General features: G+C 63.8%; 125 protein-coding genes, 1 tRNA gene and 1 pseudogene (1 of these 127 only partly in view). 93 read left to right on the top strand and 34 right to left on the bottom strand.

Annotated elements, in window-relative coordinates; translation table 11 throughout:
* A protein-coding gene (locus tag ACK4FJ_RS18935; RefSeq protein ID WP_409768298.1) for an efflux RND transporter permease subunit crosses the window boundary here: on the top strand, positions 1–2,596 show its 3' portion. 488 nt of this gene lie to the left of the window's left edge; only the last 2,596 of its 3,084 coding nucleotides appear in the window; its start codon lies off the left edge, out of view; its stop codon occupies positions 2,594–2,596.
* A 3-nt stretch (positions 2,597–2,599) separates the two neighbouring features.
* Here ACK4FJ_RS18935 and ACK4FJ_RS18930 read toward each other — a convergent pair whose 3' ends face one another.
* The 6 genes from ACK4FJ_RS18930 to ACK4FJ_RS18905 all read right to left on the bottom strand — a co-directional run bounded on the left by ACK4FJ_RS18930 (position 2,600) and on the right by ACK4FJ_RS18905 (position 8,633).
* Positions 2,600–3,595: an ABC transporter ATP-binding protein gene (locus ACK4FJ_RS18930; RefSeq protein WP_409768297.1), complete on the bottom strand. Its 996-nt coding sequence runs from the start codon at positions 3,593–3,595 to the stop codon at positions 2,600–2,602.
* A complete protein-coding gene (locus ACK4FJ_RS18925) occupies positions 3,592–4,587 on the bottom strand; it encodes an ABC transporter ATP-binding protein (protein ID WP_409768296.1) in 996 nt (331 codons plus the stop codon). Before ACK4FJ_RS18925 ends, ACK4FJ_RS18930 begins: the two co-directional genes overlap by 4 nt.
* 7 nt (positions 4,588–4,594) lie before the next feature.
* Positions 4,595–5,506 (bottom strand): ABC transporter permease, encoded by a 912-nt coding sequence (locus ACK4FJ_RS18920; RefSeq protein ID WP_409768295.1) that lies wholly within the window; start codon positions 5,504–5,506, stop codon positions 4,595–4,597.
* Positions 5,507–5,521: 15 nt separating this feature from the next.
* Positions 5,522–6,496, bottom strand: coding sequence for an ABC transporter permease (locus tag ACK4FJ_RS18915; protein WP_409768294.1), 975 nt, complete (start codon positions 6,494–6,496; stop codon positions 5,522–5,524).
* 355 nt (positions 6,497–6,851) lie between these two features.
* Entirely contained in the window at positions 6,852–7,505 is a 654-nt protein-coding gene (locus ACK4FJ_RS18910; protein WP_409768293.1) for a DUF1013 domain-containing protein, read from the bottom strand.
* 132 nt (positions 7,506–7,637) lie between these two features.
* Positions 7,638–8,633 (bottom strand): NAD(P)H-quinone oxidoreductase, encoded by a 996-nt coding sequence (locus ACK4FJ_RS18905; protein WP_409768292.1) that lies wholly within the window; start codon positions 8,631–8,633, stop codon positions 7,638–7,640.
* A gap of 132 nt (positions 8,634–8,765) precedes the next feature.
* Between ACK4FJ_RS18905 and ACK4FJ_RS18900 the strand changes: the two genes are divergently transcribed.
* The gene (locus ACK4FJ_RS18900; RefSeq protein WP_409768291.1) at positions 8,766–8,942 is read left to right on the top strand and encodes a DUF1192 family protein; all 177 of its coding nucleotides are present in this window, start codon (positions 8,766–8,768) and stop codon (positions 8,940–8,942) included.
* 18 nt (positions 8,943–8,960) lie between these two features.
* Here ACK4FJ_RS18900 and ACK4FJ_RS18895 read toward each other — a convergent pair whose 3' ends face one another.
* Together ACK4FJ_RS18895 and ACK4FJ_RS18890 are read right to left on the bottom strand one after the other, a co-directional pair.
* Positions 8,961–9,443: a hypothetical protein gene (locus tag ACK4FJ_RS18895; protein ID WP_409768290.1), complete on the bottom strand. Its 483-nt coding sequence runs from the start codon at positions 9,441–9,443 to the stop codon at positions 8,961–8,963.
* Positions 9,444–9,482: 39 nt separating this feature from the next.
* Positions 9,483–10,097, bottom strand: a complete 615-nt coding sequence (locus ACK4FJ_RS18890) for a TetR/AcrR family transcriptional regulator (protein ID WP_409768289.1) — start codon at positions 10,095–10,097, stop codon at positions 9,483–9,485.
* A 349-nt stretch (positions 10,098–10,446) separates the two neighbouring features.
* Here ACK4FJ_RS18890 and ACK4FJ_RS18885 point away from each other — a divergent pair, with 349 nt between their 5' ends.
* The 8 genes from ACK4FJ_RS18885 (at position 10,447) to ACK4FJ_RS18850 (ending at position 18,138) form a co-directional block, all read left to right on the top strand.
* On the top strand, positions 10,447–11,763 hold the full coding sequence (locus tag ACK4FJ_RS18885; protein ID WP_409768288.1) for an O-acetylhomoserine aminocarboxypropyltransferase: 1,317 nt from the start codon (positions 10,447–10,449) through the stop codon (positions 11,761–11,763).
* A 20-nt stretch (positions 11,764–11,783) separates the two neighbouring features.
* On the top strand, positions 11,784–12,578 hold the full coding sequence (locus ACK4FJ_RS18880) for an alpha/beta fold hydrolase (protein WP_409768287.1): 795 nt from the start codon (positions 11,784–11,786) through the stop codon (positions 12,576–12,578).
* A 3-nt stretch (positions 12,579–12,581) separates the two neighbouring features.
* Positions 12,582–13,253 carry a thiamine phosphate synthase gene (gene thiE, locus ACK4FJ_RS18875; RefSeq protein WP_409768286.1) on the top strand — a complete coding sequence of 224 codons (672 nt, stop codon included), beginning with the start codon at positions 12,582–12,584 and terminating at the stop codon, positions 13,251–13,253.
* Between the two features lie 36 nt (positions 13,254–13,289).
* Entirely contained in the window at positions 13,290–14,078 is a 789-nt protein-coding gene (locus ACK4FJ_RS18870; RefSeq protein WP_409768285.1) for an inositol monophosphatase family protein, read from the top strand.
* Positions 14,079–14,990: 912 nt separating this feature from the next.
* Positions 14,991–15,293, top strand: coding sequence for an OmpA family protein (locus ACK4FJ_RS18865; RefSeq protein WP_409768284.1), 303 nt, complete (start codon positions 14,991–14,993; stop codon positions 15,291–15,293).
* Positions 15,294–15,441: 148 nt separating this feature from the next.
* Positions 15,442–16,593, top strand: a complete 1,152-nt coding sequence (locus ACK4FJ_RS18860; protein ID WP_409768283.1) for a flagellar motor protein MotA — start codon at positions 15,442–15,444, stop codon at positions 16,591–16,593.
* A 6-nt stretch (positions 16,594–16,599) separates the two neighbouring features.
* Positions 16,600–17,670, top strand: a complete 1,071-nt coding sequence (locus ACK4FJ_RS18855) for a peptidoglycan -binding protein (protein WP_409768282.1) — start codon at positions 16,600–16,602, stop codon at positions 17,668–17,670.
* Positions 17,671–18,138 (top strand): DUF3574 domain-containing protein, encoded by a 468-nt coding sequence (locus tag ACK4FJ_RS18850; RefSeq protein ID WP_409768281.1) that lies wholly within the window; start codon positions 17,671–17,673, stop codon positions 18,136–18,138.
* 13 nt (positions 18,139–18,151) lie between these two features.
* Here ACK4FJ_RS18850 and ACK4FJ_RS18845 read toward each other — a convergent pair whose 3' ends face one another.
* Positions 18,152–19,270 (bottom strand): SMP-30/gluconolactonase/LRE family protein, encoded by a 1,119-nt coding sequence (locus tag ACK4FJ_RS18845; protein ID WP_409768280.1) that lies wholly within the window; start codon positions 19,268–19,270, stop codon positions 18,152–18,154.
* Positions 19,257–21,047, bottom strand: coding sequence for an ABC transporter transmembrane domain-containing protein (locus ACK4FJ_RS18840; RefSeq protein WP_409768279.1), 1,791 nt, complete (start codon positions 21,045–21,047; stop codon positions 19,257–19,259). The genes ACK4FJ_RS18845 and ACK4FJ_RS18840 overlap by 14 nt, the downstream gene beginning before the upstream one ends.
* 193 nt (positions 21,048–21,240) lie before the next feature.
* Here ACK4FJ_RS18840 and ACK4FJ_RS18835 point away from each other — a divergent pair, with 193 nt between their 5' ends.
* The 4 genes from ACK4FJ_RS18835 to ACK4FJ_RS18820 all read left to right on the top strand — a co-directional run bounded on the left by ACK4FJ_RS18835 (position 21,241) and on the right by ACK4FJ_RS18820 (position 24,099).
* Positions 21,241–22,635 (top strand): S1C family serine protease, encoded by a 1,395-nt coding sequence (locus ACK4FJ_RS18835; protein ID WP_409768278.1) that lies wholly within the window; start codon positions 21,241–21,243, stop codon positions 22,633–22,635.
* Positions 22,636–22,783: 148 nt separating this feature from the next.
* Positions 22,784–23,011, top strand: coding sequence for a 50S ribosomal protein L31 (rpmE, locus tag ACK4FJ_RS18830; RefSeq protein ID WP_409768277.1), 228 nt, complete (start codon positions 22,784–22,786; stop codon positions 23,009–23,011).
* 165 nt (positions 23,012–23,176) lie between these two features.
* Complete coding sequence (locus tag ACK4FJ_RS18825) at positions 23,177–23,458, top strand: hypothetical protein (RefSeq protein WP_409768276.1); 282 nt, start codon at positions 23,177–23,179, stop codon at positions 23,456–23,458.
* 167 nt (positions 23,459–23,625) lie between these two features.
* Positions 23,626–24,099 (top strand): Hsp20 family protein, encoded by a 474-nt coding sequence (locus ACK4FJ_RS18820; RefSeq protein ID WP_409768275.1) that lies wholly within the window; start codon positions 23,626–23,628, stop codon positions 24,097–24,099.
* Between the two features lie 77 nt (positions 24,100–24,176).
* Here ACK4FJ_RS18820 and ACK4FJ_RS18815 read toward each other — a convergent pair whose 3' ends face one another.
* From ACK4FJ_RS18815 to ACK4FJ_RS18800, 4 genes are all read right to left on the bottom strand, one after another.
* Positions 24,177–25,214 carry a class I fructose-bisphosphate aldolase gene (locus ACK4FJ_RS18815; protein ID WP_409768274.1) on the bottom strand — a complete coding sequence of 346 codons (1,038 nt, stop codon included), beginning with the start codon at positions 25,212–25,214 and terminating at the stop codon, positions 24,177–24,179.
* A 60-nt stretch (positions 25,215–25,274) separates the two neighbouring features.
* Positions 25,275–26,471: a phosphoglycerate kinase gene (locus tag ACK4FJ_RS18810; RefSeq protein ID WP_409768273.1), complete on the bottom strand. Its 1,197-nt coding sequence runs from the start codon at positions 26,469–26,471 to the stop codon at positions 25,275–25,277.
* 24 nt (positions 26,472–26,495) lie between these two features.
* Positions 26,496–27,500, bottom strand: coding sequence for a type I glyceraldehyde-3-phosphate dehydrogenase (gene gap, locus ACK4FJ_RS18805; protein ID WP_409768272.1), 1,005 nt, complete (start codon positions 27,498–27,500; stop codon positions 26,496–26,498).
* A gap of 144 nt (positions 27,501–27,644) precedes the next feature.
* Positions 27,645–28,538, bottom strand: a complete 894-nt coding sequence (locus ACK4FJ_RS18800) for a DUF2459 domain-containing protein (protein WP_409768271.1) — start codon at positions 28,536–28,538, stop codon at positions 27,645–27,647.
* On the opposite strand from ACK4FJ_RS18800, the gene ACK4FJ_RS18795 reads away from it, so the two are divergent.
* Together ACK4FJ_RS18795 and ACK4FJ_RS18790 are read left to right on the top strand one after the other, a co-directional pair.
* Complete coding sequence (locus ACK4FJ_RS18795; RefSeq protein ID WP_409768270.1) at positions 28,525–29,043, top strand: acyloxyacyl hydrolase; 519 nt, start codon at positions 28,525–28,527, stop codon at positions 29,041–29,043. The genes ACK4FJ_RS18800 and ACK4FJ_RS18795 overlap by 14 nt on opposite strands.
* Before the next feature lie 104 nt (positions 29,044–29,147).
* Positions 29,148–29,930 carry a hypothetical protein gene (locus tag ACK4FJ_RS18790; protein WP_409768269.1) on the top strand — a complete coding sequence of 261 codons (783 nt, stop codon included), beginning with the start codon at positions 29,148–29,150 and terminating at the stop codon, positions 29,928–29,930.
* Here the strand turns inward: ACK4FJ_RS18790 and gluQRS are convergent, their stop codons facing one another.
* The gene (gene gluQRS / locus ACK4FJ_RS18785; protein WP_409768268.1) at positions 29,931–30,812 is read right to left on the bottom strand and encodes a tRNA glutamyl-Q(34) synthetase GluQRS; all 882 of its coding nucleotides are present in this window, start codon (positions 30,810–30,812) and stop codon (positions 29,931–29,933) included.
* Positions 30,813–30,848: 36 nt separating this feature from the next.
* Between gluQRS and ACK4FJ_RS18780 the strand changes: the two genes are divergently transcribed.
* The 3 genes from ACK4FJ_RS18780 (at position 30,849) to ACK4FJ_RS18770 (ending at position 32,892) form a co-directional block, all read left to right on the top strand.
* Complete coding sequence (locus ACK4FJ_RS18780; protein ID WP_409768267.1) at positions 30,849–31,544, top strand: DNA-3-methyladenine glycosylase family protein; 696 nt, start codon at positions 30,849–30,851, stop codon at positions 31,542–31,544.
* A complete protein-coding gene (locus ACK4FJ_RS18775; protein ID WP_409768266.1) occupies positions 31,541–32,242 on the top strand; it encodes an alpha/beta hydrolase in 702 nt (233 codons plus the stop codon). The genes ACK4FJ_RS18780 and ACK4FJ_RS18775 overlap by 4 nt, the downstream gene beginning before the upstream one ends.
* A gap of 104 nt (positions 32,243–32,346) precedes the next feature.
* Positions 32,347–32,892: an HNH endonuclease gene (locus ACK4FJ_RS18770; protein ID WP_409740366.1), complete on the top strand. Its 546-nt coding sequence runs from the start codon at positions 32,347–32,349 to the stop codon at positions 32,890–32,892.
* Between the two features lie 5 nt (positions 32,893–32,897).
* Here the strand turns inward: ACK4FJ_RS18770 and ACK4FJ_RS18765 are convergent, their stop codons facing one another.
* The 4 genes from ACK4FJ_RS18765 to ACK4FJ_RS18750 all read right to left on the bottom strand — a co-directional run bounded on the left by ACK4FJ_RS18765 (position 32,898) and on the right by ACK4FJ_RS18750 (position 35,668).
* On the bottom strand, positions 32,898–33,458 hold the full coding sequence (locus tag ACK4FJ_RS18765; RefSeq protein ID WP_409768265.1) for a demethoxyubiquinone hydroxylase family protein: 561 nt from the start codon (positions 33,456–33,458) through the stop codon (positions 32,898–32,900).
* Positions 33,458–33,961: a disulfide bond formation protein B gene (locus ACK4FJ_RS18760; RefSeq protein WP_409768264.1), complete on the bottom strand. Its 504-nt coding sequence runs from the start codon at positions 33,959–33,961 to the stop codon at positions 33,458–33,460. Before ACK4FJ_RS18760 ends, ACK4FJ_RS18765 begins: the two co-directional genes overlap by 1 nt.
* Positions 33,962–33,975: 14 nt before the next feature.
* Positions 33,976–34,557, bottom strand: a complete 582-nt coding sequence (locus ACK4FJ_RS18755) for a YqaA family protein (RefSeq protein ID WP_409768263.1) — start codon at positions 34,555–34,557, stop codon at positions 33,976–33,978.
* Between the two features lie 115 nt (positions 34,558–34,672).
* On the bottom strand, positions 34,673–35,668 hold the full coding sequence (locus ACK4FJ_RS18750) for a helix-turn-helix domain-containing protein (RefSeq protein ID WP_409768262.1): 996 nt from the start codon (positions 35,666–35,668) through the stop codon (positions 34,673–34,675).
* 561 nt (positions 35,669–36,229) lie between these two features.
* Here ACK4FJ_RS18750 and ACK4FJ_RS18745 point away from each other — a divergent pair.
* The 56 genes from ACK4FJ_RS18745 (at position 36,230) to ACK4FJ_RS18470 (ending at position 79,210) form a co-directional block, all read left to right on the top strand.
* Positions 36,230–38,680, top strand: a complete 2,451-nt coding sequence (locus ACK4FJ_RS18745) for a DNA-directed RNA polymerase (RefSeq protein WP_409768261.1) — start codon at positions 36,230–36,232, stop codon at positions 38,678–38,680.
* Positions 38,681–38,770: 90 nt separating this feature from the next.
* Complete coding sequence (locus ACK4FJ_RS18740) at positions 38,771–38,971, top strand: hypothetical protein (RefSeq protein WP_409768260.1); 201 nt, start codon at positions 38,771–38,773, stop codon at positions 38,969–38,971.
* Between the two features lie 3 nt (positions 38,972–38,974).
* Positions 38,975–39,241, top strand: coding sequence for a hypothetical protein (locus ACK4FJ_RS18735; protein WP_409768259.1), 267 nt, complete (start codon positions 38,975–38,977; stop codon positions 39,239–39,241).
* Positions 39,238–39,474 carry a hypothetical protein gene (locus ACK4FJ_RS18730; protein WP_409768258.1) on the top strand — a complete coding sequence of 79 codons (237 nt, stop codon included), beginning with the start codon at positions 39,238–39,240 and terminating at the stop codon, positions 39,472–39,474. Before ACK4FJ_RS18735 ends, ACK4FJ_RS18730 begins: the two co-directional genes overlap by 4 nt.
* Positions 39,464–39,718 (top strand): hypothetical protein, encoded by a 255-nt coding sequence (locus tag ACK4FJ_RS18725; RefSeq protein WP_409768257.1) that lies wholly within the window; start codon positions 39,464–39,466, stop codon positions 39,716–39,718. The genes ACK4FJ_RS18730 and ACK4FJ_RS18725 overlap by 11 nt, the downstream gene beginning before the upstream one ends.
* A gap of 176 nt (positions 39,719–39,894) precedes the next feature.
* Complete coding sequence (locus tag ACK4FJ_RS18720; RefSeq protein WP_409768256.1) at positions 39,895–40,113, top strand: hypothetical protein; 219 nt, start codon at positions 39,895–39,897, stop codon at positions 40,111–40,113.
* Positions 40,114–40,189: 76 nt separating this feature from the next.
* Complete coding sequence (locus ACK4FJ_RS18715) at positions 40,190–40,954, top strand: hypothetical protein (RefSeq protein ID WP_409768255.1); 765 nt, start codon at positions 40,190–40,192, stop codon at positions 40,952–40,954.
* Positions 40,902–41,381 (top strand): hypothetical protein, encoded by a 480-nt coding sequence (locus tag ACK4FJ_RS18710; protein ID WP_409768254.1) that lies wholly within the window; start codon positions 40,902–40,904, stop codon positions 41,379–41,381. The genes ACK4FJ_RS18715 and ACK4FJ_RS18710 overlap by 53 nt, the downstream gene beginning before the upstream one ends.
* Positions 41,378–41,611, top strand: a complete 234-nt coding sequence (locus ACK4FJ_RS18705) for a hypothetical protein (RefSeq protein ID WP_409768253.1) — start codon at positions 41,378–41,380, stop codon at positions 41,609–41,611. Before ACK4FJ_RS18710 ends, ACK4FJ_RS18705 begins: the two co-directional genes overlap by 4 nt.
* Positions 41,604–42,029, top strand: a complete 426-nt coding sequence (locus tag ACK4FJ_RS18700; RefSeq protein ID WP_409768252.1) for an N-acetylmuramoyl-L-alanine amidase — start codon at positions 41,604–41,606, stop codon at positions 42,027–42,029. The genes ACK4FJ_RS18705 and ACK4FJ_RS18700 overlap by 8 nt, the downstream gene beginning before the upstream one ends.
* 102 nt (positions 42,030–42,131) lie before the next feature.
* The gene (locus ACK4FJ_RS18695) at positions 42,132–43,766 is read left to right on the top strand and encodes a DnaB-like helicase C-terminal domain-containing protein (RefSeq protein ID WP_409768251.1); all 1,635 of its coding nucleotides are present in this window, start codon (positions 42,132–42,134) and stop codon (positions 43,764–43,766) included.
* Entirely contained in the window at positions 43,766–43,993 is a 228-nt protein-coding gene (locus ACK4FJ_RS18690; RefSeq protein WP_409768250.1) for a hypothetical protein, read from the top strand. Before ACK4FJ_RS18695 ends, ACK4FJ_RS18690 begins: the two co-directional genes overlap by 1 nt.
* A 9-nt stretch (positions 43,994–44,002) precedes the next feature.
* Positions 44,003–44,575, top strand: coding sequence for a transcriptional regulator (locus ACK4FJ_RS18685; RefSeq protein WP_409768249.1), 573 nt, complete (start codon positions 44,003–44,005; stop codon positions 44,573–44,575).
* Positions 44,562–45,284: a DNA cytosine methyltransferase gene (locus ACK4FJ_RS18680; protein ID WP_409768248.1), complete on the top strand. Its 723-nt coding sequence runs from the start codon at positions 44,562–44,564 to the stop codon at positions 45,282–45,284. The genes ACK4FJ_RS18685 and ACK4FJ_RS18680 overlap by 14 nt, the downstream gene beginning before the upstream one ends.
* Before the next feature lie 21 nt (positions 45,285–45,305).
* A complete protein-coding gene (locus tag ACK4FJ_RS18675) occupies positions 45,306–47,141 on the top strand; it encodes a DNA polymerase (protein WP_409768247.1) in 1,836 nt (611 codons plus the stop codon).
* On the top strand, positions 47,077–47,604 hold the full coding sequence (locus ACK4FJ_RS18670; RefSeq protein ID WP_409768246.1) for a GIY-YIG nuclease family protein: 528 nt from the start codon (positions 47,077–47,079) through the stop codon (positions 47,602–47,604). Before ACK4FJ_RS18675 ends, ACK4FJ_RS18670 begins: the two co-directional genes overlap by 65 nt.
* A 168-nt stretch (positions 47,605–47,772) precedes the next feature.
* Positions 47,773–48,180 (top strand): hypothetical protein, encoded by a 408-nt coding sequence (locus ACK4FJ_RS18665; RefSeq protein ID WP_409768245.1) that lies wholly within the window; start codon positions 47,773–47,775, stop codon positions 48,178–48,180.
* Positions 48,181–48,195: 15 nt separating this feature from the next.
* Positions 48,196–49,008 (top strand): hypothetical protein, encoded by an 813-nt coding sequence (locus ACK4FJ_RS18660; RefSeq protein WP_409768244.1) that lies wholly within the window; start codon positions 48,196–48,198, stop codon positions 49,006–49,008.
* On the top strand, positions 49,008–49,358 hold the full coding sequence (locus ACK4FJ_RS18655) for a DNA ligase LigA-related protein (RefSeq protein WP_409768243.1): 351 nt from the start codon (positions 49,008–49,010) through the stop codon (positions 49,356–49,358). Before ACK4FJ_RS18660 ends, ACK4FJ_RS18655 begins: the two co-directional genes overlap by 1 nt.
* A complete protein-coding gene (locus tag ACK4FJ_RS18650) occupies positions 49,355–49,945 on the top strand; it encodes a hypothetical protein (RefSeq protein ID WP_409768242.1) in 591 nt (196 codons plus the stop codon). Before ACK4FJ_RS18655 ends, ACK4FJ_RS18650 begins: the two co-directional genes overlap by 4 nt.
* 507 nt (positions 49,946–50,452) lie before the next feature.
* Positions 50,453–52,009, top strand: coding sequence for a portal protein (locus ACK4FJ_RS18645; RefSeq protein ID WP_409768241.1), 1,557 nt, complete (start codon positions 50,453–50,455; stop codon positions 52,007–52,009).
* Positions 52,002–52,151 (top strand): hypothetical protein, encoded by a 150-nt coding sequence (locus ACK4FJ_RS18640; protein ID WP_409768240.1) that lies wholly within the window; start codon positions 52,002–52,004, stop codon positions 52,149–52,151. Before ACK4FJ_RS18645 ends, ACK4FJ_RS18640 begins: the two co-directional genes overlap by 8 nt.
* Complete coding sequence (locus ACK4FJ_RS18635; protein ID WP_409768239.1) at positions 52,151–52,951, top strand: capsid assembly protein; 801 nt, start codon at positions 52,151–52,153, stop codon at positions 52,949–52,951. The genes ACK4FJ_RS18640 and ACK4FJ_RS18635 overlap by 1 nt, the downstream gene beginning before the upstream one ends.
* Positions 52,952–53,378: 427 nt before the next feature.
* Positions 53,379–54,314: a phage capsid protein gene (locus ACK4FJ_RS18630; protein ID WP_409768238.1), complete on the top strand. Its 936-nt coding sequence runs from the start codon at positions 53,379–53,381 to the stop codon at positions 54,312–54,314.
* Positions 54,315–54,383: 69 nt separating this feature from the next.
* On the top strand, positions 54,384–54,977 hold the full coding sequence (locus tag ACK4FJ_RS18625; RefSeq protein ID WP_409768237.1) for a hypothetical protein: 594 nt from the start codon (positions 54,384–54,386) through the stop codon (positions 54,975–54,977).
* Positions 54,978–54,980: 3 nt separating this feature from the next.
* Positions 54,981–57,371, top strand: coding sequence for a hypothetical protein (locus tag ACK4FJ_RS18620; protein ID WP_409768236.1), 2,391 nt, complete (start codon positions 54,981–54,983; stop codon positions 57,369–57,371).
* Positions 57,371–57,832, top strand: coding sequence for a hypothetical protein (locus ACK4FJ_RS18615; protein ID WP_409768235.1), 462 nt, complete (start codon positions 57,371–57,373; stop codon positions 57,830–57,832). Before ACK4FJ_RS18620 ends, ACK4FJ_RS18615 begins: the two co-directional genes overlap by 1 nt.
* A gap of 1 nt (position 57,833) precedes the next feature.
* Positions 57,834–58,391, top strand: coding sequence for a hypothetical protein (locus tag ACK4FJ_RS18610; RefSeq protein WP_409768234.1), 558 nt, complete (start codon positions 57,834–57,836; stop codon positions 58,389–58,391).
* Positions 58,392–58,393: 2 nt separating this feature from the next.
* Positions 58,394–60,073, top strand: a complete 1,680-nt coding sequence (locus tag ACK4FJ_RS18605; protein ID WP_409768233.1) for a hypothetical protein — start codon at positions 58,394–58,396, stop codon at positions 60,071–60,073.
* A gap of 4 nt (positions 60,074–60,077) precedes the next feature.
* Complete coding sequence (locus ACK4FJ_RS18600) at positions 60,078–63,638, top strand: hypothetical protein (RefSeq protein ID WP_409768232.1); 3,561 nt, start codon at positions 60,078–60,080, stop codon at positions 63,636–63,638.
* A 46-nt stretch (positions 63,639–63,684) separates the two neighbouring features.
* Positions 63,685–64,833 (top strand): phage tail fiber protein, encoded by a 1,149-nt coding sequence (locus ACK4FJ_RS18595; RefSeq protein WP_409768231.1) that lies wholly within the window; start codon positions 63,685–63,687, stop codon positions 64,831–64,833.
* Between the two features lie 2 nt (positions 64,834–64,835).
* A complete protein-coding gene (locus ACK4FJ_RS18590) occupies positions 64,836–65,642 on the top strand; it encodes a hypothetical protein (protein WP_409768230.1) in 807 nt (268 codons plus the stop codon).
* An 8-nt stretch (positions 65,643–65,650) separates the two neighbouring features.
* Positions 65,651–66,022 carry a hypothetical protein gene (locus ACK4FJ_RS18585; protein WP_409768229.1) on the top strand — a complete coding sequence of 124 codons (372 nt, stop codon included), beginning with the start codon at positions 65,651–65,653 and terminating at the stop codon, positions 66,020–66,022.
* Positions 66,023–66,033: 11 nt separating this feature from the next.
* Positions 66,034–66,531 carry a hypothetical protein gene (locus tag ACK4FJ_RS18580; protein WP_409768228.1) on the top strand — a complete coding sequence of 166 codons (498 nt, stop codon included), beginning with the start codon at positions 66,034–66,036 and terminating at the stop codon, positions 66,529–66,531.
* Positions 66,531–67,247 (top strand): hypothetical protein, encoded by a 717-nt coding sequence (locus ACK4FJ_RS18575; RefSeq protein ID WP_409768227.1) that lies wholly within the window; start codon positions 66,531–66,533, stop codon positions 67,245–67,247. Before ACK4FJ_RS18580 ends, ACK4FJ_RS18575 begins: the two co-directional genes overlap by 1 nt.
* Entirely contained in the window at positions 67,244–67,465 is a 222-nt protein-coding gene (locus ACK4FJ_RS18570) for a hypothetical protein (RefSeq protein ID WP_409768226.1), read from the top strand. The genes ACK4FJ_RS18575 and ACK4FJ_RS18570 overlap by 4 nt, the downstream gene beginning before the upstream one ends.
* Positions 67,465–67,872 (top strand): 3TM-type holin, encoded by a 408-nt coding sequence (locus ACK4FJ_RS18565; RefSeq protein WP_409768225.1) that lies wholly within the window; start codon positions 67,465–67,467, stop codon positions 67,870–67,872. The genes ACK4FJ_RS18570 and ACK4FJ_RS18565 overlap by 1 nt, the downstream gene beginning before the upstream one ends.
* Before the next feature lie 56 nt (positions 67,873–67,928).
* A complete protein-coding gene (locus ACK4FJ_RS18560) occupies positions 67,929–68,315 on the top strand; it encodes a GNAT family N-acetyltransferase (protein WP_409768224.1) in 387 nt (128 codons plus the stop codon).
* Positions 68,312–68,572 carry a hypothetical protein gene (locus tag ACK4FJ_RS18555; RefSeq protein ID WP_409768223.1) on the top strand — a complete coding sequence of 87 codons (261 nt, stop codon included), beginning with the start codon at positions 68,312–68,314 and terminating at the stop codon, positions 68,570–68,572. Before ACK4FJ_RS18560 ends, ACK4FJ_RS18555 begins: the two co-directional genes overlap by 4 nt.
* Before the next feature lie 55 nt (positions 68,573–68,627).
* Positions 68,628–68,795 carry a hypothetical protein gene (locus ACK4FJ_RS18550; RefSeq protein WP_409768222.1) on the top strand — a complete coding sequence of 56 codons (168 nt, stop codon included), beginning with the start codon at positions 68,628–68,630 and terminating at the stop codon, positions 68,793–68,795.
* A gap of 175 nt (positions 68,796–68,970) precedes the next feature.
* On the top strand, positions 68,971–70,704 hold the full coding sequence (gene terL, locus ACK4FJ_RS18545) for a phage terminase large subunit (RefSeq protein WP_409768221.1): 1,734 nt from the start codon (positions 68,971–68,973) through the stop codon (positions 70,702–70,704).
* Between the two features lie 1,166 nt (positions 70,705–71,870).
* The gene (locus tag ACK4FJ_RS18540; protein WP_409768220.1) at positions 71,871–72,413 is read left to right on the top strand and encodes a hypothetical protein; all 543 of its coding nucleotides are present in this window, start codon (positions 71,871–71,873) and stop codon (positions 72,411–72,413) included.
* 84 nt (positions 72,414–72,497) lie between these two features.
* Complete coding sequence (locus tag ACK4FJ_RS18535; RefSeq protein ID WP_409768219.1) at positions 72,498–72,746, top strand: hypothetical protein; 249 nt, start codon at positions 72,498–72,500, stop codon at positions 72,744–72,746.
* A complete protein-coding gene (locus ACK4FJ_RS18530) occupies positions 72,734–72,934 on the top strand; it encodes a hypothetical protein (RefSeq protein ID WP_409768218.1) in 201 nt (66 codons plus the stop codon). The genes ACK4FJ_RS18535 and ACK4FJ_RS18530 overlap by 13 nt, the downstream gene beginning before the upstream one ends.
* Before the next feature lie 4 nt (positions 72,935–72,938).
* Positions 72,939–73,145 (top strand): hypothetical protein, encoded by a 207-nt coding sequence (locus ACK4FJ_RS18525; RefSeq protein WP_409768217.1) that lies wholly within the window; start codon positions 72,939–72,941, stop codon positions 73,143–73,145.
* Between the two features lie 66 nt (positions 73,146–73,211).
* Positions 73,212–73,529, top strand: a complete 318-nt coding sequence (locus ACK4FJ_RS18520; RefSeq protein ID WP_409768216.1) for a hypothetical protein — start codon at positions 73,212–73,214, stop codon at positions 73,527–73,529.
* A gap of 72 nt (positions 73,530–73,601) precedes the next feature.
* On the top strand, positions 73,602–73,781 hold the full coding sequence (locus ACK4FJ_RS18515; protein ID WP_409768215.1) for a hypothetical protein: 180 nt from the start codon (positions 73,602–73,604) through the stop codon (positions 73,779–73,781).
* A gap of 18 nt (positions 73,782–73,799) precedes the next feature.
* Entirely contained in the window at positions 73,800–74,003 is a 204-nt protein-coding gene (locus ACK4FJ_RS18510; protein WP_409768214.1) for a hypothetical protein, read from the top strand.
* Positions 74,004–74,006: 3 nt separating this feature from the next.
* Entirely contained in the window at positions 74,007–74,177 is a 171-nt protein-coding gene (locus ACK4FJ_RS18505) for a hypothetical protein (RefSeq protein ID WP_409768213.1), read from the top strand.
* The gene (locus ACK4FJ_RS18500; RefSeq protein WP_409768212.1) at positions 74,174–74,587 is read left to right on the top strand and encodes a hypothetical protein; all 414 of its coding nucleotides are present in this window, start codon (positions 74,174–74,176) and stop codon (positions 74,585–74,587) included. Before ACK4FJ_RS18505 ends, ACK4FJ_RS18500 begins: the two co-directional genes overlap by 4 nt.
* Before the next feature lie 173 nt (positions 74,588–74,760).
* Positions 74,761–75,021 (top strand): hypothetical protein, encoded by a 261-nt coding sequence (locus ACK4FJ_RS18495; RefSeq protein ID WP_409768211.1) that lies wholly within the window; start codon positions 74,761–74,763, stop codon positions 75,019–75,021.
* Positions 75,022–75,293: 272 nt separating this feature from the next.
* Positions 75,294–75,653, top strand: a complete 360-nt coding sequence (locus ACK4FJ_RS18490) for a MarR family winged helix-turn-helix transcriptional regulator (protein ID WP_409768210.1) — start codon at positions 75,294–75,296, stop codon at positions 75,651–75,653.
* A gap of 2 nt (positions 75,654–75,655) precedes the next feature.
* The gene (locus tag ACK4FJ_RS18485; protein WP_409768209.1) at positions 75,656–76,720 is read left to right on the top strand and encodes a tyrosine-type recombinase/integrase; all 1,065 of its coding nucleotides are present in this window, start codon (positions 75,656–75,658) and stop codon (positions 76,718–76,720) included.
* A gap of 39 nt (positions 76,721–76,759) precedes the next feature.
* Positions 76,760–76,846 (top strand) — tRNA-Leu (locus tag ACK4FJ_RS18480).
* Between the two features lie 198 nt (positions 76,847–77,044).
* Complete coding sequence (locus tag ACK4FJ_RS18475) at positions 77,045–77,917, top strand: crotonase/enoyl-CoA hydratase family protein (protein WP_409768208.1); 873 nt, start codon at positions 77,045–77,047, stop codon at positions 77,915–77,917.
* Between the two features lie 30 nt (positions 77,918–77,947).
* Positions 77,948–79,210, top strand: a complete 1,263-nt coding sequence (locus ACK4FJ_RS18470) for a thiolase family protein (protein WP_409768207.1) — start codon at positions 77,948–77,950, stop codon at positions 79,208–79,210.
* Here the strand turns inward: ACK4FJ_RS18470 and ACK4FJ_RS18465 are convergent.
* Positions 79,207–79,689, bottom strand: coding sequence for a MarR family winged helix-turn-helix transcriptional regulator (locus ACK4FJ_RS18465; RefSeq protein WP_409768206.1), 483 nt, complete (start codon positions 79,687–79,689; stop codon positions 79,207–79,209). The genes ACK4FJ_RS18470 and ACK4FJ_RS18465 overlap by 4 nt on opposite strands.
* Before the next feature lie 154 nt (positions 79,690–79,843).
* Positions 79,844–80,611: an IclR family transcriptional regulator gene (locus tag ACK4FJ_RS18460; protein WP_409768205.1), complete on the bottom strand. Its 768-nt coding sequence runs from the start codon at positions 80,609–80,611 to the stop codon at positions 79,844–79,846.
* 148 nt (positions 80,612–80,759) lie between these two features.
* Between ACK4FJ_RS18460 and pcaH the strand changes: the two genes are divergently transcribed.
* The 8 genes and pseudogenes from pcaH to pcaC all read left to right on the top strand — a co-directional run bounded on the left by pcaH (position 80,760) and on the right by pcaC (position 87,539).
* Positions 80,760–81,467, top strand: a complete 708-nt coding sequence (gene pcaH / locus ACK4FJ_RS18455) for a protocatechuate 3,4-dioxygenase subunit beta (RefSeq protein ID WP_409768204.1) — start codon at positions 80,760–80,762, stop codon at positions 81,465–81,467.
* 1 nt (position 81,468) lies between these two features.
* Positions 81,469–82,038: a protocatechuate 3,4-dioxygenase subunit alpha gene (pcaG, locus tag ACK4FJ_RS18450; RefSeq protein ID WP_409768203.1), complete on the top strand. Its 570-nt coding sequence runs from the start codon at positions 81,469–81,471 to the stop codon at positions 82,036–82,038.
* Between the two features lie 39 nt (positions 82,039–82,077).
* On the top strand, positions 82,078–83,127 hold the full coding sequence (locus ACK4FJ_RS18445; RefSeq protein ID WP_409768202.1) for a TRAP transporter substrate-binding protein: 1,050 nt from the start codon (positions 82,078–82,080) through the stop codon (positions 83,125–83,127).
* Positions 83,108–83,662: a TRAP transporter small permease gene (locus tag ACK4FJ_RS18440; RefSeq protein ID WP_409768201.1), complete on the top strand. Its 555-nt coding sequence runs from the start codon at positions 83,108–83,110 to the stop codon at positions 83,660–83,662. The genes ACK4FJ_RS18445 and ACK4FJ_RS18440 overlap by 20 nt, the downstream gene beginning before the upstream one ends.
* A pseudogene (locus ACK4FJ_RS18435) lies at positions 83,659–84,981 on the top strand (TRAP transporter large permease). The gene ACK4FJ_RS18440 and the pseudogene ACK4FJ_RS18435 overlap by 4 nt, the downstream one beginning before the upstream one ends.
* Positions 84,975–86,324 (top strand): 3-carboxy-cis,cis-muconate cycloisomerase, encoded by a 1,350-nt coding sequence (locus ACK4FJ_RS18430; protein WP_409768200.1) that lies wholly within the window; start codon positions 84,975–84,977, stop codon positions 86,322–86,324. Before ACK4FJ_RS18435 ends, ACK4FJ_RS18430 begins: the two are co-directional and overlap by 7 nt.
* Positions 86,325–86,344: 20 nt before the next feature.
* Positions 86,345–87,127 carry a 3-oxoadipate enol-lactonase gene (pcaD, locus tag ACK4FJ_RS18425; protein ID WP_409768199.1) on the top strand — a complete coding sequence of 261 codons (783 nt, stop codon included), beginning with the start codon at positions 86,345–86,347 and terminating at the stop codon, positions 87,125–87,127.
* A 16-nt stretch (positions 87,128–87,143) separates the two neighbouring features.
* Complete coding sequence (gene pcaC / locus ACK4FJ_RS18420) at positions 87,144–87,539, top strand: 4-carboxymuconolactone decarboxylase (RefSeq protein ID WP_409768329.1); 396 nt, start codon at positions 87,144–87,146, stop codon at positions 87,537–87,539.
* Between the two features lie 53 nt (positions 87,540–87,592).
* Here pcaC and ACK4FJ_RS18415 read toward each other — a convergent pair whose 3' ends face one another.
* The 6 genes from ACK4FJ_RS18415 to ACK4FJ_RS18390 all read right to left on the bottom strand — a co-directional run bounded on the left by ACK4FJ_RS18415 (position 87,593) and on the right by ACK4FJ_RS18390 (position 93,675).
* On the bottom strand, positions 87,593–88,966 hold the full coding sequence (locus tag ACK4FJ_RS18415) for a DEAD/DEAH box helicase (protein ID WP_409768198.1): 1,374 nt from the start codon (positions 88,964–88,966) through the stop codon (positions 87,593–87,595).
* 248 nt (positions 88,967–89,214) lie between these two features.
* Positions 89,215–90,063: an amidohydrolase family protein gene (locus ACK4FJ_RS18410; protein ID WP_409768197.1), complete on the bottom strand. Its 849-nt coding sequence runs from the start codon at positions 90,061–90,063 to the stop codon at positions 89,215–89,217.
* 14 nt (positions 90,064–90,077) lie between these two features.
* The gene (locus tag ACK4FJ_RS18405) at positions 90,078–91,163 is read right to left on the bottom strand and encodes a mandelate racemase/muconate lactonizing enzyme family protein (protein WP_409768196.1); all 1,086 of its coding nucleotides are present in this window, start codon (positions 91,161–91,163) and stop codon (positions 90,078–90,080) included.
* Positions 91,164–91,166: 3 nt separating this feature from the next.
* Positions 91,167–91,988 carry an NAD-dependent epimerase/dehydratase family protein gene (locus tag ACK4FJ_RS18400; protein WP_409768195.1) on the bottom strand — a complete coding sequence of 274 codons (822 nt, stop codon included), beginning with the start codon at positions 91,986–91,988 and terminating at the stop codon, positions 91,167–91,169.
* Between the two features lie 11 nt (positions 91,989–91,999).
* Positions 92,000–92,911, bottom strand: coding sequence for a 5-dehydro-4-deoxyglucarate dehydratase (kdgD, locus tag ACK4FJ_RS18395; protein ID WP_409768194.1), 912 nt, complete (start codon positions 92,909–92,911; stop codon positions 92,000–92,002).
* Positions 92,912–92,943: 32 nt separating this feature from the next.
* Positions 92,944–93,675 carry a FadR/GntR family transcriptional regulator gene (locus ACK4FJ_RS18390; protein WP_409768193.1) on the bottom strand — a complete coding sequence of 244 codons (732 nt, stop codon included), beginning with the start codon at positions 93,673–93,675 and terminating at the stop codon, positions 92,944–92,946.
* Positions 93,676–94,000: 325 nt separating this feature from the next.
* Between ACK4FJ_RS18390 and ACK4FJ_RS18385 the strand changes: the two genes are divergently transcribed.
* The 5 genes from ACK4FJ_RS18385 to ppk2 all read left to right on the top strand — a co-directional run bounded on the left by ACK4FJ_RS18385 (position 94,001) and on the right by ppk2 (position 98,516).
* Positions 94,001–94,981: a TRAP transporter substrate-binding protein gene (locus ACK4FJ_RS18385; RefSeq protein ID WP_409768192.1), complete on the top strand. Its 981-nt coding sequence runs from the start codon at positions 94,001–94,003 to the stop codon at positions 94,979–94,981.
* 41 nt (positions 94,982–95,022) lie between these two features.
* Positions 95,023–95,523: a TRAP transporter small permease gene (locus tag ACK4FJ_RS18380; protein ID WP_409768191.1), complete on the top strand. Its 501-nt coding sequence runs from the start codon at positions 95,023–95,025 to the stop codon at positions 95,521–95,523.
* Entirely contained in the window at positions 95,514–96,803 is a 1,290-nt protein-coding gene (locus ACK4FJ_RS18375) for a TRAP transporter large permease (protein ID WP_409768190.1), read from the top strand. The genes ACK4FJ_RS18380 and ACK4FJ_RS18375 overlap by 10 nt, the downstream gene beginning before the upstream one ends.
* Positions 96,804–96,864: 61 nt before the next feature.
* Positions 96,865–97,740 (top strand): pirin family protein, encoded by an 876-nt coding sequence (locus ACK4FJ_RS18370; protein WP_409768189.1) that lies wholly within the window; start codon positions 96,865–96,867, stop codon positions 97,738–97,740.
* 2 nt (positions 97,741–97,742) lie between these two features.
* The gene (gene ppk2, locus ACK4FJ_RS18365; RefSeq protein ID WP_409768188.1) at positions 97,743–98,516 is read left to right on the top strand and encodes a polyphosphate kinase 2; all 774 of its coding nucleotides are present in this window, start codon (positions 97,743–97,745) and stop codon (positions 98,514–98,516) included.
* Here the strand turns inward: ppk2 and ACK4FJ_RS18360 are convergent.
* The 3 genes from ACK4FJ_RS18360 to ACK4FJ_RS18350 are packed head-to-tail and all read right to left on the bottom strand — an operon-like array spanning position 98,513 to position 100,034.
* Complete coding sequence (locus ACK4FJ_RS18360) at positions 98,513–98,722, bottom strand: ChaB family protein (RefSeq protein ID WP_409768187.1); 210 nt, start codon at positions 98,720–98,722, stop codon at positions 98,513–98,515. The two genes, ppk2 and ACK4FJ_RS18360, sit on opposite strands and share 4 nt — an antisense overlap.
* A 14-nt stretch (positions 98,723–98,736) precedes the next feature.
* The gene (locus ACK4FJ_RS18355) at positions 98,737–99,564 is read right to left on the bottom strand and encodes an SDH family Clp fold serine proteinase (protein ID WP_409768186.1); all 828 of its coding nucleotides are present in this window, start codon (positions 99,562–99,564) and stop codon (positions 98,737–98,739) included.
* Between the two features lie 8 nt (positions 99,565–99,572).
* Positions 99,573–100,034: a host attachment protein gene (locus tag ACK4FJ_RS18350; protein WP_409768185.1), complete on the bottom strand. Its 462-nt coding sequence runs from the start codon at positions 100,032–100,034 to the stop codon at positions 99,573–99,575.
* A gap of 117 nt (positions 100,035–100,151) precedes the next feature.
* Here ACK4FJ_RS18350 and ACK4FJ_RS18345 point away from each other — a divergent pair, with 117 nt between their 5' ends.
* From ACK4FJ_RS18345 to ACK4FJ_RS18325, 5 genes are all read left to right on the top strand, one after another.
* Complete coding sequence (locus ACK4FJ_RS18345) at positions 100,152–101,144, top strand: zinc-dependent alcohol dehydrogenase family protein (protein WP_409768184.1); 993 nt, start codon at positions 100,152–100,154, stop codon at positions 101,142–101,144.
* Positions 101,145–101,248: 104 nt separating this feature from the next.
* Entirely contained in the window at positions 101,249–102,706 is a 1,458-nt protein-coding gene (locus tag ACK4FJ_RS18340; RefSeq protein WP_409768183.1) for an NAD-dependent succinate-semialdehyde dehydrogenase, read from the top strand.
* Positions 102,707–102,828: 122 nt separating this feature from the next.
* Positions 102,829–103,962: an NAD(P)/FAD-dependent oxidoreductase gene (locus tag ACK4FJ_RS18335; protein ID WP_409768182.1), complete on the top strand. Its 1,134-nt coding sequence runs from the start codon at positions 102,829–102,831 to the stop codon at positions 103,960–103,962.
* A complete protein-coding gene (locus ACK4FJ_RS18330) occupies positions 103,959–106,034 on the top strand; it encodes a molybdopterin-dependent oxidoreductase (protein WP_409768181.1) in 2,076 nt (691 codons plus the stop codon). The genes ACK4FJ_RS18335 and ACK4FJ_RS18330 overlap by 4 nt, the downstream gene beginning before the upstream one ends.
* Positions 106,035–106,415: 381 nt before the next feature.
* Positions 106,416–106,814: a nuclear transport factor 2 family protein gene (locus ACK4FJ_RS18325; protein WP_409768180.1), complete on the top strand. Its 399-nt coding sequence runs from the start codon at positions 106,416–106,418 to the stop codon at positions 106,812–106,814.
* Between the two features lie 31 nt (positions 106,815–106,845).
* Here the strand turns inward: ACK4FJ_RS18325 and ACK4FJ_RS18320 are convergent, their stop codons facing one another.
* From ACK4FJ_RS18320 to ACK4FJ_RS18305, 4 genes are all read right to left on the bottom strand, one after another.
* Entirely contained in the window at positions 106,846–107,625 is a 780-nt protein-coding gene (locus ACK4FJ_RS18320; RefSeq protein ID WP_409768179.1) for an inositol monophosphatase family protein, read from the bottom strand.
* Between the two features lie 13 nt (positions 107,626–107,638).
* A complete protein-coding gene (locus ACK4FJ_RS18315; protein WP_409768178.1) occupies positions 107,639–108,994 on the bottom strand; it encodes a TldD/PmbA family protein in 1,356 nt (451 codons plus the stop codon).
* A 44-nt stretch (positions 108,995–109,038) separates the two neighbouring features.
* Entirely contained in the window at positions 109,039–109,317 is a 279-nt protein-coding gene (locus ACK4FJ_RS18310; RefSeq protein WP_409768177.1) for a hypothetical protein, read from the bottom strand.
* A 49-nt stretch (positions 109,318–109,366) separates the two neighbouring features.
* Positions 109,367–110,112: adenylate/guanylate cyclase domain-containing protein (locus ACK4FJ_RS18305; protein ID WP_409768176.1), on the bottom strand; the 746-nt coding region annotated here is incomplete at its 5' end.

Genomic DNA, 110,112 nt, shown 5'->3' with positions numbered 1-110,112 from the left:
CACCCATCGCGAACTGAAGGATTACGTGGAGGATGTGCGCGAGGAACTGCTGCGCATCAGGGATGTGGGCAAGGCCGATCTGCTTGGCGTGCAGCCGGAGCGGATCTACATCGAATTCTCGAACAAAAAGCTGGCCAATCTGGGCATCAATCCGCAGCAGATCATCTCGGTGATCCAGCAGCAGAACGACCAGACCGCATCGGGTGTGGTCCAGACCTCGTCCGACCGCATCGCCACCCGGGTGAGCGGCGATATCGAAACCGCCCGTGCCCTGCAGGAATTGTCGATCGAGGCCAACGGCCGGCTGATCCGGCTGGGCGATATTGCCGATATCCGGCGCGATTATGCCGATCCGCCCAGCCCGCGCCTGCGCTTCAACGGCGAGGATTCCATCGGCCTGGCCATATCGATGGCCAAGGGCGGCAACATGATCGAACTGGGCGAGGCATTGGAGGCCACGATGGCGCGCCTGAAAGCCGACATGCCGATCGGTATCGAGGTGAAGAAGGTGGCCGATCAGCCGACCGTGGTGCAGCGTTCGATCTCGGAATTCATGAAGGTCCTGCTCGAAGCGGTGGTCATCGTTCTGGCGGTCAGTTTCCTCAGCCTTGGTCTGCGCAGCGGCGTGGTGGTGATGCTGTGCATCCCGCTGGTGCTGGCGATCACCTTTGTCTGCATGCAGATATTCGGTATTGACTTCCACCGCATTTCGCTGGGCGCCCTGATCATCTCGCTCGGCCTGCTGGTCGACGACGCGATCATCGCTGTCGAAATGATGCAGGTGAAGATGGAACAGGGTTTCGACCGGTTTCGTGCTGCCAGCTTCGCCTATACTTCCACGGCTTTTCCGATGCTGACTGGCACGCTGATCACGGCGGCCGGTTTTGTACCCGTCGGCTTCGCCAAGTCATCGGCCGGCGAATACACCTTCTCGATCTTTGCTGTCGTCACCATTTCCCTGCTGGTTTCCTGGGTGGTGGCAGTGATCTTCACGCCGTTCATCGGCTACAAGCTGCTTCCGACGCCGAAAAAAGGCCATGAGCATGGCGATGAGGTTTATCGGCGCGGCTTCTACCGCTATGTCAGGCCGGTGGTAGAATGGTGTGTACGCCGGCGCTGGATCGTGATCGGCTCGACCATCGGCATTTTCATTCTCAGCGTGCTCGGTTTCGGCCTCGTGCAGCAGCAGTTCTTCCCGTCCTCCAACCGGCCGGAACTGATGGTCGATCTGCGCCTGCCGCAGGGCGCGTCGATTCAGGCCACCGAAGCCGAGGCGCTCAAGCTTGAGGCGATGCTGCGCGACGATCCCGACGTGGTGAGTTATGCCACCTATGTCGGCAGCGGTTCGCCGCGCTTTTATCTGCCGCTGGATATCCAGTTGCCCAACGACAATTTCGCCCAGGTCGTGGTGCTGACCGGCGGCGACCCCGAGCGCGAACGGGTGCGTGATCGCCTGATCAAGGCCTTCCAGGAGGATTTCGTGCTGCTGCGCGGCCGCGTCAACCGGCTGGAGAACGGCCCGCCGGTCGGCTTCCCCGTGCAGTTCCGCGTCAGCGGGCCGGATCCCCTGCAGGTGCGGCGCATCGCCTTCCAGGTCGCCGACGTGATGCGGATAAATCCCAATACCCGCGATGTGAACCTGGACTGGGACGAACTGAGCAAGGTCGTGAAGATGGATGTCGACCAGGCCAAGGCCCGTCTGCTCGGCATTTCCTCGCAGGATCTCGCCTTCACGCTTAATTCGATCGTATCGGGCATCACGGTCACGCAATACCGTGAGGGCCGCGAGTTGATCGATGTGGTGGCGCGTGCGGAAGCGGATGAACGCCTCAGCCTCAACGGCCTGAAGGACATCAACGTGGCGGGCGCCGACAGCAGCCGCCCAGTTCCGCTCGGCCAAGTCGCCGAGGTGAGCTACGGTCTCGAGGAAGGCATCATCTGGCGGCGCGACCGCCAGCCGGTGATCACCGTGCGGGCCGACATCGTCGACGGCATCCAGGCGCCGGTTGTCTCGATGCAGATTGAGCCGAAGCTGGACGCTCTGCGCAAGCAGCTGCCGCCGAACTACCGCATCGTGATGGGCGGGGCTATTGAGGAAAGCGCCAAGGCCAATGCCTCGATCGGTGCCGTGGTGCCGGTGATGATCGGCATCATGGTGACCCTGCTGATGATCCAACTGCAATCCGTATCGCGCATGCTGCTGGTGCTGCTGACCGCGCCGCTCGGCCTGATCGGCGTGACGCTGGGTCTGCTGCTGTTCAACGTGCCGTTCGGCTTCGTCGCCATGCTGGGCGCCATCGCGCTGGCCGGCATGATCATGCGCAACTCGGTGATCCTGGTGGATCAGATCGAACAGGATATCGGCCGCGGCGAGCAGGCCTGGGATGCCATCGTGAATGCCACGCTGCGGCGGTTCCGCCCGATCATCCTCACCGCGCTGGCGGCGATCCTGGGCATGATCCCGCTTTCGACCAGCAATTTCTGGGGGCCGATGGCGTTCACCATCATCGGCGGCCTGCTGGTGGCGACGCTGCTGACCGTACTGTTCCTGCCGGCGCTTTACGCTGCCTGGTTCCGGGTCAAGCGCGCGGCCTGATCATCAGGCCGCGTCGTTCAGGTGGCAAGCCGACAGGCGGCCCGGCGCGATTTCCCGCAGTGCCGGCGCTTCCGCCTTGCAACGCGCCATGGCGTGCGGGCAGCGCGGGTGGAAGTGGCAGCCCGGCGGCGGATTCAGCGGCGAGGGGATTTCGCCCTTGATCGGCAAATAATCCCGCCGCGTGGCAACCAGCTTCGGCGCTTCGGCCAGCAGGGCCTGGGTATAAGGATGGTTAGGCGCGGCGAATAGCTGTTCGGTCGGCGCGCTTTCCACCACCCGGCCCAGATACATGATCACCACGCGGTCGGAGATATGTTCGACGACCGAAAGATTGTGGCTGATGAACAGGTAGGTCAGGCCCAGCTGCTCGCGCAGGTCCATGAACAGGTTCAGCACCTGGGCCTGGATCGAGACGTCGAGTGCCGCGACGGCTTCGTCGCAGACGATGAAGCGCGGCTTCACGGCAAGAGCCCGGGCGATGCCGATGCGCTGGCGCTGGCCGCCGGAGAACTGGTGCGGATAACGGCGGCGATAGCGCGGATCGAGACCGACCTGGGCCATGATCTTTTCGACATAGGCGCCCATCTCGCTACGCGGGATCAGGCCATGGGCCACCGGCGCCTCGCCGATGATGTCTTCCACCCGCATGCGCGGGTTGAGCGAGGCATAGGGATCCTGAAAGATCATCTGCACGGCCAGCTTGTAGTCGCGCCGCTCGGTCGGGTTCATTTCGGCCAGCGTCTTGCCGCGGAAGCTGATGCTGCCGCCGCTGGCATCCATGATGCCGGCGACGATGCGGCCGAGCGTGGACTTGCCGCAGCCCGATTCACCCACCAGGCCAACCACTTCGCCTTCCTGGATGGCCAGGTCGACATGGTTCACCGCGTGGACGGCGCGTTCCGTCAGACCGGCACCGAACAGGTTGGCGATCTTCGAGGCGATATCCAGGCGCCAGACGAAGCGCTTGGAAATATCCTTCAGTTCAAGAAAAGCGGTCATGACCGGGCCTCGGCGAGAGTCAGCGGCTCGGCGCCGAACGGGTGATGGCAGCGCACGCCATGGCCGGGCTGCAGTTCGACCAGGTCTGGCATCGTGTCGCAGATGGCATCGGCGCGGGCGCAGCGGTTCTTGAAGCGGCAGCCCGGCGGCAGGTTGACCAGGGCCGGCGTCATGCCGGGAATCTGGAACAGCCGTTTGCCGCGCGGCATGGCGCCGGGCACCGAACCGATCAGGCCGCGGGTATAGGGATGCTGCGGCCGTTCGATTACGGTGGCGATCGGGCCAGTCTCCACGATGCGGCCGGCATACATCACCATGATGCGGTCGGCCAGGCCGGCCACGACGGACAGGTCGTGGGTGATCCAGACCAGCGACGTGCCGGTATCGCGGCACAGCTTGCGCATCTCGTACAGGATCTGGCCCTGGATGGTCACATCCAGCGCCGTCGTGGGTTCGTCGGCGATGATCAGGTCGGGCTTGTGCAGCAGCGCGGTGGCGATGGCGATGCGCTGGCGCATGCCGCCCGAGAACTGGTGCGGATAGGATTTCAGGCGGTCTTCCGGCGCGGCGATGCCGACGGCCTTCAGCGTCTCGACACAGCGCGCGCGGGCGGCGGCCTCGCTGACCTTTTCATGGGCCTGCACGGTCTCGATCATCTGGGTGTCGATGCGCAGAACCGGGTTCAGCGTCATCATCGGATCCTGGAAGATCATCGCGATGCGGGCGCCGCGCAGCTGGCGCAGGCGTTCCGGGCTGGCCGTGGTCAGTTCCTCGCCCTTGAACTTGATGCTGCCGGCGGCGATGCGGCCCGGGGGGTCGATCAGGCCCAGGATGGAAAAGCCGGTGATCGACTTGCCCGAACCGGACTCGCCAACCAGCCCGAGGATTTCGCCGGGCTCGATGGCGAAGCTGACGCCATCGACGGCGCGTACGATGCCGTCGCGGCTGGGGAAATGGGTTTCGAGATTCTCGACCTGGAGCGTCGCGACCATGGGACTCTTAGCGCTTGAGACGGGGGTTGAGCACGTCGCGCAACTGGTCGCCAACCAGGTTGATCGCGATGATGACGAGGGTGAGCAGGATGCCGGGGAATAACGAGATCCAGTACACGCCGCTGAGCAGGTAGTCGAAGCCGTTCGCAATCAGCATGCCGAGCGACGGCTCGGTGACCGGCACGCCGAGGCCGAGGAAGCTGAGCGTCGCCTCCAGGGTGATGGCGCGGGCAATGTTGATGGTGGCGATCACGATCAGCGGCGGCATGCAGTTGGGCAGCAGATGGCGCAGCAGCATGCGGGTGCGGCTCAGGCCCAGGCAGCGCGCGGCCTCGACATATTCCTTGTTGCGCTCCACCAGCGCCGCGCCATGGGCGGAACGGGCGAAATAGGCCCATTGCACGGCAATCAGCGCGATGATCACCTTGTCCATGCCGTTGCCCAGCATGGCCAGCAGGATCAGCGCGACCAGGATGGCGGGGAAGGACAACTGGATGTCGACGATGCGCATGATGATCGCGTCGACCTTGCCGCCGAAATAGGCGGCCGCCATGCCGGCCACGGCACCGATCGCCAGCGAGGCGACCACCGAGACGACGCCGACCACCAGGCTGATGCGCAGGCCGTAGAGCATGGCGCTCAGCATGTCGCGGCCCTGGCCGTCGCTGCCGAGCAGGAAGGTCAGGCCCATGCCGGAGACCTCGCCGGGCGGCAGGCGGGCATCGAGAATGTCGAGACCGGCCAGATCGTAGGGATCCTGTGGCGACAGCCAGGGCGCCAGCACGGCGGCCAGCAGCAGCGCCACCAGCGTGACGAAGCCGAGCAGGGCCAGTTTGCTCTCGGCGAATTCGGCGGCGATCCGCTTCCAGGGCGATTCCGTCTTGGCCAGCTCGGCGACGGGCAGGGTTGCGTCGGTCATGCTGCGCGCCCCCGGTTACTTCGCGTCGCCGAGCCGCACACGCGGATCGAGCACGGAATAAAGGATATCGACGATCAGGCTGATCAGCACCAGCAGCAGGACGACGACGATCAGGTAGGCCACCACCACCGGGCGGTCGAGATGCACGATGGAGTCGATCAGCAGCTTGCCCATGCCGGGCCAGGAGAAGATCGTTTCGGTGATCACGGCGAAGGCAATCAGGGTGCCCAGTTCCAGGCCGGTGACGGTGGTGATCGGCACCATGATGTTCTTCAGGATATGCACGCCGATCACGCGCTTTTCGTTCAGGCCCTTGGCACGGGCGAATTTCACGAAATCCATCAGCATCACTTCGCGCGCGGTGGCGCGGGCCAGGCGCACGATCAACGCGCATTTCGACAGGCCGAGCGTAAGCGCGGGCAACGCCAGGTATTTCCAGCCTTCCAGCGTGAGGAAGCTGAGATGGATGCCGAAGATTTCCACGGTGGGGCCGCGGCCGGAAGCCGGCAGCCAGCCGAGTTGTACGGCGAAGACCATGATCAGCATCAGGCCGACCCAGAAATTCGGCAGGCTGAAGCCCAGCACCGAACCGGCCATGATTGCCCGTGCGGCCACGGTTTCGTGACGCAGTCCGGCATAGAGGCCCAGCGGCACGCCGATCACGACCGACATGAAGGTGGCGATGATGGCAAGTTCCAGCGTGGCCGGCATGCGTTCCAGGATCAGGCCGATGGCGGGCTGGCCGAAGACGAAGGACTTGCCGAAATCGCCCTGCATGGCCGAGGAGACGAAAGCGAGATACTGCTCCCACATCGGACGGTCGAGGCCGAGCGAACGGGCGATCGCCTCGCGATCCAACTCGGTCGCCTCGGGGCTGACCAGGATCGCCAGCGGGTCGCCGATCATGTAGATGCCGACGAAGACCAGCACCGACATGACGGCCACCACGAGGGCGGCCTGCATCAGTCGTCGGATGATGAATACGAGCATGAGTTAGAAACGCCCCGACACTGGTTACGCCGGCGCCAATTCATGGTCGTTGATCCGGCTTGTTCCGATCAGCCTATAGCGGAAACCAGTAGCAGTGCCTAGACCTTCTTGCGCTGCGAAGCCGCAAAGATGCTGGTTTGCCTGACGATTGGGCGTGTTGCCGCAATGCGAGAGAATGACCTGATAACACGGCGACATGGCTTTAACGTGCCGCGCCATTCCGGCGGCACGCAGCGCGATTGTCCATCGGGCTGCGCGGTTGTAATCGGCGGCGGATATGCCGCATTAGGCCCGCAAACAAGAACGCCGCCGGTGGTGAAACCGGCGGCGTGCATGGGATATGCGGAAAAAGAGATTACTCGTCGCTGGACGGCTGCATATCGGGCGTGGTTTCCGCCGGCGGTTCCGGCTGGGTTTCCGTGGCCGGTGATGCTTCGGCGCGCGCGGCCTTGCGGGCTTCGCGAGCCTCGCGCTTTTCCTTGTTCTCGCGGCGCTTGGCGGCCAGGATCAGCACGCGGTCGAGTTCGGTCTGGCTGCAGATGCCCAGCGAAACCGGATCGCGCGGCTTGATGTTGACGTGGTTCCAGTGCGTGCGGTTGCGCACGGAGTCGATGGTGGCCTTGGTGGTGCCGAGCAGCTTCTGCACCTGCGCATCCGGCACTTCCGGATGATACTTCAGCAGCCAGGCGATGGCGTCGGGGCGATCCTGGCGCTTGGACAGCGGGGTGTATTTCGCGCCCTTGGTCTTCTGACGCTGCACCGGCACGGTTGGTTCGAGCAGCTTGAGGTCGGCGGCGGGATCTTTCTCGCAACGCTCGATTTCGCCTGGTGCGATCTGACCATTGGCCACCGGATCGAGGCCGACGATGCCGACGGCCACTTCGCCATCGGCGATGCCCTTGACCTCAAGCACATGCAGACCGCAGAACCGGGCGATCTGGTCGAAGGTCAGTTTGGTATTGTCGATCAGCCACACGGCGGTGGCTTTCGGCATCAACGGCAATGCCATGGGCAATATCCTCTTATTGCGGCCGGCCGGCTTCAGGGGCCGCCCGCGGGGCTCAGATAAAATCGCGCGACAATATAGTGGATCGCCCCCCGGGCGCAACCACCCCGGCTTTGAACCGTTATTTGTTTTTCTTCAAACGGTTAGCAGTACCTTGCCGACATGGTCGGCATGGTCGATCCGGGCATGGGCGGCAGCGGCCTGTTCCAGCGGAAAACGGGAGTCTATCACGGCTTTCAGCTCGCCTTTGGCGAAGGCCGGCCAGACCGTCTCCTCCAGTGCCCGGGCAATGGCCGCCTTGAAGGCCACGGGGCGGGGCCGCAGGGTTGAACCGGTCACGGTCAGCCGCTTGCGCATCACCACGCTCAGGTCGCCCTCGCCCTTCGGGCCGCCCTGCACCGCGATGATCACCAGCCGGCCGTCCTCGGCCAGGCTTTTGACATTGGGTGTGAAATACCTGCCGCCCACCATGTCGAGGATCACGTCGACGCCCTTGCCGCCGGTCAGCTCCTGGATGCGGGCGGCGAAATCCTCTGTCTTGTAGTTGATCGCCTTGGTGGCGCCGATGCTTTCGCAGAACTTGCATTTCTCGTCGGTGCCGGCGGTGGCGTAGATTTTCGTCGCACCCAGCAGCCTGGCCAGCTGGATGGCGGCGACGCCGATGCCCGAGGCGCCGCCATGGATCAGGATGCTCTCGCCCGGTTTCAGCGCGCCGCGGTCGGCGATGTTGGTCCACACGGTGAACCAGTTTTCCGGCAGGGCGGCGGCTTCGGCCATGTCGAGGCCCTGTGGCACCGGCAGGCATTGCTCGGCCGGCGCCACGCAATAGGTGGCATAGCCACCGCCGGCCACCAGGGCGCAAACTTTGTCGCCGATTTTCCAGCGCCCGACGTTTTTGCCCAGTGCCGCGATTTCGCCGGCCACTTCCAAGCCGGGATAATCCGGCGCGCCGGGCGGCGGCGGATACATGCCGGACCGTTGCAGCACATCGGGCCGGTTCACGCCGGCCGCATGCACCCTGATCAGCACCTCGCCCTCGGCCGGCTGTGGCAGCGGCCGTTCGGCCGGTTTCAGCACCTCGGGCCCGCCAGGCTGGCTGATCTCGATCACGGTCATGGTCTGCGGCAACATCGGAATCTCCCGGAGCTGGATGACCTTGCTGGTCTAGCCGTCCGCTGCCGCATCGGCAAGCACAGGCAAAAGCAAATTGTTCGCCCGGCAGCCTGAGGCTAGGATGACGCCAAAGCGAGACGGGAGGGCGGCATGGATTGGGACGAGGCAGAATCACGTAAGCCGCAACCGGTGAAATTCGACGTGATGTCGATCGAGGATCTTGAAGCGAGGATTGAGCTGCTGGAGAGCGAAATCGTCACGATCCGCAGTGTGATCAGACAGAAGCAGGCGGCACGCGGCGCCGCCGATACCTTCTTCAAGAAATAATCATTCTCTAGAAGATAATCATCGTGCCGGCTCCGGTGCCCGGATATGCGCCGGCACCAAGTCATTCGTCGTCGCTGCAGTCCGTTGCAAGGCAACGCGGCAAACCGTGACACCGGGCTCCGCCTGGCTTTGCAGCACCACGAACTGCCCACCGGCGGCGCGGGCCACCGCACGATCGTATTCCATCATCCGCCAGCAGGCCGTCGTGGCGCCGCTGCCGCGCAGCGGGCAGCGCGTTTCGATGCGGGCATAGACGGTATCCCCGGCGATTCTCTCGACTGGGATCTGCCTGGCCGAGGGGAAGCTGCTCTGCCAGGCGCGGCCCAGCGCCTGCAGGTCGGCGGCGGGGCCGATCCGTTTGCGCCGGATGGCCAGGCTAGCCAGGGCTCGCGACCAGGCAAAGCTCAGGGGTTGCAGACCCGGCCGCCGCGCCAAAAAGGCCGAGACGGCGAGCATGGCGCCCATGAATTGGCGGGTGACGGTCTTCTGGATCGGCGACATGCGAAAGACATATGACAAAAAATGTCACATGTCAAATCATTAACGGCTGCGAATGGCCCGCATCAGGTTATCTATGGCGGCACTCGCCCGGTCCCGCCACGCCGTCTTGTCCAGGTCGGCGGCCAGACGCAGGTCATGAAACCGGGCCATCAGGTCGTCGATGGTCTGGGCCATGGCATCGGCAGGGTCGGCCCGGAATACCCCCGCCGCGCTGCCCTCGGCCAGCAGGCCGGCCAGGTGCCGGCGCACATGGGAGCGATGCTGCAGCAGGATCGCCTTAAGATTTTCAATAACTTCGTCAAGCACTTCGACCAGGCAGGCATCGGCCAGGTAACGCCGCGTGGCTTCGGCATCGGCCAGCAGAAAAGCCTGCAGGCGGGTAGCCGGACTGCGGCCGTGGTCGCGGGCGATCTCGGCCAGCCGGGTCTCGTCCTCGGCTAGCCAGCGCGTCGCCAGGGCGGCCACGATGGCGCGTTTGTTGGGGTAGTAGCGGTAGACCGCGGTGCGGGCGAGCCCGGCTTCGGCGGCGATATCCTCGATCCGGGTTCTCTTGCCGCCCATGCGCCGGAAGCAGACCAGGGCGGCATCCAGCAGGCGATCCTGCACGGTGCCGGTTTCGGCGGAATCCGGCCCGGCCGCGGCAGTTTGTGACACAGACCCTGATTTTGTCATCAGCGCGACCATACAGGATCGGGCCGGTTTCACGAAATCTTAAGTGAGACCGGGCATGCTGGTCCCGCGATTACAGTTGGTCACGGTCATAGTTTCCTCCCTGTTGGTTTTGACCTCGGCCGCCGGCCTGTCCGGCGGCCGTTTTTTGCGTGCCTGAAACAGATTGTTACATCTGCTTGACTTGAGTTCGGGCGGCATGGATTAATCGCCGCAGTTTCGAGGTTTGAGGCAGAAATTTTGGGTCGTCTCCTCCGCAAGGAAGAGGCGGCCCACTTTTTATGGCCGCCGCGGTTGCCTATGCTGGCCGCGATAACGGTCAGGGAGTGAACCAATGCTGGGGCCGAAATTCTTCCGGTTCGACACGCTCAGTCTGCATGCCGGCCAGCAGCCCGATCCAGCCACCGGCGCCCGCGCCGTGCCGATCTACCAGACCACCTCCTACGTTTTCCGCGATACCGATCATGCGGCGGCGTTGTTCAACCTGGAACGCGGCGGCCATATCTATTCGCGCATTTCCAATCCCACGGTGGCGGTACTGGAAGAGCGGCTGGCGGCACTTGAAGGCGGCGTCGGCGCGGTCTGCACCGCAAGTGGCCAGGCGGCCCTGCATCTGGCCATCGTCACCCTGATGGGGCAGGGCGGCCATATCGTCGCCTCGCGCAACATCTATGGCGGCAGCTACAACATCCTGGTCCATACCCTGCCGCGTTTCGGCATCACCACCACCTTCGTCGATCCGCGCGACCTGAAGGCCTGGCAGGCCGCGATCAGGCCGGAAACCCGGCTGGTCTTCGGCGAGATCCTCGGCAATCCGGGCCTGGAGGTGCTGGATGTACCGGCCGTGGCGAAGATCGCCCATGATGCCGGTCTGCCGCTGATGCTGGATTGCACTTTCGCCACGCCGTACCTGTTCCGCGGCTTCGAGCATGGTGCCGATCTGGTGATGCATTCGGCCACGAAATTCCTCGGCGGCCATGGCGTGGCCATCGGCGGCGCACTGATCGATTCCGGCCGCTTCGACTGGGAAGCCTCGGGCAAGTTCCCGACGCTCACCGAACCCTATGCCGGCTATCACGGCCTCGATTTCGCCGAGGAATTCGGCCCTGCCGCTTTCATCATGCGGGCGCGTGCCGAGGGCCTGCGCGATTTCGGTGCCTGCCTGTCGCCCACCAATGCCTTCCACCTGCTGCAGGGCGTGGAGACGCTGCATCTGCGCATGGCGCGCCACGTGGAAAACGCCCGCAAGGTAGCCGCGTTCCTGAAATCCCATCCGGCCGTGGAATGGGTCTCGTATCCCGATCTGCCCGAGCACCCGGACCACGAGCTGGCCAAGCGCCTGCTGCCCAAGGGCGCCGGCGCGATCTTCAGCTTCGGCGTGAAAGGCGGCCGCGAGGCCGGGCGCGCGCTGATCGAGACGCTGCAGATATTCTCGCATCTGGCCAATGTGGGCGATGCCAAGTCGCTGGTGATCCATCCGGCCAGCACCACGCACCAGCAGATGTCCGCTGCCGAACTGAAGGCTGCGGGCATCGGCGAGGAGCTGGTGCGCCTGTCCATCGGCCTGGAAGACCCGCAGGATCTGCTCGACGATCTGAACCAGGCCCTGCGTGCCGCGCAGAAAGCGGCCAAACCCGCTGCAGCGGAATAAGAAACAGGGGAAGCGTCACGATGTGGCTCGATGTAGCGGGCAAACGCATTTTTGCCGCCACCGGCGGCAAGCCATTCGATCCGGCCAAGCCAGCCGTGGTGTTCATCCATGGCAATGCCTGCGACCATACGGTCTGGGCGTTGCAGACGCGCTGGTTCGCCTATCACGGCTTCTCGGTGCTGGCGCTCGACCTGCCGGGCAATGGCCGCTCGGAAGGGCCGATGCTCGACAGCGTCGAGGCTTTTGCCGACTGGATGCCGAAACTGCTGGATGCCGCTGGAGTCAAGCAGGCGGCGCTGGTCGGCCATTCGATGGGCGCATTGATCGCGCTGGAGACGGCCTCGCGCCATCCTGACCGCGTGTCGAAAATCTCGCTGCTCGGCTTCGCCCTCCCGATGGCAGTCAACCCGGACCTGCAGGCTCTGGCCGACAGCGGCGATTACACGGTCGTCGAACTGATGAACGACTGGATGATTGCCAAAAAGAACCAGCTTGGCGGCAACCGCGTACCGGGCCTGTATCTGCTGGCCGACAGTATCCGGCTGGTCGACCGGGCACCGCGCGAAGTACTGGCCCTGGGTTTCCGGCTGTGTAACGCCTATCAGAACGGCAAGGCGGCCGTGGCTGCCATCGATTGCCCGGCGCAGATCCTGGCCGGCGAGCGCGACATCATGACGCCGCTGCGCGCCGCGCGCGGCTGGGCCAAGGAATTCAGGCAGGGGCGCATCGATGTGCTGCCCGCCTGCGGCCACATGATGATGGGCGAACGCCCGGATGAGACGCTGGACGCGCTCAAGAGCTTCATTGCCGGCTGACGCATGAGCAAGACTGCAGAACAGAGTAAACCCGGGCAGCGGCTGTATCTGATCACGCCGCCCGTTATCGAACCGAAGGCGTTTGCCGAAGACCTGAAGGCCGCTTTGGGCGGCGGCGACGTCGCCTGCCTGCAACTGCGCCTGAAGGATGGCGAGCAGACGGCGTCCGACAATGCGTTCCGTCGTGCGGCCGAGGCTTTGCTGCCGGTCTGCCACGCGCATGACGTGGCCCTGCTGATCAACGACCGGCCGGACCTTGCCATCAAGCTGGGAGCCGATGGCGTGCATGTGGGGCAGGAGGATGCCTCCTATGAAGAGGCGCGCCGCATTCTGGGACCCGACCGCATCGTCGGCGTCACCTGTCACAATTCGCGCCACCTGGCGATGGAGGCGGCCGAGGCCGGCGCCGATTACGTCGCCTTCGGGGCGTTTTTCCCGACCGACACCAAACAGCCCAAGACCCGGGCAGAACCGGAAATCCTGGCCTGGTGGTCGGAACTGATGGAGGTGCCCTGTGTGGCCATCGGCGGCATCACGGTGGAAAACTGCCCCCCGCTGATCGAGGCCGGAGCCGATTTCCTGGCGGTTTTGGCCGGGGTCTGGCGCCATCCCGAGGGGCCGGCGGCGGCCGTTGCGGCCTTCAACCGGGCGATTGCCAAGCATGGCCGGCGCTGATAGGGTCCGCCCCCTTTCCAGACGAGCTTAAAATCAATGGCCCTGCGATCCGCCCTGATCAATGCGATGGCGAACGCGGCGCGTAAAGCGCAGCGCAGCCTGATCCGCGATTTCAACGAAGTCGAACATCTCCAGGTCTCCAAGAAAGGCCCGGCGGATTTCGTCTCTGCCGCCGACCGCAAGGCGGAGAAGATCCTGCAGCAGGAACTGGCCAAGCTGCGGCCGGATTTCGGCTTCATCATGGAAGAAGGCGGCCGGATCGAGGCGAAGGACGGCAAGAGCTACTGGATCATCGATCCGCTGGACGGCACCACCAACTTCCTGCACGGGATTCCGCATTTCGCCATTTCGGTCGGCGTAAAGCGTGAAGATGAACTGATCGCCGGCATCGTGCTGGATGTGGTGCGCGACGAACTGTTCTGGGCCGAGAAAGGCGTCGGCGCCTATGTGAACGAGCGGCGCCTGCGCGTCTCCGCGCGGCGCAAGCTGACCGAGGCGGTGTTCGGCACCGGCATCCCGTTCCATGGCCGGCCCGGCCATGCCGCCTTCGTGAAGGACCTGACAACCATCATGCCGGAAGTGGCCGGCATCCGCCGCATGGGCGCGGCCGCGCTGGACCTGTGTTATGTCGCGGCGGGGCGGTTCGACGGCTTCTGGGAATCCGGCCTCTCGGCCTGGGACATGGCGGCCGGCATCGTGCTGGTGCGCGAAGCTGGCGGCATGGTCACCGATCTGGCCGGCGGCGACCAGATGCTGTCCACCGGCGGCATCGTTGCCGCCAACGATGTGCTGCATGCACCCCTGCGCAAGCTGCTGACCAAATAAGGCGCGCCGTGCGGCCCCGTGCCGCGCAACCCATTGAAATCCCGTATGTGATATATGGTCAGCCGGGTTGTCGGATTCGGCAGCCTCGGCTATCGTTTGCGGCAGAACGGGATCACCGGGGCAGGGGGAACATCGATGGCTGCCAGGCCGCTTACGCTATCGTTTGCCGCAGCGTCGCTGGCGCTTGTCCTTGCCGCGCCTGGCGCTCAGGCCCAGACCATGATCGGCAGCGGTAATGTCCAGATCAATCTGCAGGCGCTGGACCAGCTTGGCAGTGGAAATCCATTCGGCGTGAATGGTGCCGCTGCCGGCGGCGAGAGCCGCAAGCCGCTGCTGGGTGCCACAGGCCGTCCTGCGCCATCCAGGGCAGCGGCGGCGTCCGCCGCTTCTGGCCCCGTCCCCTTGCTGGGCGAAACCACCCCGTCGCGACCGGCGCCAGCCCGGCCGCGAGCGGCGAGTCCGTCCCGTCCGTCGGTTGCGGCAGCGCAGCCTGCCCCGAAGACCGATATGCCGAAGACCGATGTGCCAGCCGCCTCCGCGGCGACCGTACCTGCGGCCCCGGCCCCCGGCCTGTCTGAGTCCGGTACGGCAACCGCACCTTCCGCCATTCCCGCGCCGGCTGTCCCTGGTGCACCTCAGCCTGTCACGCCGGCCGCTCCAGTCGTTTCCGTGCCCGCCGTTCCCGCGCCCGCAGCCCCGGATGCTGCGCCGGCCACGGCGCCTGCCGCTCCGCCGTCAACGACGGCACCAGCGCCGGCAGCCGCGGCCACCACGCCAGCCCCACAGCAGACGCCGGCGCCCCAGCAGATGGCGACCGCCCCCGTGGCCCCAGCCACTCCGGCTCCGAATGCGGCGACCCAGCAAAGTGCCGTTGTGGCGCCGAAGCCTGCGCCTGCGGCGCAAGGCGGAATCGTGACTATTCCGTTTCAGCCCGACCAGGGTGAATTGCCGGCAGGCGATCTGGCAGCTCTGGACGGGCTGATCCGGCAATTCGCCGGCAACGAGGAGCGCCTGCAGGTCCGCGCCTATGCCGCCAACACCGTCGGCGATGGCGGCAGCGGCGCCCGTCGCCTGTCGCTCACCCGTGCCCTGGCCGTGCGGCAATACCTGATCGACAAGGGCATCCGCTCGACCCGGATCGATGTCCGCGCCCTCGGTGTTCCGACCGACGGCTCGGCGCCTGATCGCGTCGAGGTCGTACCACCGGGCCGCTGATCATCCAAGCTTCGGGTTGATCGGTCTCCATCGCTTAAGCGATGATTGGAGCCAGGGAAATTGATTCGCTTGCCTGTCTGCGCGACGGGTTTACCGCCGTGAAAATGCCGTATTCGCTCCTTACGGCAGAGACGGAAGGATGGACCGCATGACCAAGCCTGGCCGTTTTCTGTTTCGCATGATCGCATTCCTCATCGCAGTCGGCGCGGTGATCGCGGTTCTGCATGCGGCGCTGCTGCGCGCCTTCATGGCCAATCCGGCACTGAACGGCCTGATCGCCGCGGTTCTGGTGATCGGCATTCTTTATGCCTTCCGCCAGGTCTGGATCGTCGGCCAGGAAGTGAACTGGGTCGAGGCGTGGCAGAAAGCGCAGCGCGGTGCGGCTGCCGGTGCGGTCGGCGAACCCTCTACGCTGCTCGGGCCGCTGGCGCGCATGCTGGCCAATCGCGGGCCGCGGGGCTCGCTGTCGGCCGCCGCCACGCGGGCACTGCTTGATTCCGTCGGTTCGCGACTGGATGAAGCGCGCGACATCTCGCGCTATTTCATCGGCCTGATGGTGTTCCTCGGCCTGCTTGGCACCTTCTGGGGCCTGCTCGAAACCATCACCGGCGTCAGCGACACCATCAACGCCCTGTCGCTGAACAGCAATGACGACATCAACGTGCTGTTCTCCAAGCTCAAGGGCGGTCTGGAGACACCGCTGGCCGGCATGGGACTGGCATTCTCGACCTCGCTCATGGGTTTGGCCGGTTCTCTGATCCTCGGTTTCCTCGACCTGCAGGCCGGTCAGGCGCAAAACCGCTTTTACAACGACCTCGAAGAATGGCTGGCTAGCTTCACCCGTGTGGGCGGCGGGGCCGTGTCGGATGGCGACCAGTCGGTGCCGGCCTATGTGCAGGCCCTGCTGGAGCAGACGGCGGACAGCCTCGATAACCTGCAGCGCACCATGGCGCGCGGTGAGGAGAACCGCAGCCAGAGCGGCGCCGCGCTGATGCAGTTGAACGAAAAGCTGAGCCTGTTAACCGAGCAGATGCGCGCCGAACAGGGACTGCTGCTGAAGCTCACGGAACACCAGATCGAAATGAAGCCGATCATGGCCAAGCTGGCGCAGAATGCGGAAAGCGGCAGTTTCGATGCCGCCAGCCGTGGGCACTTGCGCAACATCGACATCCTGCTGAACCGCCTGCTCGACGACGCCGCCCAGGGGCGGGCCAAACTGGTCGACGACATGCGCGCCGAGATCAAGCTGCTGTCGCGCACCATCGCGGCCATGGCGGATGCGCCGCGGCGGCAGGGCTGATCCATCATGGCGCTGAGCCGCCGGCGTAACGACCATCAGAGTGCCGGAGCATGGCCCGGCTATGTCGACGTGCTGTCGACACTGCTGATGGTTGTCGTTTTCGTTCTCGCGGTATTCATCCTGGTGCAGTTCTTCCTCGCCAATGCGATTTCGGGCCGCGACAAGGCCATTGATGCCTTGCGCAGCGAACTGGCCGGGCTGGTCGAGCAATTGTCGCTGGAAAAAAGCAGCAACGCCAAGCTGCAGCTCGACCTCTCCAATCTGCAGGCGACGCTGAGCAGTGTGAATGCCGAACGAGACCAGCTGGCAGCCGTGCTGGCCGAAAGCCAGGCCCGGGCCGACGAGACCGAGAAGAATCTTGCGCAGCAGCAACAGATCATCGTCGACCTGCAGGGCAAGCTGGTCTCCAGCAGCAGCCAACTGGATCAGGAGAAGCGGCTGACCGCCGAGGCGCGCAGCCAGATCGATCTGCTCAATCGCCAGCTTGCGGCATTGCGGGAACAGATGGCGCAGATCGAACGCATCCTCAAAGAGAGTGAAGACAAGGACAAGGCCAATCAGGCGCAGATCAGCGATCTGGGCAAGCGGCTGAACGCGGCGCTGGCCCGCAAGGTCGACGAACTGGTGAATTACCGTTCGGAGTTTTTCGGCCGCCTGCGGCAGGCGCTGGGCAATCGCCGCGACATCCAGATCGTGGGCGACCGCTTCGTGTTTCAGTCGGAAGTGCTGTTCGACTCGGCCTCGGCCGAACTCAAACCCGAAGGCCGCGAGCAGATCGCCAAGCTGGCCAAGACCCTGATCGAGATCAGCAGCAAAATCCCGAGCGACCTGCCCTGGGTGCTGCGCGTGGACGGCCATACCGACAAGCTGCCGATCAGCACGCCGCAATTCCCCTCGAATTGGGAGCTTTCCTCGGCGCGCGCCATCTCGGTGGTGAAGTTCCTGGCCAGTCAGGGCGTGCCGGTGGAGCGTTTGGCTGCCACGGGCTTCGGCGAGTTTCAGCCGCTGGATGCGCGCGACGACCAGATCGCTTATCGTCGCAACCGCCGTATCGAACTCAAGCTCACCGAACGCTGAATGTTCGAGGAAGCCTTCCTGAAGGTCGGAGAGCGGCTCGGAAGCTTGCAGGCCCGTGTCGTCGCTGCCCTGGTGCTCAGCAGTGTCGTTTTCATGCTGCTGGTTGCGACGGCTGCCTATGCTTGGTTCAATCCGCTGGCATTGTGCCGGCAGCAAAGCAGCAGCCTGTTCTTCGGTACGGCCATCGCCGATCAGGGCAGGGTCGAGGCGGCAGACTGGGACCGCTTCGTCGATGAAGTGATCGTTCCGCGTTTCCCGGACGGGTTCACATTGCTGGCCGGCCAGGGTGCCTGGCGCTCATCCCGAACTGGCGCGGCTGTGCGCGAAGACAGCCATATCCTGCTGGTGCTGCATGAAGGTGATGGCGAATCCGATCAGGCGCTGGATGCCATTGCAGCCGAGTATAAGACGCGATTCCGGCAGGAGAGCGTGCTGCGCGCCGATCAATGCGCGCGTTACCGCTTCTGAATTATTACGGTGCCTAATTTACGTCTTTGAACTGGTTTGGATCGAGTTGGCAGTCCAGCAGGCTGGACTGGAATACCGCACCGATCAGCAATCGCCCCTGGTGGTGGACCGCAACGCTGGCGCCCGATAGCAGGGTGCCAGGATCGGCAAAGACTTCCTGCATCCGCGTGGCGCCGCGATTGTCTCGACTGATGCGCAGCACCTTGCCGGGGCTTTCCTTCTCAGCATTCATGGCGTGGCCGATGAAGGCGAAAGCGTTGGGATGGCCGGCAACCCAGAGATCGCCATTGGCGTCGCGACGGATGTTGTCGGGGCCAAATGGCAGCGGCAGGCTGCCGGTCCGCAGTAGCATGCCGCTGGACGGATCGCGCGCATAGGTCATCAGCATGCGCCATAGTGTGGAGGCGGTCAGCAGCGTGCCGCCATCGGCGGAAAGTTCCACGCCATTGGCGAAGGCGATGTCTTCCGCCACCACGCGGACGAAGCGGCCATCGTGATAGACCACGGTCGAACGGCTGAGCTGCAGCAGGTTTTCCACCATATGCATCCAGCCCGGTCCGCTGCCGCGGTCATTAGTAAGATAGAAGGCCTCGGGCCCAACCGCCGCGATGCCGTTGGGATGCACGAACAGATCGCTGCTCACGCTGCCGCGATGGCGCACCGTGGGCGTGCCGTCGGCAGCCAGTTGCAGCAGGAAGATTTCCACCGTGTGGCGTTTGGCGTCGCGGTGATTGATCACCTGCAGGAAAACCTGGCCGTCGGGCGCGGCGAACAGGCTCATGCCGTGGGGATGGAAAGGCAGGTTCGGCGGGAGGGCGATCGGTGTGAAGCGACCTGGCCGGCTGGTCATGTCATAGAGATACAGGCCGCCCTGGGCCGCGCGGTCGCGCCGGTCCTGGCTCGAGATGATGGCCGCATGGCCGCCGGGCAGGATCGCCATGTCTTCCGGGCCGGGTGGCGCGGTTACCGCGATGCACTGCCCGGCTACGAAAGGTTCGACATCACGGTAAGCGCCGCCAAGCCAGATCGTGTAGCCGACGTAAGCGATCAGCGCGATGAGGATGAAGCGCCACCAGAAGCGCATCAGGCCGCGTTGCAGCGGTTTGTCCGTGCGGCGGCTACGCGGCGGCATTGGCCGGTCCCGACATGAATTGCAGGCGGGCGAGACGGGCATAGAGGCCGTCTTCCGCCATCAGGCTGTCGTGCCGGCCGGCGGCGACGATGCGGCCCTGGTCCATCACCACGATGCGGTCGGCCTTCTGCACGGTGGCGAGGCGGTGCGCGATCACCAGGGTCGTGCGGCCCTGCATCAGGCGTTCCAGCGCGCTCTGCACCTTGCCTTCCGATTCCGCGTCCAGCGAGGATGTCGCCTCGTCGAGCAGCAGCACAGGCGGGTCGCGCAGCAGGGCGCGTGCAATGGCGATGCGCTGGCGCTGGCCGCCGGAGAGGCGCACGCCGCGCTCGCCCAGATAGGTGTCGTAGCCTTGCGGCAGCGCCTGGATGAAGCCATGGGCGGCGGCCGCTTCGGCGGCGGCGCGGATTTCGGCGTCGCTCGCCTCGGGGCGGCCGTAACGGATATTCTCGGCCACGCTGGCGCCGAAGATTACCGGTTCCTGTGCCACCAGACCGATATGGCGTCGCAGCGCCACGGGGTCGAGACGCGCGATGTCGATACCGTCGAACAGGATGCGGCCGGCATCGGGATCGTAGAAACGCAGCAGAAGCTGGAACAGGGTGGTCTTGCCGGCACCGGAAGGGCCGACGATGGCGACTGTCTCGCCGGCTGCGATGTCGAGGCTCAAGCCATCGACGGCCGGCGTCTGCGGTCGGGCCGGATAATGGAACCGCACGGCATCGAATTGCAGGCTGCCGGATGGCGGATTGGCGATCTGTTCCGGATTGTCGGGCGTCTTGACTGTTGGCTCGGTGGCGAGCAGTTGCATCAGGCGCTCGGTGGCGCCGGCGGCGCGCTGCACATCGCCCCAGATTTCCGACAAGGCACCCACCGAAGAAGCACCGATCACCGCATAGAAGACGAAAGCCGACAATTCGCCGGCCGACATCTCGCCGGCAAACACTGCCTTGCCGCCGATCCACATCACGGCATTGACCGCGCCGAAGACCAGCAGCATGACAAGGGCCGTGAGCCAGGCTCGGGCGCGGATGCGGCGCACGGCGCTGCCAAAGGCGGCCTCGGCATTGGCGGCGAAACGGGTGGCTTCGCGCGTTTCGTATGTATAGGCCTGTACCGTGGTGATGGCGTTCAGCGTTTCGCCAGCCTGGGCCGAGAGGTCGGCGATGCGGTCCTGGCTTTCACGCGACAGCCGCCGCAATCGCCGGCCCAGGATTATGATGGGCAACACCACGAGCGGAATCACCAGGGCAACCAGCAGCGTCAGCCGTGGCGAGGTCACCACCAGCAGGGCGGCGCTGCCGAAAAAGAGGAGCAAGTTGCGCAGCGCGACCGAAACCGAGGAGCCGATCAATGCCTGGATCAGTTCGGTGTCGGTGGTGAGGCGGGACAGGACCTCGCCGGTGCGGGTGGTTTCAAAGAAGGCCGGACTGAGTTTCAACACATGGGCATAGAGCGTGCGGCGGATATCGGCCACCACACGTTCACCCAGCCAGGTGACGCAGTAGAAGCGCGCGAAGGTGGCCACTGCCAGCACAGCGACGACACCGAACAGCGCGCCGAAATACAGGTCCAGGTATGCGCCGGTGCTGTCGCCGAAGCCGACATCGATCACGCGACGGATGGCCTGCCCGATGCCCAGCACGGCGCCAGCGGCAACCACCAGCGCCAGGGTCGCGCCCACCACCATCCAGCGATAGGGCGCAACGAAACCGATGATCCGGCGCAGGGAATTCAGGGACGGGCGTTTATGGTCTGAGGCGGCGGTGTCGGACATCGTTTCGGCGAAAGAATGAAGAGAGGCCGGTTATAGCTCCCGCACCCCTGTGTCACAACGCGACAGGTCGATGTAGAGGCATTCCAGTCTGCATGCTAGTGTATGTACTTCTTATGATCGACTATATTTCGCTTTATGTTCTTTAACTGCATGTATAGGAATCAAATGATTGAAGAGGCGGTGCGAGGGTGCCATGTGGCGGTTCGTTGTTATGGTCGGTGTGGCGTTGTTTTGCGCAAACTGCCGCAGCGTGGCGACGGCGCCACCGGTTATAGAGGCCAGGGCGGTGACCCAGGCCGATGGCACCGTGATAGAGCCCGCAAAGGCCCATGGCGGCATTCAGCCCGATATGCGCCCGATCGGATTCAGCCGGGTGCAAACAACGGTGCCGCGTGGCGCAGTGATTGGCGAGGCCAGGTTCAAGCCGCTGACCTGCTACTACAACAGCAAGCTGCACTATGACAGCGATCGCAAATTGCTGAATGCCGTTGCCTATAACGATATATTTTATCGGGTATTTGACGGGCATGGCTATCGCGTTGTCGGCAACCCGAACGCGCTGTTCGAAACCAGCCAGCGCGATCAGCCCGATTTCCTCGCCGGTGCCAACATCAGCAATATCAGTGGCGATTTCTGTCGGCATGTCGATTCGTGGTCCGGCGTGCCTGATGGCAACCTATCCGGCACGCTACGCGTAACCGTCAACTGGCAGATTTACGATCCGCTGCGCCGTCAGGTCGTGTGGCAGAGGGATGTCGAGGGCGTGTTCGAAAGCAAGTCTCCTTTGCCCGGCGACTACGATCTGTTCGTGCAGCATGCCTTCGCCGATACCGCCAACAAGGTGGCGGCCGATGCGAGTTTGCGCGCCATAGTGTCGCAGAATCCACTGCGCGAGGCGGCGGCAGGCAGTACGGGAGTTCCAGCGCCCCGGCGCCCACTGCTGCGCCAGTCATTATCGGCGCAGCCGATCGACAGGCATATCGATCAAGTTCGCGCCGCGACGGTGCTCATCGAAGTGGGCGAAGGCTCGCATGGCTCCGGGTTCCTGGTTTCCGAAGACGGTCTGGTGCTGACCAACCAGCATGTGGTGGGCGGCCAGCGCTTTGTCCGGGTTCGGCTGGTATCTGGCCGCACGCTCATCGGCGAAGTGCTGCGTCGGCATGAAGCGCGGGATGTCGCCCTGCTCAAACTGGAGGGCAGCGGCTATCCGACGCTGCCGATCCGTGAAAGTCCCGTCCGGGTCGCCGAGGAAGTTTATGCGATCGGGGCGCCGCAGATGACCTCCCTGGCCTGGACCGTGACTCGCGGCGTGGTCAGTGCCTGGCGGCCGGCTCGACCGCCGGGCCAGCCCTACGAACTGATCCAGGCCGATGTTCCCATCCATGGCGGCAATAGCGGCGGCCCTTTGCTTGATCGGCAGGGGAATGCGGTTGGTATTGCAGTCATCGGCTGGGCTTCGGATAGCAGCCTGCGGAATACCAGTCTGAACGGGTTCATCCCGATCCTGGACGGACTCGACAAGCTGGGGCTGGATTTGACCGATCCTGCCCCCTACGAGCGTTGGCGACGGGGGCTGGCGCAGAATTAGTATTTCTAATCAATGGTTTGTAGGCCAGCTGCCCGATCATGGTTTCCGCCCTTGCGGGGCCGGGCGGTTCTGGCTATAACCCCCGCCCATTGAGGATTTTTTCGGGCTTCTGGCGGGCAATCCCCCAGGCTGGCCCAGGAGAGCAGTCATGAAGGCCGATATCCATCCGGATTATCACGAGATCAAGGTGCAGATGACCGACGGGACCGTCTATACGACCCGTTCGACCTGGGGCAAGCCCGGCGACACCATGATGCTCGATATCGACTCGAGCTCCCATCCGGCCTGGACCGGTGGTCCGGCCCGCCTGAACGAATCGGGTGGCCAGGTGGCCAAGTTCAAGAAGCGCTTCGGCAGCTTCGGCCTGAAGAAGTAAATCGCAGACGGATTATTCGCCGGGGCATACCCGGCGGCAACAAGCGGCCCTTTCGGGCCGCTTTTTTGTTGCCCGGCTTGATTGCGCTGTATCCGAACAGGCCTCATCCTTCCTTAACGAAGCCGCTGCTATGCCAGTCAGGCTGATACAGCGCGCATAAAGGCAATGAGAACCGCGCCGATGGCCCAGGTCTATCAATCCGCCTCGATCAAGCTCGGCAACGAGATCATCACGGTCATTTACGTATCCTATTCCGCCATCGCGACCGACGAGATGGCCGCGCGCTCCCTAGCCGCGATGAAGCCGTTGTTCAAGAATTCCACCCTGGTCCTGGCCGCCCAAGGTATCAACCTGGCGCCGGAATTCGTCGGTCCCAAACATGTGGTCGACATCCTGCGCGGTCGCGCGCTGACCGAGTTCAAGTGGTATCCGATCACGGTCGGATGACCTCCGGACTGACTGCGGAGGGCCGAGGTTAATCGCCCTCTTGAAGCCGGCTTTTCCGCTTCCTACATCCCTGTCATACCGGGCGCCCATGCGGGCCCGGCAATCACGGCGATCCGGCAATGTTGCGGATCGTGAACCGGATGCATCGCTTTAAGGAGGATGACACCATGCGTGCTTTTGACTTTGCCCCGCTGCTGCGGTCCAGCATTGGCTTCGACCATGTGAACCGACTGTTTGAACTGGCCAACCGCGCCGAAGAGGCCGTGCCCGGCTACCCGCCCTACAACATCGAGAAACGTGGCGAAGACGCCTACCGCATTACCATGGCGGTGGCCGGCTTCAAGCCCGAGGAACTCGAGGTGACGGTGAAGGAAAACAGCCTGCTGGTCACCGGCAAGGCGGTCGAGCAGCCCGTCGATGGCGAAGTGACCTATCTGCATCGCGGCATTGCCCGCCGTGCCTTCGAGCGCCGCTTCGAGCTGGCCGATACGGTCAAGGTGGTCGGTGCCGAGCTGAATGACGGCCTGCTGCATATCGCGCTGAAGCGCGAGGTGCCGGAAGCCAAGAAGCCGCGCCAGATCCCGATCAACGCCAATGCCGTCGGCGCCACCGTGATCGACGCTCAACCCAAGGCCGCGTAAGCGCCGCCTCAAATCTTGAAACAAAAACGGCCCCGGCATCGCTGCCGGGGCCGTCTGTTTTTGCGGTTCAGGCGGGATCAGGCCGCCTTGAATTCCTGCTCCAGCTTCGGGTCGTATTTGCCCACGGCGGCCAGGCCGTTCAGTCTGGCGCGATGCAGGTAACCCTTCTGCGCGTTCGCCACATTGGCGGCCTTGCCGCCCCACAGCTTCAGCGGCAGGGCCTGCAGGGCGCGGCCGTAGGAGAAGGTCAGCTTCCAGGGCAGGTTCGGATGGCGCGCGTTCATGGCACCCAGATGGGCCGAAGCATCCTCGTCCGACTGGCCGCCCGAGAGGAAGGCGATGCCCGGCACGGCGGCCGGCACGCAGCGCAGCAGCACCTTCACGGTGGCGTCGGCCACTTCATCCACGCTGGCGCGCACCTTGGCCTGCTCGCCCTGGATCACCATGTTCGGTTTCAGGATCATGCCTTCGAAGGCCACGTTATGCAGGGCCAGCTGCTCGAACACCGTGTGCAGGGTGCGTTCGGTGGCGGCATAGCTGGTGGCCAGGTCGTGCCCGCCATCCATCAGGATTTCCGGCTCGACGATCGGCACGATGTTGGCGGCCTGGCAGATGCCGGCATAACGGGCCAGCGCCTCGGCATTGGCAACCAGGCACTGGCGGCTCGGCTTGCCGGTGGCGGCGTCGATGCTCAGCACCGCGCGCCACTTGGCGAAGCGGGCGCCCAACTGGTGGTATTCGGCCATGCGCTTGGCCAGGCCATCGAGGCCTTCGGTGATCTTCTCGCCGTCGCTGCCCGGCAGGGCCTGCACGCCCTTGTCGACCTTGATGCCCGGGATGATGCCGCGCTTGTTCAGGATGTCGACCAGCGGCGTGCCGTCCTTGGCCTTCTGGCGCAGGGTTTCGTCATAGAGGATGACACCGGAGATATACTGCTCGGCGCCCGCGGCGGTGAACAGCATCTCGCGGTAGTCGCGGCGGTTCTCCTCGGTGGAGGTAACGCTGATGCTGGCAAAGCGCTTCTCGATGGTGCCGGTGCTTTCGTCGGCGGCCAGGATGCCCTTGCCGGTGGCGACCATGCCCTTGGCGATCTTGTTGAGTTCGGTGAGGTTCATTTCGTCAGCTCCCAAAAGCTTCTGTCGTTTTCCCCGATGCCGGGGGAGTCTAGCACGTGGTTATTTTGCCGCCAGCGCGGCCACGCCCGGCAGTTCCTTGCCTTCCAGCCATTCCAGGAAGGCGCCGCCGGCGGTCGAGACATAGGAGAATTCCTCCGCCACGCCGGCATGACGCAGGGCGGCCACGGTGTCGCCGCCGCCGGCCACGCTGAGCAGCCGGCCCGAGGCGGTCAGCGCCGCGGCGGTACGCGCCACGGTTACGGTGCCGGCATCGAAGGGCGGTGTCTCGAAGGCGCCGAGCGGGCCGTTCCAGACCAGGGTTTTGCAATCGGCCAGGATGGTGCCCAGGCGGGCGGCCGCCACCGGGCCGATATCCAGGATCATCTGGTCGGCCGGAACGCGGTCCGCCGGCACCACCTTACTGGGCGCGCCGGGCCTGAACTCGCGGGCAACCACCACATCATCGGGCAGGATCACGGCGCAGCCACGCGCGACCGCGTCGCGCAGGATGTCGCGTGCGGTGTCGGCCATGTTCTTTTCGCACAGGCTTTTGCCCACCTCGCGGCCCTGGGCGAACAGGAAGGTGTTCGCCATGCCACCGCCGATGATGATCTTGTCGACCTTGCCCAGCAGGTTGCCCAGCAGTTCCAGCTTGGTCGACACCTTGGCGCCGCCGATCACGGCCGCCACCGGCTTCTCGGGCGCTACAAGGGCGGCTTCGAGATGCTTCAGTTCCACTTCCATGTTGCGGCCGGCATAGGCCGGCAGCAGATGCGCCAGCGCCTCGGTCGAGACATGGGCGCGATGGGCGCAGGAAAAGGCGTCGTTGACATATATCTCGCCCAGCGCAGCCATCGATTTGGCAAACGCGCTGTCGTTCTTCTCCTCCGCCGCATGGAAACGGGTGTTTTCCAGCAGCACGACGCCGCCGGGCTTCAGCTTGTCGATCACGGCCTTGGCGTTGTCGCCGATGCAGTCCTCGGCGAAGCCGACCGGTGCGCCCAATGCGGTGGCCAGGGCGGCAGCCACCGGTTTGAGCGACATGTCCGGCACCGGCTTGCCATCCGGGCGGCCGAAATGCGACAGCACAACCACCTTGGCACCCTTGCGCGACAGTTCATGCAGGGTGGGCAGGATGCGGCTGATGCGCAGATCGTCGGTGATCCGGCCGTCCTTCATCGGGACGTTCAGATCGACGCGGGTCAGTACCGTCTTGCCGGCGACGTCGACGTCGTCAAGCGTGCGGAAACGGGCCATGGTTGCAGGCTCCTCGCGTCTGGCTCAGAGCTTAGCCATCGCCACCGCGGTATCCGACATACGGTTGGAGAAGCCCCACTCGTTGTCGTACCACGACAGCACGCGCACCAGATTGCCTTCCATCACCTGGGTCTGCTTGACGTCGAAGGTCGAGCTGGCCGGATTGTGATTGAAATCGCTGGAGACCAGCGGGGCCTCGTTGATGCCCAGCACGCCCTTCAGCTTGCCGGCGGCGGCCTTCTTCATCGCCTCGTTGATTTCCTCAACGGTGGTGTTGCGCTTGGCGATGAACTTGAAGTCGATCAGCGAGACATTCGGCGTCGGCACGCGGATCGCGGTGCCGTCCAGCTTGCCCTTCAGTTCCGGCAGCACCAGGCCGACAGCCTTGGCGGCGCCGGTGGTGGTGGGAATCATCGACAGGGCGGCGGCGCGGGCGCGATAGAGATCCTTGTGCATGGTATCCAGCGTCGGCTGGTCGCCGGTATAGGCATGGATCGTGGTCATGTAGCCCTTTTCGATGCCGACGGTCTCGTTCAGCACCCAGGCCACGGGAGCAAGGCAGTTGGTGGTGCAGGAGGCATTCGACACCACGGTGTGTTCGGCCTTCAGCTTGTCGTGGTTCACGCCATACACCACGGTCAGGTCGGCATTGGTGGCGGGCGCCGAAACCAGCACCTTCTTCGCGCCGGCGGTCAGGTGCAGGGCAGCCTTCTCCTTGTCGGTGAAGATGCCGGTGCATTCCATCGCGATATCGATGTTCAGCTCTTTCCACGGCAGCTTGGCCGGGTCGCGCTCGGCGGTAACCTTGATCCAGCCGCGGCCCACATCGATGGCATCGGCCTTGGTCTTCACCTCGCCATTGAAACGGCCATGCACGCTGTCGTAGCGGAACAGGTGGGCATTGGTTTCGACTGGGCCGAGATCGTTGATGCCGACCACCTCGATGTCCGTGCGGCCGTTCTCGATGATGGCGCGCAGCACATTGCGGCCGATGCGGCCAAAACCGTTAATCGCAACCCGTACCGTCATGGTTCTGTTCTCCGATGGGATAGCGTGGCGAGCGGGTGGGCGCCGGGCGCCCGGAACCGTCCTTTTTTCGGGGCTGGGTTTAGCCCCTTTGCGCCTGAGTCGCAAGGCGAGCCCGGCCGATTCCGAGCGGTAAACATGGGCTTTTCAGCTCCGGTTCATCAGACCAAAGGGGAAGGGGGTCCACCAGCCGGCCGGCAGACTGGCGGCGCGTAGACCGGCCCCGATCCATTCGTTGCAGGTCCGGATCGGGCTGTAACGGCCGACGGCTTCGTAAAAGGCGTCATTCCTGGCGAATCCCGCTCCGGCAATAGGCTGAGGGTCGCCCTGGGGGGTGGCATCGAACCCGGCCCGGATATAGGCCGCCAGAGCGTGGTATTGCAGCATGTCCACATCCAGCCGGCGAACACGATTCTGGCCGGAATTCCCAGAAGCTCGATCAGGTTCCGGTATGTGCATCACGTGCATCGCCGCAGGCCCACGTCCGAGCAGCGCGGCGATGGCCAGGTCCGGCCGCAGATCGGCCGGCCGCCGGGTGGCGAGATAAAAATCCCGGTCTCCCCAGCCAAAGGCGACATAGCTGGCGGCGGCAGTCTCGGGACCGGGAGGGTTCGGGGCCTGGCCCAGCCATTCCCGCCAGGTTTCCCCGCCGGGGCGGCCTGCCTGCTGATCCAGGGGGAGGGCCAGCCAGACATGCCAGCCATTGGAAATCAGATAGACCGGGATGCGATCGTGTTCGGGCAGTGGCCCACGGTGCGGCGCCGGAATCAGGCCCAGCACCAGTGCGGCGGCCCCATAAGACAGCGGCAGGGCGAAAGCACCAAGAATCAGGATCAGGATGACGTGGCGGAGGGTACGCATAGACGGGTTCTGCCGGCAAAATGTGGCAAGAATTGAGCCGCCGGCTTTTTTGGCTGCCGATAAACCCTTGCGGGTATTGCACCGGTAGTTAGTATCGACTTGGAATCCATAGGGAATCGCTTGGTGGGCACAAGAGCTGTCCGGGCGATATTGGGGGGTAAGAAATATGCGTAGCAGCAAATGGTTCGGCGCCGTGGCGGCGATGCTCGCCGCTGTTGTTTTCGGTGGCCCGGTTGCGGCCCAGACGGCCAAGGGCGGAGACGATCCGGCTTTTATCGCGTTCAGCGCCGGTTATCACGATCTGCTGGACAACCACGATGCCTTCGAGGGCCGGCTGGAATACCGCCATGATAAAAAATTCTGGATATTCAAGCCGTTCGTTGGCGCCATGGCGACCCATGAGGAGGCGGTCTATGGCTACGCCGGCGTGCTGGTCGATATTTACCTCGGCCGCCGCTGGGTGCTGACGCCGAGTTTCGCGCCTGGCGTATACCGCCAGGGCGATGGCAAGGATCTGGGCGGCGCCATTGAATTCAAGTCCCAGCTCGAGTTCAGCTACCGGTTCGATAACCGCTCCCGGCTCGGTATCGGTTTCAGCCATATGTCGAATGCCAGCATCTATGACAGCAATCCGGGCGTCGAAACTTTGTTTGTGACTTATGCCCTTCCACTGGGCGGTCGCTGAACAACCCGCTGGCTCAACGGGACTATCCGGCCGCGACTCCATGAATGACGCGCGGCCGGATGTTTTTTGACCGTCGGCATCCCTTCTGCCAGCTATGTGCGTATGTGCTCGGGCTTCTCGCGTTGCTCCCGGTCAGCGCGCAGGCGAAGGACGCGCTGATCTGGCTGAAAACGGAATGGCCTCCGGTCTTCGCGGCACGGGGGGACGGGTTCGGGGATCAGGCCCTGACCTGGCTGATTGACCGCCTGCCGGATTACGAACACAGCGTCCAAAGCCTCCCCCTGGCCCGTCTGCTCAAGACCCTGGACAACCGGGATGCCACGATCTGCGCCAGCGGCCTGGCCCGCAACCCTACCCGCGAGCAGCGCTATCTGATCAGCCGGGATTTCATGCATATGCCGGCGCTTGCCCTGGTGGTCAGGGCGGATGCCGTGGACGCTTTCGCCCGCTATCGCCGTGCCGATGGCGGCGTGGAGATGCGCCAGCTGCTGGCGCAGGATGGTCTGAAGGGCGGCATCAACGATAACCGGTCTTATGGCGCAACCTTGGATGCCATGCTTCAGGGCGCCCCGCTGGTGCGGCTGTCAAAGACCAGCAACATGGTATCGATGCTGGCGGCCAGACGACTCGATTGGGTGTTGCTGTATCCATTCGAGGCGACCCGGCAATCGCGGCAGGAAACGCCGGCGCCGGAAATCGCCGGGCTGCCGATCGCTGAGATTCCCGGCCTGATCGAAGGCGGCATCACCTGCAATCGAACGGCAGGGGGGCAGCGGGTCATTGCCGAGATCGATCGCCTGATCATGGCGAATCCATCATGGCCCTGGATGGCGCCGATGCTGGACTGGCTCGATCCAGAAACCCGCCGCCGGCTGGTCGCGCGCTGATCAGCCCACAATCCGGGCTGGATTCAGCCCAGCCATACGCCAGACATTCGCCGGCGACAGGCCGCCGGCCCGCAGGTCGCGCAAGGCAGGTGCATTCTTGCGTTTGGCAAGGCGTTCGCCGCTGTCGTCGGTCAGCAGGCGGTGGTGAGCGTAGGCTGGTACCGGCCAGTCGAACAAGGCCTGTAGCAGACGATGCAGGTGCGTGGCAGGCAGCAGGTCGGTTCCTCGCGTAACCAGTGTAACGCCCTGCAGCGCGTCGTCATGGGTGACGCAGAGGTGATAGCTCGCCGGCGTTTCCTTGCGTGCCAGCACCACGTCGCCAAAACCGTCCAGCAGCAGGCCCGGCGTCACCGCCTGTGCCCCTGCGGTCTCGTCATGCCAATGCAGTGGCCAGCCGGGAATCCGGCTGCAGGCGGCTGCCATGTCCAGACGCAAGGCATAGGCTTCGCCGGCCGCCATGCGATCAACGCGCTCAGCGGGATCCAGATGTCGGCAGGTGCCGGGGTAGACCGCACCTTCGAAACCGTGCGGTGCCTGGCCGGCGGCCGCGATTTCGGCCGCGATCTGCTTGCGCGTGCAGAAACAGGGATACAGCAGGCCCTGTTCCTGCAGGGTCTCGATGGCCTGGCGGTAGTCGGTGAAATGCTCGGACTGGCGGCGCACCGGCTGCTCCCAGGTCAGGCCCAGCCACGCCATGTCATCGAAGATCGCATCGGTGAATTCCGGCCGGCAGCGCGTGAGGTCGATATCCTCGATCCGCAGCAGGAATCGTCCGCCCGCCTCGCGTGCGCGCAGAAAGGCGATCCCGGCCGCATAGGCATGGCCCAGATGCAGATAACCGGTCGGACTGGGCGCGCAGCGGGTGACAATAGGTGAGGGCATCGGCCAGAGTATGCAGTAGGATTCGCAGGGACAGTTATGGCAAAGCCGCCGCCAAAGACAAAGCCCGATAACCGCAAACGCACGCAGGAGGCGCTGGCGCAGCTTTGCGTCCGCGAAACCAAGTTTGCCCAAGCGCTCGAACTGGTCGGTTTCGTGGTTGACCGGCGTCGCCCGGCCGATTTCGCCAATCTCTGCCGCATCGTGGTGGAACAGCAGATTTCGGTCGCGGCAGCCAACACCATCTGGGGTCGGCTGGAGGCCGCCGTGCAGGGCCGCGCCAACGGCGTGTTCAGCCCTGAGCGGCTGCTGAAACTCAGCGAGCCGCGCCTGCGCGCCTGCGGCCTGAGCCGACCCAAGGCCGCCTACCTGCGCAACATGGCCCGTGCCGTGAAGTCAGGTGCGCTCGATCTCGGCATCCTGCCGAAACTGGAAGATCATGCCGCCATCGCCATGCTGACCGAGGTGAAGGGTATCGGGCGCTGGACGGCGGAAATCTTCCTCATGTTCGCGCTCGATCGCGAGGATATCTGGCCGGCGCATGACGTTGCCCTGCAGGAAGCCGCCAAACGCCTGTTCGAACTGCCGGCGCGGCCGGATGTGAAGGCGATGGATGCCATGGCGGAGGCGTGGCGTCCGCATCGCGGCGTCGCCGCGCGGCTGCTCTGGCATTATTATGCCGTGACGCTGGGCCGCGTGACGACGGATCGGGCAGCAGCCGGAGCAAGGCCATGATCGATGGACCCAGACTCAAGCCGTTGCAGGGGAATGCCCGGCATCTCGTCGTGCTGCTGCATGGTTATGGTGCCGATGGCAATGACCTGATCGAACTCGGCGCGCAATGGCGGCACCTGCTGCCGCAGGCGGCTTTTGTCGCGCCTCATGCCCCGGGGCATATCTTCGGTTTCCCGCCCGGCCTGGGCGGTGGCCGGCAATGGTTTGGCCTCGATAGTTACGATCCCGAGTTGCTCCGTCGCGACCCGCATCATGCGGCGCAGATCTACGCCGCCATGCAGACCGCCGCCGAAGACGTGGCGCCGCAACTCGATGCCTTTCTGGATGCCGAACTCAAACGTCATGGCCTGTCCGGAGACCGGCTGGCGCTGGTCGGTTTCAGTCAGGGCACCATGATGGCGCTGCATGTCGGCCTGCGGCGCGAGCCAACTCCGGCCGCGATTCTCGGCTATTCCGGCGCCCTGCTGGGTGGGCGCCTGCGCGAGGAAATCCGCGGCCGGCCACCGATTCTGCTGATCCATGGCGATGCCGACGACATTGTGCCGATCGAGGCGATGTTCGCCGCCCTGCAGGGCCTGACGGATGCCGATTGCCCGGCCCGGTTCCATGTCTGCCCGGGACTGGGCCATGGTATCGATCCCGACGGTCTGCAGCTTGGCGGCGCCTTCCTGGCCGAGGCTCTGGCGCGCCCTATGTAACCCTGAACAAGGGTGCCGCGGGCCTTACAAAATAAGGTAGTTGTCATGATGCGGTAACCCCGCATATGGTAATGCAGTGCAGCGCAACCAGGACCGGGGGAACAATGAACCCTGAGAGTTGTCCAGCGTTAGTGTTGAATGCGGATTACCAGCCGCTGTCCTATTTCCCGCTGTCGGTCTGGCCGTGGCAGGAAGTGGTGAAAGCGGTGTGTATGGATCGTGTCACCATCCTGTCGGAATACGATCAGGAAATCCGCTCTCCCAGTTTCCGTATGCGGCTGCCCAGCGTGGTGGCGCTCAAGCGTTATATCGCACCGGCCCGCAGGCCCGCTTTCACGCGATTCAATCTGTTCCTGCGCGACCGGTTCTCCTGCCAGTATTGCGGCAGCCGCCATGAACTGACCTTCGATCACGTCATCCCCCGTTCGCGCGGCGGGCTCACGCGCTGGGACAATGTGGTGGCGGCCTGTGCTCCGTGCAATCTGGCCAAGGGCGGCCGCATGCCCGATGACTGCCACATGCATCCGCGCATCAGGCCGCATGTGCCAAGCGTGCAGGAACTGCAGCGCAATGGCCGCGCTTTCCCGCCCAACTACCTGCATGAAAGCTGGCGCGACTTCCTGTACTGGGACAGCGAACTGGAACCGTAAGGCGATTATACCCGTTCGGACAGCCAGATGGCGCCGCGGGTGATTGCCTTGATTCCCCTGGACAGCAGATCGTAAGCCGGCGCCTCATGTGCGCCTTCGGCCCGCGCAGTGTCGCGATGTTCGATCTCGTCGGCGCGGAATTTCTCGATCAACTCGCGCAGCTCCGGCTCTGATTCGCCCAGAGCCTCGATCTGACGCGTGTAGTGAGCATCGATCACTTCTTCCACGGCCTCGGTGCAGGCCATGGCGGCCTTTTCGCCCAGCAGCGCGGTGGCGGCGCCCATGGCGAAACCGCCGACATGCCAGAGCGGCGACAGCAGGGTGGGGCGCACCTGGCGCTGCGGCAGCAGGCGCGAGAAGGCATCGAGATGCTCCTGCTCCTGCTTGGCCATGTGGCGGATGGTGGGAGTGGAGGGCGCCTGCTTCAGGACCGCGAGCTGGCCTTCGTAAATGCGCTTGGCGCCGTATTCGCCGGCATGGTCGACACGCAGGATGCGTTCCAGTAGCTGGCGCGGATCTGGGTCGCCGGCGAGGCGGGCTTTTTTGTCATGCGTGAACGGCTGCATCACTTGCTCTCCTGCCCGGCGCGTTTCGTTGCCAAGGCACCAAAGATCACGAGGCAGGCCGACCATAACACGTTCCAGCCGGCCATCGAGAGGCCGATGAAGCGGAAGGACACTTCGTCGCAGCGGGCCACCGGTGCAGTCAGCAGCTGGGCGCGCAGGGCTTCTATGCTGTTCGGCGTGGGCCCGCCGCCGCAGCTGGTGAGGCCCTGCCACCATTTTTCCTCGACGCCCACATGGAACACCGCGATGCCGCCACCGACCATAATGCTGAGGGTTGCCAGCGCCAGCAGGGCCGGTCGCAGGCGCGGCAGCGCCAGGGCGGCCAGGCCGAAGGCGATGGCCACCGCATAAGGCCAGCGCTGCCACAGGCAGAGCTGGCACGGCGCCAGGCCGAAGCCATATTGCGCGATGAAGACCATGCCCAGTGTCGCAGCGCTGACCAGCGCGATCAGGAAGCCGGAGCGGGCCGGAGCAAGCAATGCGGTAGTAAGGGAATGGTTCATGATTCTGCCAGGAGTCAGACCAGGTATTTGATCACTACAAAGCTGCCGATCAAGACGATGACGAATATCCACATCAGAACCACCAGCCGGCGTTCGATGAAGTCCCGGATCGGCGGACCGAACTTCCACAGCAGGCCGGCAACCAGGAAAAAGCGGGCACCGCGCGAGATCACCGAGGAGATCACGAAGACGGCGAAGGCGAAATGGGTCGCGCCGCTGGCGATGGTGGCGACCTTGTAGGGCAGCGGCGAGAAGCCCATCAGCAGGACGACCGCTATGCCATATTTATCGTAAGCGGCCTCGAAGGCGCTCCATTTCTCGGCATAGCCGTAGAAGTCGATGATGGCCTGTCCAACGGTTTCGATCAGGAAATAGCCGATGGCATAGCCGGCGATGCCGCCGATAACGGACGCGATCGTGCAGATCAGGGCATAACGCCAAGCCTGATCGCGATTGGCCAAGCACATCGGGATCAGCATCACGTCCGGCGGGATCGGAAAGAACGAGCTTTCCATGAAGGACACGACGGCCATGGCGCGGTGCGCCTTCGGGCGGGCGGCCTGGCGCATGGTCCAGTCATACAGTTTGCGAAACACGGCTTAACGGGGCTCCAGCCACGGTCGGAATGCCGAAGTGTATGGCGCAGGTACTAAGGCTTGTCCATGCGCCCCGCCCCCGCAGGGCAATGACAAGACTGTGTTTTCTTGGTCTTTATTCGGCGGTGTCGGCCAGCCGGAGCCAGTAATGGCTGTCGCCATGGGCCATGGCGCGGTAGCTGCGGGGGGTGACCCCAAACCGTTCGCGGAAGCTGCGGCTGAAATGGGTCGAGGAGTTGAAGCCCCAGGCGAAGGCGATTTCGGTGATCGAGCGGTTCCGCATGGCCGGATGGGCCAGATCCTGGCGGATGCGTTCCAGCCGCGCCTGCCAGATATGGCTGTTCAGGGTTTCCTCTTCATCGGCGAACAGCTTGTGCAGATAGCGCTTCGAACAGCCGATTGCCGCAGCGATGCGGTCCAGCGACAGCATCGGATCATGCAGATGCGCGTCGATATAGGCCTTCACGCGGTCTCGCGTGGTCTCGCGCAGGGCGATGTCCGTGCTGTTGCCCATATGGTCGAAAGCGGCCAGGCGCACCAGGTGCGACATGGTTTCGGCCATGTCGTTGCCGTCGCTGCCTGCGGTAACGGCCGGCATCTCGGCGAAGGCGGAGGCAAGGAAATCATAGGCCAGACGGCCCACGCCGTTGCGGCCGGAAAACCGCCGCACCACCAGATTGTCGAGGTCGAGGCCAAGGCGGGTGAGGCGGTCGCGCGGCAGCAGCACGGCATGCTGGCGGATCGCCTCGGGATTGGAAACGATATAGGAGCGTGTGGTGTCGTAGATGCTCCATTCGCCGGGCGAGAGTACGACCTTGCGGCCATTCTGTTCGAAGCAGGCCGAGCCTTCGATCTGCGCGACGATCTTCACATAGCCGCGGTCGTCCTGGCGGATCAGGGTGTTCGTGCGCACCACGCGATGCCGGCTGGCCTTGATATCGAGCATTTTGAGGCCGCCGAGATCGCCGATCTCCAGGCGGCCATCGAATCGTCTGTCGCCAAAGGTGTCGAATTGCAGGCGGCCGATATGGCGCCAGACGAAATCGCCCCACAGCGCCAGCCGTTCCGCCGGTGCCACTTCCGCGGTCGAGACGACCGAGAGCGCGCCCACTTTCCCTCCCTAGGGTGTTTATTGGATGTCCAACAATATTAATGTAGCCCGACGCAAAGCACAGGGTAAGCCCTTTCCGTACATTCGTGCGAATAGCGCGCAAAGTTGGGGATGCCTGGTCCAGGGATAAGGTTTTTGGGCTGATTTTTCAGGGAAAATAATTTCATGGTCGGGCGGGCCGGCAGGCGCTTCCGCTGGTCCGGCGGTTGATTAAGCCGGCTGCTTGGGTAATATCCGCGCCGCAAACCGGCAGCGGTTTGTCGGCCCCAGTGGTGGAATTGGTAGACGCGACAGACTCAAAATCCGCCGCTTATCGTTTCAACTAGGCGAAACTTTCCCAAACCCCCGAGAGATCGAAGAGATTTCTCGGGGGTTTTTGTTTTTCCCGTCCGTTCGACTTGAGGAACGGACATTGCGTCCCACCCCATTTGTGACCGTCACAGCGTCACAGACGCGAACACAGCGCGACCGCCAATAGGTTGCCGCATAGAGCAGCCCAAACGCCGGGCCCCCATTGGGTTGCCGCTAAGACCGAGGGGTCATTCAGAGGGAGTAATAGAAATGGATAACCTACAGGACATCGTTCTGTGGAACCGTCAGGCTGACCTTGAGAGGAAGATGCAGGGCCTCGGAGCGGAGCGCTTCCGTGCCGCCCTCGCCAAGGCGAAGGAGAATGGCCGGGAGTCCGAGGTCGGTGCCGGCATGGGCCTGCTGAAGCAGGTGGTCGCGCCCCTCTCGAAGGCCATCGCTGACTTCGTGGCCGCTGCCAACTCCGGCAAGGCCGGGCGCAGGCACCTCGCCTACAAGTACATCGCCAACATGGACCCGACCATGGTTGCCTACCTCACCGCCAAGTCGGTGATCGACAGCCTGTCCAAGATGCAGACCCTTCGGTCGGCGGCGATGCACGTCTCCCGGACCATCGAGTACGAAGCCCGGTTCGAGAAGTTCGAGGCGGAGAAGGGTGCCCTGTTCGCCAAGATCAAGGCCGACCTCGACAAGCGGGGCCAGTCCCGGGATCACCAGCACACCGTGCTGGTGCATGCCATGAACAAGGCCGAGGTCGAGTGGAAGACGTGGCCGGAGACTGACCGTCTGCACCTCGGCATCAAGCTGATCGAGCTGCTGATGGAAAGCACCGGGATCGTCCGGGTCTATTACAAGACCCTCGGCAAGAACAACACGCAGCCCTTCGTGACTGCCACCGACGAGGCCATCAACCTGCTCTCCGAGCGCAACGCCCGGTCGGAGCTGATGATGCCGGTCTACCTGCCATGCGTCATGCGCCCGAAGCCGTGGACCGGCCCGTTCGGCGGCGGCTACTGGACCAACTCGGTCCCGCCGCTGACCCTCGTGAAGACCCGGAGCCGGGGCTATCTCGAAGAGCTGAAGCACATCGACATGCCGGAGGTCTATGGTGCAGTGAACGCATTGCAGGACACCGCATGGCGGATCAACACCCGCGTGCTGGATGTCGCCCGTGCCCTGTGGGATCGCGGCGCGACCGTCGCTGGCCTGCCAGCCCGTGACGTGCAGGACATTCCGGCCAAGCCCGCCGACATCGAAACCAACGAAGAGGCGCGGAAGGAGTGGCGTCGTGCTGCTGCCAAGGTGTATCAGGTGAACGCCAAGCAGTTCAGCCAGCGCATCCAGACCAACAAGATCATCAGCATCGCGGAAGAGTTTGAGAAGGAGGAAGCCCTGTACTTCCCCTACCAGCTCGACTTCCGTGGTCGCATCTACGCGGTGCCGCTGCTGCTCAACCCGCAGGGTAACGACCTGGCGAAAGGGCTGCTGACGTTCGCCCATGGTGCGCCCATCGAAGACGGCGTGGCTGCCGGCTGGCTGGCGATCCACTGCGCCAACACCTATGGCTATGACAAGGCCGCGCTCGCAGACCGCATCGCGTGGGTCGAGGAACACGAAGACCTGATCCTGTCCTGCGCTGCCGATCCGCTGGCGAACCTGTGGTGGACCGAGGCGGACAAGCCGTTCCAGTTCCTCGCCGCCTGCTTCGAGTGGGCAGGCTTTCAGGAGCAGGGCTTCGGCTATGTGTCGTCGCTGCCCATCGCCATGGATGGCTCGTGCAATGGCCTGCAACACTTCAGCGCCATGCTGCGTGATCCTGTCGGCGGCGCAGCCGTCAACCTCCTGCCTTCCGACCGGCCCGAAGACATCTACCAGCGGGTGGCAGACAAGGTGATGGACAAACTGCGGCGCGACCTTTCGAGTAACGGAAAGGAGACGGAGCTGGCGAAGCTCTGGCTGGACTTCGGCGTGGACCGGAAGATCACCAAGCGCCCCGTGATGGTGCTGCCCTACGGCGGCACCTACATGGCCTGCCTCAAGTACGTCGCGGCTGCCGTGGACGAGAAGACCAACGGCAACCCCGAGCGCATCTTCGGGGAGCGCGTGCGCGAGGCTACGGTGTACCTGTCCAAGCTGATCTGGCAGTCCATCGGTGAGGTGGTCATCGCCGCCCGCGAGGCAATGAGCTGGTTGCAGAAGGCAGCCCGGCTCGCTGCCAAGGAAGGACTGCCCATCACTTGGCGGGTGCCGTCCGGGTTCCCGGTGCAGCAGGCGTATTGGGATGTGACCGAGCGGCGGGTGAAGACCCGGCTGAACGGATCGCTGGTCTACCTCCGGCTCCATGAGCAGGTGGACAAGATCAGCGAGGCGGACCAAGCCAGCGGGATCGCGCCCAACTTCGTCCACAGCCTCGACGCTGCGGCGCTGGTGGGTTGCGTGACCAAGGCTCGGGAGCAGGGGATCACGAGCTTCGCCATGGTGCATGACAGCTACGGCACCTTGGCGGCGCACACCGACCTGCTCGGTCAGTGCCTGCGGGCTGCGTTCGTGGAGCTGTACGAGAACCACGATGTGCTGGAAGACTTCCGCCAGAACATCCTCGACATGCTCTCCGACGAGCGCCGGGAGAAGCTGCCGCCGATCCCGGACAAGGGCGAGTTGGACATTCGCCAGGTGCTGGAGTCCGACTTTTTCTTTGCCTGACCTTTCGACAAGTTGAACAGTTCCCCGGGCTAACAGGTCCGGGGAATTGGTTGCCACTAAGACCAACCCAAACGCACCACGGAGGTGGACATGAGGAACGCAACAGTCGTCATCCGCTACGGGGCCGGCATCAACACGGTCACCGTGGACGGTCGGGTATTCGACCGCAACGCCATGGACAAGGAGCAGCGGTTCAACTTCCGCCGCGCCTTCGTCAAAGCCTTCGCTGACGAGCGCCAGCCGAAGAGGCAGGAGCGCCGCCGCAAGGGCCGCAACCGGAAGCGGGGGTGAGCCATGCGTATCCCGGAAATTCGTGAGCGCCTGCAACTGCTGGCAATCCTGCACGGCATCCCGGAGCTGGAGGTGCTGGCCGATGAATTGAAGCGGCGGTCGTCAGGGAAGCGCCCGCCGCGTGTGGCGCAGCCGATGACGCCGCAACTGGCACAGACCATCCGGCAGTACGCTGCGCTCAACCCCGATGTCCCCCAATACGAGATGGCCCGGGTCTTCAATGTCAACCCGGGGCGTGTCTCGGAAGCCCTCAGAGGAACATGCCAGTGAAGCACATTCAGACCTTCCAGATTTACGAGGCTGAGAACGGCCTCGTGATCCGCAAGGGCGAAGACTTCGCTCGCCAGAACCCGGGCGAGACGATGATCGCCAACGACATTTCCGAAATGGTCAACCTGATCGCGCACGAGGTGGCGGCGAAGACGAACCCACCGGCCAAGGTGAAGCTCCGCCGAAGCCCGGCGCAGATCATCCGCGACATGGAGCGCAATCGTGAACCGTGATCTGTTCAACAACGCCAACCTGAAGGATGTCGGCATCGCCGCCATGTCGGTGATCGACCGGCTCCAGCTTCACCAGCCGCATGTGCAGATGGCTGCGGCTGCCGTCGTCTTCCTCGGGCTGTCCGAGCATTGGGGCATCCCCGCGCAGGACGTGTTCACCGCCGTCAAGAACATGATCAACGACGGCGAGGGCAAGCGCCCCGAGTACACAGCAGTCCGCGAGTACATCCGTCACGAGCTGTGACGCCGGGCGACCGAAAGGTTGCCGCTAAGACCAACCCAAACGCAGGAGCCCTTCGATGATCGCCACGGCAATCATCCTGTTGAAGCGCGGCGAACCGCTTCCTCTCGACCTGATCGTTCGCTTGCTTGCCGCTGGCATTGACGTGGCGGCCCTCGAAGAAAAGCACGGAGCATAAGATGGCGAAGACCAAGCAGACTTACCTCGGCAACGGTAACCACCAGTGGGAGCCGGTGGCCCATTTCGAGCCGCCCTTCGGTAATGCCGGCGACAGCACTGCTCGGCTCCGTGTCCCGGGCGGCTGGCTCTATCGCACGGTCGTGATGCAGGACGGCGAGGTTGTCGCCAGCGACAGCGTGTTCGTCCCGCTGCCGAGCATCGTCGGCAAGCCCATCTAAGCTCCCCTCCAAGATCCACCTGGCTGGACCCCGCTGAGAAATCGGCGGGGTCTTTCTGCGTTTCAGAAGGACATCAATGGCAAAGAACAAGAAGGACAAGAAGGACAAGGCTCCTTCCTTCCTGTCGCCGCGAGGCGTGTTCAAATTCCCCAAGCTGTCGGAGCCGGACTTCGGCACCGACGAGTACCCGAAGCCGGACGGCGAGTTCTCCGTCAAGCTGATCCTGAAGCTCGACGACCCGAAGACGCAGGCGTTCCTCGCCAAGCTGAAGCCGCTGCACGAGGATGCTGTGGCCAAGGGCAAGGAAGCGTTCAAGGAGCTGAAGGCGGAAACCCGCAAGAAGCTGAAGGAGGTCAAGGTCAACGACCTCTTCACCGAGCTGCTCGATGAGGAAACCGAAGAGCCGACCGGCGAGATCGAGTTCAAGTTCGCGATGAAGCACAGCGGCGTCTACAAGAAGGGCCCGAAGGAGGGCAAGAAGTGGAAGCGCCGCCCGGACATCTTCGATGCCAAGGGTCAGAAGATCACCAAGTCGATCCAGATTTGGGGTGGCACCGAAGGTAAGGTCAGCTTCTCCGCCTCGCCGTACTTCATCCCGGGCACTGGCGCTGCCGGCCTGAAGCTGAACCTCGACGCCGTGCAGATCATCTCGCTGGTCAGTGGCGGCTCGCGCACTGCCTCCAGCTACGGCTTCGAGGAAGAGGAAGGCTTCTCCGCCGACGAGCTGCCGGAGGATGAAGACGAAACCTCCGGCATCAAGGGCGACGACGACGACGAAGACGACGGCGATGAAGGCGCGTCGGGCTCGTCGGACGACGACGACGACGAAGGCGACTTCTGAGGATCGGGGCCGGCGCGAGGGTTATCGCTCCGGCCTCGAAGACAAGATCGCAGAGCAGCTTCGTGGTCTAGGCATCGAGCCTAACTACGAAGCGCTCACGATCCGATACACCCCACCTCAGAAGACCCATCGTTACACCCCGGACTTCCCGCTGGACAACGGCGTGATCGTCGAGAGCAAGGGCCGCTTCGTTTCCAAGGATCGCGTCAAGCATCTGGCAGTGAAGGCCGAGCATCCCGACCTCGACATCCGCTTCGTGTTCAGTAACAGCCGCACCCGGCTGTCGAAAATCTCCAAGACAACCTACGCCGACTGGTGCGTGAAGCACGGCTTCCAGTTCGCGGACAAGCTGATCCCCCTCGCGTGGATCAACGAGCCGCCTTGTGAGCGCCGGTTGGCTGCCCTGCGAAAGGCAACCTCGAAATGAAATTCCTGTCCAAGATCGGCAACGCCATCCTCGATGCCGTCATCGCCGCCATCGCCTTCGTCGCGAAGTTCATCGCCAAGGTCTGTGTCGCGGTGTTCATGTTCGTCACCGTCGTGCTGACCCTGATGCTGGTCCCGTTCATGTTCCCGGTGGCTCTCGGCTGGCGCACCGTCCGCGCTGCCTATGAGCTGGCCGACGAAATGCTGGTCCACCTGGCGACCGATGCGTAAGACGACGGATTACATCGTCATCCACTGCGCGGCCACGAAGCCCACCATGGACATCGGCGCCAAGGAGATCGAGCGCTGGCACCGTGAGCGTGGCTTCTTCAAGATCGGCTATCACTTCGTGATCCGCCGTGACGGCACCATCGAGACGGGCCGCGCTCTCGAAGAGGCCGGCGCTCACGCGCAGGGCTTCAACCACAAGTCCATCGGCATCTGCCTCGTCGGAGGCATCGGCATGGACGGCAAGGCCGAGAACAACTTCACCGCGGAACAGTGGGAGAGCCTGCGCTCTCTCGTCGTCCGCATGAAGGCGCAGTATCCGAACGCTGAAGTCCTCGGTCACCGCGACCTGCCGGGCGTCAAGAAGGACTGCCCGAGCTTCGACGTTCGCGGCTGGTGGTCGCAGCACGCCGCCAATTAGGTGGCCTCTAAGACCAACACGCATGTGGTCCTCCTAGTTTCCTCCTCCCTCCAACTCACCGCTCGCTCCTAACGGGGCGGGCGGTCTTTTTTCGGCAGGCCCATGGGAGAAAGCAATTTCGTTCAGCACGAGCCGTGCCCCGCGTGCGGCTCCAAGGACAACCTTGCCCGCTACGACGACGGGCATGCCGTCTGCTTCAGCCACGGCTGCGACTACTACGAGCGCGGCGACGGCGAAGCATCCATCAAGAAATCGGAGAAGCGCGTGAAGGGATTGATCGAGCCGGGTGAAACCCGGGCTCTGTCGAAGCGCGGCATCAACGAAGAGACGTGCCGCAAGTGGAGCTACACGGTCGGCAAGTACAAGGGCAAGAGCTGCCAGATCGCCAACTACCGTGATGCCTCCGGCCAGATCGTCGCGCAGAAGGTGCGCTTCCCGAACAAGGATTTCCTGTTCCTCGGTGACAGCGATGCTGGCGGCCTGTATGGCCAGCACCTCTGGCGTGACGGCGGCAAGATGCTGGTGGTCACCGAGGGCGAGATCGATGCGCTCACGGTCAGCCAGCTTCAGGGCAACAAGTGGCCGGTGGTCAGCATCCCGACCGGATCGAAGGGCGCGAAGAAGGCCATCGCGAAGCAGCTCGAATGGCTGCTGAAGTTCGACACCGTGGTGTTCATGTTCGACATGGACGACCCGGGCAGGGAAGCCGCCGAGGAATGTGCGGCGGTGCTGCCGCCAGGTCGAGCGAAGATCGCCAGCCTTCCGCTGAAAGACCCGAACGATTGTCTGCTTGCCGGCAAGGGCAAGGAGGTGATCGACGCCATTTGGGGCGCGAAGGATTTCCGGCCCGATGGGCTGGTCACCATCGCGGACCTGAAGGACGAGGTGCTGAAGCCCGTCGAGTGGGGCCTGCCGTGGGTCTTCGAGACGTTGACCAAGCACACCTATGGCCGTCGCCTCGGTGAGTGCTACGCGGTCGGCGCGGGCACCGGCATCGGCAAGACCGACTTCCTCACGCAGCAGATCGCCTACGACCTCGACGTGCTGAACGAGCCGGTCGGTCTGTTCTTCCTTGAGCAGCAGCCGGTCGAGACTGGCAAGCGTATCGCGGGCAAGCTGGCGAAGAAGCTCTTCCACATCCCCGACGAGGGCTGGACGACGGAAGACCTTCAGGGCGCATGGGATCGGCTCTCGACCAAGAAGCTGTTCCTCTACGACCACTTCGGCGCTGCCGATTGGGAAGGCATCCGGGATCGCATCCGCTACCTCGCGCACGCCCACGGCGTCCGCATCTTCTACCTCGATCACCTCACCGCACTCGCGGCGGGCGCTGACGGGGAGAGCGAGAAGGAAGCGCTGGAGCGGATCATGGAAGAGATCGGTCGGCTCGTGAAGGAGCTGAACATCATCCTGATCTTCGTGTCCCACCTGTCCACGCCGGAGGGCAAGCCTCACGAAGAGGGCGGTCGCGTGATGATCCGCCACTTCAAGGGCAGCCGCTCCATCGGCTTCTGGTCGCACTTCATGTTTGGACTGGAGCGCAACCAGCAGGACGACGACGAGAAGATGCGGACCATCACCACGTTCCGCATCCTCAAGGATCGCTACACCGGACGCGCAACGGGCGAGGTCTTCTACCTCGGCTATGAGCGGGCGACCGGCATCCTGTTCGAGACTGAGCTGCCCGAAGAGGACAAGGGCTTCCCGCCCGCTGACGAAGACGAAGAGGGGTTCTGATGAACGAAGCAGTACGCAAACGCCTCCTCGACGAGGATGGCGTGGTCATGCGTGCGATCCGCACCATCCGCGCCAGCGGTGGAAAGAAGCGTATCACCCTCGTCACCGACACGGTGGAAGGCATGGTGCGGATGGATGCGTTCCTCGCGTCCATCGCCACCATTCACCCCGAGGTCTGGAACATTCACATCGTGCCGCGTAGCCGGGCCGGCGCAACCATCCACTGAAGGAGCAAGATGGAAGACTTCACCGGCTGCGATTGGACTGATCGCGGCCCGTTCACCCAAGTGCGCGGCGGTCGTAATTTCTTCCCCCTCGACCCGCGCCCGAACGAAGTGTTCATCGACGACATCGCGGAAGCACTCGCCAAGCAGTGCCGCTACAACGGCCACTGCAAGCCGTTCTATTCGGTGGCGCAGCACTCCGTTCTGGTCAGCCTCGTGGTGCCGCCGAAGCACGCGCTCGCCGGCCTGATGCACGACGCCGCCGAGGCATACATCGGTGACACCGTGCGCCCCCTGAAGATGGTGCTGGAGAAGGCCGCGCCCGGCGTGCTGCGGGGCATTGCGGACAGGATCGACCGCGCCATCGCGGAGCGCTTCCTGATCCCGCCGGCCCCCTTCGAGGTGATCAAGCATGCGGACAACACCGTGCTTGCTACCGAGAAGCGCGACCTGATGGAAGAGGGGGGCGATTGGGGCCCACTGCCCGAGCCGCTGCCGGTTCGCATCGTGCCGCTGACATGGGAAGCCGCGAAGGAACAGTTCCTCCAGCGCTTCCGCCAGCTCGGCGGGCATGCGTTCGCTTGATCTCTTCTCGGGGATCGGCGGCTTTGCACGCGGCTTCCATGCGGCGGGGATCGAGACGGTTGCGTTCTGCGACAGCGACCCCGCCGCCAGGTGCGTACTGCAAAAGCACTGGCCTGACATCCCGGTTTATCACGATGTACGCGACATCACCCGTGAACGCCTGCTGGCTGATGGCATCCCGAGGCCGAACATCATTAGTGGCGGCTTCCCGTGCCAAGACATCAGCATCGCAAACCCGAAGGCGGTCGGCCTAGATGGCGAGCGTAGCGGCCTCTGGTGGGAGTTCCACCGGATCGTCGAAGAAATCCACCCGGAGTTCGTCGTCGCGGAAAACTCTCCGCAGCTTCGCTCTCGCGGACTGGACCGCTTGCTCGGGTCGCTCGATGCGCTCGGGTATGATGCGGAGTGGCACTGTATTCCCGCTGCCGCCCTTGGTGCCCCACACCGTAGGGATCGGCTCTGGATTGTGGCCTACGCCCGCAGCGCGGGACTGGCGACATCCGAACGCGAAGCCCTACTCAGCCCGGGGTGGTGGCAAGAAAGGGGAGCAACTTCCCAACGCTGTCGGTGGCCCGCTGAACCCAACGTGGGTCGAGTGGCTCATGGGCTACCCGGGCGAGTACACCGCCTGCGACTTCTCGGCAACTCGGTCGTCCCGATCATCCCTCAGCTAATTGGCGAGGCAATCCGCGCCCGAGCTGCGTCCTAACCATTCGACTAAAGGAAAGGTATGTCCCGATACATCTTCGACATCGAGACTAACGGTCTGCTTGACGAGCTGGATCGGGTCCACTGCCTCGTCCTGCGAGACATCGACACGGGTGACGTGTTCTCGTGCGCCGGCCCTGCCGGGTACGACGACGATACCTACTACCACATCGAACACGGCCTCGATCTGCTTCAAGACGCCGAGCTGATCGTCGGCCACAACATCATCAAGTTCGACATCCCGGCGCTCCAGAAGGTCTACCCGGGCTTCCAGCCCAAGGGCGTGGTGCGCGACACCATCGTGCTATCGCGCCTGATCTGGCCGGACACCAAGGAGAAGGACTATCGCCTCCGCGAGCGCGGCAAGCTGCCGGGCAAGCTGATCGGTCGTCACTCCCTCGAAGCGTGGGGCTACCGCCTCGGTGAATACAAGGGCGACTTCAAGGGCCCTTGGGATCACTGGACTCCTGAGATGCAGTCCTACTGCGAACAGGACGTGGAGGTAACCACCAAGCTCTGGCAACTGATCCAGCGCAAGCAGCCCTCGGAAGAGAGCGTCAACCTCGAACACGAGGTGGCCGCGATCATCTTCCGGCAGGAGCAGCGTGGCTTCGCCTTCGACCTGGCGAAAGCGGCCTCGCTCTACAGCGACCTGTGTGGCCGGCGCTCGGAGCTGGAGACTGACCTTCAGCGGGCGTTCCGTCCGTGGTTCGCCCCGGGCAAGCAGTTCGTCCCGAAGCGCGACAACAAGAAGCAGGGCTACGTCGCCGGCTGTGCGTTCACGAAGATCGAGCTGCGGTCCTTCAACCCCGGCTCTCGTGATCACATCGCCAACCGCCTGCAAAAGCTCCGTGGCTGGAAGCCGAAGGAGTTCACCGCAGACGGCAAGCCCAAGGTCGATGAAACGGTGCTGGAGGCTCTGCCTTATCCCGAGGCGAAGCTGCTCACCGAATACCTGATGGTGCAGAAGCGCATCGGGCAGTTGGCCGAGGGCGATGAAGCGTGGCTGAAGCGCGAGCGTAACGGTCGCCTGCATGGCGAGGTGGTGACGAACGGTGCCCACACCGGGCGCATGACGCACCGCCGCCCGAACATGGCGCAGGTTCCCTCCAACGATGCCCCGTATGGGAAGCGGTGCAGGGAGCTGTTCATGGCATCCACTGGCCTGCGGCTGGTGGGCTGTGACGCCGACGCGCTGGAGCTGCGTTGCCTCGCTGCGTACATGGCCCGCTACGACGGCGGCGCGTACATCGACACCGTGCTGAAGGGCAAGAAGGCCGAAGGCACGGACATGCACACGCTGAACGCCAAGGCGCTCGGCTGTGATCGCGACACCGCGAAGGTGTGGTTCTACGCCTTCATCTACGGCGCGGGCGACAAGAAGCTCGGCTACATCCTCGGTGCAAAGAATGACCGCGAAGCGGCGAAGCTCGGCAAGGCTTCACGCGCCCGGTTCCTCAAGGCGCTTCCTGCGCTCGGTCGCCTGACCGACCTCGTGCAGAAGAAGCTCCAGAAGCGTGGGTATCTGGTCGGCCTCGATGGCCGTCACCTGCATGCCCGTTCCCCCAATGCGGCCCTTAACACCCTGCTGCAATCCGCAGGCGCAGTGCTGATGAAGCGTGCGCTTGTCATCCTCGATCAAACCCTCCAGTCCGCGCATGGCTTCGTACCCGGCGTGGACTACGAGTTCGTCGCCAACGTCCATGACGAGTGGCAGATCGAGGTGCGTCCCGAGATTGCAACGGTTGTCGGTGAGGTGGCCGCGAAGTCCATCACACTCGCAGGAGAATACTATGGCTTCCGCTGCCCTCTCGCTGGCAACTTCGACATCGGTGCATGTTGGGCTGACACCCACTGAGCATCGCTGCCTGAATTGCGGCGTGCGGCTGATCCCGGGGATCAACTGGTCCGCATCGCGTGTCCGCAAGCACGACTACGTTTGCCCGAAGTGCAACACCCTCCGCCGGTTCCATCGTCACCTCTACCGCACGCCGGTAGGGGAGGCGCTGGCCCACTTCCGTGACGAGCGGCCCGACATCAAGGAAGGCTACGTCTATGTGGTGAGCAATCCGGCGTGGCCCGGCTACGTCAAGATCGGCAGCGCCATCGACGTGGGCGACCGCCTTCGCTCGTTCCAGACCTCGGACCCGTTCCGGTCTTACGAGCTTCAGGGCTGGCGCTTCTTCAATGACCGCTTGGTCGCGGAGTACGACATTCACCGCTTCCTCGACACCTATCGGGTGGGCGGCGAGTGGTTCAAGCTCGATGCCGAGCGGGCGACCTTCATGCTGAAAGCCTTCGATTGGGGTAACCGCTCGTGAAGCGTTTCGTATCCGCGACCGTAGGGGTCGCATGGCTCGCCTTCTATGCGAGCGTGTGGGTGGGGTGCGTGTTCTTCACGCCCCCATCCCAACCGGAGACGGTTCGCTACTGCCTGAATTGGGTCACCGACACCTTCGAGCCCTGCGACAACTTCGTCGAGGTCCGCAATGTTTGAGGTGATCTATGAGCTGTGTCAGTGGGCGCTGGCCGGCTTCGGCGCGTGGAAGCTGTGGAAGCTGCGCGACGACTGTGCCGGCGGCTTCGCTGGCGTGTGGGCTGCAATCGACGCGCTCCAGAAGGAGGCGAAGACTGACCGCCGCCGCATCGAGACGGCCTTCTCTGACATCAACTTCTGTGCCCGCAAGCACAACGAAGCGGTCGAAGAGATCGAGCGCCTGAACGCCGCGGTCTTTGGCAGCCCGAAGACCACCAACGAAGACCCCCACCTGATCGTCACCTACGAGGATGGCACCGTCGAGCATAAGGCCCCCGAGGGGCCGACCGACCCGGCGGTGAAGGTCCGTTACGGCGTGTCGGTGATGCGTCCTGAAGGAGGCGTCGATGTTCAACCGTGACCAAACGAGGCTTCAGTGACCAAGCGGACGCTGCTTATCGACGGCGACGTTCTCGCCTACCAGAAGGCGGCGTCGGTCGAAAAGGCGATCAACTGGAACGCCGACGAAGACGACGCGGGCGAGAACGATGTCTGGACGGTGAGCGCCGACCTCGATCGCGCCAGGTATGAGGTGGATCGCTGGATCGCTCACTGGACCGACGAGCTGGAGGCCGACCAGATCGCGATTGCGCTGACGGACGACGCCAACTTCCGCAAGGAGCTGCTGCCGTCCTACAAGTCGAACCGCAAGAACAGCCGCAAGCCGGTGATCCTGCGGCAGGTGCGGGAGTACCTCGTCACCCAATACGGCGCTCGGATCAAGCCGGGCCTCGAAGGCGACGACGTTCTCGGCATCCTCGCGACCAACCCGAAGCTCTACCCCGGGGAGAAGATCATCGTGTCCATCGACAAGGACATGAAGACCATCCCCGGCCTGCTGGTGAACACCGGCAATGACGAGGGCATCGTCCGGGTGAGCGAGGCGCAGGCCGACTACTGGCACCTGTTCCAGACCCTGACCGGCGACCAGACGGACGGCTACTCCGGCTGCCCCGGCGTTGGCCCGAAGAAGGCTGCCGAGCTGCTGGACGTGGGCGGCATGTCGCTGTACGCGAACCGCGAGCATCAGCTCCGGGCGCTGTGGGAAGCGATTGTCGCGGCCTATGAGAAGCGTGGCCTGACCGAGCATGAAGCGCTCGTGCAGGCGCGTGTGGCCCGCATCCTCCGCCACAGTGACTTCGACTACAAGGCCAAGCGCCCGATCCTCTGGACGCCACCGAAGCCCTGATGGCAAGGCGGCGCCGGGTCGCGCCGTATGTTCCCCAAGTCGATAACCACGACGCCGCGCTGGAAGACGCCCTCGCGAAGAGCATCAACCTCGCGGTGCCGTGGTATCTCATGGCGAGCTACGGCTACTACATCAAGGATGTCTCGATCCTCTCGGACGCGGCTTACGACCGCCTCTGCGTCCTTCTCCGGGACCGATGGGATGAGATCACCCACCACCACAAGGACCGCATCGACCGAGCCAGCCTGAACGCTGGCTCCGGCTTTGGCCTGCGCGAAGAGCAGTACCCGCTCATCGCCCGGGACGCGGCCCATTCCCTGATCAAGCAACTGAAGCACGGAAACGAATGAAGCAGCTTGAGCTGTTCCCCGACGACTACGCGCATCTGCCCTCTGTGATCGCCCTCTACAGCTCCATCCCGCAGCGAGGGAAGGGGGAGACGGCGAAAATCCTGATTGGCCGATACGGCTACCGGGCGGTCAGCTTCGCGGAGCCCCTGCGCCGCATGACGGTCGGCTTCCTGATGGGCTGCGGCATCCCGGAGCCGAAGGCGTGGGACTATGCCACCAACCGGAAGGAAGAGGTGATCCCCGAGGTCGGCTACTCCGTCCGCTACCTGATGCAGACCCTCGGCACCGAGTGGGGCCGGAACGTGGTCAACCAAGACCTGTGGCTCAACCTGGCGCTCTCCCGGATCGCCGGCCTGACCGGCCTCGGTGAGCGCGTCGTGATCGACGACATGCGGTTCCCCAATGAGTACGCCCGGCTGGCGGGGATTGGGGCAACAATGTGGCGGATCGAGCGTGATGCGCCCTATGACGGCCCCGCCCATGTCAGCAACGGCCTGCTGGACGGGGCGGACTTCAACCGCGTGATCCTGAACAACGGCACCCTCGAAGACCTCCGGGGAGCCGTCCGGGGCGCACTGAACGCCTGACCTGGCAACACAGTGGAGGGGTGGGAAACCGCCCCTCCAATTAGGTTGCCTCTAAGACCTAAGCCCCCCGAATGTTTTCTGAAGATAATAAACCCTTCCCCCCTGTCCCGAAGGAGCTGGTGCAGGCGCTCGACGAGCGTTTCCCCGAGCGTAGCCCTGATCCCGAATGGTCCGACCGTGAGGTATGGATGCGGGCGGGGGAACGGCGCGTGGTGAGGTTCCTGCTCCGCAAGCTACAGGAGCAGGAGGAAGACACTCTCTCCAACTGAGGTCACCATGTGCAGCAAGCCAAAAGTCCCCGCCCCGGTGGTGCAGGAAACCCCGCCGGCACCTCCGCCTCCGCCGCCCCCGGCGCAGGCCCCTGACAGTCCAGCCCTGAACGAACGCTCCGCCGCTGACCAAAGCGACGAGCTGAACCGCCGCAACAGCACCAGCGGTCGCCGCAGCCTGCGGATCGACCTTGGCGGCACCCCCGGTCGTTCCGGCCTGAACATCCCCCTCTAATTCATGATCCCGACTGGCACCGCCGCCGGTCGCTATTCAGAGCTTCAGACCACCCGGAGCCCGTTCCTTGAGCGGGCCCGGGAATGTGCGAAGCTCACGATCCCCTCTCTCGTCCCGCCAGATGGACATACGGGCAGCTCCAAGCTGTACAAGCCGTATCAGGGGATCGGTGCGCGAGGCGTGAACAATCTCGCCTCGAAACTGCTACTGGCGCTCCTCCCCCCAAACTCCCCGTTCTTTCGTCTGACTATCGACGACTTCACCCTTGACCGCATGTCCGACCAGAAAGGCATGCGTGCCGAGGTCGAAAAGGCTCTCTCCAAGATCGAGCGAGCCGTGATGAACGAAGTCGAAGCGATGGCGTTGCGCGTGCCCATCTTCGAGGCCGCGAAGCAACTGATCGTCGCTGGTAACGTCCTGCTCTACGTCCCCACCAAGGGCCCCGCAAGGGTCTTCCGCTTGGACCGCTTTGTGGTCAAGCGCGATGTCGCCGGCAATGTGCTGGAGATCGTCGTCAAGGAAGACGTTGCGCCCGGCTCTCTGCCTGAACGTGCGCGTGCGCTCGTAAAGAAGGAAGCTGGCAAGGAGCAGAACACCGACGCCTCCGTCTCCCTCTATACGCATGTCGTGCGGGAAGAGGGCCGGTGGTCCGTTTATCAGGAAGTCGCTGGTCATCGTGTACCTGGCACGGGCGGAACCTATCCCCTCGACAAATGCCCGTGGCGCCCCCTCCGCATGATCGCGGTGGATGGCGAAGACTACGGACGCGCATACGTCGAGGAATACATTGGCGACCTGATCAGCCTTGAGGGGCTGATGAAGTCGGTCGTCGAAGGCGCGGCTGCGGCTGCGAAGGTTCTCTTCCTCGTGAAGCCGAACGGGACCACGCGGGCCAAAACTCTGGCAGAGGCCCCGAACGGTGCGATCCGCGAAGGCGATAGCAACGATGTGTCCGTCCTTCAGGTGGACAAGTTCGCTGACTTCCGGGTTGCCCGCGACACCATCACCGACATCACCAACCGCCTGTCGTTCGCCTTCCTCCTGAATAGCGCTATCCAGCGCAACGGCGAGCGCGTCACGGCTGAAGAAGTCCGCTACATGGCGGGCGAGCTTGAGGATGCCCTTGGCGGGATTTACTCGCTCCTCTCGCAAGACCTTCAGCTTCCCCTCGTGGAGCTGCTGATGTGGCGCATGCAGCGCACCAATCGGCTCCCCTCGCTCCCGAAGGGTACTGTCCGTCCGACCATCGTTACCGGCGTCGAGGCTCTTGGCCGTGGCCATGACCTCAACAAGCTCGACACCTTCCTCGCAGGCGCGAGGGACACGCTCGGGCCCGAAGTGGTCGCGCAGTACGTTGACATCAGCGACTACCTCACGCGCCGCGCTGCGGCCCTCGGTATCGACACCGAAGGGCTTATCCGGTCGCAGGAAGAGGTGGCGCAGGCCGCGCAGCAGCAGCAGCAGATGGCTCTCATGGAGCGTGTTGCGCCGAACGCCGTTAATGCGTTTGGTCAGGCTGCTGTCGAGAACATGAAACAGCAAGGAACCGCTGATGAGTAAAGTCGAGAAGGCGGCTGAAGCGAAAGCCGCCGTTACCGAGAAGGTCGCTCCGACCGTCGTTGCGCCGGCCTTGAAGCCGGTGGCCGAGAAGGGCCCGAAGAAGGTGACCCTGCCTGACGGCACGGTGGTCGTGGACAACTAATGAGCGACGTATCTCGCGTCGTGGTGCAGTCGTCGCCGGGTGGCCCCGAAGCCCCGGCGGCGGCTACGCCCCAACAGCAGCAGGCCCCCGAGCAGCAGCAGCAGCAGTCCATCCCGGAGTTCATCCCGGAGAAGTTCCGCAACGCCGCTGATCCGGTGCAGGCCCTCGCGGAAGCCTATGCCGCGCTGGAGCGCAAGCAGAGCGCCGGCCAGTCGCAGGAGCAGCAGGCTCCGCAGCAGCAGCCGCAGGAGCAGCCGTCCGCGCAGGAAGTGCGCGAGCAGCTTCAGGCTGCCGATCTGAGTTTCGATGATTTCCAGAACGAGCTGATCCGCAACGGGCAGCTCTCGCCACAGTCCTACGAGAAGCTGGAGAAGGCCGGCTATCCGAAGGACATGGTGGACACCTACATCGCCGGTCAGCGTGCCCTCGCTGATCAGCAGCGCTCCGAGGTTCTGTCGGTGATCGGCCAAGGTGCCGATGCAGAGAGCAAGTTCACCGATATGGTCGATTGGGCCAAGAAGAACCTCTCGCAGGCGGACATCTCCGCCTACAACGCCGCGATGGATAGCGGCGATACCGGCCAGATGAAGCTGGCCATGCAGGGCCTCTTCGCCAGGTACAGTGCCGCCAACGGTATTGAGCCCGACCTTGTTGGTGGTGCCGGTGCAGCCGGCGCTGGCGACGATGTGTATGCCTCCGTGCAGGAGCTGGTGCGGGACATGCAGAACCCGCTCTACAAGAAAGACCCGGCGTTCCGCGCCAAGGTCGATAAGAAGCTCGCTCGGTCGAGCGTCTTCTAACCGTACCCCCGGCGCTTCCTCACAGCGCATACCCGGGGGTCTTTCGATGGCACGCCGCGTCACCATGACGGGGCTCAACGGGGACTAGAGCTTCCCCCGGCGTGACCTCTTGCGGCCCAACACGAGCCGCACAGCGCACCAATCGTGTAATCGTGGACGAACGAGAGCAAGCACCGTCCACGTCGCCCTGTGCTTGGGGCGTATTTCTACCCGGCAGTTCCGGGGGCTCTGTCCTGAACAAAAGCCCCCTCGCTCTCCAGTCGTCGTGGCTGACGCCATGCCTTTGCTAGGCAGCCGTCCGGTTCCCCCGAGAACACCTACGCGCAACCCTGACCCGCTGCGGCGGACAATCTTGCGTGAAGCGTGAGCAGTTCGAGGCGTGGGCCAACCCCCATCCCAACGACAACTCACACTGGAGTAACTTCACATGGCTAACGCCACTGTGTCGCGCCTCGGTCAGTCCCTCGGTGCGGGCGATACCGATGCGCTGTTCCTGAAGCAGTTTGCCGGCGAGACGCTGGCCACGTTCGACGAAACGAACGTCTTCATGGACAAGCACCTGATCCGCAACATCACCAGCGGCAAGTCCGCGCAGTTCCCGGTCCTCGGCACCAACACCGCCGGCTACCACACCCCGGGCACTGAGATCACGGGCAAGGTGATCAAGCATGCCGAGAAGGTCATCACCATCGACGACCTGCTGATCTCGGATGCGTTCATCGCCAACATCGACGAGGCGAAGAACCACTACGAGGTTCGCTCGCACTACACCGGCAAGTGCGGCCATGCGCTGGCTGTCGCGTTCGACAAGAACGTGGCTCAGGTCGGCGTGCTGGCGGCTCGCGCTTCCGCCACCATCACCGGCGTCACTTACGGTGGCTCGGTCCTGACGCATGCCAACTACGCTACCGATGGCGACCAGCTCGCTTCGGGCATCTTCCTCGCGATGCAGCGCTTCGACGAGAAGGACGTGCCGGAGAACGAGCGCTACGCCTTCGTGCGCCCGGCGCAGTATTACCTGCTGGTCCAGACGACCAAGGTGATCAACCGCGATTGGGGCGGCGCTGGCGTGTACGCCGACGGTAAGGTGCTGAAGGTTGCTGGTGCGGCTATCGTCAAGTCGAACCACATCCCGTCCACCGACATCGACAGCGGCCCGACTGCTTACCGGGGCGACTTCACCAAGACGGTCGCGCTGGTCATGCAGAAGGAAGCTGTGGGCACCGTGAAGCTGCTCGATCTGGCGGTCGAGAGCGCCTACGACATCCGCCGTCAGGGCACCCTGATGGTCGCGAAGTACGCGATGGGCCACGGCATCCTGCGGCCTGAGTGCGCTGTCGAGCTGGCAGAGCCGGCTTCGTAATCGCTCACCAAATAGGGGGCAGTCTCATTCAATTGGGGCTGCCCCCTTTTTTTTTTCGTATGGGGCCCTATGACCATCGGCACTGATTTCCTTACCCCCACGACTGAGCTTCAGGCTGTCAACGTCCTTCTCTCGGTGATCGGTGAAAGCCCCATCAGCTCGGTCGATGAATTGACCACTGCTGACGCTGCGACCGCGCAGAGCATCCTCCATCAGGTGTCTCGCTCGACGCAGGCGCGGGGGTGGCACTTCAACACCGAAGAGAATTACCCGCTCTCCCCGGATGCGTCCGGTGAGATCAAACTTCCGGCCAACACCCTCCGCGTCGATACCGATGCGGACGACGTGGGCGAGGATGTTGCCCATCGTGGCATCCGCCTCTACGACCGGAAGAACCACACCTACAAGTTCACCCGCAGCCTCCGCCTGACGCTGATCGTCGCGCTCCCCTTTGAGGAGCTGCCCGAGGCTGCCCGCAACTACATCACCATCCGCGCCGCCCGCATCTTCCAAGATCGCGTTCTCGGCTCCGACGCGCTGCACGCCTTCAACGAAGACGATGAGAAGACCGCGCATGCGCTGCTCGTGGAGGCCGAAGGCGACAACGCCGACTACAACATCCTGACCGGCAACATCGACGTGGCGCGGGTGATCATGGGGTAACCCTTGCTCGTCAGCTCCTCGATCCCCAACCTCGTCAACGGGGTGTCGCAGCAGCCCGCCGCTCTCCGCCTGGTCACGCAGTGTGAAGAACAGGTCAACGGCTACTCCTCGGTCGTCGAGGGGCTTCGGAAGCGCCCGCCCACGAAGCACATCGCGCTGCTGATCGCAGACCCCGCGCCGACGAACGCCTTCCAGCACGTCATCAACCGCGACCGCAACGAGCGGTACATCGTCCTGATCACGGACGGCGACCTCCGGGTGTTCGATCTGGAGGGCGTGGAGAAGACCGTCGCGTTCCCGGACGGTAAGGACTATCTGACCGCCGCGAACCCGAAGGAGAGCTTCCGGTGCGTCACGGTGGCGGACCACACGTTCGTCGCTAACACCACCATCCAGACCGCGATGGACGACACCGACTTGACGCCGACGCGGCCCGCAGAGGCCCTCGTGAACGTCAAGGCGGGCAACTACGGGAAGACCTATAAGCTGACCGTGAAGGTCGGCTCCAGCACCTACACGGTGTCGAAGCAGACCTCCAACACGGACCCGCTCGACATCGACACGGTGAAGATCGCGACCGATCTCACCACGTCGCTCGGCAGCACCCTACCGAGTGGCTTCACTGCTACGCGCTACGGCAACGCCATCCACATCCAAGGCGATCAGGACTTCTCGATCTCCGGCGAGGATGGCTACAACGGCAACGCCATGTTCGTCGCCAAGGGCGTCGTGCAGCGCTTCTCTGATCTTCCCGCCTTCGGCCCCGAAGGTTTCGTGGTCGAGGTGGCCGGCGATCAGACCTCCAGCTTCGACAACTACTACGTCAAGTTCGAGAAGAAGGACGCGAACGACAGCTCGGGCGTTTGGCGCGAGACTGTGAAGCCGGGCATCAAGTTCAAGCTCGATGAGTCCACCATGCCCCACATTCTGGTGCGCGAGGCGGACGGTACGTTCACCTTCAAGGTGGCCGAGTGGGATGGCCGAGAGGTCGGTGACGAGGAGCAGGCGCCAGAGCCTAGCTTCGTCGGCGCTGCGATTGCGGACATCTTCTTCTATCGCAACCGCCTCGGCCTGCTGGCTGATGAGAGTGTGGTGTTCTCCCGTGCGGGCGAATACTTCAACTACTGGCCCACGACCGTCACCGCGGTTCTCGACAGCGATCCGGTGGACGTTGCGGTGTCGCATGTGAAGGTGTCCATCCTTCGCCACGCGGTGCCCTACAATGAGAGCCTTCTGCTCTTCTCGGATCAGACGCAGTTCCGCCTGAAGGCTGGTGACCTGCTGACGCCGAAGACAGCGGCGATCAACGCCACGACCGAGTTCGAGGCCAGCCCCCGGGTGAAGCCGGTGGGCGCAGGCACGAGCGTCTTCTTCGTGGTGGAGCGCGGCCAGTTCAGTTCCGTCCGTGAATACTTCGTGGACCCGGACAACGACAGCAACGATGCCTCCGACATCACCGCGCATGTGCCCAAGTACATCCCCGGCAACGCCTTCAAGATCGCGGCCAGTACCAACGAGGATGTCGTCATTGTCCTGAGCGAGGACGACCCCGGCGGGCTCTACGTCTACAAATACCTGTGGGCGCAGGGTGACACGGGCGGGGCCGTGCAGAAGCTCCAGTCCTCGTGGTCCCGCTGGACCTTCGGTGAGGACGCGACGCTGCTGAACGCGGACTTCGTGCAGTCCGAGCTGTTCCTGATCGTGAAGCGCCCGGGCGGCATCTACCTCGAAAAGATGTCCCTCGAAGCCGGCGCGACCGATCCGATGTCTACCTGGCAGATTGCCCTCGACCGGCGCATCACGGACGAGGAGTGCGGCACCATCACCTACGATGAGGAGTCCGACACCTCCACGTTCACGGTGCCCTATGACGAGGCCGGCACGCTTCAGGTGGTCACCCGGCGGGATGCGTTCCATCCCGATGCGATCCCCGGCGTGGAGATCGAGGTGGTGACGCAGGGCGTCGGTGAGCTGACCGTTCGAGGCGACGTGCGCGGCACGCCGTTCTTCGTCGGCCTGAAGTATGCGATGGAGTACACCTTCTCGCAGGTCTTCTATCGCGAGGCTTCGCCCGGCGGCGGCACCTCCAGCGTGTCTGGTGGGCGCTTGCAGCTCCTCTACTTCACAGTGACCTTCGACAAGTCCGGTTATTTCCGGGCGGAGGTCACGCCGGTTGGACGCGCAACGCGCACCTACGTCTTCTCTCCGCGAGTGGCCGGCGCTTCGGAAACCATCCTCGGTGAACCCATCATCATCTCGGATGAGTTCCGCTGGCCGATCTACTCACGGTCCAATCAGGTCGTGGTCAAGCTGATCAACGACAGCTTCCTGCCTAGCCGCTTCCTGTCGGCTGAGTGGGAAGGGCAGTACACCATCCGCAGCAAGAGGGTCTAATGGCTTCAGTCCGTCCCGCTCGCTTCTGCGACGTGTGGCGGCTGGCCCCCAATCTCCGCAAAGCTGATGCAGAGGAGTGCCTCGCTGGCACCGGCAACGGTCCCTTGAAGGCACTCCTCAACAGCTACCTCGGTTCCACTCAGGTCTTCGTTGCGGAGGACGACGAGGGCCCGTTCTGCATGTTCGGCTCCGGCCCCACGGGGATCCATTCTGTTGGCTTCGTGTGGATGCTCGGCACGCCCGGCTTGCAGAAGAACCGCATCCAGTTCGCAAGGGAAAGCCGCATGTGGGTTGATCGCCTACACGATGGCTTCCCCGTCCTATGGAATTTCACCGATGCCCGCAACGAGGTTCACCACAGGTGGCTTCGCTGGTGTGGCTTCACGTTCATCAAAAAGCACGAGCAGTTTGGCGTAGAGCGCCGACCGTTCTACGAGTTCGTAAGGATCAAGCATGTGTGAAATGGCAACCGCTCTGGCGGCGGCGTCGTTCGTCGTCGGTGCTGCCGGGGCCGTCTCGCAGCATCAGGCCGGTAAGGCCGAAGCCAAGGCGAACAACGATTGGGTCAACCAGAACGCCCAACGCGCCGCGCAGGCTACTCGCGACCAGTATGCTGACCTTCAGCTCCAGCGCGAGCAGGAGCGCCAGGCGGCGGCGCAGGAGAAGCAGGACATCTCCCTCGATGCCATCAAGGCCCGCGCTACCGCCCGCGTCGCGGCTGGTGAAGCAGGTGTTTCCGGCCTCTCCGTGGATCAGCTCATCGCTGACTACTATGACCGCGAGTTGACCGCGAAGGATCGCATCAACCAGCAGACCGAGTGGAAGAGCCAGCAGATCGCCAACCAGATGAGCGGCGTGAAGGCGCAGGGTGATGACCGCATCAACTCGCAGCGCATGAAGGCCGGGCCTTCGTTCTTCGACGCCGGCCTCCGCATCGTCGGGGCGGGCATCGACAGCTACTCCAATTACATGAAGTGGTCCGACCCCGATGGTGGGCTCGGGCGCAAGGGTAAGAAGTAACCATGGCTGAACGTGGTCGGGCTCCAAGCCCGGAGTTTGATCCCAAGGTCCGGGTGCGCCCGACCGCATCGCCGGTCGATACCTATTCCCGCCCGGCACTACCTACCCATCCCGAAGACAACCCCGCACACCGCCTCGCGGTTGCCTTGAAGGAAATCAACCCCCGCCTCACGCGCTTCTCTAACGAGGTGATGGAGGCCCGGGCCCGCGAGGATGTCGAGCGTGGCCGCGAGGCTGCCCTGAAGTCCGCCCTTGCGTACAAGGAAGCGGTCGAGAAGGGCGTCATCCGGCCCAACGAGAGCCCGTGGTTCGTCAAGGCGTACAAGGAACAGCAGGGCCGTGCCATCGGCACCGGCCTCGAAGTGAAAGCCCGCATGGAGTGGGCCAAGTGGGCGGACAAGGATAGCGACGACCCGCAGGCTTTCTCCAAGTGGTGGGGCGAGTTCCTTCAGCGCGAGCTGGAGCCGATCACCGATCAGGATGTGATGGTCGGTGTCACCAAGGAAATCCAGCAGCTCCAGCAGCAGATGGCCGGGATGCACTCGGCCTACACTGGCGAGCGCGTCAAGAAGGGGCTGATCACCGCCGGCCAGTCCGAGCTGGTCGATGCTCTCACCGCCGAGTGGGACGCCGCCAGGTCAGAAGGCCGTGACATCAATACGTCCGCCATCGCCGCCCGGATCAACCAGATCGGGCAGCGCATGCGGCTGGCCGGTGTCTCCGGTCAGGAGATCAACGACAGCATCACCGACATCGTGATCGCGAAGGCCGAGGAGATCGGTGACGCGGACCTGATGGACGTGTTGCTGACGAAGCGGCCTGACGGCACGCCGGGCCCCGGCAGCACCTCCAAGAATTTCGCCGCCATCCAAGCTGGCAAGCAGCGCATCTTCTCCTCGTTTGTCGCCAAGGCCAACTACCTCGACAAGCTGGAGGAGCGGGCGAAGAAGGAGAAGGCCGAAGGGTTTCTCCGCGACGGCCTGATGCAGCTCCGTGACAATCCCTACCATCGCTTCGATAGGGGCTGGCTGGAGCAGGCGTCGAGGGTGGACCCGGACATCGCCCGGACGCTGACTGCCGCGCAGGAGGCGTTCATCTCCGCCGACCAGCGCGAAGACCCAACGAAGCTCCACAGTCACCTTGAGCGCATGTTCACCGATCACTCGAAGACCCCCTTCGCGGTGATCAAGGAAGCCATCGACGCGGGCGCAATCCGCAGCGTGGCGACCATGACGCGGGCCCTCGACGATGCCCGTATCGTCGCTGAAGGCCGCAAGCGCAACATCATGTCGGATACGACCGTCAGCGCCGCGCTCCGGCGCGTGCAGGCGCTCGGCAACAAAGACCCCGAGATGCCCGGCATCCCGACCATGGTGGACCCGCGTGTGTCGCAGGAGGCGGCGATGGAGTTCACCCGGCACATGCACTCGTGGGCCGCAAAGCACCCCGATGCGCTGCCCATGGAGGTTGCCGAAGAGGCCCTCAAGGTCGAGCAGTTCTACACCAAATGGGCGCACGACCGGCACGCCGCGATGAACGCCAAGTCCGCGCCGCAGCAGCAGCAGCAGCCGGCACGACCGGGAGCTGACGCTGCCCGGAAAGCTCTCCAGCGAGCGCAGCAGGCCGGCGACCAACAGGCCGTGAACGACATCCTCACGGACTTCCCTGAATTGAAGCAGTAACAGAATGGCAGAGAAGAGCTACCTGAAGTATCTCACTGAGGAGGAGCGCGTTGCGCTTCTCCAGCAGCCTACGCAGGCACAGCCGCAGACGCAGGCGGCTCCTCCTGCCGCTGCTCCTTCGGCCCCGGCGCAGTCGCAGAGCTATGTCGATGCGCTCGCCAACCCGCAGCCGATCCCCGGCGCGGAGGTCATGTCGGGCGGCAACGTCGTAGACGATGTGGTGGCCGGTATCTCCGAGGCACCCAAGGCGGTCCTCTCCGGTGCCGCCAAGGCGGTCAACGAGACGATGGACGCGATCCAGTCCGCAGGCGACTGGCTGAATGAGAATGTCGCAGACATGAGCGACGTGGGCGCGGTCGAGGTTGACCGGCTGCCCACCGCCGATCTGGAGAGCAACACCGGGCGCTTCATTGAGGGCGCATCGCAGTTCATCACTGGTATGGTCGGCGTCGGTAAGTTCACCAAGGCTGCCGGCCTGTCCAAGCTCGGCGTGAAGACCCTCGGTGATGGCACCGCGACCAAGATCGCGGGCACCATGGCGAAGGGTGCGGTCACCGATGCGCTGGTCTTCGACCCGCATGAGGATCGCCTCTCCAACCTGATCGAGCAGTACGAGCCCCTGAACAACCCGGTCAGCCGATACCTGGCGGCGAGGGACGACGACAGCGAAGCCGAGGGCCGCTTCAAGGCTGCCCTTGAGGGCCTCGTTGTGGGCCCGCTCGCGGACGCCCTGATGTTCTCCGTGAAGGCGCTGAAGCTCGGCAAGGCCGGCAAGCTCGAAGCTGCCGAGGAGGCGGCTGAGAAGGCCGACGTGGCGTTCAAGGAAGCCGAGGCCAAGGGCTTCAGCATAGACACGCTGGAGAAGGAGCTTGGCGGTAAGTGGGGCGAGCCCATAAACCGCGAGGCCCCTGATCAGGGCGAGCTGGCGCTGGAAGGCGGTGGCGTGAAGCCCGATGCGTCGATCAACCCGACTACGGTGAAGGCCGGCGTTGACGATCCCTCTGCGGCCACCGAGCCGCTGCGTCAGAGCGACCAGGTGGTGCCGGTTGGAGCCGTGCTGGAGAAGGCCAAGGTCAAATTCACCCCGGATCAGGAAGCGCAGCTCCGTCTGCTGGTCAGCCGCGAGCATCTGCGCCCCGAGGGCATCGACCTCAACTTCGAGCTGATCCGCAGCACCGACGACGCCAAGGCGTTCATGAACGCGATCTCGGCGCTCTACAAGGACGAGATCACCAAGATGAAGGGCGGCAACGCTGATGGCGTCCGCTCGTGGGATAACGTCCGGCGCAACGCAGAGCGCATTGGCGACCTGATCGGTGAGCAGCCGGGCGTGATGCTCCAGCGCATGCAGCAGCAGACCAACAACCTGCTGCACCTCGACGCTGAGATGCGGGCCTACGAAACCTTCGTGGTGTCCCTCGCGGAGCGCGTTCACAAGCTCGCAGAGGCCATGGACAGTGGCCTGCCCGGACCCTTCGGTTCATATCAGCGGAACCAAGAGGCGTTCATCCGGGATGTCGCGCTGCTGGCGAACGTGCAGGCGATGTACAAGTCGATGCAGACGAACGTGGCCCGCTCGCTCAACGCCATGAAGATCGGCGCGAAGGCGAGCAACGACATGCTTCAGGGCCTCGACCTCGACGCGCTGCGGGCCGATCCGAAGGCCGCTGCGAAGCTGGCGAAGCGCATCCGCCTCGCGGGCCCCGAGCCGAAGGCGACCATCCGCACGATCGGTTCCACTTGGGGCGAGAAGCTGTGGGGCGTCCACAACGAATACTGGATCAACTCGATCCTGTCCGGTGTGAAGACGCAGGCCGTCAACTTCGCCTCCAACACCGCGAACCTGATCTACCAGCCGGCAGAGCGTATGTTCGCTGGCGCGATCACGCTGAACAAGCCGATGTTCCTCGAAGGCGCACGTCAGTATCGAGGCATCATGGCGGGCCTGAACGACAGCCTTGAGCTGGCATGGAAGGCGCTGAAGACCGGCGAGAACATTCTCGACCCGGCTCAGTCCACCGTCGAGCATGTGCGGCACAACATCTCCGCCGCCAACTTCGGACTTGAGGACACCACCATCGGTGGCCTCGTCGATGCCCTCGGCACGGTGATCCGCCTTCCCACGCGGCTGATGTCCTCGCAGGACGAGCTGTTCAAGCAGCTTGCCTATCGTGGCCGCGCCTTTGCGATGGCTGCCCGTGAAGCTGACAACCTCGGCTTTAAGTCCGGCACGCCCGCGTGGGATCGTCACGTCAAGAAGCGCGTGGAAGAGGCGTTCACGCCAGACGGGATGGCGAAGAACGACACCGCGCTGTTGCAGGCGCAGGAGGTCACCTTCACGCAAGACCTCGGCTACGGCATCGGTCACGACCTTCAGCGGTTCGTCGGCCACCACCCGGGCATGCGTGTGATCCTCCCGTTCATTCGCACGCCGACCAACATCCTCCGCTTCACCTGGCAGCGCACGCCGGGGCTGAACCTGCTTCAGAAGCAGTGGCGGGAGGACTTCATGGCCGGCGGTGAGCGCCGCGCCATGGCCGTCGCAAAGGCGACCATCGGCGGTGCCCTGTGGGCCTATGCCGCGAACCTCGCCATGGAAGGCCGGATCACCGGGGGCGGGCCCACCGACCCGGACCTGAAGAAGGCCAAGATGGAAACCGGCTGGCGTCCGTACAGCTTCGTCTGGCAGGACGAGAATGGGAAGACGCAGTACACCGAGCTGAACCGCCTCGATCCCTTCGGCATGTTCTTCGGCATCGCTGCTGACATGACCGAGGTGATGGGCCACATCTCCGATGGGGATGCTGGTGAGCTGGTGGCCGGCGCTGCCACGGCGCTGATCAACAACCTGTCGAGCAAGACCTACCTGCGCGGCATCATGGACACCGCCATGGTCGTCCGTGATCCGATCCGCTCGGGTCAGCGTTGGATGTATCGCCAGGTTGGCTCGTATGTGCCCTCGGTACTGAAGGGCTTCAACGACGACCCGCACCTCCGCGAAGTCCGCAGCTCCATCGACGCCATCAAGGCACGGCTACCGGGCTACAGCAAGGAAGTCGATCCGCGTCGCAACATCCTCGGTGAGAAGGTGCTTGTGCCGCCCGGCATGAGCGTCGAAGGAATGAGCCCGCTTGCCACCACTGAGTGGAAGGCGGATAGCGTCCTCGACGAGCTGGCGGACCAGATGCAGAAGCACAACCGTGCTATCGGCATGCCCTCTCCGAAGATCAACGGCAGCGACATCGACCTCCGTGAGGTGAAGCTGGAGAACGGCTACTCGGCCTACGACCGGCTGCTGGAGTTGCGGGGCACCGTCAAGATCGGCGGGTATACCCTGCGCGACCGGCTCGAACAGGTCATCAACTCCGACCGCTACCGCAACAAGCTGACTGACGGCGACATCAATCATGACGGCTCGCGCCTCATGACCCTGACCGCCGTGATCGGTGAGTACGGCAAGGTGGCGGAACACCAGCTCCTCCGGGAGCAGCCCGAGCTGAAGCAGAAGGTCATGGACTTCCAGCGGCAAAAGCTGCTCACCGCTCGCTTCGGAGCGCAACAGTAACAACCCGAGGGGGCCTTAGCGCCCCCTCACGCTTATCAGGAAATCAATGGCTACGCAGTCCTTCAATGTCTACGTCTGCGACGGCGTACAGGTAGACTTTGCGCTGACGTTTCCGTTCCTCTCGCGCACCCACGTCGTCGCCTACCTCGACGGCGAGCCGGTGTCGTTCGAGTGGATGACGGACTCGCTCATCCGCATTGAGCCGGCCCCCGAGAACGGTGCCGAGCTGCTGATCCGGCGCGAGACGCCGAACGACACGCCGCTGGCGACCTTCGCTGACGGTGCAGTGATCCGTGCGCCGGAGCTGAACAAGGTTCTCCGGCAGGCCCTGTATGTGTCGCAGGAGGGCCGCGACAGTGTGGCCTCGGCTATGATCGAGGACACGACCGGCAACCTCGACGCGGACGGTCGGCGCATCGTCAACGCCGCCGATCCGGTTGACGCGCAGGATGTCGTCACTCGCTCATACGGCGACGAGCATTACGGTGCCAACGCGGCTGCCACGGCAATCGCCGCTCGCGATGCCGCCATCGTTGCCCGCAACGCTGCACAGGCGGCGCGTGCTGGTGCGGAAGAGGCGGAAGCTGATGCGGTCGCCGCGAAGACGCTGGCGGAGAGTGCCCGCGATGCGGCGGAACAGCACAAGCTGGACGCCGAGGCTGCGAAGAACCAGACGCAGGCGATGCTCGACAAGGACAAGTTCCGCGAGGTCGTCTACGTCACCTCGCCGCAGACCATCAACATCACCCTTGCGGACAGCGGCAAGCTGTTCGTCTGCGATCCCACCGCCGGCGACATCACCTTCAACATGCTGTCGGTCGCGTCCGCGCTCGCGCAGACCACACCGCGCTTCTCTGTTGCCATCCAGAAGATCGGCACCTCTGAGAACGTGGTGGAAATCCTGCCGAACGGCACCGACACGATCCGCGGTGAAGAGAGCCTGAGCCTCACGCTGGACAACCAGTCGGCCATTCTGGTCCCCGATGCGGACCCGAACCCGGACGATTGGGCGGCGTTGCAGCTCGGCACTCCGCTTCTCCCCAACACCGTCAACACCGCGCAGCTCGTTACTGGAGCCGTCACCAACGACAAGCTCGAAGTGGGCCTGAACGGTCGCGGCTATCGTCACCTCTCGACCAGCGCCCCGACGAGTGGCGATGGTGCTGATGGCGACATCTGGTACAAGGTGGTCTAACCGTGGCTGGCCTCACCTACATCAAGGATGGAGGCGTCTGGAAACTCGCTTCAGCCCTGTGGGTCAAGGATGCCGGAACCTGGCGCGCGGTTGACAAGGCGTGGTTGAAGCAGGGCGGCGAGTGGAAGGAAATCTTCACCGCCGCCTTCGTGTTCAACGACACGATCAGCTCCTACATGGAAAACTACCGCGTCCGCACTCGCGCTCTCGCGGCTGGTTGGGATGGCACAATCCCACTGATCGCCAACATCACCCTCGCGGCCTCTGCTGGTCAGATTGGGTCCAACTCCACTGGCGCGTATGCGTTCGATACGGGCCCTTCCTCCGACTTTCCCGCAAGCGCAGTCCTGAACCTCACCATCCAGTCGGGTGCGTGGATCAGGGGCCGTAATGGTCCCGGTGGATCAGGCGCGGGCGGTCCCGCCTTTCGCGTCCAAGTCCCCATCAACGTCGCCAACTATGGCGACATCAGCGGCGCGGGCGGCGGCGGTGCGAACGGTTGGGGCGGTACCTATCCGATCTACTCCTGCGACCACAGCAGCAACTGCTTCTGCACGGGTAGCTGCTCGACTTATGGCGGCTCCGGTGGTCGCGGTGCGGGCTGCCTCGGCGGCGCACACGGCGGCAGCTCTGGTAGTTGGGGAACCTGCGGCGGCGGAAACTGCGGCGCTGGCTATGGCAACGGCTACTCCGGTGGCGACTTGGGTCAGTACGGCGGCGGCGGAGGGGGCGCTCCCGGGTACGCGGTCGTCGGTAACTCTCTCATCAACTGGATAAACACCGGGACGATCAACGGTCCCGTCTCGTAAGGCAAGCAATGTCGAAGGCAGAAGACATCAAGATCGACTACCGGGTCCATGACATCGACGCTGAGAGCGGCATGGCGGAAGTCGAATACACCGCAGTGGGGCATCCCGATGTCAGCACCACGATGATGGTGTTCATCTCCGGCACGTCAGAAGCGGAGATCGAGGCAAGCATCCTCCAGATGGCCCCGGTCTACGCCTTCATGCGTAAGATCGAGATGAAGACCAACAGCCAGCTCCGGTCGCTCTACGAGGCCCTGAAGGGGCGGAGCGGGCGCATCGAGAGTTGCTGCCCTGAGTGCCTCCAGAAGCGCATCGCGAAACTCCGCGCCCCGTCGCAGGAGGAGTATCGCGAGACTGTGTTGCCGGTGGAGGTGCTGTAATGGCAGCCCGAATGGACGCCAAGGTGTCGCGCCTTGGCTCCTCGTTCCTACTCACCGAGTTCCGCGCCGACAAGGGCGACATCCGCAATCTGGAGTTCCCCGAAGACACCACGCGGGACCGCATGACACATCTCTCGATCTACCTCGAAGGTCGCTTCGTGGTGCGCGATGTGAACGGAAACGTCGTCAACTACCGCAAGCCGGGCGACTTCAGCCACGAGATGCCGGATGTGAAGGCGGGCGTGTACACGCTGGAGGCCCTCGAAGACGGCAGCCGGTCGGTGTGCATCTGGCCGCGCGTGGAAGGCGTCATCATCAAGGTGCATCCGATCCGCGCCCGGGCCGGGCAATCCTTCCCGATCCTGCCGGGCCGCTTCTTCTACCTCGCGAAGGGCGTTGCTGAGATCGGAGGTCAAGACCGCCCCGAGCGCTTTTCAGCTCTCGTGGAGAGTAAGGGCGTGGTTGGCACCGCTAAGACCGATGTGATTGCTGCCTCGGTTTGGGTCTAATGTTCCACGTCCGCATCTGGCAGACCGGCTTCATGGAAGTGGTCGGTCTGCTCTCCTTCTTCGTCGCCCTGAAGCTGCTCGGTGATGGCACCGTATCATGGCTGTGGGGGCTCCTGATCCCGCCCGTCTACTACCTTCTCGCGGCGGCGGGCTCGGTAGGCTTCCACTTCCTGTTCTGTCACGCCGCGTGGCGTGCGCCGCGATGGGTTGAGATCGCTCTCGCCCTGATCGGCACGCTGTTGTGCATCGGCTCCCCGATCCAGTGGGCGGTCGGCCACACCGCACATCACGACTACGCCGACACCGAGAATGATCCCCACAACGCAACCTCGTGGTGGGGCCTGTTCCTTGGCCGCTACAATCGCCCGAGGTACAGCTTCCGGTTCGCACGTCACCTGATCCGCGACCGCTTCCACATGACGCTGCATCGCTATGCGGTGCTGTGGATCGGCTTCGTCATCCTCACCCTTGGCCTGATCGACTGGCGCTTGATGCTCTTCGGCTACCTGGCGCCGCTCGGCCTCGTCATGTTTTTCGGTGCGCTCCACAACGTGATCAGCCACGACCTCGGTAAAGGTCCGCGTGACCTCACCGCATTGCGCTGGCTGTATCCCTTCGAGTGGTCGCACGGCTCGCACCATGAGCGCCCCCGCGACATCACCGTGTCGCCGGCTGTCGTCGCCGTGGTGAACATCCTGAAGGCTTCCACCAAATGACCTCTGAAGCGCTGTGGCAAATTGCCACGGCCATTCTGATCCCCCTGAACGCGGCCTCGTGGTTGGTCATCGGCCTGCTCTGGCAGAAGCTCACTGACTTCCGCGTTGAGGTCGCCCGCGACTACGCGACCAACAGCTACATCAAGCAGGAGGTTGATCGCCTCATTTCGCAGCTTGCTCGGATCGAACAGAAGATCGACCGCAGCGGGAGCGACTGATGCTCGATAAACTCATCGGCGGTGCCGGCATCGCTTCGCCCATCGAAGCCATCGGCAACGTCTTCGACAAGCTGTTCACCTCCGACGAAGAGCGCATGCAGGCGCAGATCGTTCTGGAGAAGCTCCGGCAGCATCCCTACGAGCTGCAAGTCGAGCTGAACAAGGTCGAAGCGGCGCACCGCTCTATCTTCGTTGCCGGCTGGCGTCCGGCTGTCGGCTGGATTTGCGCGTTCGGTGTCGGTTGGGCCTACATCGGCCACCCGCTGTTCACTTGGGCAGCGGCGATGTGGTTCCCCGGCGTGCAGCCCCCGGCCATCGTGACGGATGGTCTGTTGGAGCTGGTCCTCGCCATGCTCGGTATCGCTGGCCTGCGTACCTTCGAGAAGGTCAGGGGCCGTAGCAAGTAGCCCATCTCAAAATGAGACAGGTCCAGATCGCCGCTGTAGACGGCAGCGATCCAGACGTGGCCGACCTGATCGAACGGCTCCAGAAGCACATCCTCCCCTACGACGACATCGCGCCCACCACCGAGGGCTACTGGTGGCTGGCCTTTGAGGGCGACCGCACGGTTGCCTTCGCGGGCCTCTATCCGTCCGCACAGGTGGCCGGGCGCGGTTACCTCTGTCGTGCTGGAGTGCTTCGCAGTCATCGCGGCCTCGGGCTTCAGCGCAGGCTGATCCACGCCCGTGTCCGCAAGGCCAGGTCGCTCGGCTGGCACTCTGTCGTCACCGACACTCAACCCTACAACGTGCCCTCGTCGAACAGCCTGATCCGCTGCGGCTTCAAGCTGTACCGCCCGGATCACCTCTATGCAGGCGAGGAGACGCTCTACTGGAAGAAAGACCTATGACCGCATCGCAGGACAAGCTCGCCGCCCTGCATGACGCGCTCGCGAGCCACTTCGCGGACGTGCTGAAGAACGGCGAGGAGGAGCTGACCAAGGAAGGCGAGGTCGTCCGGGTGAAGCCCAAGGCGGCGACCCTGAACGCCATCCGCCAATTCCTGAAGGACAACGGCATCGAGGCGAAGCCGGGTGATGGCAACGGCCTCGGTCACCTCGTCGCGCAGCTCCCGCAGTTCGAGGACGACGATCTCCACCCCAACTGAGGAACCCCCCATGCAGAACATCATCATCGAGAAGACCCTCGGCGTCTAAACCGAGGTGACCGTCCGCCAGTACGGCGACGGCACCATTGAGTTCGAGGCCGGCGGCGCGACCCTCCGCAACACGCAGACCGACGCGGAAACCTTCCTCCGCAAGCTGGTCGCCGCCCTGAACACCGTCGTCTACGAAACCGTGTGGGAAGGCGGCGGCGGCGATGTGGGCTAATCCGACCCGCTAAGTACAGGGTGTGAAGGAAGCTGGTAGCTACAAGAAGTTGTATGCCGCCAGAACCGTTTTAGAAGCCCGTACAGCGCAACGGAGGGGTGGCGGCTACTACCCTAGCGGCCACCCCCGCCGACCCCATCCGTTGGTCAAATAAACCCCCAAATCGAACCCTTCCGTGAGCCGAAAAGACCACCTGCTCGGGACCACGGCGGCTACCCCGTCCGATCCCCTCAAGGCAGACTTCCGCAAGTTTCTATGGCTCGTGTGGCGGCACCTGAACCTGCCCGAGCCCACCCCCGTCCAGTACGACATCGCCAGGTATCTACAGCACGGCCCCAAGCGCTGCATCATCGAAGCGTTCCGAGGGGTCGGCAAGTCGTGGGTCACCTCGGCCTTCGTCTGCTGGCTGCTCTACTGCAACCCGCAGCTCAACATCCTTGTCGTCTCGGCGTCCAAAATCCGCGCCGACGACTTCACCACCTTCACCCTCCGACTGATCCACGAGATGCCGGAGCTGCAACACCTGAAGCCCCGCGAGGGTCAGCGCCAGTCCAAGGTCGCCTTCGACGTGGGCCCGGCCCGCGCCTCGCACGCGCCGTCCGTCAAGTCGGTCGGCATCACCGGCCAGATCGCCGGTAGCCGCGCTGACGTGATCATCGCGGACGACATCGAGGTGCCGAACAACTCCGCCACGCAGATGATGCGCGACAAGCTCGCGGAGGCCGTGAAGGAGTTTGACGCCGTGCTGAAGCCCGGTGGCCGCGTGATCTACCTAGGCACGCCGCAGACCGAGCAGAGCCTCTACAACGTCCTGCCCGAGCGCGGCTATGAGGTCCGCGTCTGGCCGGCGCGGTTCCCCGACGAGAAGCAGCGCGAGCGCTACGGCAACCGCCTGGCGCCATTCATTGCCGATCAGCTCGACCGCGACCTGTCCCTTGGCGAGCGCCGCGCACCGACCGACATCCGCCGCTTCTCGGATCACGACCTGATGGAGCGCGAGGCGTCCTATGGCCGCTCCGGCTTCGCCTTGCAGTTCATGCTGGACACCTCGCTGTCCGACGCCGACAAGTATCCGCTGAAGCTGGCCGACCTGATCGTGATGTCGCTCAACACCGAGCGTGCGCCGGCCAAGGTCGTGTGGGCCTCCAGCCCCGAGCTGGTCATCCCGGACATCCCGAACGTCGGCTTCAACGGCGACCGCTACTATCGCCCGGCGTGGATCGCCCCCGAGTGGGCCGAGTACACCGGCAGCGTCATGGCCATCGACCCGGCGGGCCGTGGCTCCGATGAGGTGGGTGTCGCCATCGTGAAGATGCTGCACTCCATGCTCTTCGTGCTGGAATGTACCGGGTTCCGCGGTGGCTATTCCGAGGAGAACCTGAAGGCCATCGCCATGCTCGCCCGGCTGCACAAGGTGAACAAGGTCATCATCGAGCCCAACTTCGGTGACGGCATGTTCAACCAGCTCCTCAAGCCGGTGATGCAGGCAATCTACCCTGTCACCATCGAAGACGCCGAGCGCTCCAACACTCAGAAGGAGCGCCGGATCATCGACACGCTGGAGCCGGTGATGAACCAGCACCGCCTGGTGTTCGACCGTGCAGTGATCGAGCGCGACTTCAAGTCCACCGAGGATCGCCCCTCAGAGGACGTGAACAAGTTCCGCCTGATGTACCAGCTCACCCGCATCACCAAGGACAAGGGAGCGCTGGTCAAGGACGACCGCCTCGACGCTCTGGCGCTCGCCGTCCACTATTGGGTCGAGCAGATGAACCGCTCCACCGATCAGGCCCTCCGCGACCATCGGGAGGCCCTTCGTGACGCCGAGCTGGAGCGCTTCATGGAGAATGTCTTCGGCGCCGGCCACTCCAATGGCCCCTCATGGTTCGCCATTGAGGGCCGCAGCTAACCCATTGATCGGACTCCCTCGGCAATTAGGTTGCCGCTAAGAGGGAGAGGGTCACTGAAGTTTATACTATAGAGGTTATACCTACAGGTTCCCTTATGGTGTCCCTTGAAGGGTCACTATAGGGGAACCTGATAGGGCCCTGAGAGAGCGCCGCCATGTTTTCTGGAGGGGAGAAGGGACGACACACCCCCAACCCGGAATGTCAGACGGAAAAATCTGAGGGGCATACCGCTATAGACCGATCGCCACATTCCCCCCGGCCCCCTGCCGCCTTTCGGCCAGCTCGACGAAGGCGGGTAGGGTCGGCATCGGCAGGGCCTTCCGTCACGGATTGTGACGCTGAAGCCGTCTAACCCCGCAGAAATCCAGCAATAGGCAACGGATCATTACTCTATTGCACCCTGAAAGGGGTCTGACCGGGCACCATAGAGGGGGCTGGAGGGGCATGGCGAGGCTGTAGGGGCTGGCTGCGAAAGGTTGCAAGCGTGCCTCTGATTATCTGTTTTTTGCCGGTCCCGCCCGTGTCCCTTCAGCATCCCTTCCGGCGCCCCTTGCGGAACCCTTCCGGCTTGCCTATCTCGTGCCCGTCCGGTCCTGCCCCCTAATCAGGGCCGGGCTTCGCTGTAGAGCCGGGGGCGGTAGTGGTGATCCATTGCCGCCCCTTTTTCATGCCCCATCGGCAACCCTTTCGGGCTCATTTCCAGCCACCGCCTGGCGGTCAGACCAAAAAAGTTTTGAGTCCTGACAAGTACTTATAAAAAAGCTTGCGAGAAGTCGAAAATTCGACTTGACGCAAGTTTCGACTTGTCCTATGTTCCTCACCATCAACGCCGGGCGGTATCGCCGGGCAGCGGCAAACGGGACGGGTCACAGTCCCCCGAAGGGTAGAGCGGTGAAAGCCCCGCTCCGAACGCCGGAGAGCCTGAGAAGCCCGGATCGCAGGGCCAGAGTACCGCCGCTGCCTCGTCATGCCGCCCCGCTTGGATGTGAACGTTTAATTAGGGGAAATGTTCGCAATGTTGAGCGTGGCGCTTACCTTGAAGTCCCGCAATGAGAAGACGGGGCCAATTCCAGTTTCGACCACTACGGCGAAGACCTGCCCGGCGGCATGTCCGTTCAATCGGACTAGCGCTGGCGGGTGCTACGCTGAAGGCGGTCCCCTTGGCATGTACTGGCGGAAGGTGACTTCCGGTCAGGCTGGCATGTCATGGGATGCGTTCTGCGGTGAGATCGAGAAGCTGCCCGAGGGGCAGTTGTGGCGGCACAATCAGGCGGGCGACCTGCCCGGTGATGGTGACGTGATCGACGCTGACAAGCTGGCCGCGCTGGTCAAGGCCAACGCTGGTCGCCGTGGCTTCACCTATACCCACAAGCCGATGACTGCGGCGAACCGGGAAGCGGTGAAGGCTGCGAACGATGCCGGGTTTACCGTGAACCTGAGCGGCAACAATCTCCGCCACGCCGACGAGCTGGCGGACGCTGGCGCGGGTCCGGTTGTGGTTGTGCTGCCTGCCGACGTTGACGGCAACGCAACGCGCACCCTGCAAACCCCGCAGGGCCGCACGGTGGCTGTTTGCCCGGCCACCTATCGGGACAACGTGACGTGTGCAACTTGCGGCCTCTGCCAGCGCAGGGATCGCAAGGTGATTGTCGGTTTCCCGGCCCATGGCGCGGCGAAGCGCAAAGCCTCCGCCATAGCTGCGGCCTAAACGTTCGACTTAAGGAACGGACGATTGCAGAGGGCGGGGCATCCGCAAGGGTGCCTCGCAATGTGCAATCCGATGGAGGACGTGATGGACCAACCTTTCGCAGTGAACGGGCATCGCGCCGATTGGGCTGCGGCTGCCTTGGATGCCTTCCGCGACCGCGTGGGTCTGGAGGGCGAGGAACCGAGCCTGATCCTGCAGGACCTACTGACTGACCTGATGCACTGGTCGGCGCGGACCAGCGTCGATTTTGGCGCGGCGATGCAGAAGGCGCGGAGTGTGTACGCGGAGGAGTGCCGCGAGGAAAACGAGGAGGTGAAGGAATGGAGCCTGTAGACGTGGAAACAATCAACCACGGCAGCGTGATCGCTCTGAGGCCGCGCACGGAAGCGGCCTTGGATTGGATCACCGCGAACGTGCAGTCAGAGGGCTGGCAGTGGCTTGGCCGCTGGCTGTGTGTCGAGCCTTGCTTCGCGTCCGACATCATCGACGCGATGCAGGCCGATGGGCTGGCAGTGGGGTGACGCCATGACGTTCGCCACCGCAGACGAAAACGAGCAATTCGCCGCTGTCGAAATGATGGAGCGGATCGGGGGCAGCTTTGCGCGGCACATCGCACGCGCTTGGTTCGCCGCTGATAGCCACAACAAGGCGATCCTAGAGACTGCCTTTGCAGACCTTCTAACCCGCTATCTGGCGCTCCATCGCGGAGACAAAGCCCGCGCCTATGCGTGATCGCAGAGGGCAGGGGATGCAATGCGTCCCCTGCAATGTGTGATCCAACCACAGCGAGGGAGAACCATGCAGAAGATCGTAAGCGAACACACCATTGGCCTGAACCGGGAGAAGCCGCGCCTGTGGCTCGACGGCAAGCGGCTGATCCATGCCGGGTTCATCGGCGGGACCATCTACGGCTACACGGTGAAGCCCGGGAAGATCGTGATGCGGCTGGATGCCGACGCGCCGCGCCACGGCGAGCGCAAGGTGACTGGTCGGCCTGATGGCAAGCCCATCATTGACATGCTCGGTCGCGACCTGATTGCCGCCGGTTTCAAGGCCGGTGATCGCGTCCGCGTCACCTATCAGCCCGGCAGCATCACTGTGGTGCCCGCTGAGTGATTGCAGAGGGCAAGGCATCGCCCATCGCGGTGCCTTGCAATGTGCAATCCCGACAACGCGAAAGGAAACAGCATGGCGATCATCCGCTATGACCACCCGTTCGCGTCTCGCGAAGACGCGGATCGGTTCATCGCATCCGAATACCGGCGGTATCCGCCCGGAGGCTACGACACGAGCCTAGAGGCGCATCCCGACGGCAAAACCAACGGCGGCTGGCGTGTGACTGGCTGGCGTGCATCAACCTGTGACTAACCACGAAGGAGAATGAGTATGCGTATGCCTGCTGAGTTGACCAAGATCGTTCTGGCCGCTGCCTGCGCCAAGGCGGAGAAGGAGGGCGCGAGCCGCAACACCATCCTCGCCATCATGAAGCTGTCCTATGGGCTCGCCATGGCCGACGCGATGACCGAGCTGCATGAGGCTGTCGAGCGTGTCGAGCGTGGCGAGCAGGCCGAGGCTGCCGCCGTCCACTAAGCGATGCGGAAGCTGCAACTCGAAGCCAGCAACGAGCAGGTCCATGACCTGTTCGCTGCGCTGGACAAGGTACGCAGCACGAGCCGGACAGTGACCGTCGGTAAGGCGGCGCTGTCTGCGCTGCTGCGCGACCACACGAAGCTGCTCAACCACACGAAAGGAGATTGGGAGTGACCGTTCACGAGAACCTGTACGACCGCATTGCGGCGATCACAGGGGTGCCTCGCGAGCATGTCAAACGTGTCGCGCTGGCGCTCTCCTATAGCGCAGAGCCTCCGGCCAGCAGGCCGCGCCTGTTCGATCCAGAGCAGTCGTCGCTGGTGCTACATTGGGCATCGCCGGAGGTGCCGTATGGCTATGACACCGTTCTCGGGTGGCTGGCGCGTAACGAGCCGGGCATCCTGATCCACCTCGAAGACCCGGTAGAGGACACCAAACGGGATGGCTTCTGGCTCTGCCATCGCTGCCGCGAGCAGGGCCTGAACGTTATCCGTGTGCCGGCCCCGCCGGGTCTACGTCAGGTGGGCATTGAAGAAGTGAACGCCTACCCTGTGGAGCTGATCCGCAAGCGCATGCGCTGTTGATCACCTTCGTACCTGGCGGGTATAAGGCGGGATCACATACAAGCGTATGCGTTCCCGCCGTGCCAAACACACCGCACTCCCGGGAAGAAGCCCGGGCTCGCCAGTTGTTGCTGGCCTACCTCGACACAACGTCGCAGTGGGCCTCCAACTGGCGCATCAAATACCCAAACTCGATGATGGCCGCCCTCTACTTGCTGGAGCAGGAGCAGAGGGGATCACCGGGCGCAAAGCTGATCGAGTTTGAGGTGCTGTACCGGCAGTATTACAGCCGGGCAACCGTCCACCGCATGCTCCGCCCCGGCGAGAGCCGGGGCGCGCTGCGCTTGGACAAGTCCACTGGCCGATGGCACCTCACCGATGGGGGTCGGAAGAGGGTCAGGGCTTTTCTGAAACTGTATCGCGAACGGGTGGAGGCGAGGGGCGTCTCAATTTGAGATGGCCTACGCCCTCGTGATCTTGCAGCCGATGCGCCGGGTACACCAAATTCCCGGCACCTGAAAAAACAATCGGGGATTTATTAGGGGCAGGACTTTCATGCTTAATGGTCGCAGCTTTCTTCCAATCGAAGTCTTCTGGTGGTGGAACCCTTCCTACTCTAGGCGGGTCGATGTATGGTTTGAGCAGGGCAGCCTGATGATCAGGCTTCTCAAAATCGAGGTAACTGTCTCACTGAAGCGGGGACGCAAAAGAGAAGAGGGAACGGAGTATGTCGGTTACCAAATTAGGGGCAGACCTGAGTAGTCCGTCATTATTCAAGCTGCTGCGGGTCACTGAAAAGTGCCGCGACGCGCTGGATTTTATGGAGGCGCAGACCCTTCAGTGTCTGCTGCTGATCGCGACTAACCCGGGCATCCGGCAGTCCGATCTGGTCGAGAAGACAGGGCTCGCGCCTTCCACCATAAGCCGCAACATCGCCATGCTCTCGAAGGTGTTCAAGCCCGGCACGCCCGGGCTGGACTTTGTTCGGGCCTTTGAAGACCCGAGCTACCGCCGCACGAAGTTGGTCGAGCTGACCCCGAAGGGGCAGCGCTTCGTCGCAGAGTTAATCAAACTGATGGAGGGATAGGAATGGCAGTTAGACTACGCGGCACCTCGTGGCAGGCCGATTTCCAAGTCGGTGGCCAGAGGTTTCGTCGTGATGGGTTCAAGACCGAAGCCGAGGCGAGTGCGTGGGAGCATGAGCAACGTGCCCGGATACTGAAGGGGCAGGAGGTGATCGAACCCGACACCTCGCACAAGGGCCGCACCGTGCAGTCCCTTTTCGAGGCGGTTCGGGATCGCCACTGGTCAACCAAGAAGGCGGGCGAAAGCCTCGCTGCGAATGGCCGGCGAGTGGTGGAAGACCTTGGGCCCAACACGCTGGTGCGGGACATCACCGTTGAGAAGATCGACGAGCTGGTTTCCACCTGGCGATCTCGGGGCAACGCTGGCGGCACCGTCAACCGCAAGCTGGCGGCGCTGTCGAAGATGCTTCACTTCGCCCGCAAGCGTGGCTGGATCACGGAGGTGCCCGAGATCGAGCGCGATAGCGAGTACGCCGGGCGGCTCCGCTGGCTGACGTGGGAAGAGGAGCGGAAGGTGCTTGGCTTCCTCCGCTACATCGGGGCGCACGACGTGTGCGACCTCGCGATCTTCCTGATCGACACCGGCTCGCGACTGAGTGAAGCCCTGTCTCTCCGTTGGATCGACACCATGCCGAGGAAGGTCACCTTCTGTGTCACCAAGTCCGACGAGATACGCTCGGTGCCCCTTACGAAGCGGGTGCAGGGCATCCTCGAACGGCGGCGGAAGACCAACCCCGATGGTCCCTTCATCGGTATCTCCAAGCGGACCCTTCGGTCTGTTTGGGATCGCATGCGGGCGCACCTGAAGATGGACGACGTGGTGCTGCACACGTTGCGGCATACCTGTTGCTCCCGGCTGGTGCAGGGCGGGGCTGACCTGCGCCGGGTCCAGCTCTGGATGGGACACAAGACCATCCAGATCACCCTGCGCTACGCCCACCTAGCGCCCGACGATCTGGAGGTTTGCCTGTCCATCCTTGAGGCTGGAGAGCAGGGCACACCGCTGGCGGCGGGCCGGCGGGAGGCGACTGAGCTTGCGGCCCTTGAACAGGGGGCAGTGGCCGGGTAAATGTGACGCCGCGTGTGACGCGCTGTCACAAACAGCAGTGCGGGCGTGGCGAAATTGGTAAACGCACGAGACTCAAAATCTCGCGTCTTCAATGACTTGTCGGTTCAAGTCCGACCGCCCGCACCAAGCTGAACGCACTCAAAATCTGTTGTCCGCAAGGGCGTGCTGGTTCAAGTCCGGCCTGGGGCACCACCTTTCTGAAAAATCCGGCAAATTTGGCGATCCGCAACCACGGGGCGGGTGTGGCGCATCACTCCGCTTGCCTTGCTGGGCATAATCGTTATATTCCATAACAATATTCATCCCAAACCAAAAATAGCCGTCATGCGCCTGACCACTGCCGAGAAAGACAACCGCCCAGACGGCCAGAACACTGGCGGCCAGAACACCGGCGGCCAGAACGCCGGACCTTCTGATTCCGGCATGAACCTGCCGTCGACCCTGGCCGTCGAGCGGCGTGGCGATATCGCCATCCTGCGCCTGAAGCGTTCGGAAAAGCGCAACGCGCTCGATAATGCCACGGTGCTTGGGCTGCAGCGGTTTTTCACCATGCCGCCCGATGGCGTGAAGGCGGTGGTGCTGGACGGCGAAGGCGAGCATTTCTCGGCCGGACTCGATCTGTCGGCGACGCAGGAGCTTTCCGCCAGCGAAGGCGTCGGCCATTCGATGATGTGGCATGAAGCCTTCCGCCATATTCAGTTCGGCCGGGTGCCGGTGATCTCGGTGCTGCATGGCGCGGTGATCGGCGGCGGGCTGGAACTGGCCGCCTCAACCCATGTGCGCATCGCCGAACCTTCGGCTTTCTATGCCCTGCCGGAAGGCCAGCGCGGCATCTTCGTGGGCGGCGGCGGGTCGGTGCGGATTCCGAAGCTGATCGGCGTCGCCCGGATGATGGACATGATGCTGACCGGCCGCGTCTACAATGCCGAGGAAGGCCATGCCATCGGCCTGTCGCAATATCTGGTCGGTGCCGGCGAGGGCATGTCCAGGGCCATGGAACTGGCGGCCAGGATCGCGGCCAACGCGCCGATGACCAACTTCGCCGTGATGCATGCCCTGCCCCGCATTGCCGACAGCGCCCCGGAAGCCGGCTACATGATGGAGGCGATGATTTCCTCCATTGCCCAGGCCGATATCGAGGCGAAGACACGTATCCGCGATTTTCTCGAGAAGCGCGCCGGCAAGGTCGGCAAATAACAAACGGAATACCGGAGGGAAGAATCGGCCATGTCGTCCGAACCGCATGCCCTGACCATCGATTTCGACGATATCTGGCTGGTCGATGGCGTCCGAACGCCGTTTGCCGATTACATGGGGCCGCTGGCCGATATCTCGCCGATCGACCTCGGGATCAAGGCTGCGCGCGAGGCGCTGAAGAAAAGCGGCGTGCCGGCCGAGGATATCGGCTCGGTCGTCGCGGGCAGCATGGCGCAGGCTTCCTATGACGCCTATATGCTGCCGCGCCATATCGGCCTGTATGCCGGCGTGCCGGTCGGCGTGCCTGCGCATCTGGTGCAGCGTGTTTGCGGCACCGGCATCGAAGCGATCATCCAGGCCGCCAGCCAGATCAGGCTGGGCCAGACCCAGACTGGTCTTGTGGTGGGTGCGGAATCGATGAGCCGCAATCCTGTTGCCGCCTACACCCATCGCAACGGCTTCCGCATGGGCCAGGTCGAGTTCAAGGACTTCCTGTGGGAAGCGCTGATCGATCCGGCGCCGGGCATCATGATGGGCGATACCGCCGAAAATCTGGCGCGGGACTATCAGATCACGCGCGAAGAGGTAGATGCCTATGCCGCCGAAAGTTTCGACCGTGCGCTGAAGGCGCGGCAGGAGGGCTTTTTCGCCGGTGAGATCACGACGGTGACGAGCGAGGCTTTCGAACTCAAGGGCTACAACACGCGCGGCATCAAGATGGGCCGGAAGGCGCCGGAGGTGTCGGAAGACACCCATGTGCGGCCTTCGCCGGTCGAGGCGCTGGCCAAGATCCGGCCGGCTTTCGGTGGCGTGCAGACCGGCGGGAATTCCTCCGGCGTAGTCGATGGCGCGGCAGCGGCCGTGGTGGCCGGCGGCGATTATCTGCGCGGCAAGGGAAAGAAGCCTTTGGCCCGCATCGTGGCCGGTGCCAGCGTTGGTGTGCCGCCCGAGATCATGGGCATCGGCCCGGTGCCCGCGATCCGTGCCGTCTGCGCCAAGGCCGGTATCGCGGTGAACCAGGTCGACCGCTTCGAGATCAACGAGGCATTCGGTGCCCAGGTGATGGCTTGCATGCGGGCACTGGAGATTCCGCGCGACAGGCTGAACGTGAACGGTGGCGCCATCGCCATCGGCCATCCGCTGGCGGCGACCGGCGTGCGGCTTTCCGTGACCGTGGCGCGCGAACTGCAGCGTTCAGGCCTGCGCTACGGCATTGCCTCGGCCTGCATCGGTGGCGGGCAGGGTATTGCGCTGCTGGTGGAAAATCCGGACGCCGCAGCCAAGGCGGCCTAAAGCGCGGCCAGCCGGTCGAGCAGGTCCTGCAGGTTTCGTTTGTCGGTATTGCCCAGCGCGGTTTCGATGCGCTTTTCGTGCGTCTGCAGCAGATGCTGATAGGCGTCCTTGAGGAAGCTTTCGCCTTTCGGCGTCAGGTAAAGCGCATTGGAGCGGCGGTCACCGGGAGCGGCGGCGCGGCGCGCTAACTTGCGCTGTTCCAGTTCGTCCAGCAGGGCGACGAAATTCGCCCGGTTGATGCCTAATGCCTCGCTCACGCGCGACTGCTTCAGTCCCGGATTGGCAGCGATGATGGCCAGCACCGAGAATTGCGCGGGCCGCAGGTCGTAATCCTTCATCGCGATGATGAAATCCTGGAACGCGGCAAGTTGCGCGCGGCGCAGCCGATATCCCAGCAGGTTACCCAGCAGGCCGAGATCGACCTGGCCGGTTGGCTCCGGCGATTGTTCGGTTGCGGTTTGGGGTTGTCGCGCGGCCATCCGAGGATCCGATTCAGCTGCTTTCTGCTCCGGTGTAAAAGATATCCAGCAGGGTGGCAATCAATATGCGGGTTTTTTGAAAATCGGTAGTCATTATTGTTATAATCAAAAACTATTCGCGCGCCGGGTCGGCGGCTGAAGGCGCTGAAATGCCTCAGGCCAGGGCCATGCGGATGCCTTCGGCGGCGTAAAGTAGCGGTGACAGGAAGCGCTGCTGCATTTCCTCCACGCTGATGCGGCTGGCATGACCGCTGACATTCATCGCCGCCAGCACGCGGCCGGACTGGTTGCGGATCGGCACGGCGATGGAACGCAGGCCGACTTCCAGCTCCTGGTCCACCACGGCATAGCCATTCTGTCGCACGGCGGCGATGCGGTCGCGCAGCAGGGCGGGGTCGGTGATGGTGTAAGGTGTCAGCGGCCGGAAATCGCCGTTGGCGAAAAACTGCTCCAGTTCTGCCGGCCGTAGATCGGCCAGCAGTACACGGCCCATAGACGTGCAGAAAGCGGGCAGTCGGGTGCCGATGCCGAGAGCCACCGACATGATGCGTTTGGTCGGCACGCGGGCGACATACACGATGTCGCTGCCTTCCAGCACTGAGATCGAGCAGGATTCATTCACCTGCTCGGTCAGGCGTTCCATGAAGGGCTGGGCGCGTTCCCAGATATGCATCGAAGTCAGGAAGGCGAAGCCCAGTTCCAGCACGCGCGGCGTAAGGCGGAAATACTTGCCGTCACCGGTGACGTAGCCGAGTTCGCACAGGGTGAGCAGATAGCGGCGGGCGGCGGCACGGGTCATGTCCGCGCGTCGCGAGACCTCGCTCAGGGTCATCTCATCATGATCGCGGTCGAAGGCGGTGATAACGCGCAGGCCGCGGGCGAGCGATGTGGAGAAATCCCGGACATTGATGGTTGTTGACAAGGGAGGGTGATCCGTTAGAAATGTTCAATATACAAATCATTGTGCGTTATGCGCACAATATGTCAAGCCAATGTCGCTTTCCCATGACTGAGGGCGATGTTGGCGGGTATTCCTTGCTGCATCGGCAGGGGCTGGGAGGAAAAAACGAATGTCAGCCTTCATCGGCTACAAAAAGCCGGCGGCCGGAACGCAGCCGAATTACCTCCATCCGCCATACCAGTCGTCGATCAAACGTGCGCCGGGCAAACCCCTGGTGCTGATGCCGCAAACCCTCTCGGAAGTGACCGGGCCGCTCTTTGGTCATGACCTGATCGGCCCGACCGATAACGATCTCACCAAGCGGCATGCCGGTGAGCCAATCGGGGAGCGCATCATCCTGTCGGGCCGCGTGCTGGATGAAAACGGCCGGCCTGTGCCGCGGACGCTGATCGAAATCTGGCAGGCAAATTCCACCGGCCGGTATCGCCATGCGCTCGACCAGCACGATGCACCCCTGGATCCGAATTTCACCGGCTATGGGCGGACGGCGACGGACGAGGACGGCCGCTATCGCTTTGTCACCATCAAGCCTGGTGCCTATCCCTGGCGGAACCATCACAACGCCTGGCGGCCGCAGCATATCCATTTCTCGCTGTTCGGCCCCAGTTTCATGACACGCCTGGTCACCCAGATGTATTTCCCGGGCGATCCGCTTCTGTCGCTGGATCCGATTTTCAATTGCGTGACCGACCAGCGGGCGCGCGACAGCATGGTGTCGGCGTTCGATCTCGAAACCACCATTCCAGAATTCGCCCTTGGCTATCGCTGGGACATCGTGCTGCGCGGCCGGGATGCCACGCCGATGGAGAAGCAGTAGAATGGCGCTTATTCCGACAGCTTCACAGACCGTTGGCCCCTATCTGCATCTGGGCCTCACCGCGCTCACCCGGGCCGACATCGCCAAGGATGCGTCGAAGGGCGAGAAGATCGTGATTTCCGGCCAGGTCCTGGATGGTGAGGGTAATCCGATCCCGGATGCGTTGCTGGAATTCTGGCAGGCCAACGCCGATGGCAAATATGCCCATCCCGACGATACCCAGGACAAGCCGCTGGATGGCTCGTTCATCGGGTTTGGCCGCGTGCCGACCGACAAGGATGGCCGGTTCAGCTTCGCCACCGTGAAGCCCGGCGCCGTGCCTGGCCCCGGCAACAGCCTGCAGGCGCCGCATATCGTGGTGTGCATATTCATGCGCGGCATGCTGCGGCATCTCTACACGCGCATCTATTTCTCCGATGAAGCCGCCAATGCCGACGACCCTATACTGGGTCTGATCGAGGATGCCGCGCGTCGCCCGACCTTGGTCGCGCAGCGCCAGGACGGCAGGGCGGAGTATCATTGGAACATCCATATGCAAGGTCTGAACGAAACAGTGTTTTTCGATTGCTGACCGAAGGCGCCGGAAGCGCCATACAATGAGGAGGAAACCATGCTTACACGTCGTCTCGTCCTAGCCGCTTGCATGGCGGCAGGCGCAACCCTGGCTCCGGCGGCGTTCATGCCGGCCGCTGCCCAGGTCGAACTGAAGATCCAGCATTTCCTGCCGGCCGGCGCGCCGTCGCAGAAATCGCTGATCGAACCCTGGGCCAAGGCTGTGGAGGAACAGTCGCAGGGCAAGATCAAGTCGCGCATCTTCCCGGCGATGCAGCTTGGCGGCAAACCGCCCGAACTTTACGACCAGGTCCGCGATGGCATCGTCGATGTGGTGTGGACGCTGCCCAGCTACACGCCCGGCCGTTTCCCGATCATGTCGGTTTTCGAACTGCCCTTCATGATCAACGACGCCGAGGCCACCACCAAGGCGGCCTGGGAATTCTACCAGACCTATGCCAAGGCCGAATTCCCCGATGTGCACCCGCTGTTGTTCCATGTGCATGCCCGTGGCGTGATCCACACCAAGGGCAAGGCCGTGCAGAGCGTGGACGACCTGAAGGGCATGAAGCTGCGCGCCCCGTCGCGTCCGGTTGGCGATGCCCTGGCCAAGTATGGCGCGACGCCGATCTTCATGCCGGTACCGCAGACCCCGGAAGCCCTGTCCAAGAACGTGGTCGAAGGCACTGTCGTGCCGTGGGAAGTGACGGTGCCGCTGCGCCTGTATGAACTGACCGACCATCACACGCTCATCACGGGTCCGCGCGGTCTGTATACGTCGGTGTTCCTGTATGCGATGAACAAGAAAAAATATGACGGACTGCCGGCCGACCTGAAGAAGGTGATCGATGCCAATTCCGGTTCGGCCATTACTGCCCGTATCGGCAAGGCCTGGGAAGATGTCGAGAAGCCGGGTCTGGATGCGGCCAAGGCGCGCGGCAACAAGATTCTGACCATGCCGGATGCCGAGACCGCCAAGCTGCGCAAGCTGGCTGAATCGGTTCATGCCGCCTGGGTAGAAGACATGAACAAAGCCGGGAAGGATGGCGCCAAGCTGCTCGCCGCAGCGCAGGCCCTGATCGACAAGCATGGCGCAAAAACCAACTGATGCATCTGCGCAGGCGAAGGCGGCCGGTTCCCGGCCGCCTTCGCTGTTTGATCGTCTCTGTATTTTCCTCGCGGTTCTGGGCGGGTTCATCCTGATGGCGGCGGCCACGGTCACCGTGGTCAGCGTGCTGGGGCGTTATTTCTTCAATGCGCCGATCCCCGGCGATGTGGAGATCGTTGCCCTGCTGATGGCAGCCTCGATTGCGTTGTTCCTGCCCTATTGCCAGCTGCACAAGGGCAATGTGATCGTCGACGTCTTCACCGAAGCCGCGCCGCCGCGCATCCGGCTGGGTCTCGATGTCCTGGCCAGCCTGCTGGTGGCCGTGGTGGCGGCTGTGCTGGCCTGGCGCCTGGGAATCGGCGGCATGGAACTGCGGGTTGCCAACGATGAATCCATGGTGCTGCGCCTGCCGACCTGGATCGGGTTCATCATAGTCGTGCCCTCTTTTGCGCTGCTGGCCCTGGCCAGCCTGGTGGCGGCTTGGCGCGACTGTTTTGGTGGCCGTCCGGCCCAAGCTTCCAAGGTGGCGGAATGACCAGTCTGGGCATCGGCATCCTTTTCATTGGTGTGATGATCTTTCTGATGGTGATCCGCGTGCCGATCGCCATTGCCATGATCCTGTCGGGTGCCGGCGGCTATATCGTGCTGTCGGGCTGGCTGCCATTTCTGCACCGTCTCAAGACCGGACCGTTCTTTACCCTTTCATCGGAAAGCTTCTCCGTCATCCCGCTCTTCCTGCTGATGGGCTATATCGCCTCGCGCGCAGGCATCAGCCGCGCCTTGTTCGCCGGCGCCAATGCTTTCATTGGCCATGTGCGGGGTGGGCTTTCCATGGCGGCCATCGGCGGCTGCGCCATGTTCGGTGCGATCTGCGGTTCGTCGCTGGCCACGGCGGCCACCATGGGCCAGGTCGCGCTGCCCGAGATGAAGCGCTACGGTTATGCCGGCAGCCTGGCCACCGGCACGCTGGCGGCTGGCGGCACGCTGGGCATCCTGATTCCGCCGTAGATTCCGCTGATCGTCTATTGCATCCTGGCCGAGCAGAATATCGCCAAGGTGTTTTTTGCGGCCTTCCTGCCCGGTGTTCTGGCAACCGCTGGCTACATGATCGCGATCGCGATCTATGTACGCATCAACCCCAAGGCCGGCCCGGCCGGCCCGAGGACCGACTGGGCGGGGCGGCTGCGGGCGGTGCGCGACCTGCTGCCGATCCTGCTGCTGTTCGTGCTGGTGCTGGGTGGCATCTACTCGGGCGTTTTCACACCCACTGAAGCCGCCGCCTTCGGCTCGCTGGGTGCGCTGCTGATTGCGGTGGTCATGAACGGTCTGCGAATGGGCGGTCTGATTGACTGCCTGCGCGATACGGCGGTCAGCACCGGCATGATCTTCATGATCCTGATCGGGGCCGACATCTTCAATTCCTTCATGGCGCTCAGCGGCGTGCCGCAGGAACTGGCCGATGCCATCGGCCGTAGCGGCCTGTCGCCGATGATGGTGATGCTGATGATCCTGCTGGTCTACCTGGTGCTCGGCTGCCTGATGGACTCGCTCAGCATGATTCTGCTGACCCTGCCGATCTTCCTGCCGGCGGTGTTCGCCCTCGATTTCGGACTCACCGCCGAACAGACCGCGATCTGGTTCGGTATCCTGATCCTGATCGTGGTCGAGGTTGGCCTGATCACGCCTCCGGTCGGCATGAATGTTTTTGTCATCAACAAGCTGGCGCGCGACGTGCCGATGCGGCACACTTTCCGCGGCGTGGTGCCCTTCCTGATCTCGGATGCGGTACGTGTGGCGCTTCTGCTGATCTTCCCGGTCCTGACCTATGGATTGCTGGAGCTCGTGAAATGGTAGCTGACCGGGGCCTCTTCGCCCCCCTCTTTGCCGGCCCGGCCATCGCTGCCGTGTTTTCCGACCATGCCCATCTGCAGGGCATGCTGGATTTCGAGGCGGCCCTGGCCCGAGCGGAAGCCAAGACGGGTGTGATTCCCCAGGCGGCGGTCGCACCCATTGTTTCGGCTTGTGCTGCCGACGCCTACGACCTCGTGGCACTCGCCAGTGCTGCGGCAAAGGCTGGCAATACCGCCATTCCGATGGTGAAGATGCTGACCGCGCGCGTGGCCGAATCCGACGGCGAGGCGGCGCGCTATGTGCATTGGGGCGCCACCAGCCAGGACGCGATGGATACCGGCCTGGTGCTGCAACTGCGCCAGGCCCTCAGCCTGATCGAAACCGATCTTTCCCGTCTGTCGGCCGCGCTCGCCGCCCTGGCGGCCGAGCACAAACAAACGCCCATGGTGGGGCGCACCTGGCTGCAGCATGCCCTGCCGGTCACCTTCGGCCTCAAAGCCGCCGGCTGGCTGGATGCCATCGAACGGCATCGTGCCCGGCTGGCCGAGCTGAAGCCGCGCCTGCTGGTGCTGCAATTCGGCGGTGCGGCCGGCACACTCGCCGCGCTCGACGACAAGGGCCTGCAGGTGGCCGCCGCGCTGGCCGATGACCTCAATCTCGGCTTGCCGGCGATACCCTGGCATGGCGCCCGCGACCGCGTGGTGGAACTGGGCACCATGCTGGCGCTGCTGACCGGCAGCCTGGGCAAGATGGCGCGCGACATCGCGTTGCTGATGCAGACCGATGTGGGTGAGGCTTTCGAGCCGGCCGGAGAGGGCCGCGGCGGTTCTTCCACCATGCCGCATAAACGCAATCCGGTGACGGCTGCGGTCGTGCTGGCTGCCGCGACACGCGTGCCGCATCTGGCCGGCAGCCTGCTCAGCGGGATGGCGCAGGAACACGAGCGCGGCCTGGGCGGCTGGCATGCCGAATGGGAGGTTTTGCCGGAACTGGTGCAGCTCAGTGCCGGCGCGCTGGCGCAGATGGCCGATACCATCGAAGGGCTCGACGTCGACGCCGAGCGCATGCGGGCCAACCTGGACGTTACCAACGGCCTGATCATGGCTGAAGCCGTGACAATGGCTTTGGGCGCCAAGATCGGCCGTCTGGCGGCACATCAGCGCGTCGAGGCTGCCTCGAAACAGGCGGTGAGCGAAAAACGCCATCTGCGCGATGTGCTGGCCGAGGATGCCGTTGTGGTCCAGCAACTCGGCGCTGAAACCCTGGCCCAGCTCTTCGATCCGCTGGGTTATATCGGCATGGCGGCAACCCTGGTCGACCGCGTGCTGGCGGCCCGGCGGCAATAACAGGCAACACAGGAGGCTGCATGCCGTTTATCGCCTGCGACGACGGCGTCGAACTGCATTACCGGCTGGACGGGCCGGAAAAAGCACCGGTGCTGGTGATGTCTAATTCTCTGGGCACCGATCTCGGCATGTGGGAACCGCAGATGCCGGCTCTGGCCGAGCATTACCGCGTGCTGCGCTACGATACCCGCGGCCATGGCCAGTCCGGTTTGCCGCCCCAGCCCTATCAGGTCGACCGGCTCGGCCGTGATGCCCTGACCCTGATGGACGGGTTGGGGATCGACCGCGCGATGTTCTGCGGCCTGTCGATGGGCGGCATGACCGGCATGTGGCTGGGCATTCATGCGCCGCAGCGCTTCAGCCGCCTGGTCCTGTGCAATACCGCCGCCAAGATCGGCACGCCGGAAGTCTGGAATACCCGCATTGCTACTGTAGAGAAGGGCGGCATGGCGGCGATTCTCAATGGCGTGATCCAGCGCTGGTTCACCGAGGATTTCATCAAGCTGCATCCCGCATCCGTGAAGGTGATCTCGGATATGCTGCTGGCCACTGCGCCGGAAGGGTATTGCGCCGCCTGCGCCGCCGTGCGCGACATGGACCAGCGGGAAGCCATCGCCAAGATCCGCCTGCCCACGCTGGTCATCGCCGGTGCGCATGACCTGGCGACGCCGGCGCAGGATGGCCGTTTCGTTGCCGATGCCATCCCCGGCGCCCGCTATGCCGAATTGCCCGCCGCGCATCTTTCCAATGTGGAGCGGGTCGAGGAATTCACCCAGCTGCTCACCGGTTTCCTGGCCGGCTGATTGAAAGGATTTCATGATGGATGACAAGGAACGCTATGGCGCCGGGATGACCGTCCGGCGTGCCGTGCTGGGCGATGCCCATGTCGACCGTTCGCTGACCAAGATCAACGAGTTCAACGGCGACTTCCAGAATTTCATCACGCGCTATGCCTGGGGCGAGATCTGGACCGATCCCACCCTGGATCGCAAGACACGCAGCTGCATGGTGCTGTCTACCATGATCGCGCTCAATCGCGTCGACGAGTTCAAGCTGCATGTGAAGGCCGCTTTCAACAACGGCCTGACCAAAAACGATATCCGAGCGGTGATCAAGCAGGCTGCTGTCTATTGCGGCGTGCCGGCCGGCAACAGCGCCACCCACTGGGCCGAAGAGGTCTTTGCCCAGATGGAAAAGGACGGCCATAAATTCTGACAATAAAAAAGCGGCGCCTTTCGGCGCCGCTTTTCCCCTGAATTCAGGGACGATTAGTGCGAAGCTTGGCGCTGGCCGCGATTCTGGCCGCCGCCCTGCTGCTGCTGCGGCCGGCCGAAACGCTTGCCGCCCGGTTTGCGGTTCTGCTGCGGCTGGCCCTGATCGCTGCGACCGCGATGGCCGTCGTTGCGCTGGCCATCCTTGCGGCCGCCGGCATGATTGTGGCCATACGGGCGCTGCTGCTGGTGCGGCCGTGACTCGCCTTTCGGCTCGGCGGCGGTGGCGGCCGCCAGCTTGGCATCGCCACGCCGGTCGGTGAAGGGAATGCGCTGGCGCGTCACCTTCTCGATGTCGCGCAGGTAGGCGCGCTCATCCTGGGCGCAGAGCGAAATCGCCATGCCGTCCTTGCCGGCGCGCGCGGTGCGGCCGATGCGGTGCACATAGCTTTCCGGCACATTGGGCAGCTCGAAATTCACCACATGGCTCACGCCGGTGACATCGATGCCGCGGGCGGCGATATCGGTGGCAACCAGCACGCGGATGCGGCCGGCCTTGAAGTCGGCCAGGGCGCGCTCGCGCTGGCTCTGCGACTTGTTGCCATGGATGGCATTGGCCGGCACGCCGCCGCTGGTCAGATGGCGGGCGACGCGGTCGGCGCCATGCTTGGTGCGGGTGAAAACCAGCGCGCGGGTGATGCTGGCGTCGGTCATGATCTCGGCGAGCAGGGCGCGCTTGCGCTCGGCCTCGATGAAGATCACCTGCTGGTCGATGCGCTCGACCGTGGTGGCGGCCGGGGTCACTTCCACGCGCACGGGCTCTTTCAGGAAGCCGGCGGCCAGCTGGGCGATGTTCTGCGGCATGGTGGCCGAGAAGAACAGGCTCTGGCGCTGCTTGGGCAGGGCCTGCGAGATGCGCTTGATGGCATGCACGAAACCCAGGTCCAGCATCTGGTCGGCTTCATCCAGCACCACGGTCTCGACGGCATCCAGCCGCAGGGTGCCCTGCTGCATGTGGTCGATCAGGCGGCCCGGGGTGGCGACGAGTACATCGACGCCGCGCGCCAGCGCCTGCACCTGTGGGTTCATGCCGACGCCACCGAACACGACGGTGACCGAGAGTTTCATCTCGCGGCCGTAGGCGCGGAATTTGTCGGCGATCTGCGAAGCCAGTTCACGCGTCGGGCTCAGCACCAGCGCGCGGCAGGTCTTCGGCGCCGGGCGGCGGTTATTGGCAGCCAGGCGATGCAGGATCGGCAGGGCGAAAGCGGCAGTCTTGCCGGTGCCGGTCTGGGCGATGCCCAGCAGGTCGCGGCCTGCCAGCACGGGCGGAATGGCCTGGGCCTGGATCGGCGTGGGCTGGGTGTATTTGCCCGCAATCAGGGCGTTGAGCAGGGCCTGGTCGAGGCCGAGTTCGGTAAAGCTGGTCAAAATGGAATCCTTAAGGGTAAGCGCACGACGGCACCAGGCGGGCTCGCCTGCAGCGCAGCGATCGGACGCGGGTCCGGTAAAACGTCCCCGCGTGACCTGGGTCGTGAATGGGAGTGCGAGGCGTCGGGCAGGACGAAAGAGCCTTGATGATGCTCTTCGCTCACGCGGCCACGACGCGAAGCCGTCGAAACGGCAGGCGGTATATGGGCCTTATACGACCCAAGGTCAAGCGAAATAAGCGATTACCTTCAAAAGCCGTATAATTCCGCCGGGTTGTCGGTGAAGATTTTCCGCCGGTCGGCTTCGTTCGGCGCCCAGTCCAGCATCAGGTCGAGCATGGCGCCATCGTCGGGATAACCGAATTTGGCGGCCTGGGCATGGGGGAAATTGCTGGCCCAGATCATGCGCTCGGGTGCCTGTTTCACCAATGCCTTCGCCAGCACGCCGACATCCTCGTATTTCGGTTTGCCGGTTTTCGATGTCTCGTAAGCCGCGGCCAGCTTGACCCAGACATTTCCGCTATCCACCAGCCGCTGCAGGCACTGGAAAGACGGATGTTCCACCGGCACCGGTTCCAGGAACTTGCCGATATGGTCGATCACCACTTTGCAGGGCAGGCGGCGGATCATCGCCTCATGCTGGGGCAGATCGCGGCCATCGAGCTGCAGCAGCAAATGCCAGCCATGGGATGCCACGCGGGCAGCCATCTCTTCCGCAACATCCAGCCCCAGCGTGCCGCCCAGCAGCGCCATGATGCGCAGGCCGCGCGCGCCGGCCTTTGTCAGGCGTTCCAGTTCCGCATCGGTCACGCCGGGTTTCACGACGACTACGGCGCGGGCGATGGAGCCCAGTTCGGCCGTGGCGGCCATGGTCAGGCGGTTGTCGTCGCCATAGGCACTGGGCTGCACGACCACCGCGCGTTCGATTCCCAGCCAGTCCATCACCTGGCGATAATCGGCTATCGAAGCATCCGGTGGCGTCGGTGTGCCGGGCAGGGCGGCATAGCGGCCGTCATAGAAATGGATATGGGTATCGCAGGCGCCCTTTGGCATATGCAGCTTCGGTTTCGGGCCGGTGAGGATGCGGGTATAGCTCATGGCGGCTCCAGCGGTCAGGCGATGCGGTATCGGGCCAGCACGTCTTCATCCGGCACGAAGCCGATGCCTGGCGTGTCGGGAATGGTTATGTGGCCCTGTTGCGGCAATGGAATATCCCGCCCACAGAAGGCGTCGGGTTTCACATAGAGGAACTCGAACAGGCCCACATGCTCAAGATGGGCTGCCAGCTGCAAGGTGGCCCAGTATCCGGGGCCGAAATAGGGCGAGTGCGGCATCAGGGTTTTGCCTGCAACGGCTGCCAGCCTGGCCACGGCCTGGAATTCGCTCACGCCGCCCACCTTGGTCACGCTCGGCTGCGGATAATCCAGTGCCGCGATCAGGCGGCGGAATTCCATGGCGGTGCAGGCATTTTCACCGGCCGAAAGCGGCACGCCGAACCGGTGCCGCAAAGAGGCGAGGGTTTCGTAATCCTCGGGCGGAAAGATCGGTTCCTCCACCCAGAACAGGTCGAGGTCTTTCATCTTGGGCAGCAGGGCTTCGGCTTCCGCAAGGCTCCAGCCGCAATTCACATCCGTGGTGATGCGGATATGCGGACCCGCTGCGGCGCGTGCCGCGGCGATGGCCTCATAGGCGATTTCGTGCAGCTTGATATCGCCGTAACCTTCCGCCACGGCTTTTTGCGTCATTCTCGTGATCGGCTCCGCGCCGCCATAGCGCACCAGGCTGGCATAGGCCTGCACCTGATCGCGCCGACGGCCGAGCAGGGCGGATAGGCTCTTGCCGGCCCGTTTGCCGGCAATGTCCCACAGGGCGATATCCAGGCCCGACAGCGCGAATATGGTGATGCCATAACGGCCCCAGATGTGCAGTTCCTTCTGCAGGTCGCGGCTGAGGGCGGGAATGTCGGCCGTGTCGCGCCCGATGGCCAGCGGTGCCACCATGTCATGCACTGCGGCGCGCACGGCCGAGGCGCAGCTATAGGCGAAAGCCTCGCCCCAGCCGACCAGGCCATCTTCGGTCTCGACCCGCAGCAGCAGGGTGTCGAATTCGGTCCAGCCGCGGCGCTTGGCCCGCGGCCCGTCATAAAGGTCGCCGAAGGGTATTTTCAGCGTGACGGTATCGATGCTTTTGATCCGCATCCGTTATAGCCGCTTCTTCAGGGCCTCGAAATCGGCGTCGAATTCCTGGCTGCAGAACGGGCTGCCGCCCTGGAAATGATCGCCGATAGGATCTTTCGGCAGCGATTTCTGCGCCTCCAGCGCCTCTGCCGCAAATTCCTCCGACTGACCAGCCGGCCGATAGCCAAGCCGCAGGGCATTGGCGTTATCCCACCAGGCCCGCTTGTTGTCGGACATGCCATAGACGACTTCATAGACCAGATCGGGTTTCTCCAGGCCGATACGGATCAGTTGCACCAGATCGTCGGGTTTCAGCCAGATCGCCAGTCGGCGCTCGTCGATGGGCTTGTCGCCGAAATTGCCGATCCGAATGCTCAGCACGCCCATGCCATGCTTGTGGGCATAGAGCGCGCCGACGCCTTCGCCAAACAGCTTGCTCAGGCCATAGCGGGTATCGGGTTTCGGCACCGCTTCGACGCCGATCTTGTGGCTGCGCGGATGGAAACCCATCACATGGTTCGACGACGCGAACACCACGCGCTTCACGCCTTTGCGATGGGCGGCCTCGAACAGGTTGTAGGTGCCGATGATGTTGGCCCGCAGGATGGTTTCCCACGGGCCTTCCACCGAAAATCCGCCCAGATGGACGATACCGTCGATGCCCTCGCAGATTTTTTCCACGGCCGCCATATCGGCTAGGTCGGCTTGCCGGAAGCTCTCGCCGGGCTGCAAATCGGCCGGCGCCTTGATGTCGCTCAGGACCAATTCGGGATAGATCGGCTTGAGCAATTGGCGCAGCCGCGTGCCGACGCCGCCGCTCGCCCCGGTCAGCAATACGCGCTTCATGCAGGCCCCCCTTACTGCGGCCCAAGTTTGTCGATCAGGACCTTCAGCATACTATGCTCTTCCTCGCTGCAATCGACCAGCGGGCTCCGCACCGGCCCGGCATCGAAACCGACCAGACGGGCGCCGGCTTTGATGATGCTGATGGCATAGCCGGGGCGCCGGTTGCGGATCTGGGAATAGGGCATGAAGAAATCGTCGAGAATGCGGGTGGCGGTCGCAGTGTCGTCGCAGGCGATCGCGCGATAGAAATCCATCGCGGTCTTGGGGATGAAATTGAACACCGCCGAGGAATAAACCGGCACGCCCATCGCCTTGTAGGGCGCGGCGAAGAATTCCGCCGTCGGCAGGCCGCCCAGATAGGCGAAGCGGTCACCCAGCTTGCGGCGGATCGCCACCATCAGCTCCAGGTCGCCGATGCCATCCTTGAAGCCGATCAGGTTCGGGCATTCTTCGGCCAGCCGGGCCAGGGCATCGGAGCCCAGGCGGCAGACGCCACGATTGTAGACGATGGCGCCGATCTTCACCGACTTGCAGATCGCCGCGATATGGCGGCTGATGCCTTCCTGGTCGGCCTCCACCAGGTAATGCGGCATGATCAGCAGGCCGGCGGCGCCCAGGCGCTCGGCTTCCTGCGCATAGGCAATGGCCTGACGGGTACCATAGCCGGTGCCGGCCAGGATCGGTACCTTGCCCTTGCAGGTTTCCACGGCCGTGCGGATCACATCGCTGTATTCGCCGGGCGCCAGCGAAAAGAATTCGCCAGTGCCGCCGGCGGCGAACAATGCCGTGGCGCCATAGGGCATCAGCCATTCCAGCCGGCGGCGATAGCCTTTGGGTTCAAAATTGCCGGCGGCATCGAAATCGGTCACCGGGAAAGAGAGCAGGCCGCGGGAAATGGCCTCTTTCAGAACATAGGGTTCCATTCTTATCTCACCTTGGAAATGAAGCGGATCGTTCAGGCGTTGTTGGCAGGGCCGGATTGCGCCATCGCCTTGCGCAGGCGTTCGCGGCTGTTGCTTAGATGCAGGCGCATGGCGGAGCGTGCGGAATCGCTGTCCTGCCGCAGGATGGCCTGGTAGATATCCTCATGCTCGCGATTGACGCGACGTAGGTATTCACCGCGGTCATCGGCGAACAGGCGGAAGGTCTGCACCCGGGCGCGCGGAATCATCAGCGCGCCGAGATAGCTGAACAGATGGGTGAAATGGCTGTTGCCGGTGGCCTCGGCGATGGTCTGGTGGAAATCCAGGTCGGGTGCGACGGCATCCTCTGCCGCCTCGATGGCGGCTTCCATCTGGTCCAGCGCCTTGCGCATCGCCGCCACATGCTCGGGTTTGCGTCGCTGCGCGGCGAGTGCCGCGGCCTCGGCCTCCAGGCCGATGCGCAGTTCCAGCACATTGATCACTTCCTTGATCAGGTCGAGGCTGGTTTCATCGATGCGGAACGGCTGACTGCTGGCGGCCTGCAGTACAAAGGCACCGACGCCCTGCTGGGTGGCGACCAGACCGGCGGCGCGCAGGCTGGAGATCGCTTCGCGCACCACCGTGCGGCTGACGCCGAATTCCTCGATCAGTTCCTGCTCACTCGGCAGCTTGTCGCCGGGCTTGAGGGCGCCCTTGGCGATGCGCTCGGTCAGGGTCCTGACAAGCTGGGAGGTCAGTGTTTCGCGTCGGCGCAGAGCCGTCACCAGGATGTCTCCTCACATTCCAGGCCGCATACTGGGGGCGGCGGGTCATGAGAGCTTTAGCATCCCTCATCTTGTATGACAACTGATAGGATGTCCCCGGCTTGGGTTTTGCGACTTTGTTTGGCTATCATCGGAATCTATCTTATAAAATATTGATAGATAAAATAAAAAAGTACAGTCCGGTCTGCATTGTGGAATCTTTTGAATCACGCCCTTTGGAGGATTGACTCAAATTTTGCCCTATGTTGTATGATGACACGACGACTAAACCATGTCGTGCATCGGCTGGGGCCAATGAATGCCCCCGCATCAAGGGAGGAAAAACATGAAGTCCAGCACAGCTCTGCGTGCCCTGTTCGGCGCGGCCGTCGCAGTGGCGCTTTCGGGAGCGGCGACGGCGAAGGAATTCCGCTCCGCGGATGTCCATCCGATGGATTACCCGACCGTGCAGGCGGTGGCCTATATGGGCAAGCTGATCGGCGAGCGCACCGGCGGCAAGCATTCGGTGAAGGTGTTCGGCCAGAGTTCGCTCGGCTCGGAAAAGGACACCATCGAGCAGACCAAGCTCGGCGCGCTCGACATGGTGCGCGTCAACATCTCGCCATTCAACAACATCGTGCCGGAAACCATCGTGCCGGCGCTGCCCTTCGTCTTCAAGTCGAAGGACCACATGCGTCGCGTGCTGGATGGCCCGGTTGGCGAGGAGATTCTGAAATCGCTGGAGTCGCAGGGCTTCGTCGGCCTGGCTTTCTATGACAGCGGTTCGCGCAGTTTCTACACCACCAAGAAGCCGATCAAGTCGGTTGCCGACATGAAGGGCATGAAGATCCGTGTACAGCAATCCGACATGTGGGTGGCGATGATGCAGGCGCTCGGCGCCAATGCCACGCCGCTGCCCTATGCCGAGGTCTATACCGCGCTGAAGACCGGCGTGGTGGATGGCGCCGAGAATAACTGGCCCTCCTACGACTCCTCGCGGCACTACGAAGTGGCGCAGATGTACAGCCTGACTGAACATTCGATGGCGCCGGAGCTGCTGGTGTTTTCCAAGCGGGTCTGGGATGGTCTGTCGAAGGACGAGCAGGATGTCATCCGCAAGGCGGCCAAGGAATCGGTGCCTTACATGCGCAAGCTGTGGGATGAGCGTGAGGCGGCATCGCGCAAGACGGTGGAGGCCGGCGGCTCGAAGATCATCAGCGACCTGGACAAGAAATCCTTCCAGGACGCGATGCAGCCGGTTTATGCAAAATTCGCCGGCGATGCCAAGCTGCAGGCGCTGGTGAAGCGCATCCAGGACACCAACTGACACATTTCCAGGTCCTGTAACGCGAAGAACCGGGAGTATCCATGCTGCGCTGGCTCAGTCCCATCAACGCCTGGATCTCCCGGCTTTGCATGTATATCGCCGTCGCCGGCTTGCTCGGCATCGTCACGGTCGTCGCGTATCAGGTTTTTGGACGGTACGTGCTGAATGACACGCCGACCTGGGCCGAAAGCCTTGCGCTGGTTCTGGTGCTCTACATCACCATGTTCGGCGCCGCGGTCGGGGTGCGCGATGCCGGCCATATCGGTCTTGAATCCGTGCTGGTCATGGTTCTGCCCGAGCGGCACCGCATCTGGGTCGAAATCCTGATCCATCTGCTGGTGGCGGGTTTCGGCCTGGTGATGGGCTGGAATGCCTGGCTGCTGGCCGATTCCGTGATGGCCTACAAGATACCCACCCTCGGCCTGCCTGAAGGGCTCAATCACCTGCCGCTGTCGATTGCCGGCGGCCTGATCGCCCTGTTCTCGCTCGAGCATATTCTCGCCCTGATCGCGGGCGAAGAGGTCCGTCCCTCATGGCATTGATCATCCTGGCCGCCAGCTTCTTCGGCTTCCTCGTCCTCGGCGTGCCGGTCGCTTTCTCGATCGGCCTGTCTGCTGTCGCCACCATCCTCTACGAAGGCCTGCCGCTCGCCGTTGTGTTCCAGCGCATGACGGCCGGCATGAACATCTTCTCCTTCCTGGCGATTCCCTTTTTCATCTTCGCCGGCGAATTGATGCTCTATGGCGGGGTGGCCGACCGCATCGTGCAGTTCGCCAAGAACCTGGTCGGGCATATCCGTGGCGGACTCGGCATGTCGAATGTGGTGGCCTGCACCCTGTTCGGCGGCGTATCGGGCTCGCCTGTGGCCGACGTCTCGGCCATGGGTGCGGTGATGATCCCGATGATGAAGAAGGAGGGGTATGACGCCGATTACGCCGTCAACGTGACCACCCATGCATCACTGGTCGGCGCGTTGATGCCGACCAGCCACAACATGATCATCTATTCGCTGGCCGCCGGCGGCAAGGTGTCGATTGCCGCGCTGATCCTGGCCGGCATGATCCCGGCCGTACTGCTCACCATCTGCATGCTGGTGGCTGCCTATCTGGTGGCGATCCGGCGCGGTTACCCGGCCGGTGTGTTTCCCGGTCGCCAGGCCGTGCTGCGTTCGGCCGCCGCCGCCATCCCCGGCCTGTTCGTGGTGGTGATCATCATCACCGGCATCCTTTCCGGCGTGTTCACCGCCACCGAATCGGCGGCCATCGCCGTGATCTATGCCATCCTGCTGGCAACCCTGCTGTATCGCTCCCTGAAATGGGAGCACCTGATCAAGGCTGCCGCCAAGGCGGTCAAGACCACCGGCATCGTGCTGCTGCTGATCGGCGTCTCGAACACCTTCGGCTACCTGATCAGCCTCTACAGCGTGGCCGAACTGACCGGCCAGGCGCTCAGCAGCATCACGACATCGCCCTGGATGATCTTCCTGCTGGTCAATGTGATCCTGTTCGTGCTCGGCACCTTCCTGGACATGGCTGCCACCATCCTGATCTGCACGCCGATCTTCCTGCCGATCTGCATGCAATACGGCATGGGCCCGGTGCAGTTCGGGATGGTGATGCTGATCAACTGCGCCTTGGGCCTCAATACCCCGCCGGTCGGCACCACACAGTTCGTCGGCTGCGCCATCGGCGGCGTCTCCATCGGCACGGTGATGCGTACGATCTGGCCCTTCTACGGTGCCCTGATCGCCGCCATGCTGCTCGTCACCTATGTTCCGGCCTTCTCGCAGTTCCTGCCTGACTATTTCCTCGGCCGTCACTGATCCGATCTAGAGGGTTGGGCCGACAGCCATCCCGCGCTAGTGTGGCGTCGGAGGTGCCGCCATGCCCGAAGCCGTCGATCTGATCATCACGCCGCGCAGCCGCGATCTTGGCGAGGGGTTCATGGTGCGCCGCATCCTGCCCTATGCGAAGCGCCGGCATGTTGGGCCTTTTGTATTCTTCGACCATATGGGGCCGGCCGAGTTCGCTCCCGGCCAGGGCCTTGATGTCCGCCCGCATCCCCATATCGGGCTGGCCACCGTCACCTACCTGTTCGAGGGCGAGATCATGCACCGCGACAGCCTGGGCGTGGTACAGCCGATCCAACCCGGCGACGTCAACTGGATGGTGGCCGGGCGCGGCATCGTGCATTCCGAACGCACCCGCGACGACCTGCGCCGCAGCGGTGCCCCCCTGCATGGCATCCAGTCCTGGCTGGCCCTGCCGCAGGCGCATGAGGAAACCGCACCGGATTTCCGGCACCACCCGGCCGCCAGCCTGCCTGAAATCGAACTGCCCGGCGCGAGGATGCGACTGATCGCGGGTGCGGCCTTTGGCGCTGTATCGCCGGTGCAGACCTTCGCGCCGATGTTCTATCTCGATGCTGTGCTGGACGACGAAGCCGTGCTGCCGCTGCCCGAGGACTACGAGGAACGCGCCGTCTATGTGGCCATCGGCATGGTGGCGCTGGATGGCGAACGGTATGAGGCCGGCAGCATGCTGGTGCTGAAGCCCGGCAGCCGTCCACGCATCACGGCGCAGGGACCGGCGCGGCTGATGCTGCTGGGTGGCGCGCCGCTGGATGGCGAGCGGCATCTGTGGTGGAATTTCGTTTCTTCCTCGAAAGAACGGATCGAACAGGCCAAGGCCGACTGGCGCGACGGCCGCTTCGCCATGGTCCCCGGGGACCCGGAATTCATCCCCCTGCCGGAGGGCTGAGCATGGCAAAGGCGAAGGATAACGGTGAATACCGTGCGGCCCTGCGAGGGTTGCAGATCGAACTGGTCAAGCTGCAACGCCATTTGATCAAGCACGAAGAAAAGGTGCTGATAGTGCTGGAAGGGCGGGACGGCGCCGGCAAGGACGGCACCATCAAGGCGGTTGCCGAGCATATGAGCCCGCGCGAAACCCGCGTCGTGGCCCTGGGTAAACCATCCGACCGCGAACGCAGCCAGTGGTATTTCCAGCGGTATGTGCCGCATCTGCCGGCAGGCGGCGAGATCGTGCTGTTTAACCGCAGCTGGTACAACCGCGCCGGGGTCGAGCGGGTGATGGGGTTCTGCACGAAACAGGATTGCGAGGATTTCCTGAATGCCGTGCCGACCTTCGAGGATCTTCTGGTGCGGGCCGGAATTCACCTGTTCAAGTATTATCTGGATATCGACAAGGATGAGCAGAAACAGCGGCTGCAATCCCGCCGCGACGATCCGCTCAAGCAGTGGAAAATCAGCCCCATCGATAATGCAGCGCTGAAACACTGGAAGGACTATAGCCGCGCCCGCGATGCCATGCTGTCGCGGACCAGCAGCGCCGTGGCGCCATGGACCATCGTGCGGGCCAATCACAAGCCGACGGCGCGACTGAACCTGATCCGCGACCTGCTCGGGCGGCTGGATTATGCCGACAAGGCGAAAGCGAAACAGATCGCACCGGACCGCAGCATCGTATTCCCCTTCGATCTGGATGCCCTGCACGACGGACGCCTGTCGGCCTAAGCCTTTTCCACCCAGCGGTCGCCGAGTTTCCGGTAACGCCGTTTCACCGCAGCCCAGGCAATGCGATGGGCGATGGCCTCGCGGTCGGGATCATCGCTGTGGTCTTGCCAGGCATGATTGAAGGCGGCGCGGAAGATATCCTGCGCATGCGGGGGCAGGATATCGCGCAGGTTATCCGGCAGGTCGGCATTGCTGGCGTATGGCATGCTGCCTCGCCGGTTCAGCGCGGCGGGGCTTCGCGGCGCGGGGGTGCCGGCACGTATTCGACGCTGGGCGTGGTGCGCACCGGCTGCGGATACAGCGCCATCAGTTCGGCCACTTCATCGGGCAGGTCGGTATTCACCGGCAGGCCCAGGCTGGCGGCTTCATCGGTCGTGATCGGGTAATCGTGGGTCCATTGTCCCTTGCTGAGCTGGTCGGCCAGGTCGGCGGCTTTGGCAGGATCCATGTGGCGGGCCAGCAGCTGTTCGGCGGCGGTCCGGAGCTGGCGTGTGGCTTTCTCGCCGATATCGGCCAGGATCACGGTCTGGTCGTCCACTTCGGCCATCGGCTTGTCGCGCAGCACGCGCGCCACCGAGGCGGCCGGATATCCGCCCACCTGCGGATCGATCGGCCCCAGCATCGCGTCCGGTGCCATCACGATGTTGTCGGCCGCCAGTGCGATCAGCGTGCCGCCCGACATGGCGATATGCGGAACGAAGGCCGTCACCGGCCCCTTGTGGCGGCGCAGAGCAGCGGCGATCTGCAGCGTGGCGATGGCCAGTCCGCCCGGCGTATGCAGAATGATATCGATCGGCATGTCAGGGTCGGTGTCGCGGATCACGCGGATCACATCCTCGGCATCGTCAATGTCGATGTAGCGCACCAGCGGAAAACCCAGCAGGCGCATGGTTTCCTGCCGGTGCACCAGAGTGATCACCTGGCTGCCGCGCTGCCGCTGCAGCTGCATGATCTTGCGAGCCCGCATCATGATCAGAATGCGCTGTCGCAGCATCGGCTGCAGCGCCATGCCGATAAAGAAAATCCAGATCAGGTCGCTGATCGACACCGTGGAACTCAGCTCAGTTCCGCTTTGACATGGGCCAGGATGTCGGCGTTGTCGGCCTTCACCAGATCCTTGTGAATTTCGGCAGCCACCAGTTTCCGCACGGCAGCACTGAATTCATCCCGCAGCACGCCCAGCATCCGGGGCGGCGCGATCACCACCAACTGGGCGAACAGTTTTTCCGCGCAGGCATGGTTCAGTCTTTCGGCCACGCTTTTGGCGAATTTATCCTCGGCCATCTGGTGCGGATCATGGCGCGGTTCCATGGCCGAGCGCTGGTTGCCGGTGCTGGCGAAGGCGCGGCCGGGTCTGTCGCTTTTCAGGTCGCGCGAGAATCCGTGCGTGTCGGTGGCTGTCATGTCCAGGCCCGACACGGCTTTCAGCGGTCCGGCCAGGCTGGCGATTTCGTAGATGCGGGCCTGGCTTGCATCGGTCACCAGAATCCACGTTGGGATCGGAAGCTGGAAGGCCATGGCATTTCCTCCTCGTTCAGAGCAACTAAGCTGCCACAATTGCCGTTGTGGCGGGTTGATATGCGTCAAAACGTCCGGATTTGGGCTTCGTTAGCATGTATCGAATGGAGGCCAGCGATGCGGGCAATGATGCTGCAGGCCGTGGGCCGGCCCTTGGTGATGACCGATCTGCCCGAGCCGAAACCCGGCCCCGGGCAGGTGGTTGTTGCTGTCCATGCCTGCGGGGTCTGCCGCACCGATCTGCATGTTGTGGACGGCGAATTGCCCGATGCCAAATACCCGTTAATTCCCGGGCATGAGATCGTTGGTCATGTCATCGCGCTGGGCGAAGACGTGACGGAATATGCGCTCGGCGACCGCGTCGGCATTCCCTGGCTGGGCTGGAGCTGCGGCACATGCAGATTCTGCCTGGCTGGCGAGGAAAATCTTTGCGACCTGGCACGGTTCACCGGCTACCAGATCGATGGCGGCTATGCTGACCGCGCCGTGGTCGATCAGCGCTATTGCTTCCGCATTCCCGACGGGATCGGCGATATCGAAGCCGCGCCGCTGCTCTGTGCCGGTCTGATCGGCTATCGCGCCTATCGCATGGCGGGGGCGGCTTCCGCACTGGGGCTGTATGGCTTTGGCGCGGCGGCGCATATTCTGATCCAGGTGGCGGTGGCACAGGGCATGCGTGTTCACGCCTTCACTCGGCCGGGTGACGTTGCGGCACAGGACTTCGCTCGACAGCTTGGCGCCGTCTGGGCCGGGCCATCCGATGCCTCGCCGCCGGAACCATTGGATGCGGCGATCATCTTTGCGCCGGTGGGCGGCCTGGTGCCGATGGCCCTGAAGGCGGTACGCAAAGGCGGGCGGGTGATCTGCGCCGGCATCCATATGAGCGATATTCCGGCATTTCCCTATCACCTGTTATGGGGCGAACGCATGGTGAAGTCGGTTGCCAACCTCACGCGGCAGGATGCCATCGACTTTCTGGCCCTGGCGCCGCTGATCCCCGTGCGTACGCACCCGGTGCCTTACGCGTTGCAGGATGCCAACCGGGCGCTGGACGACCTGCGTGCGGGCCGGCTGCAGGGGGCTGCCGTACTGGTCACGGAAAGCGCATAGCGCCTGCCTTGCCACGGCTGGCGGATTGGGGAATCCTCTGCCTTTCGCAACGGACGGGCGACTGGGACGGGCCGCCTGCCCGGGATGCTTGAGGGAGGATTGCCGTGACCCATCTGAAACATGCCGATCTGCTGCGGCGCCAGGCCTATATCGATGGCGCCTGGGTGAATGCCGATAGCGGCAAGAGCTTCACGGTGACCAATCCCGCCGATGGCAGCGTGATCGCCGAAGTGCCCGATATGGGCCGCGCCGAGGCGAAGCGCGCCATCGATGCCGCCCATGCGGCCTGGCCGGCCTGGGCCGGCCTGACAGCCAAGCAGCGCGCCGCCCTGCTGCGCAAATGGTATGAGCTGATCCTGCAGCACCAGGACGATCTCGGCGCCCTGATGACGCTGGAGCAGGGCAAGCCACTGGCCGAGGCCAAGGGTGAGGTGGTGTATGGCGCCAGCTTCGTCGAATGGTTCGCCGAGGAAGGCCGCCGCATCTATGGCGACGTGATCCCGGCCCATGCACCCGACAAGCGCATCGTGGTGGTCAAGCAGCCGATCGGTGTGGTGGCGGCGATCACGCCCTGGAATTTCCCGGTCGCGATGATCACGCGCAAGGTAGCGCCGGCGCTCGCCGCCGGTTGCCCGGTGGTGGTGAAGCCCGCGGAAGATACGCCGCTCTGCGCACTGGCGCTGGCCCGGCTGGCGGAGGAAGCCGGCATCCCGAAAGGTGTGTTCAACGTCGTCACCACGGTGGATGGCCCGGGGGTGGGTATCGAACTCACCACGAACCCGAAGGTGCGCAAGGTCTCCTTCACCGGCTCTACGGAAGTCGGCAAGATCCTGATGCGCCAGAGCGCCGATACGCTGAAGAAACTGTCGCTGGAACTGGGCGGTAATGCACCCTTCATCGTGTTCGACGATGCGGATATCGATGCCGCCATTGCCGGCGCCATGGTCTCGAAATACCGCAATACCGGCCAGACCTGCGTCTGCGCCAACCGCCTGTTCGTGCAGGACGGCATCTACGATGCCTTCGCCGCCAAGCTGGCCGAGGCGGTGAAGAAACTGAAGACCGGCCCGGGTTTCACTGAAGGCGTCAATCAGGGTCCGCTGATCAACCAGGATGCGCTCGACAAGGTCGAGCGTCTGGTCGGCGACGCCAAGGCGAAAGGCGCCAAGGTTCTGGTCGGTGGTGCGAAGCATGATCTGGGCGGCACCTTCTACCAGCCCAGCGTGATCACCGAAGCCACCACCGCGATGGCCTGTGCGCAGGAGGAAATCTTCGGCCCCGTGGCCGTGCTGTTCCGCTTCAAGGACGAGGCCGATGCGATCCGGCTGGCCAATGATACCCCCTATGGCCTGGCGGCCTATTTCTACAGCCGGGATGTGGGTCGTGCCTGGCGCGTGGCCGAGAAACTGGAATACGGCATCGTCGGAATCAACGAGGGCCTGATCTCCACCGCCGAGGCGCCCTTCGGCGGCGTCAAGGAATCGGGCATGGGCCGCGAAGGGTCGAAATACGGCGTCGATAGCTTCGTCGAGATCAAATATCTCTGCTTCGGCGGCGTCTGACAGCCACAGCATCGCGCCATGCCGTCAAGGCATTGGTCGCCCGCATCGCCAGTCACTATAGTCAGGGCTGAGCCGACGGCGCAGAGAACGCCGCGGCCGAACCCCGGACCAAGAGGATTGCGATGAGCGAGCGTTGCGATGTGGTGATTATCGGTGGCGGGATTGCCGGCGCCGGTGCCGGTTATGCCCTGGCGCGCGACGGCAAGGCGGTCGTGCTGCTGGAGCGCGAGAGCCAGCCCGGCTATCACACGACCGGCCGTTCGGCGGCCTTGTTCGCGGAGACCTATGGCAATGCGCCGATCCGCGCGCTTACGGTGGCCAGCCGTGACTTCCTGATGAATCCGCCGGCCGGTTTCAGCGACGTGCCGATCCTCACGCCGCGCGGCGCGCTGCATGTCGGCAGCGAGGAGAAGGCTGCCCATCTCGACGAAGCTTTCGCCGATATGAACAGGCTGGTTCCCAGCGTGCGGCGGCTGAAACCGGCCGAGGTCATGAGCCTGATGCCGGTGATGCGACCCGAAGCCGCCACCGGCGGCGGATTGTATGAACCCGATGCCATGGATATCGAGGTGCATGCCCTGCATCGTGGCCTGCTGCGCGGCATGACCGCAGCGGGCGGCCGCATGGTGACCGATGCCGAGGTGAAGGGCGTTTCGCGCATCGGCGGCGACTGGCAGGTCGAGACCACGCAGGGCAGCTTCAGCGCCCCGGTGGTGATCAACGCCGCCGGCGCCTGGGCCGATGTGATTGCCGGGATGGCCGGCGTGGCGCCGATCGGCCTGAAACCGAAACGCCGCACCGCCGTCACCTTCGATCCGCCTGCCGGCGCCGACATCCATCGCTGGCCGATGGTGATCGACGCCGACGAGGACTGGTATTTCAAGCCCGATGCCGGCCGCATCCTGCTGTCGCCCTGCGACGAAACCGACAGCGATCCCTGCGATGCCCAGCCCGACGAGATGGATATCGCCATCGCGGTCGACCGCCTGGAAACCGCCACCACGCTGCAGGTGCGAAGGCTGGCGGCGAAATGGGCCGGCCTGCGCAGTTTCGTGGCCGACCGCACGGTGGTGGCCGGTTTCGACGCCGCCGCGCCGGGATTCTTCTGGCTGGCCGCCCAGGGCGGTTATGGCATCCAGACCTCGGCGGCGATGAGCCGGGTGGCCGGGGCGCTGGCGTCGGGCCGGACTTTGCCGCAGGATATCCTCGATCTCGGCGTGACCGAGCAAGACCTGGCTCCAGCCCGATTGCGATGAATGCCCCTTTCGCCCCGGTAAAACCCGACGTCGGCTACAGCGCCTGTCCGCATGACTGCCCATCCACCTGCGCGCTGGAAATCGACCTCATGCCCGATGGCCGCATCGGGCGCGTGCGTGGCGCCGAGGCGAACAGCTACACCGCCGGCGTGATCTGCGCCAAGGTGGCGCGTTATGCCGAGCGTGCCAACCACCCCGACCGCCTGCTGCAGCCGCTGCTGCGCACCGGCCCGAAGGGCTCGGGGCAGTTCACCCCGATCTCGTGGGGCGAGGCGCTGGACCGCACGGCGGAAGCCTTTATCGCTGCGGAAAAGAAATACGGCAGCGAGACGGTCTGGCCCTACTACTATGCCGGTACCATGGGGCTGGTGCAGCGCGACGGCATCAACCGCCTGCGTCATGCCAAACGCTATTCCGGCCAGCATTCCACCATCTGCGTGACGCTGGCGCGCGCCGGCCATATCGCCGCCACCGGGCACTTAAGCGGCCCCGACCCGCGCGAGATGGCGAAAAGCGACTGCGTGGTGATCTGGGGCACCAATGCCGTGCATACCCAGGTGAACGTGATGACCCACGCGATCCGCGCCCGCAAGGAACGCGGCGCCAAGATTGTGGTGGTCGACGTCTACAACAACGCCACCGCCCAGCAGGCCGACATGGCGCTGATCCTGCGGCCGGGCACCGATGGTGCGCTGGCCTGCGCGGTGATGCATGTGCTGTTCCGCGACGGTTATGCCGACCGCGACTACATGGCGCGCCATACCGACGTGCCGGCCGAACTGGAAGCGCATCTGCAGGCCCGCACGCCGGAATGGGCCGCGGCCATCACCGGCCTGAGCGTGGCCGAGATCGAGGCTTTTGCGCGGCTGCTGGGCGAGCGGAAGAAGCATTACATCCGCCTGGGATACGGTTTCGCGCGCAGTCGCAACGGTGCGGTGAACATGCATGCCGCCACCTGCATCGCCAGCGTGACCGGGTCCTGGCAATACGAGGGCGGCGGCGCCTTCCACAATAACGGCGCGATCTTCCACTGGAACAAGACCCTGATCGACGGGCTGGATGTCGTCGATCCCACGATCCGCATGCTGGACCAGTCGCAGATCGGTCCGGTGCTGACCGGCGATGCCAAGGCCTTGAGGAATGGCCCGCCGGTGACGGCCCTGCTGATCCAGAGCACCAACCCGATGGAAGTGGCGCCGGATTCCAATCTGGTGAAGCGCGGCTTCGAGCGCGACGACCTGTTCGTCTGCGTGCACGAGCAGTTCATGACGGCGACGGCCAAGATGGCCGATATCGTGCTGCCGGCCACCATGTTCACCGAGCATGACGACATCTACCAGGCCGGCGGACAGCAGCATATCCTGCTGGGGCCGAAGCTGGTGGAGGCGCCGGGCGAGGCGCGCGAAAATCATTACGTGATCTGCGAACTGGCGAAGCGGCTGGGGGCCGAACATTCGGGCTTTGGCATGAGCGCGATGGAGATGGTGGAAGCCACCCTGAAGGCCTCGGGCTGGCCCGATGTGGCGACCCTGCGCAGCCAGCGCTGGCACGATTGCCAGCCGGATTTCGAGACAGCGCATTTCCTCAACGGCTTCGGCTGGCCGGACAAGAAATTCCGCTTCGCGCCGGACTGGGCGGCGATGGGGCCGGATCATGCCGGCATGCCGCGCCTGCCCGATCACTGGACCAGCATCGAGGAAGCGACGGAGGAACATCCCTTTCGCCTGGCGACCTCGCCGGCGCGCAATTTCCTCAACACCAGCTTCACCGAAACGCCGACATCGACCAGCCGCGAGGCGCGGCCGACCGTGTTCATCCATCCCGAGGATGCCGCCAGCTTACAGATTGCCGACGGGCAACTGGTGCGGCTGGGCAACCGGCGTGGCCAGATCCGCATTCACGCAAAACTCTATGACGGCGTGAAACGCGGCGTGGTGATTGTGGAAAGCATCTGGCCTCATGCCGCTTTCGTGGATGGCATGGGCATCAATGCCCTGACCGGTGCCGATGCGGCCCAGCCCAATGGCGGCGGCGCCTTCCACGACAATGCGATCTGGATCCGCGCAGCCTGACTGGACATCGCACAACTGGCGGGCGTGAAAGTCGAAAAAGCCGGCCAAAAATGGCCTGTTTCGGCCCAACGCATTGATTCTCGGCGGTTTCAGTCGGCCGGAACCGAACCGTGGCAAGCCCAGACCTCGCCAACTATCGCCAATAATCGCCAATGATTGCCGATTCCGGCCAATTGTCGCCAATGCCGCGCGGTTGGGCGCAATCAAAGCGTGTGCGGCATTCACAACGTCTATCGGATTCACGATGGGCAAGAGCGGCGGGGAAAAGATGGTGGGGTCCGTCACCCGATCAAGCCGGTATGCTGATTATCGGCAACGTAATCGCCAGCCCGCCGCACGCGCCGCATGTTTGCTCTGCAACCCCAACCGCAGGAGCAAACCATGAGCACCACAGAAGCCGGCAACATCGCCGCCCGCAATATCGCCGTCCTTGTCGACCGCTATATCGCCATCTGGAACGAAACCGATGCCGGCGTGCGGCGCGGGCTGATCGCCCGCACCCTGGCCGACGATGTGCGCTATCGCGATCCCCTGATGCAGGGGGAAGGGCATGACGGCGTGGATGGCATGATCGCCGCCGTGCAGCAGAAATTCCCCGGCTTTGTCTTTCGCCTGAGCCGCGCGCCGGAAACGGTGGAAGATCGTCTGCGCTTTTCCTGGGAGGCCGGGCCGGAGGGGGCGACCGCTTTGGTGGGCGGCACCGATTTCGCCACGCTGGCCGGCGGCCGGCTGCGGATGGTGACCGGCTTCATCGATTTCGCGCCCGAAGGCCTGGCCTGAACAAGGTCTGTCCTTGGGCCTGCCCAGAACTTCAGCGGGTTTTCAGCAGGTCGACCACATCGTCGAAGATATAGGCGCCGGTGGCGATCACCGAAGGATGGCGGTGCCTGTCCGTGCCATAGGCCAGCGGTTCGCCATCGGCAGTGGCCACGCGGCCGCCCGCCTCGCGCACCAGCAGGTCGGCGGCCGCGATGTCCCAGTCGCTTTTTTCGGTCAGGCTAATGGCAACATCGTATTTGCCGCAGGCGACCAGCGCCATGCGATAGGCGATGGAGTTGCGGTAGGCGAAATCGGCCTTGGCCGTGCGCGCCAGCCAGCCATGGCGTTCAAACGTGCGGCGGCTGGCCAGGAAGCGCGCTTCCATCAGGCTGGCATGGCCCGAGGCGCGGATCGTCTTGCCGTTCAGCTTCGCGCCGCCGCCGCAGGTGGCCTCAAAGAATTCGTCGCTGGCCGGGTTGAAGATGGCGGCCAGAGTCGGCTGGCCATCCTGCAGCAGGGCGACGCAGATGGTGAATTCCGGCTTGCCGTCGATGAAGGCGCGGGTGCCGTCGATGGGATCGACCACCCATTGCTCTGGGCCGGTACCGCCCTGGCGGCCGCTTTCCTCGCTGAGCCAGCCATAACCCGGCCGTGCGCCCATCAGTTTCTCGCGCAAAAGATTGTCGACGGCGATATCGGCTTCCGAAACCGGATCGTTCGGCTTCTTGTGCCAGGTCTTCACGCCGGATTTGAAGAAACGCAATGCCACCGCGCCGGCCTCGCGCACGGCGCCGACGAGCAGATCGTGATCCTGTCTGAGGGAAACCGCCATGCCGCAGCCGGGATCAGCGGCCGGCGACGGTCATGCCGTCGATGCGGAGTGTGGGCGCATCCGTGCCGAAGCGGAATTCGAGGTCGTTGGCCGGCGTGAGATTTGGAAACATCTCTTTCAGGTTGCCGGCGATGGTGATCTCGGAAACCGGCTCGGCCAGCTGGCCGTCGCGGATCACGAAACCGGCGGCGCCGCGGCTGTAATCGCCGGTGACGCCGTTCACGCCCATGCCGATCAGTTCGGTGACATAGAGGCCAAGTTTGATATCGGCCATCAGTTCGGCCGGCGTCTGCCTGCCCGGATTGAGGTAGATGTTGGTCGGCGCCGGCGAGGGCGGCGAGGTCGTGCCGCGCGAGGCATGCCCGGTGCTGGCCATGCCGAGCTGGCGCGCGGTGGCGCAGTCGAGCAGCCAGGTGGTGAGCCGGCCATCCTCGATCAGGGCGCGAGTCTGACGCGCCACGCCTTCCATGTCGAACCAGCGCGAGCGGAAACCGCGCCTGCGCAGCGGGTCGTCGGTGATGGTGATGCCGGACGCGAAGACCATCTGGCCCAGTCTGTCTTTCAGGAACGAGGTGCCGCGTGCCACCGAGGCACCATTGATGGCGCCCGCCAGATGGCCCACCAGGCTGGTGGCCACGCGGGGATCGTAGACGATGGGCATTGCCGCGCTGTCCAGCTTCACCGGGTTGAGGCGGCGCACCGCACGTTCGCCGGCCTTGCGGCCGATGCTGGCCGGATCGGGCAGGTCGCTGAAATGGGTTTTCGCCTCGTAATCCCAGTCGCGCTCCATGCCGGTATCCTTGCCGGCAATGGCGGCGGCCGAGATGCTGTGCGAGCCGCTGAAGCCGCTACCGCTGAAGCCGGCGGTGTTGGCATAGGCGACCAGGCCGAAACCACGGCCGGCGCTGCCGCCTTCGGAATTGGTGATGCCGGGCACGGCCAGCGCCGCGGCTTCGACCGCCTTGGCGCGTTCCAGCAGCTGCGGCATTTCCAGTTCGATGCCGTCGAACAGGTCCAATTCCACCGGCTGGGCTGCGAGCTGGTCCGGCTCGGGCAGGCCGCAGTATTTATCCTCGGGCGCGGCGCGGGCCATGCTGACGGCGCGGCCCACCAGTTCCTGCAAGGCGGCGGGGGCGAAATCAGTGGTGGAGACGCAGGCCTGCTGCCGGCCGACCAGTACGCGCAGGCCGAGGTCGCGGCTTTCGGAGGATTCGACATCCTCGGGCTGACCCATGCGCACGCCGGCACTGAGCGAGCGGGATTCATGATAGACCGCATCGGCCGCATCGGCGCCGGCCTTGCGGGCGGCCTTGATCAGATCGGCAATCAGGCTCTGCGCATCCAGGGCGCGCTGGCGGGGATCGGACATCGTATGGCTTTTCTAAAGGCTTGGTTTTTATAGGGGGAGGCCGGTTATTCGGCCTTGTCGTCCATTCTATAGGCCATATAGGAAACGAAAGCGACAAAACAACCGAGCAGCCACGCCAGCGGCAGAAGCGGTTCATGCCAGTCGCGCCAGTCTTCGCCCGCGATTTTGGCTGCGATCTGCGCGGCCAGATCGAGGGCTATGGCGCCCACGCCCAGCCCCAGCCCGGCCGAGAAGGCCAGGTTCCACACCGCCCGCATCAGGGCGTGCGGGTGCCACCAGGGCAGGATGTCGCGGTCGGAGGGTTTGGGCGGGCGGAACAGCATGCCCCGTCATGCCACGGCCCAGCCGCAGCATCCACGATTTTCTAGCGCTTCAGTGGATGGTGGGTGCCGCCTCGGGGGCATCGGCCTCACTGCCCAGGGGCAGGCGCGGCAGAATCCACAGCACCATGCGGTCGCGCAGGCCGCGGATCGGCTGCGGCTTCAGGGTCACCATGTCGCGTACCGCGCCCATGTCGCCGCGGGTTTCCTCGACCAGCTTGTCGACGAAGGCCTGGCTGAGGCAGAGCTGGGCATTCAGCGACCGGGTCATCTGTTCCAGCCGGTGTGCCACATTCACGGTCTCGCCGATCAGGGCGAATTCCACGCGGCTCTCGTCGCCGATATTGCCCAACGTGAGCGGACCGAAATGGATGCCGACCGCCAGATGCAGCGGCACCTGGCGCAGCAGGGCGCGCTGGCGGTTGAGCAGGTCCATCTCGCGCAGCATGGCGCGGGCCGCCAGCAGGGCCGATGAGGCGTCGCGCTGGCCGGGCTGCGGCGTGCCGAAGGAAGCCATGATGCCGTCGCCCAGATACTTGTCGAGCGTGCCGCTGTTTTCATGCACGGCACGGCCGAGGCGCTGATGCACCTCGCGCAGGATGGTGACGGTCTGCTCCGGCGTGTGATCGTCGGCGATCTGGGTGAACCCGACCAGATCGGCGAACAGCACGGCGGCGTTGAGCGATTTCACCTGGCCGATGGCATCGTCCATCTGCTCGATCTGCTCGGCGATATGGGGCGAGAAGTGGCGCGACAGGTTGCGCCGCGCCCGCTCGCTTTCCACCTGCCGCGCGATCA

This window comes from Ferrovibrio sp. (assembly GCF_046297595.1).
In the GTDB taxonomy this organism is placed as follows: domain Bacteria; phylum Pseudomonadota; class Alphaproteobacteria; order Ferrovibrionales; family Ferrovibrionaceae; genus Ferrovibrio.
This window is presented reverse-complemented; position numbering and strand designations above follow the sequence as displayed.

Coding starts and splice junctions, on each gene's coding strand:
- ACK4FJ_RS18820 (WP_409768275.1), top strand. CDS start 23,626: ATGCGTGCTTTTGACTTTGCCCCGCTGCTGCGGTCCAGCATTGGCTTC.
- ACK4FJ_RS18630 (WP_409768238.1), top strand. CDS start 53,379: ATGGCTAACGCCACTGTGTCGCGCCTCGGTCAGTCCCTCGGTGCGGGC.
- ACK4FJ_RS18475 (WP_409768208.1), top strand. CDS start 77,045: ATGCGCCTGACCACTGCCGAGAAAGACAACCGCCCAGACGGCCAGAAC.
- ACK4FJ_RS18715 (WP_409768255.1), top strand. CDS start 40,190: ATGGCAAAGAACAAGAAGGACAAGAAGGACAAGGCTCCTTCCTTCCTG.
- ACK4FJ_RS18495 (WP_409768211.1), top strand. CDS start 74,761: ATGATGGCCGCCCTCTACTTGCTGGAGCAGGAGCAGAGGGGATCACCG.
- ACK4FJ_RS18655 (WP_409768243.1), top strand. CDS start 49,008: ATGGCAAGGCGGCGCCGGGTCGCGCCGTATGTTCCCCAAGTCGATAAC.
- ACK4FJ_RS18605 (WP_409768233.1), top strand. CDS start 58,394: ATGGCTGAACGTGGTCGGGCTCCAAGCCCGGAGTTTGATCCCAAGGTC.
- ACK4FJ_RS18860 (WP_409768283.1), top strand. CDS start 15,442: ATGACCAAGCCTGGCCGTTTTCTGTTTCGCATGATCGCATTCCTCATC.
- ACK4FJ_RS18330 (WP_409768181.1), top strand. CDS start 103,959: ATGAATGCCCCTTTCGCCCCGGTAAAACCCGACGTCGGCTACAGCGCC.
- ACK4FJ_RS18910 (WP_409768293.1), bottom strand. CDS start 7,505: ATGGCATTGCCGTTGATGCCGAAAGCCACCGCCGTGTGGCTGATCGAC.
- ACK4FJ_RS18565 (WP_409768225.1), top strand. CDS start 67,465: ATGCTCGATAAACTCATCGGCGGTGCCGGCATCGCTTCGCCCATCGAA.
- ACK4FJ_RS18740 (WP_409768260.1), top strand. CDS start 38,771: ATGAGGAACGCAACAGTCGTCATCCGCTACGGGGCCGGCATCAACACG.
- ACK4FJ_RS18770 (WP_409740366.1), top strand. CDS start 32,347: ATGAACCCTGAGAGTTGTCCAGCGTTAGTGTTGAATGCGGATTACCAG.
- ACK4FJ_RS18815 (WP_409768274.1), bottom strand. CDS start 25,214: ATGAACCTCACCGAACTCAACAAGATCGCCAAGGGCATGGTCGCCACC.
- ACK4FJ_RS18380 (WP_409768191.1), top strand. CDS start 95,023: ATGCTGCGCTGGCTCAGTCCCATCAACGCCTGGATCTCCCGGCTTTGC.
- ACK4FJ_RS18870 (WP_409768285.1), top strand. CDS start 13,290: ATGGCCCTGCGATCCGCCCTGATCAATGCGATGGCGAACGCGGCGCGT.
- ACK4FJ_RS18810 (WP_409768273.1), bottom strand. CDS start 26,471: ATGGCCCGTTTCCGCACGCTTGACGACGTCGACGTCGCCGGCAAGACG.
- ACK4FJ_RS18735 (WP_409768259.1), top strand. CDS start 38,975: ATGCGTATCCCGGAAATTCGTGAGCGCCTGCAACTGCTGGCAATCCTG.
- ACK4FJ_RS18515 (WP_409768215.1), top strand. CDS start 73,602: ATGGCGATCATCCGCTATGACCACCCGTTCGCGTCTCGCGAAGACGCG.
- ACK4FJ_RS18535 (WP_409768219.1), top strand. CDS start 72,498: ATGGACCAACCTTTCGCAGTGAACGGGCATCGCGCCGATTGGGCTGCG.
- ACK4FJ_RS18765 (WP_409768265.1), bottom strand. CDS start 33,458: ATGCAGCCGTTCACGCATGACAAAAAAGCCCGCCTCGCCGGCGACCCA.
- ACK4FJ_RS18470 (WP_409768207.1), top strand. CDS start 77,948: ATGTCGTCCGAACCGCATGCCCTGACCATCGATTTCGACGATATCTGG.
- ACK4FJ_RS18675 (WP_409768247.1), top strand. CDS start 45,306: ATGTCCCGATACATCTTCGACATCGAGACTAACGGTCTGCTTGACGAG.
- ACK4FJ_RS18325 (WP_409768180.1), top strand. CDS start 106,416: ATGAGCACCACAGAAGCCGGCAACATCGCCGCCCGCAATATCGCCGTC.
- ACK4FJ_RS18780 (WP_409768267.1), top strand. CDS start 30,849: ATGGCAAAGCCGCCGCCAAAGACAAAGCCCGATAACCGCAAACGCACG.
- kdgD (WP_409768194.1), bottom strand. CDS start 92,911: ATGGAACCCTATGTTCTGAAAGAGGCCATTTCCCGCGGCCTGCTCTCT.
- ACK4FJ_RS18705 (WP_409768253.1), top strand. CDS start 41,378: ATGAAATTCCTGTCCAAGATCGGCAACGCCATCCTCGATGCCGTCATC.
- ACK4FJ_RS18680 (WP_409768248.1), top strand. CDS start 44,562: ATGCGTTCGCTTGATCTCTTCTCGGGGATCGGCGGCTTTGCACGCGGC.
- ACK4FJ_RS18585 (WP_409768229.1), top strand. CDS start 65,651: ATGTCGAAGGCAGAAGACATCAAGATCGACTACCGGGTCCATGACATC.
- ACK4FJ_RS18570 (WP_409768226.1), top strand. CDS start 67,244: ATGACCTCTGAAGCGCTGTGGCAAATTGCCACGGCCATTCTGATCCCC.
- ACK4FJ_RS18920 (WP_409768295.1), bottom strand. CDS start 5,506: ATGACCGACGCAACCCTGCCCGTCGCCGAGCTGGCCAAGACGGAATCG.
- ACK4FJ_RS18885 (WP_409768288.1), top strand. CDS start 10,447: ATGCTGGGGCCGAAATTCTTCCGGTTCGACACGCTCAGTCTGCATGCC.
- ACK4FJ_RS18345 (WP_409768184.1), top strand. CDS start 100,152: ATGCGGGCAATGATGCTGCAGGCCGTGGGCCGGCCCTTGGTGATGACC.
- ACK4FJ_RS18520 (WP_409768216.1), top strand. CDS start 73,212: ATGCAGAAGATCGTAAGCGAACACACCATTGGCCTGAACCGGGAGAAG.
- rpmE (WP_409768277.1), top strand. CDS start 22,784: ATGAAGGCCGATATCCATCCGGATTATCACGAGATCAAGGTGCAGATG.
- ACK4FJ_RS18625 (WP_409768237.1), top strand. CDS start 54,384: ATGACCATCGGCACTGATTTCCTTACCCCCACGACTGAGCTTCAGGCT.
- ACK4FJ_RS18855 (WP_409768282.1), top strand. CDS start 16,600: ATGGCGCTGAGCCGCCGGCGTAACGACCATCAGAGTGCCGGAGCATGG.
- pcaG (WP_409768203.1), top strand. CDS start 81,469: ATGGCGCTTATTCCGACAGCTTCACAGACCGTTGGCCCCTATCTGCAT.
- ACK4FJ_RS18610 (WP_409768234.1), top strand. CDS start 57,834: ATGGCAACCGCTCTGGCGGCGGCGTCGTTCGTCGTCGGTGCTGCCGGG.
- ACK4FJ_RS18925 (WP_409768296.1), bottom strand. CDS start 4,587: ATGGTCGCGACGCTCCAGGTCGAGAATCTCGAAACCCATTTCCCCAGC.
- ACK4FJ_RS18400 (WP_409768195.1), bottom strand. CDS start 91,988: ATGAAGCGCGTATTGCTGACCGGGGCGAGCGGCGGCGTCGGCACGCGG.
- ACK4FJ_RS18880 (WP_409768287.1), top strand. CDS start 11,784: ATGTGGCTCGATGTAGCGGGCAAACGCATTTTTGCCGCCACCGGCGGC.
- ACK4FJ_RS18690 (WP_409768250.1), top strand. CDS start 43,766: ATGAACGAAGCAGTACGCAAACGCCTCCTCGACGAGGATGGCGTGGTC.
- ACK4FJ_RS18915 (WP_409768294.1), bottom strand. CDS start 6,496: ATGCTCGTATTCATCATCCGACGACTGATGCAGGCCGCCCTCGTGGTG.
- ACK4FJ_RS18795 (WP_409768270.1), top strand. CDS start 28,525: ATGCGTAGCAGCAAATGGTTCGGCGCCGTGGCGGCGATGCTCGCCGCT.
- ACK4FJ_RS18510 (WP_409768214.1), top strand. CDS start 73,800: ATGCGTATGCCTGCTGAGTTGACCAAGATCGTTCTGGCCGCTGCCTGC.
- ACK4FJ_RS18895 (WP_409768290.1), bottom strand. CDS start 9,443: ATGTCGCCGATCCAGAAGACCGTCACCCGCCAATTCATGGGCGCCATG.
- ACK4FJ_RS18615 (WP_409768235.1), top strand. CDS start 57,371: ATGGCTTCAGTCCGTCCCGCTCGCTTCTGCGACGTGTGGCGGCTGGCC.
- ACK4FJ_RS18540 (WP_409768220.1), top strand. CDS start 71,871: ATGTACTGGCGGAAGGTGACTTCCGGTCAGGCTGGCATGTCATGGGAT.
- ACK4FJ_RS18640 (WP_409768240.1), top strand. CDS start 52,002: ATGAGTAAAGTCGAGAAGGCGGCTGAAGCGAAAGCCGCCGTTACCGAG.
- pcaH (WP_409768204.1), top strand. CDS start 80,760: ATGTCAGCCTTCATCGGCTACAAAAAGCCGGCGGCCGGAACGCAGCCG.
- ACK4FJ_RS18665 (WP_409768245.1), top strand. CDS start 47,773: ATGTTTGAGGTGATCTATGAGCTGTGTCAGTGGGCGCTGGCCGGCTTC.
- ACK4FJ_RS18405 (WP_409768196.1), bottom strand. CDS start 91,163: ATGCGGATCAAAAGCATCGATACCGTCACGCTGAAAATACCCTTCGGC.
- ACK4FJ_RS18580 (WP_409768228.1), top strand. CDS start 66,034: ATGGACGCCAAGGTGTCGCGCCTTGGCTCCTCGTTCCTACTCACCGAG.
- ACK4FJ_RS18555 (WP_409768223.1), top strand. CDS start 68,312: ATGACCGCATCGCAGGACAAGCTCGCCGCCCTGCATGACGCGCTCGCG.
- ACK4FJ_RS18375 (WP_409768190.1), top strand. CDS start 95,514: ATGGCATTGATCATCCTGGCCGCCAGCTTCTTCGGCTTCCTCGTCCTC.
- thiE (WP_409768286.1), top strand. CDS start 12,582: ATGAGCAAGACTGCAGAACAGAGTAAACCCGGGCAGCGGCTGTATCTG.
- ACK4FJ_RS18685 (WP_409768249.1), top strand. CDS start 44,003: ATGGAAGACTTCACCGGCTGCGATTGGACTGATCGCGGCCCGTTCACC.
- ACK4FJ_RS18440 (WP_409768201.1), top strand. CDS start 83,108: ATGGCGCAAAAACCAACTGATGCATCTGCGCAGGCGAAGGCGGCCGGT.
- ACK4FJ_RS18490 (WP_409768210.1), top strand. CDS start 75,294: ATGTCGGTTACCAAATTAGGGGCAGACCTGAGTAGTCCGTCATTATTC.
- ACK4FJ_RS18905 (WP_409768292.1), bottom strand. CDS start 8,633: ATGTTGCCGCAGACCATGACCGTGATCGAGATCAGCCAGCCTGGCGGG.
- ACK4FJ_RS18595 (WP_409768231.1), top strand. CDS start 63,685: ATGGCTACGCAGTCCTTCAATGTCTACGTCTGCGACGGCGTACAGGTA.
- ACK4FJ_RS18530 (WP_409768218.1), top strand. CDS start 72,734: ATGGAGCCTGTAGACGTGGAAACAATCAACCACGGCAGCGTGATCGCT.
- ACK4FJ_RS18350 (WP_409768185.1), bottom strand. CDS start 100,034: ATGGCCTTCCAGCTTCCGATCCCAACGTGGATTCTGGTGACCGATGCA.
- ACK4FJ_RS18645 (WP_409768241.1), top strand. CDS start 50,453: ATGATCCCGACTGGCACCGCCGCCGGTCGCTATTCAGAGCTTCAGACC.
- ACK4FJ_RS18360 (WP_409768187.1), bottom strand. CDS start 98,722: ATGCCATACGCCAGCAATGCCGACCTGCCGGATAACCTGCGCGATATC.
- ACK4FJ_RS18695 (WP_409768251.1), top strand. CDS start 42,132: ATGGGAGAAAGCAATTTCGTTCAGCACGAGCCGTGCCCCGCGTGCGGC.
- ACK4FJ_RS18650 (WP_409768242.1), top strand. CDS start 49,355: ATGAAGCAGCTTGAGCTGTTCCCCGACGACTACGCGCATCTGCCCTCT.
- ACK4FJ_RS18315 (WP_409768178.1), bottom strand. CDS start 108,994: ATGTCCGATCCCCGCCAGCGCGCCCTGGATGCGCAGAGCCTGATTGCC.
- ACK4FJ_RS18410 (WP_409768197.1), bottom strand. CDS start 90,063: ATGAGCTATACCCGCATCCTCACCGGCCCGAAACCGAAGCTGCATATG.
- ACK4FJ_RS18700 (WP_409768252.1), top strand. CDS start 41,604: ATGCGTAAGACGACGGATTACATCGTCATCCACTGCGCGGCCACGAAG.
- ACK4FJ_RS18850 (WP_409768281.1), top strand. CDS start 17,671: ATGTTCGAGGAAGCCTTCCTGAAGGTCGGAGAGCGGCTCGGAAGCTTG.
- ACK4FJ_RS18720 (WP_409768256.1), top strand. CDS start 39,895: ATGGCGAAGACCAAGCAGACTTACCTCGGCAACGGTAACCACCAGTGG.
- ACK4FJ_RS18485 (WP_409768209.1), top strand. CDS start 75,656: ATGGCAGTTAGACTACGCGGCACCTCGTGGCAGGCCGATTTCCAAGTC.
- ACK4FJ_RS18825 (WP_409768276.1), top strand. CDS start 23,177: ATGAGAACCGCGCCGATGGCCCAGGTCTATCAATCCGCCTCGATCAAG.
- ACK4FJ_RS18310 (WP_409768177.1), bottom strand. CDS start 109,317: ATGCTGTTCCGCCCGCCCAAACCCTCCGACCGCGACATCCTGCCCTGG.
- ACK4FJ_RS18745 (WP_409768261.1), top strand. CDS start 36,230: ATGGATAACCTACAGGACATCGTTCTGTGGAACCGTCAGGCTGACCTT.
- ACK4FJ_RS18635 (WP_409768239.1), top strand. CDS start 52,151: ATGAGCGACGTATCTCGCGTCGTGGTGCAGTCGTCGCCGGGTGGCCCC.
- ACK4FJ_RS18710 (WP_409768254.1), top strand. CDS start 40,902: ATGAAGGCGCGTCGGGCTCGTCGGACGACGACGACGACGAAGGCGACT.
- ACK4FJ_RS18775 (WP_409768266.1), top strand. CDS start 31,541: ATGATCGATGGACCCAGACTCAAGCCGTTGCAGGGGAATGCCCGGCAT.
- ACK4FJ_RS18760 (WP_409768264.1), bottom strand. CDS start 33,961: ATGAACCATTCCCTTACTACCGCATTGCTTGCTCCGGCCCGCTCCGGC.
- ACK4FJ_RS18835 (WP_409768278.1), top strand. CDS start 21,241: ATGTGGCGGTTCGTTGTTATGGTCGGTGTGGCGTTGTTTTGCGCAAAC.
- ACK4FJ_RS18525 (WP_409768217.1), top strand. CDS start 72,939: ATGACGTTCGCCACCGCAGACGAAAACGAGCAATTCGCCGCTGTCGAA.
- ACK4FJ_RS18600 (WP_409768232.1), top strand. CDS start 60,078: ATGGCAGAGAAGAGCTACCTGAAGTATCTCACTGAGGAGGAGCGCGTT.
- ACK4FJ_RS18430 (WP_409768200.1), top strand. CDS start 84,975: ATGGTAGCTGACCGGGGCCTCTTCGCCCCCCTCTTTGCCGGCCCGGCC.
- ACK4FJ_RS18900 (WP_409768291.1), top strand. CDS start 8,766: ATGGATTGGGACGAGGCAGAATCACGTAAGCCGCAACCGGTGAAATTC.
- ACK4FJ_RS18505 (WP_409768213.1), top strand. CDS start 74,007: ATGCGGAAGCTGCAACTCGAAGCCAGCAACGAGCAGGTCCATGACCTG.
- ACK4FJ_RS18320 (WP_409768179.1), bottom strand. CDS start 107,625: ATGGCGGTTTCCCTCAGACAGGATCACGATCTGCTCGTCGGCGCCGTG.
- ACK4FJ_RS18575 (WP_409768227.1), top strand. CDS start 66,531: ATGTTCCACGTCCGCATCTGGCAGACCGGCTTCATGGAAGTGGTCGGT.
- ACK4FJ_RS18370 (WP_409768189.1), top strand. CDS start 96,865: ATGCCCGAAGCCGTCGATCTGATCATCACGCCGCGCAGCCGCGATCTT.
- gap (WP_409768272.1), bottom strand. CDS start 27,500: ATGACGGTACGGGTTGCGATTAACGGTTTTGGCCGCATCGGCCGCAAT.
- ppk2 (WP_409768188.1), top strand. CDS start 97,743: ATGGCAAAGGCGAAGGATAACGGTGAATACCGTGCGGCCCTGCGAGGG.
- ACK4FJ_RS18445 (WP_409768202.1), top strand. CDS start 82,078: ATGCTTACACGTCGTCTCGTCCTAGCCGCTTGCATGGCGGCAGGCGCA.
- ACK4FJ_RS18335 (WP_409768182.1), top strand. CDS start 102,829: ATGAGCGAGCGTTGCGATGTGGTGATTATCGGTGGCGGGATTGCCGGC.
- ACK4FJ_RS18845 (WP_409768280.1), bottom strand. CDS start 19,270: ATGCCGCCGCGTAGCCGCCGCACGGACAAACCGCTGCAACGCGGCCTG.
- ACK4FJ_RS18840 (WP_409768279.1), bottom strand. CDS start 21,047: ATGTCCGACACCGCCGCCTCAGACCATAAACGCCCGTCCCTGAATTCC.
- pcaC (WP_409768329.1), top strand. CDS start 87,144: ATGGATGACAAGGAACGCTATGGCGCCGGGATGACCGTCCGGCGTGCC.
- ACK4FJ_RS18930 (WP_409768297.1), bottom strand. CDS start 3,595: ATGACCGCTTTTCTTGAACTGAAGGATATTTCCAAGCGCTTCGTCTGG.
- ACK4FJ_RS18670 (WP_409768246.1), top strand. CDS start 47,077: ATGGCTTCCGCTGCCCTCTCGCTGGCAACTTCGACATCGGTGCATGTT.
- pcaD (WP_409768199.1), top strand. CDS start 86,345: ATGCCGTTTATCGCCTGCGACGACGGCGTCGAACTGCATTACCGGCTG.
- ACK4FJ_RS18385 (WP_409768192.1), top strand. CDS start 94,001: ATGAAGTCCAGCACAGCTCTGCGTGCCCTGTTCGGCGCGGCCGTCGCA.
- ACK4FJ_RS18465 (WP_409768206.1), bottom strand. CDS start 79,689: ATGGCCGCGCGACAACCCCAAACCGCAACCGAACAATCGCCGGAGCCA.
- gluQRS (WP_409768268.1), bottom strand. CDS start 30,812: ATGCCCTCACCTATTGTCACCCGCTGCGCGCCCAGTCCGACCGGTTAT.